Origin of the sequence: Bradyrhizobium sp. YCK136 (assembly GCF_044570075.1) — a bacterium.
GTDB classification, from domain to species: Bacteria; Pseudomonadota; Alphaproteobacteria; order Rhizobiales; family Xanthobacteraceae; genus Bradyrhizobium; species Bradyrhizobium diazoefficiens.
This window is the reverse complement of record NZ_CP172424.1, coordinates 9,561,587-9,675,189: the sequence shown is the minus strand read 5'-3', so window position 1 is coordinate 9,675,189 and position 113,603 is coordinate 9,561,587. Positions and strand designations below refer to the sequence as shown.

Below are 113,603 nucleotides of genomic sequence, written 5' to 3'. Positions count from 1 at the left end.
GCGCTCCAGCAGCGCGTGCATGGCATATTGCGGATGGTTCGACGCCGGATGCTCCGCGAACTTGCCGAGCGCATCGCGCACGCCGCCGATGGTCCGCCAGGCATCCTCGTCGAGATCAGTGTCGAGGCCCGGCAGCACCACCGCGCCATGCGGCAGCGAGGCGACCGCATGCAGGAATTTTGCGGTGGCCGGCATCGAGCCGGTCGAGCCGGCCGCGATCACGGGCCCATGCGGATGCGCGGTCAGGCGCTTCGCTTCCGCCGCGATCAGGAGGTCGCGCCGCGCCGCGGGCTCGATCCTGTTGATCTCGGCGAGATGGCCGGGCCAGGCGATGCGGGCGATGCGCAGGAATTCGAGCGAGTGCTGCCAGTAGCGATCGAGCTGGTCCGGCACCAGACCATCGAGCGCGCTCCAGTCGACCCCGCGCGTCACCATGTCGTCGATCAGGCGCGCGAGATCGCCGGCGAGAGCCAGCGTCGAGGCGGGGCCGCCGACCACCAGCGGCGACAGCACCGGCCCCTTGGCCCAGGCCGCGACGAGCTGCGCCAGCGTCAGCCGTCGCTCGAGCTCGCCAAGGCGCGGCGGGATGTCGAGCGGCGTTGCGCCGGAAAACTGCTCGCCTTCATCGGCGAAGGCGAGCTCGTCCTCGTCGATGTCGCCGAGCGCGACGATGCGCGGCAGCACGACCGCGTCCGCCTTCATCTCGTCGAGGAAGATCTCCCACACGACACGCATGGCGCGCCGGGTCGGCAGGTACAGCGTGGCGTCCGCAAGCCGTGCCGGCTCCTTGCGCGCCTCGAATCCCGCGACCAGCCGGCCGTCGAGCAGGGCCGTGACGACCGTGCGCAGGAACGGAACTGAGATGGGAACACTGAAAACGCGCATCGGCTGCCTGATTCGGGATCAGGCGCCAATATAGGGAGGCGGACACAAATGGTCATGGGCGGAGGTGAAGTCGTCCCCGCTGTTCGTCACGGCCCGTAGCCTCGTAGGGTGGGCAAAGGCGCGCTTGCGCCGTGCCCACCGTATTCGTCATTGGAGTTAGCTTGTGCGGTGGGCACGCTTCGCTTTGCCCACCCTACGGCACCGTGTTCGCGGCCTACGCCACGCTCTCCAGAAACGCCTCTTCCGCCGCATGCACCGCATCGGGCGTGCCGACATGCATCCAGACGCCGTCGAGGCGCAGGCCGAACAGGCGCTCCTGCTCGTTGGCGCGGTCGAACATCTTGGTCAGCGAGAACTCGCCCTGCGGCGCATCGGCGAAGATCGACGGCGACAGGATCGCCGCGCCGGCATAGACGAACGGAACGACCTCTTTCTCCTTGCGCTTGCGCAGGGCTCCGTCGGGCAGCATGCCGTAATCGCCGCGGCCGCTATAGCCGATGCTGGTCGCCGTCGGCGCCATCAAGAGCAGGATGTCCATGCGCGCGGGATCGAAGTTTTCGGCAAGCCGCGCGAGGTTCGAGCGCACGCCGTCGATCCACAGTGTGTCGGAATTGACATGGAAGAATGGCGCGTTGCCGAGCAGCGGCAGCGCCTTGACCACGCCGCCGCCGGTGCCGAGCACCTGGTTGCGCTCGTCCGAGATGGTCACGCGCGGATGCTGGCGCGATGCGACGTGATCGATGATCTGGTCCGGCAGGTAATGCACGTTGACCACCGCCTCGGTCACGCCGGCCTGGCCGAGCTTGTCGAGCACGTGGTCGAGCAGCGGCTGGCCCGCCACCGGCACCATCGGCTTCGGCATCTTGTCCGTCAACGGACGCATGCGCAGGCCGAACCCTGCGGCGAGCACCATGGCTTTGGTCGGTTTGACGGACATCGTTTGCTTTCTCAGATTCGTCTTTCTCAGCCTCGTGGACTCAGAACTCTTGGGATTAGAACTCTTGGAATTACTCTCGAAATTGCCCTTGGAATTCGCGCTCGCGGTAATCCTAGCACGGGACTCATTCAGCCGCACCGCATCTCAACCGCCTTAGCCTCCTGCCGTGACGGTTGTACGACGGGTGTGGCGTCACGCCCCGACGGATGCGGAACGCGCCTTTTTCTTCTTGTCGCCGAGCTTGAGGAAATTGACGCCGATCTGGTCGCCATTGACCCAGGCAAGCTCACAGCGCCGGTACGCGAGTCCGGTGGACGACAGCAGGAGAAAAAATTCCTTCAGATGGAGCCCTTCGACCGAACCGTCGATGGTCAGCTTGGCGCCGCTCTGGGAGACGTCCTCCATGGTGCAGTCGCGCCGCCACGTGCCGTCGATTCCCATCATCTGGGCCGGAATCCCACGCTCGAAAACAACCCGGCTGTTGCTGCGCTGGTCTGTCTTCACCGCCATCTGCCCTTGCTCCAGCCCGGTAATTATTCGGCTCCTTGCCGCCAGAATACCGACGTCTTGGCTAACAGCCGGTAAATCGGGCCCGAATCAGCCTTGGGGCGGTTCTGGTGCCGGTTCTTGTGACGGCCTTTGGGGTGGCGGGACGTTGGCGAGATACCAGTCGCGCAAATGGCTGAGCGCGGGATGCGCCAGCGAGCGCTGGAGGTAGGTCCAGATCCGCGGCTGGTGGCGCAGGTAATGCGGCTTGCCGTCGCGGCGGTTGAGCCGGGCGAAGGTGCCGAGCAGGCGGGTGTTCCGCTGCGCCGACATGATGGCGTAGAGCTCGGCGAAACCGGCCGGATCGAAGCTCGCATCACCAGCGCGGCGCGCCTTGATGTAGCGCGACAACAGCGTCAGCTCGAGATTCTCGGGCACGTCGATGCGGGCGTCCTGGAGCAGCGACACCACGTCGTAGGATTGCGGCCCTAGCACGGTGTCCTGGAAATCGATCACGCCGACGCGTTCGATGCCGGTGCGCATCCCGAGCCAGATCAAATTGGGCGAGTGATAGTCGCGGATGATCCACGTCCTCGGCGCGGCCAGCGGCTTCTTCAGCAGCTCGCGCCACATCGCAAAGAATTCCGCGCGCTTCGCCTCGCTCAGCGGCGCGTTGCGATCGGGCAGATACCATTCCGGCATCAATCCGATTTCGATCAGCATCGCTTCGGTGTCGAAGACCGGAATGGCGTAGCTCTGCCCGTCGAGCGGCAGCGTCTCCGGCAGCGTCTTGCCGTGCAGCACCGCCAGCACGTCGGTCGCGGCTTCGTAGCGCTCGGGAATCGGGCGCGGCGGGTTGCCTTCGATTACGCCTTCGCTGCCGAAATCCTCCGATATCAGGAAGCCGTGGTCGAGATCGGCATGATGGATCGCGGGCGCCGAGATGCCTTGCGCGCGCAGGCCTTCGTCGATGGCGACGAAGGGTTTGACGTTTTCGGCGAGATGCACCGCGGCGCTGTAGGACTTTCCGTTGTAGAGCGCCGCGCCGTCGGGGCGCTGCGGAAAGTTCATGAGGATGACGATCTCGTCGTCGCGCAGCAGCCGCGCGTAGGACCGTGTCGAGGCGTCGCCGGCCATGCGCCGCCGCATTGCGTCGAGATAGCCGGATGCGTCGAGGAATTCGCGCAGCGCTCTCAGACGCGCGACCTGGGCTGCGCCCTTGCCGTAACCGGTGATGTCGGCGGCACGTGCGTTCGAGCCCAGAGCCGGACGATGGGTGAGTGCGATGTCGATGCGATCCTCGGGCAGCGCCGACGGCGCACGCTCCGGCCATTCGATCAGGACAAGCGTGGCGTCCGGCAGCGGCGACAGCCCGATCTCCTCGAGCTCGCTCTCGTCCTCGACGCGGTAGAGGTCGGCATGCATGACCGGAAACGGCGGCAGCTCATAACCCTGCACCAGAGTGAAGGTCGGGCTCGGCACTTCCAGCGCCTCGTCGTCGGCGAGGTAGCGGATCATGGCGCGGGCGGCCGCGGTCTTGCCGGCGCCGAGGTCGCCGGTGAGCGTGATGACATCGCCCGGCCCGACCAGCAGCGCGAGATCAGCCATCAGTTGCGCGGTGGCCGTCTCGTTGTGAAGCGCGACGGAGAATGTGGTTGGCGCGCTCATTCGGCGGCGTCGCGATGCGCCGCCTGGTCGGTCGGGAAGTCGCAGATCACGACCGTGCCCCGGCCCACGATCGAATCCACCCGCACCTTGCCGCCATGCAGCTCGACGAAGGAGCGCACCAGCGACAGGCCGAGCCCGGCGCCGCGGTGACGCGACCCCTGCGAGCGGCTTTCGAACCAGTTGAACACCTTGTCCTTCATGTCGGCAGGTATTCCAGGCCCGGAATCTGTCACAGTGAAGACCACACTGTGCTCGGTGCGACGCGCGCTGATGCCGACGGTGGAATCCTGTGGAGAAAACCCGACGGCGTTGGCGAGGAGGTTATAGAGCACCTGCACCACGCGCTTTTCGTCGCCGATGAAGCTGCCGATATCGGGCGCGATCTCGACCTTCAGGCGGATGCGGTCGGTGGCGAGCCGGTCCTGGATGCCCTCGGCGGCGAGCTCGATGGTCTTGCTGACGTCGACCGGGCCGAGTTCCAGCTTCATCGCGCCGGCGTCGATGGTGGCGAGATCGAGGATGTTGTTGGTCAGCGCCAGCAGCGCGTTGGTCGATTTGGTGACGTAGTCGAGATATTCGGCCTGTTTCGGCGTCAGCGGTCCGGTCGAGGGATCGCTGAGGAAATGCGCGAAGCCGATGATGGTGGTGAGCGGCGAGCGCAGCTCGTAGGAGACGTGGTGGACGAAATCCACCTTCATCTGGTCGGCGGCCTCCAGCGCCTCGTTGCGCTCGCGCAGCGCGCGCTCGACGTTCTCGGTGTCGGTGATGTCCTGGAACGTCAGCATGGTGGCGCCGTCGTGCAGCGGCCGGATCATGCCGTCGAGCACGCTGCCGTCCTTGCGCTCCAGCTTCAGCGGCACGTCGGCGCGGCTCTCGATCGAGGTGACGGCCTCGCGGATCTGCCGCCAGACCACGGGATCGTCGAACAGCTGATGGCACCAGCCTTCGACGGTCTGGATGTGCGGCTCGTCGCGCATCGCGTCGCTCGACAGCTTCCACATCCGGACGAAGGCCGGGTTGAAGAGCTGCGCCTTGCCGTTGCTGCCGAACACCGCGACGCCCTCGGCGAGGCTGTCCAGCGTCTCGCGCTGGACGCGGATCATGCCGTCGAAGCGGCGGGCGAGCTCGAGGCTCTCGGTGACGTCGTCGAACAGATAGGTGACGCCGCCTTCCGGGTTCGGCGTGGTGACGACGGAGAGGGCGCGGCCGTCGGGCAGATACCAGGTATCCTTGGCGGCCTCGACCGCGCGATACGCCTCGTGCAGCTTGGCCTTCCAGGCGCGGAAGTCGGGCTGCTCCGGCAGTTTTCGCGCGGCACGGAGCTGGTCCAGCACGCTGGAATCATCGGGATTGGCGTCGAGGAAGGTACGGTCGAGGTCCCATAGCCGGCGGTAGGAATCGTTGTAGAAGGCAAGGCGCCGGTGGCCGTCGAACACGGCGACGCCGGAGGAGAGCTGGTCGAGCGTGCGGCGATGCGCCTCCGCCATCCGCACCAGCGCCGAGCTCAGCGCATCCGCCTCGCTGGCATCGATCGCGACGCCGACGCTGCCGCTGCCGACATTGACGGCGCGCACGTCGTAGATGCGCCGCTCGCCGCCGATCACGATCGGCAGCCGGGAGGTGAAATTGGCCGCGTCCTTCAGTCCCCGTTCCATGGCGCTGCGGTCGGCGCTGTCGAGCAGCTCGAGCTTGCGCTCGTGGGCGTCGCTGAAGCTCGCGGCCTCGGTCGCACGGACATAGGCCGGGTTGGCGAAAGTGAGCGCACCGTTCTCGCCCTTGGCCCAGATCGGCCAGGGTGCCGCCGCAGCGAAGCCGCGCAGCATCTCGGTCTCGTCGGAGAGCGCCTTGTAGCGCAGATTAGTTTCGGCGAGATCCCGGCGCAGGCCCGAGAGTTCGAGAATCCTGACAATGGCCTGGCCACCGATGGCGCGGCCGATGGCTTCCAGCGTATGGCCATGCGCGGTGGTCAGCGTCAGCTGGAACCCGTCGCCGCGGTCGCGCAGCGCATCCACAGCGTGGTCCATCTGGAGCGCCGGTTCCGGCGGCAGCCAGGTTCCGAAGGCGAGCACGCGCTGAGGGGAGGAGTCGCGCGGCAGCACCATCGAGACGTCGCCCGAAATCTGCGCGCGGTTGTCGCCGGCCGGCCAGGAGATCAGGATCTGCGGCTCGGCGAACAGCAGCGCACCGAAGCGGTCGGCCTGGAGTTGCAGTTCCCCGATCCGCGCGCGCAGCCGCGCCTCGTTCTTCGCCGTGCGCACGCGCGTACGCATCAGCAGGATCGCGGCCATCACCGAGAAGCCGAGCAGCGCCAGCGCGGTGGCGAGCACCGCAAGTTCCTGCCGGTTGAAGTCCAGCAATTCCGAAAGTGTGCCAACGAAGTCGGCGGCCTCAGCCGGCGCAGCCGGCAGCAGCGCCGCGAGAGCGCTCCCGATCAGGCCGTCGCGCACGAGCGATGTGCACGATAGCAGCGTCCGACGCATCGACACGATCACGCCTGACATAGTTGCCCCAAGACCGCACGAATTTACGCGCGGCGACCCCCGTCGCGCGCGAATCAAACGACAATACCCCCACCGTGACTCCACCGGTAAGAGTCCAGATCGTGAACGCAAAGGCGGCCCCAAAAAAATGCGGGACGTGGCGTTCCGGGTTCACGTAGTTCTTCGGGGAATTCGGCTGGAGTTGCCGTGCGTTAGCGGCCCCTGCGAATTGTTGCCCCGATGAAGGTGCGCTCCCTCGCCCGCTCGCGGGGAAGGGGGTGTCTCCGCGGTGGGAATCCCCAAGAGGAGAGAACCCTCACCCGCGTCGCTTCGCTCCGCGACCTCTCTCGCAAGCGGGAGAGGTGAAGCCCAACTCGCTGCCGTGCGTTAGCGCCCGGTCGAGCCGAAGCCGCCGGCGCCGCGATCGGTCGCCGACAAGGTCGCCACCGGAACCAGCGCGGCCTGAACCACGGGCGCGATGACCATCTGCGCGATCCGCTCGCCGCGCTTGATCACGAAGGCCGCTGCGCCGTGGTTGATCAGGATCACCTTGATCTCGCCGCGATAGTCCGCGTCGATGGTTCCGGGCGAGTTCAGTACGGTGACGCCGTGCTTGGCGGCAAGCCCCGAGCGCGGCCGCACCTGCGCCTCGTGCCCGGGCGGCAAGGCGATCGCAAGGCCGGTCGGCACCAGCGCATATCGGCCGGACGCAAGCGTCAGCGGCGCGTCCTCCGGAACCGCGGCCATCAGGTCGAGACCGGCGGCCTCCGCCGTCTGATAGGCCGGCAGCGGCAGGCCCTCGGCATGCGGCAGGCGTTGCAGTTCGACCGTGACTTTCGTGCTCAAGATGCGGGCTCCAGGGATTTGCCGATCACACTCTTGACGATATGTGCGATCAGCTCGGTGGCGACCTGTTCCTTGGTCATCGCGGGCCAGGAATCAACCGCGATCTCGCCGTTCTTCTCACCATTCTTGCGGCTGATGAGGTGGACAGTGTTGCGGTCGCCGCCCATCACGCCGGTCGCCGGCGAGACGTCGTTGGCGACGATCCAGTCGCAGCCCTTGCGGGCAAGCTTTGTCTTGGCGTTGTCGATGAGGTGCTCGGTCTCGGCGGCGAAGCCGATCACCAGCGGCGGGCGCTTGTCGGTCAGCTTCGCGATCGTGGCGAGGATGTCGGGGTTCTCGACCAGCTGGAGCGGCGGCATGCCGGCCGAGGTCTTCTTCAGCTTCTGCTCGCCCTCATTGGCGACACGCCAGTCGGCGACCGCAGCGGCGAAGATCGCAATGTCGGCGGGAAGGGCCGCCTGCACCTGCTCCAGCATCTGCCGCGCCGATTCCACATGCTTCACCGTCACGCCCTGGGGATCGCCGAGATCGACCGGGCCGCTCACCAAAATCACCTCGGCACCGGCGGCCTGCGCGGCGGCGGCGATGGCAAAGCCCTGCTTGCCGGAAGAGCGGTTGGCGATGTAGCGCACCGGGTCGATCGGCTCGTGGGTCGGGCCCGCGGTGATCAGCACGCGCTTGCCGGCGAGCGGGCGCGGCACCGGCGGCCGCAGCAGGCGCTCGGCGGCGGCGGCGATCTCCAACGCCTCGGACATGCGGCCGATACCGGCTTCACCCGCCTCGGCCATCTCTCCGGAATTCGGCCCGATCAGCACGACGCCGTCGCGCTGAAGCTGCGCGACGTTGCGTCGGGTCGCCGCGTTGTTCCACATCAGCGGATTCATCGCCGGCGCCAGCAGCACCTTGCGGTTGGTCGCGAGCAGAATGGCGCTGGCGAGGTCGTCGGCATGGCCGTTCGCCATCTTGGCCATCAGGTCGGCCGTGGCGGGGGCCACCACGATCAAGTCGCAGTCACGGGCCAGGCGGATATGGCCGGCGTCGAACTCGCTCTGGGGATCGAACAGGTCGGTATAGACGCGCTCATGCGAAAGGGCGCTGACCGAGAGCGGCGTGACGAATTGCTGGGCCGCGTTGGTCAGCACGCAGCGGACCTCGATGCGCCGCTCCTTCAGCCTTCGGATCAGGTCGAGCGATTTAAAGGCCGCGATCCCGCCGCCGATGATCAGAGTGACGCTGGCCTCGGCAAGGGCGCCGGTGCGCTGAGGCGTCGGAGCGGTGGATGCCGTAGGCGGCACCGCAAAGGGCGTCAACGGCTCCTCACGGCCCTCGATCAGCTCCCGCAGGATGACCCGGACCTCTTCCTCAAGGGACCTGTGATTCTTGGCCGAACGCAGCCGCAGATAGGTTTTGACGTGTTCGTCGAGCTTGCGGATGGTTAGGCTCGCCATGACGCCCTCCGGCACGGAATGATAGCGATGCTATCAATCAAGTGATTGCAGTGCAATCACAAATTCTGGACGGCGATCAGGATCCCGATGAGGGTCGCTGCGATGATCCAGAGCGCCACAGTGCGCCAGCGGTTCTTGCGGCCCTCGCTGCGGCCCATCGCCGCGATGCTCTCCGGCGACAGCCGCAGGCCCTCCCGCGTCATGGTCTCGAGCTGCTCGAGCACTGCAACGGAGCGCTGCGCGATATCGGGCAGGCGCATCAGCACGCGGGCGAGGTCGCCGCCGCCGGTGAGCGCGCCCTGCACCCGGCCGATCGGCCCGAGATTGCGCTCGATCCACTCACGCACCACGGGGTCGGCGGTCTTCCAGATATCCAGCCTGGGATCGAAGCCGCGCGCCACGCCTTCGACCACGACCATGGTCTTCTGGAGCAGGATCAGCTCGGGCCGTGTCGTCATGTCGAACAGGCCGGTGACCTCGAGCAGCAGCGTCAGCAGCCGCGCCATCGAGATCTCTTCGGCCGTGCGGTTGTGGATCGGCTCGCCGATGGCGCGGATGGCTTGCGCGAAATTCTCGACGGAGTGGTGCGCGGGCACGTAGCCCGCCTCGAAATGCACCTCCGCCACACGGCGATAATCGCGGGTGATGAAGCCGAGCAGAATTTCGGCGAGGAAGCGCCGCTCCTTCATCCCGAGCCGGCCCATGATGCCGAAATCGACCGCGACGAGGCGGCCGGTGTCGTCCAGGAAAAGATTGCCCGGATGCATGTCGGCGTGGAAAAAGCCGTCGCGCAGCGCGTGGCGCAGAAAGCTCTGGATCACCTTGCGGCCGAGATCGGGCAGGTCGACCTGCGCCTCTGCCAGGCGCTTGTGATCGTTCAGCGCGATGCCGTCGATCCACTCCATCGTCAGCACGTTGTGCGTGGTACGGTCCCAGTCGACCGTGGGCACGCGGAAGTCGAGATCGTCGCCCGTGTTCTCCGCCATTTCCGACATTGCAGCCGCTTCCAGCCGCAGGTCCATCTCCATCGCGACCGAGCGCGACATGGTGTTGATGACCTCGATCAGGCGCAGCCGCCGCGCCTCGGCCGAATAGGTCTCGGCCTTGTGCGCAACGTAGAAGAAATCGGAGAGATCACGCCGGAAGCGCGAGGCCACATTCGGGCGCAGCACTTTCACGGCGACTGCCTTGCGGATGCCGTCACGTACCACTTCGCCGCGATGCACCTGAGCGATCGAGGCGGCGGCGACCGGCGGGCCGAGGCTCGCGAACACGTCCTTGAGCGGACGCTCCAGGGAGGCTGCGATCGCAGCTTCCGCTTCTGCTTGCGAAAACGGCGGCAGGCGATCCTGGAGACTTTCCAGGTCACGCGCCATGATGACGCCGACGACGTCGGGGCGCGTCGCCAGAAACTGCCCGAGCTTGAGATAGGCCGGGCCCATCCGGGTCAGCGCGCGCGACAGTCGCGGCCCGTGCTTTGGACCGCGCCGTTCGACGATGCGCGCAAGCTTCAGCGCGAGCTGCCCGGGCGGCGGCACCAGGCTCGGATCGACGGAGCCGAACACGCCTTCGCGCGCGAACACGAACGCAGCGCGCATGAGGCGCGCGGTGTGGGTAATTGCAGAAATCACAAACGCCAGCCCGAATGCAGTGCGACGATGCCGCCGGACAATGTCTGCCAGTTCACGCGGGCAAAGCCTGCGTCGCGGATCATGTCGGCGAAGGCGTTGGGCTTGGGAAACTTGCGGATCGATTCGACGAGATATTGGTAGGACTCGGCGTCGCCCGTGATCATGCGGCCGAGCGGCGGGATCACCTTGAACGAGAACAGGTCATAGAGCTTGTCGAGGCCGGGCATCTCGACGGTGGAGAATTCCAGGCACAGGAAGCGGCTGCCGGGCCTCAGCACGCGATAGGCCTCGCGCAGCGCCAGGTCGATCTGCGGCACGTTGCGGATGCCGAAAGCGATCGTATATGCGTCAAAGCTGCGGTCGGCAAAGGCGAGCGCTTCGGCATTGCCTTCGACGAAATCGACCTGGGTCGCGAGATGGCGCTTGGCGGCGCGCTCGCGGCCCACGGCGAGCATGTCGGAATTGATGTCGCAGACCGTGGCGTGAAAGCCGGGGCCGGCGGCCTTGGCGGCGCGGAACGAGATGTCGCCGGTGCCGCCGGCGACGTCGAGCAACGCGAACGGCCGGTCGCCCCTCGGCGGATCCAGCGCGTTGATCATGATGTCCTTCCAGACCCGGTGCAGGCCGCCGGACATCAAGTCGTTCATCAGGTCATAGCGCGACGCAACGCTGTGAAACACATCGTTCACCAGCGTCTGCTTGTCCCCCAGGGGAACGTCCCTGAAGCCAAAATGCGTGGTTTCGCCCGGCCGATCCATTACTCTACTCCACGAGGCGGACCATAGCGCGCCCGCCGCAATGGCGCTATCACACCGCCCTCATAAGGTGAATGCCTGACCATGCCTGACCATGCCTGACCATGCCTGAATTGCCCGAAGTCGAGACCGTCCGCCGCGGCCTTCAGCCCGTCATGGAAGGTGCGAAAATCGTCGTCGCGGAGGCCCGCCGGCCGGACTTGCGCTTTCCGTTCCAGCCGGACTTCGTGGCCCGGCTCCAGGGGCAGGTCGTCACGGGGCTCGGCCGCCGCGCAAAATATCTCATGGCCGATCTGGCCTCCGGCGACGTGCTCTTGATGCATCTGGGCATGTCGGGCTCGTTTCGTGTCATCAAGCCGGACAATGATGTCGCACCTGGGGAGTTTCACTATCCACGGGGTAAGGACACCACCCATGACCACGTGCTGTTTCGGATGTCCTCCGGTGCCGACATCGTCTTCAACGATCCGCGCCGCTTCGGTTACATGAAAGTGATCGCGCGCAATGCGCTCGAGGACGAGCCGCTGCTCCGCGGCCTCGGCCCCGAGCCGCTCGGCAACGAATTCGATGCCGCGATGCTGGCGCGATCCTGCGAAGGCAAGGCCACCAGCCTGAAGGCCGCGCTGCTCGACCAGCGCGTGGTGGCAGGGCTCGGCAACATCTATGTCTGCGAAGCGCTGCATCGCTCGCACCTGTCGCCGCGCCGGATCGCTGCGACGTTAGCGACCAGGAAGGGCGAGCCAACGGATCACGCGAAGAGATTGGTCGGTGCGATCCACACCGTGCTGAACGACGCCATCAAGGCCGGCGGCTCGTCACTGCGCGACCATCGCCAGACCACAGGTGAGCTCGGCTACTTCCAGCATTCGTTCAAGGTCTATGACCGCGAAGGCGAGACCTGCAAGACGCCTGCCTGCGGCGGCACGATCAAGCGCTTCACCCAGAACGGCCGTTCGACCTTCTGGTGTCCGAAATGTCAGAAGTGAGGATCAGGCTCGCGACCGCGAGGCTGTGAGTCTCTGCGAGCGTGACGAGCTCACGACGACGTCATTGCGAGTGCAGTGAAGCAATCCGGCCGGGCTGGTGGCCGGATTGCTTCGACGCTGGTGCCCTTCCGGATGGGTGAAGGGCCGGCTGACGCCCGAACGATCGCCCCGCTCAGGACGCCAGTGTCGGGGTCTCGTCCGTGGAAAGCCCGGTGGCGGCATGCAGCAGGCCGTCCGGAGCCGACATGACCTGGTCGATCAGGGCATTGGTCGTGGCGCTGAGCTCGAGCCGGGTCTCGATCCACTGCCAGAGGCCGCGGATCTCGTCCGCCGACTTGCCGTTCGGCGCGAATTCGCTGACGGCGAGGCCGCCGGCGAGTGAATCCTGGTGGTCGTTGCGCATCACGATCAAGGGACGCGCGAGCACCTCGGCGAGATCGAGCGCGGCTTCCTCGGCGAGTGTGTTGGCGGCATTGTCGATGCGCTGGCCGCGGATCGGCGTCTGGTTCAGCACGAAGCTGTAGGGCCGCTTCCAGGCGCGTGCGACGCTCAGCGTCGAGGCGGTCGCCTCGATGTCCGCGACGCTCGGGCGGGCCGGGATCAGGCAGAGATCGGAATGACGGATCGCGGCGGTGGTCGCGGCGCTGAGGCCGGCCGCGGTGTCGACGATCGCGAGCTGGAGGCCGCTGTCGGCCAGCATGTTCAGGCGCGGCGCGATGTCGGCGGCGTGATAGATCGGCTCGACCACGAGATCCTCGGCGGTGCGACGGCGCTGCCAGTTGGACAGGGTGCCCTGCGGGTCGGTCTCGATCAGGCGGACGGTGAAGCCGGCCTGCTTGGCCGCCAGCGCGAGGCCGACGGCGAGCGTGCTCTTGCCACTGCCACCCTTTTGGGTGGCCAGTACGATGGTGTGCATGGAAGATGAATCCTTTGGAATGCCTGGGTCAGGAATACGCCACGCGAACGTGCATCGCTTCTGGATGCTGAGCTCTTCTCGCTCAGGACGTGCCGGCCCGATCCAAAGGGGATCGCGGAGGTCCGAATCAACGGTAACAATGATGTCGGAATCGGGAATGCCAGCTAATCCGTACCATTACTGGACCCGTAGTCGTACGTGCGATGTGCGCCGATAGACACGAGAGATTGTGATTGTCGCCTGGCTTACTTCCGCACGCAGATCACGCGGACGACTGCGGACTTCGCATCCGCTGAACTGCCGTTTGCTGTGACGCCGTTGGCCTTCAGGAAATCGCGCACCGTCTCCGCTGAGACCATCACGGCCTGCGATGCCGGCACCGACGTCGCGGGTCCCGCCACCATCGCCGGCTTCAACAGCGCAATGCCGGCGAATTTGCCGTCCGCGTCGATCGCGGGGCTGCCGGAAAATCCGACCGCCGGTGGTGGCGACAGCGCGGAATCGCTGCTCGCGACGGGTGCGAGCGCGCCCTTGACGCTCGAGACCCCGGCCGCGCCACCCTGGCTTTGCGGATCGGCGATGCCGACGACGTCGACATTCGTCTTCGCCCCGCCGCCAGCGAGGCCGAGTGGCTTCAGGCCACGCGCGCCGTAGATGTGCAGGAGCGCGAGATCGTGCTCCTTGTCCTCGGCAAGACGATCGGCGCTGCCGTAGCCGGCGATGGTGATCGCAAGGCAGCTGTCGGTGACGAGGCGGTCGGTGAGGATCGCGCCGTCGTCGCTGACGACGATGCCGGTGCCGTATTCGACGGTCTTGCGCGGCGGCGGTCCGGCTTGCGGACCTGCCGGAAATGCATTGAACGCGCTCGACATCGCGATCACGACCGGCTCGACCGTGTTCTCGGTGGCCTGGTCGTAGAGGATCGTCATGATGCGGACTTCGTCGCCCTTGAAGGTGCCGCGCACGTAGAATTTCTTCAGGCCCTGGAGCCCCGACAGCACGAAGAAGTCGGGCTTCACCACGGTGTAGTCGACCTTGCGTCCGGCCGGCTCCTTCTTCTCGGCGTCAGCGAGCTTCGCGGTCGTGGGGTTCGCCTCCTTGCGCCGGCTGAGCAGCACCTGCACAGTTCCGGTCGGCGAGGTCCATTTCGATCCGTTGGCATCGGTCGCCTGCTGCGGCACCAGTTTTGAGGGAATGCCGAGCCGGGCGCCGCTGGTCATCTCCGTCACGATCTTCCAGCCGACGCTGTCCTGCTTCCGCCGCGCGGTCTCGGCAAGCGCGGCGCGCTCCTGCGGATTGAGCACGCCGGTCGGCTTGCCGCCCTTGTTCTTCTGGTACTCCTTGATGGCATTGACCATGCGCTCGCTGACCTCGCCGGTGATGGCGCCGTTATATTGGCCGACCCAGGCGAGGTCGGACTGGAGCGAGAGGCGTTCGGCCTGCGCCATGGCATCGGCCGTTTCCGACGGTGTCTGAAGTGCGGGCGGGCGGATCGGAACGGTCTGGACCGTCTTCGGCTTGGTGCCGGGGATCTGCGGCGTCGTCATCTGGGCGTTTGCGCCTGTGGCGGCCGCAAACATCAGTGTTGCCGCAAGCATCGATCTCATGACAAATCCAGCCAGCCCATTGAACGCAATGCCATTGAAGCACATCTCGTTGGTCGCGAACAATCTCGGGGTGGTTCAGGCCTGCGGGCAGGCCGGACCCTCATCTGAGAGGACGTGAGTGTTACGGGTTCATTCCGGGGCGGCTCGAAGAGCCAAACCCGGAATCTCGAGATTCCGGGTTCGATGCTTCGCATCGCCCCGGAATGACAGTATGTGCGACTTCCGCGCTCCTCGCGGGGAGCGGCAGCAATCTAGGAAGAGCTGAGAATGCTGAGCCCGGACGAACTCGAACGTTATGCCCGCCATATCGTGCTGCGCGACGTCGGCGGCCCGGGCCAGGCCGCGCTGAAGCGGGCCTCCGTGCTGGTGATCGGCGCCGGCGGGCTCGGCGCGCCCGCCTTGATGTATCTGGCTGCCGCCGGGATCGGCACGCTCGGCGTGGTCGATGACGACGTGGTGTCGCTGTCCAACCTCCAGCGCCAGGTGATCCATACGACGCCCGATATCGGCCGGCACAAGGTCGAGAGCGCGGCCGAGCGCATTTCCGCTCTCAATCCGCATGTCCGCTTTGTCGGTCACGCCACCTGGCTCAACGCCGACAACGCGCTCAGCCTGATCGGCGACTACGACCTCGTGCTCGATGGCTCCGACAATTTCTCGACGCGCTATCTGGTCTCCGACGCATGCTTCTTCGCGAAGAAGCCGCTGATCACCGCGGCGCTCGGCACCTTCGACGGCTCGCTCACCACCATCCGCGCCCATGAAAAGAACGAGGCTGGCGAATTCAATCCGACCTATCGCTGCCTGTTTCCGGAGGCGCCGCCGCCCGGCACGGTGCCGGCCTGTGCCGAGGCCGGCGTCATGGGCGCGCTCGCGGGCGTGCTCGGCTCGATGATGGCGCTGGAGGCGATCCGCGAGATCGTCGGCTTCGGCGACGGCCTCGTCGGCCGCCTCCTGATGATCGATGCGCGCGCGATGCGCTTCGAGACGCTGCGCTATTCGCGCGATCCGGCCAATCCGCTCAACGGCGATGGTCCCGTGATCGAGGATCTAAGCATCCATCGCGCGTAGGCGCGCGTTCTTCAATCTCTACCCCCGCGTGGCTCCCAGCGCACAGCGCCTCAGAGCATGCTCGGCAGCACGCGATCCGGCGGCTTGTGCGCGTCGAGGAAGGTGCGGATGTTGATGATCACCTTCTCGCCCATCTCGACGCGGCCTTCGATCGTGGCCGAGCCCATGTGCGGCAGCAGCGTCACCTTGCCGGCTTTGGCGAGCCGCACCAGTTTGGGGTTCACCGCGGGCTCGTGCTCGTAGACGTCGAGCCCGGCGCCGCCGATCTCGCCGCCTTCGATCAGCTTGATCAGCGTGTCCTCGTCGGTCACCTCGCCGCGCGCAGTGTTGACGATGTAGGCGTCCTTGCGGATCAGCTTCAGCCGTCGCGCCGAGAGCAGGTGATAGGTCGCCGGCGTGTGCGGACAGTTCACCGAGAGGATGTCCATCCGCGCCAGCATCTGGTCGAGGCTTTCCCAATAGGTCGCGCCAAGCTCTTCGGCGATCTTCGGCGCCACGGGGCGGCGGTTGTGATAGTGAATCTGCAGGCCAAAGGCGCGGGCGCGGCGCGCCACTGCCTGGCCGATGCGGCCCATGCCGATGATGCCGAGGCGCTTGCCGCCGATGCGGTGGCCGAGCATCCAGGTTGGCGACCAGCCGGGCCAGGGCTTGCCTTCCGTCAGGATCGAGGCGCCTTCGATCATCCGCCGAGGCACGGCCAGGATCAGCGCCATGGTCATGTCGGCGGTGTCTTCGGTCAGAACCTTTGGCGTGTTGGTGACGGTGATGCCGCGCGCATGCGCGGCCTCGACATCGATATTGTCGACGCCGTTGCCGAAATTGGCGATCAGGCGCAGCTTGCAGTCGGGCTGGTTGACGATGTCGGCGGTGATGTGGTCGGTGACGGTCGGAACCAGCACGTCGGCGGTGCGCGCGGCTTCAGCGATCTGGTCGGCCGACATCGGCGTGTCGTCGAGATTGATCCGCGCGTCGAACAGCTCGCGCATCCGCGTCTCGATCGAATCCGGCAGCTTGCGCGTCACCACGACGAGGGGCTTTTTCTTCACCGACATGTCCTGCTCTCATGAGGCGTGGCAAGCCCGCCTCTGTCGCCAAAGGCCGGCCGTTCAGGCCTCATTAACCCGGTTGTTCGACACTGCCCTTGCCGTGTCGTCCCCGGCGTTTCCTTCAAGCTCTCCCGATATTTCCAGGCTGGAAAATCGGACCAAACTGGTTGTTCAAGCGTCCGTCCTCTCTAGCAGAAGGCCGGGCCAAGACAAGAACCACGGGGTAAGGCTTGGCGGAACACCCGCGTGGGGCGGGTCAGGGACGACCGCGGCAGGGTATTTTGGAATTTTGGGGTGAGGGTCCGGCTCGGCCGGGTCCTCGACAGGAGACGGGTTGATGGCGTTGGGGCGTTTTTGTTCGGTGATGGCGCTCGTTTGCACCTGGTTGAGCGCCTCGGTCAGCCCCTCGCATTCGGCGAAGGACAACACCCCGCAGAGCGCCAGCGGCCTCCCGGTGCCGCGCTATGTCAGCCTGAAGTCGGATCACGTGAACGTCCGTGCCGGTCCGACCAAGGACAATGACGTGGCCTGGGTCTATACCCGCGCCGGCCTGCCGGTCGAAATCACAGCCGAGTTCGAGAACTGGCGCCGGGTGCGCGATTCCGAAGGCGCCGAGGGCTGGGTCTATCACTCGCTGCTGTCGGGCCGCCGCACCGCGGTCGTTACCATGAAGCACAAGGACGAGCTCGCGCCGATCTATGACCGCGCCGATCCTGACAGCGCGGTTGCGGCCAAGCTCCAGGCCGGCGTCGTCACCCAGGTGAAGAAGTGCAGCGCAAACTGGTGCCGCGTCACCGGCAACGGTTTTGACGGCTGGATCCAGCAGGAACGCCTCTGGGGCGTGTATTCGGACGAGCAGGTGAATTGACGCTGCAGGCGTCATCCCGGGATGGCGCGAAGCGCCAGACCCGGGATCTCGAGATACGGGGTTCGGTGCTACGCACCGCCCGGAACGACGGCGTAAGCAATTATGGCCGGGACAAGCCCGGCTATCACGACCAAATCAACAGTTTAGGATAGATCTCAGCGCTTCTTGCGCAGGCGCACGACCATGTCGATGCGCGCGATCTCGTAACCCTCGGGCACCTCCGGCATCTTGGACAGCGCCAGATGCGGATCCTCGATGTCGACCAGCTCGTGGCTGTTCTCGAGGTAATAGTGGTGGTGCGTGGTGACGTTGGTGTCGAAATAGGTCTTGGTGCCGTCGACACTGACCTGGCGCAGCAGGCCGGCGTCGGTGAGCTGGTTCAGCGTGTTGTAGACGGTCGCCAGCGACACCGGAACCTTGGCCAGCGTGGCTTCCTCGTACAGCATTTCAGCCGTAAGGTGGCGAGCACCCTTGCCGAACAGGAGCCAGCCCAGCGCCATGCGCTGCCGCGTCGGGCGGAGCCCGGCGGACTGGAGCATTACGTTAACGTCGTGCCACGGGCAGCCGGTCAAAGCCGGCTGGCGGCCGGACAGGAGGGCCGCGGCATGGACGTCGTCGTCGTGATGGGGCGCGGTATTCTCGCTCATTTCCAGATTTCGGGCACGCGTGAACAATAACTCCGTGCAATATAAGAACAGATAGATGCAGATGCAAGTTTCTCGCAACTAGAGAGGTTCTAATCGGAGTGGAACCGAGCGAGGAGCCCGTCATTTTACCTTCATGAGAGCGCTTTGCCACCGAAATGGCCTGTGTTAGAGAGCGCGCGGTTCCGCTTAGCCGATTTTGGTGCACCCGGGCATCGAGGCCCGGTCCGCAGTCCATCGGGGCTTGCGGGAGTTGCGCCTGACGATGGCAATTGGCGTTACTCTCCGACCGGGACGGGGCCCATTTTCGCCAAAAAACGTCGCTCAATCGGACTTTGAACAGAGGCACATGCATGCTGAACAGGCGCAACGGTTACGAATACGAAGATCTGCTGGCATGTGCCCGCGGCGAGATGTTCGGCCCGGGCAATGCCCAGCTGCCGCTGCCGCCGATGCTGATGTTCGACCGCATCACGGACATCAACGACAATGGCGGCGAATTCGGCAAGGGCCTGGTGCGCGCCGAGCTCGACGTGAAGCCCGACCTCTGGTTCTTCGGCTGCCATTTCAAGAACGATCCGGTGATGCCCGGCTGCCTCGGCCTCGATGCGCTGTGGCAAATGGTCGGTTTTTACCTGGGCTGGAGCGGCGGTGAAGGTCGCGGTCGCGCGCTTGGCCTGAACGAGCTGAAGTTCAGCGGCCAGGTGCTGCCCGAGGCCCGCAAGGTTGTGTACAACGTCGATATCAAGCGCGTGATGCGGGCAAAGCTCGTGCTCGGTATCGCCGACGGGTGGCTTTCGGTCGATGACCAGATTATCTATCGCGCGAAGGATCTGAAGGTCGGCCTGTTCAAGCAGGGCACGAGCCTGGGCTGAACGCATCACAAAGAAAGACAACGATTTAGGCGAGGCTGTCATGAGGCGGGTTGTGGTCACCGGGATGGGCATCGTCTCGTCCATCGGAAACAACACCCAGGAAGTGCTTGCGAGCCTCCACGAGGCGAAGTCGGGCATTTCGCGGGCTGAGAAATATGCCGAGCTCGGCTTCCGTTCGCAGGTGCAAGGTGCGCCGACGCTCGACCCTGCGACGGTCGTCGACCGCCGCGCGATGCGCTTCCTCGGCCAGGGCGCGGCCTGGAATCACATCGCGATGGAACAGGCGATCCAGGACTCCGGTCTGTCGCCCGAAGACGTCTCCAACATCCGCACCGGCATCATCATGGGCTCCGGCGGCCCCTCCGCCCGCACCATCGTCGAATCCGCCGACATCACCCGCACCAAGGGCCCGAAGCGCGTCGGACCGTTTGCAGTGCCGAAGGCGATGTCGTCCACGGCGTCCGCGACGCTCGCGACCTGGTTCAAGATCAAGGGCGTGAATTATTCGATCTCCTCGGCCTGTGCGACCTCGAACCATTGCGTAGGCAATGCCTATGAGACGATCCAGATCGGCAAGCAGGACATCATCTTCGCCGGCGGCTGCGAGGAGCTCGACTGGTCGCTGTCGGTGCTGTTCGACGCGATGGGCGCGATGTCGTCGAAGTACAACGACACGCCCGCGACCGCCTCGCGTCCCTACGACGTCAACCGCGACGGCTTCGTGATCGCCGGTGGCGCCGGCGTGCTGGTGTTGGAAGAGCTCGAGCATGCCAAGGCGCGCGGCGCGCGCATCTATGGCGAGATCGTCGGCTATGGCGCGACCTCGGACGGCTACGACATGGTCGCGCCGTCGGGCGAGGGCGCCGAGCGCTGCATGCGCATGGCGATGTCGACGGTGAAGACCAAGGTCGACTACATCAATCCGCACGCGACCTCGACGCCGGCAGGCGATCCGCCGGAAATCGAGGCGCTCCGCAAGGTGTTCGGCACCGGCGAGAAGTGCCCGCCGATCTCGGCGACCAAGGCGCTGACCGGCCATTCGCTGGGCGCGACCGGCGTCCAGGAGGCGATCTACTCGCTGCTGATGATGAACAACGGTTTCATCTGCGAGAGCGCGCACATCCAGGAGCTCGATCCCGTGTTCGCCGACATGCCGATCGTGCGCAAGCGCATCGACAACGTCAAAATCGGCACCGTGCTGTCGAACTCCTTCGGTTTCGGCGGCACCAACGCCACGCTGGTGTTCAGCCGGCTGGACGTGTGATCTCTGATTTTGTCATGCCCCGCGAAGGCGGGGCATCCAGTATGCCGCGGCTTCTCCATTTATCACGACGGTCTCTGGATACTGGATCGCCCGCCTGCGCGGGCGATGACGTCGAAAATAGGAGCGACGGCTGACATGGAAGGTTTGATGAAGGGCAAGCGCGGTCTGATCATGGGCATCGCCAATGATCATTCGATCGCGTGGGGCATGGCGAAGACGCTGCATGCCCATGGCGCCGAGCTTGCCTTCACCTTCCACGGCGAAGCCCTAGGCAAGCGAGTCAAGCCACTGGCGGAGCAGCTCGGCGTCGAACTGGTGCTGCCTTGCGACGTCGAGGACATCGCCAGTGTCGACGCGACCTTCGATGTGCTGCGCGAAAAATGGGGCAAGCTCGATTTCGTCATCCATGCGATCGGCTTCGCCGACAAGAACGAGCTGAAGGGCCGCTACGCCGACACCAGCCGCGAGAATTTTTCGCGCACCATGGTGATCTCCTGCTTCTCGTTCACGGAGGTCGCAAAACGTGCCGCCGAGCTGATGACGGAGGGCGGCAGCATGATCACGCTGACCTTCGGCGCCTCGGAGCGCGCGATGCCGAACTACAACGTGATGGGCGTGGCCAAGGCGGCGCTGGAAGCCTCCGTGCGCTACCTCGCCTCCGATTTCGGATCGCGCGGCATCCGCGTCAACGCGGTCTCCGCCGGTCCCATCCGCACGCTTGCCGGCTCGGGGATCGGTGAGGCGCGCGCGATGTTTGCCTTCATGCAAAAACACTCGCCGCTTCGCCGCGGCGTCACGCTCGACGAGCTCGGCGGTTCGGCGCTGTACCTGCTGTCGGATCTGTCCGGCGGCGTGACCGGCGAGATCCACTACGTCGATTCCGGCTACAACATCGTCCTGATGCCGAGGCCTGACGATCTGAAGTCGGAATAAAGCGTTCGCAGGCCGCTTGAGGCCGCGACCGTTTCCTCGCACCCCACGATCATGGGGCAGACTCGGCGATAGAAATAATGTTTGCTGCGCCCGGTGGCGCCGCGGGGTCGTATCCCGCGGTTCGGGAGAGTGGTCTTGCCGAGGATACGTGCGATCAGTCGCGTAGGCGTGCTGGCGTCTGTTGCCGGTGCGATGCTGGTTTGCGGCAGCTCCCGCGCCGTAGCGCAGTCGGCGATCTGGGATGCGACCCTCTCCAACACGAACTGGTACGTGCCGACAGCGCAGCTGCTGGCCTACGCCGCGCCCAAGACCGGCTTCTCCAATCCGATCCCGATCGGCGACCAGACGCTGTGGTCGCTGGCGACCGCGACCAACGGCGCCTTCACCGGAACGAGCGTGGCGCAGCTCAAGCTTGGTCCGGCGCTGCTGACCGATACCTCGACCATCCAGGGGTTCGTCACGACCGCGGGCCAGATCACGATGCTGTTCAAGCCGACCGCGGGCGGTGCGGTGACCGTCGGCCTCGGCCATATGCGAACCGTCAACGGCGTGACCGGCATGGAAATGCAGATGATCACGGGCGACAGCCTGCTGGTGACGCATTGGGCCTACATGCTTCCTTACGATCCCGCGACCTTCACGCCGCCGGCCTCGCAGGCCGTTCCGGCCAACTCCGTTCCACAATGGGCCTGGACATCGGGTACGCCGTGGCGGATCGTCAGCTCGACGCTGTTCGGCACGTCCGCGCCTGGTCGCTTCGTCATCACGAATTACCAGAACGGATACTTCTGGGGCGCCGGCATTGCGCCCGCGGGGAGCGGTGCTGCGAACTTCACGCTGCTGGGGTCGGTGACGCCGGAAGGCAACGTGCTCTTCAACACGCTCTCGAAGGGCACGCTCGCCAGCCTCTATGGCGCAGCTAGCGGCGACGCATCGGGCGCACAGATGCTGGTCAGCAGCTATGATCTCTCGGGCAACCCGACCGGCGGCATCGCCTATCTCTCCCTGGTGCGGCCCTATGCCGAAACGCTTCAGGCCCAGAACAACCGTGCGGGCCTAGGCGCGGCGGATATGCTCTATCGCCTGTCCGCGACGTCACTCGGCTGGACCGGCAGCATGGCGACCGGCTTCACCGCGCTCGACAATCTCAGCGGCTCCGGTCTCGTCAACGCCGTCAACCAGACCTTGCCTGTCCTCACCGGCGCGGCGTCGCAGGCGACCTATTCCACGCAACGCACATTTCAGCAGGCGATGACGGGGCGGCTGGACGACGTGCTCGGGCTGAACGCGGGCGCAACGCCTGAGCGGAATCTTTGGATGAAGCCGCTCGGCGGCGGTGTCCGGCAGGGCAGTGTGGATGGCGTCCCCGGCTATAACGCGTCCGGCGGCGGCATTGCCGTGGGCGCGGACACGACAATCTCCACGCGCGCGATGATCGGCGGCGTGTTCGCCTATTCGCATCAAACGATCACCGGCAGCGAGGATGCCGTCCCGAACCGGCTCGCCATCGATTCCTATCAGGCCGGACTCTACGGCGCCTATGCGCTCGGCCATGGCGTTCAGGTCGATGGCCAGCTCGACGGTGCGTTGAATGACAACGGCGAGAGCCGCTCGCTCACGTTCATCAACAATACGGCTGGCGCCGGCTATCGGTCCTATAGCGGGCACGCCGGTGCGGGTGTTCGCAAGCTGATCCCGCTCGAGCCTGGATTTGCGATCGCGCCGTCGCTGCGGCTGGACTATGGACAGGTTCGTTCGCCAGCCTATCAGGAAGGCGGCGCAGGCGGCTTCAGCCTCAATGTGGATTCGCAAACCTATCGCGAATTGACGCTGACGGCAGGGCTGAAGGGCGCCTACAGGATCGCGCAGCACGTCTATCTTACCGGCGATGTCGGCGTCGGCTACAACGCGCTGAATCAGGGACTTCAGATCAAGTCAGCGTTTGCCGGCGGCGGCGAGACCTTCACGACAGGCGGCCTTGCCCTGTCGCCGTGGATCTACTCGACCGCGCTGGGCATCGTCGCGGCCGACAACAACCGTTTCGATCTCGGCCTCCGCTATGGCCTCGCGGCGACATCCTCCGGATTGCTCCAGCAGTCCGGGCTCGCCGTCCTCAAGATCAGGCTTTGAGCCGGATTCTTGTTTTGTCGCGTTTTCTTTACGCGAACCGGCATCCACTTCGCTCGAAAACGCTCTAACCCGCCGCGATCTTCTCCGCGCGCTGGAACGCCGGCCGCGCCATGCAGCGCGCCAGATAGGCATCGAAGGCCGGGCGCGACGGCACCATCTTGAACAGGCGCACCGCGAAGTTCAGACCGGAGCCGACGGTGATGTCGGCGGCGGAAAACTCCTCGCCAAGAATCCACGGCCCCTTGGCGAGCGCAGCTTCCAGCACGTCGAACACCTGCGTCGCGCTGCCCCACGCCGCGGTCGAGGTCGGGATCTCGATCTTGGTGAAGATCTGGATGATGGCGGGCTCGATGCAGCCCGGCGAGAAGAACAGCCATTGCAGATAGCGCGCGCGGCGCGGATCGGTCACAGCGGGCGCAAGCTTGGTCTCGGGATAGCGGTCGGCGATATAGGCGCAGATCGCCGCGGCCTCGCCGAGCGCAGCGTCGCCGTCGCTGAGCGCCGGCACCTTGCCCATCGGGTTGATCTCTAGATAGTCGGGCGCCTTCTGCGCACCGGTCGAGATGTCGGTCAGTACGCGCTCATAGGGCAGGCCGCTCTCCTCCATCAGCCAGAGCGTCGTGAACGAGCGAGAACGGGGCGACCAGTAGAGCTTGATCATGGGGGGAACCTTTCATCGGCGGAAGGCCAACAGCGCGCAATTCATGCCGCGTTTGCCGTGTATCCGCAACGCAATACGCCTAGGCAGAAGGCAAGCGGCGCGAACGACATGTGGGTCAACGTTCCTTGGTGTCGCTTTGACGCGCTGCTGGTCGAACCCCGAGCATGAGCGGAAGCGTTTTGTCGAGGCTTTCCGCCAGCATGGCGCGCACGCCGTCGCGCAGTGCGGGATTGTCGGCGGCATCTTCAGGGCGCGTTGGAAACGATTCTGCGGGTAATTCGCGATAGGGGCCGCCGATTTGCCTCCCCAGAAGCCGCTGCACCACCAGGGAATGATGCACGTTGATCAGCGCAGAGCTCTGTCTGACAACGGAGAAGTCGCGCCCGTCAAAGATGCGGATAAACGCCAGGGCATAAAGATAGATGCGACGCCCTAGCACTACATCCTGGTTGAGGATGCCGAACCCGCGGACCGTATAGTTCGATGTCCCGATAGGGCTGATTGAATTGAGGATCTGAATGTAGTGCCGGCAATTCGTTCCTTTCGCGACCTCGCGCATGTATCCGGCCAGCTCCGCGTTGAGATCGCGGAACAGCCTGTCCTTCAATGTGTCCTTGGACTCATCGCGGGGAGGAAATTTCGCTGGGTTGTAGGAGATTCTCAGAACGGACACGCTGGCAGGGATCGCGGCGCGAGTCCGCGCGAAGATCAGATCGTTGAGCCCCCAGCCTGGGATCGGGACCACCATCGTCTTGTTCTGGAATACGGTGAGGCCGGTCGTCAGCACGGTGAACTCATCGCCGGTGGTGACCACGACACCGAAGTCGCACGAGCCGCCGGCCACGGGAGCGGGCTTGCCCGTCGCTTCACGCCGCGTGGTTATCTTGCCGATGGCTTGTTTGACGGTTGGTCGTGCCGTCTCCAATTGGGCTTGTGCCCGCGCCTGAGTTGAAAAACACCACAGGATGATCGCGACGACGAACAGCAGGGTCATGATGCTGAACACGGCTGTGTTCGCAAGCGCAGCGAAATTTGATTCTCTGGCGTGTCGCGTCGGCAAAGGCGCTTACTCTTCCTTTAGATAGCCCGGCAGGCCCCGGTCGAGCCTGTCGGTGATGAGCGCGCGCGTCCTCTCGCGCAGCGCCGCGCTGGCGGAAGCTGCCGCGGGTGGGTCGGGAAATAGCGAGTTGTCGAGCTTGTTGAGTGGGTCTTCGGTCAGTCGCAGACTCGCAGCGAAGTTGGCGCCGAAATTCACAAAGGGGCGCTTGATCTCCTCGTAGCTCCTTCCGTCGATCAGTGTGATCGCAACATTGGCGAAAAGATGCGAGTGACGGAGGATGCCGCCGACCCCCTGATTGTAAGTGCCGATGCCGTTTAGCGTCATATGCGAATTTGGCAGCTCCGCCTTGAACGTGGTTGCGACAAGATAGCGCTCGCAATTCGCATTCGCGGTGAAGCTTCGTACGATGTCCGGCAGACGCTCTCCGGGATCGCGGATCAGGATCGTTTTCGGATTATAGAAGGGCTCGAAGACGCCCTTGGGATAGGCGATCCTACGTACCCCGGGATCGTTATTCGTTGCCGCGCGCACCCGTGCGACGACGAGATCGTCGAGACCCCAGTCGATCGGGACCTCGCTTGCCTCAGCCTCGAAGATCGTAATGCCAAATTTCTGTACGGAGTAGCGATCTCCGATCACCGAGATCACACCGAGCCGACACGGGCCGCTCTCTGCCGCGACCGGCGGCTTCGCAGTCGGCTTGGCCTTCGGCGCCGCTTTCTTGGCAACCGGCTTTGCCTGTGGTGCGGACTGAGCGACGGGCGCTGTTGTTGCGGGAGGAGTTTGTGCGACTGCCGGGGTCAGAAGGGACAGGAGCGCGATCAGCGAGACAGCAATGCGAAGCATGGATTCCGGGAGCAGGGGTCATCGGTCCCGCCACACTAGGTGGGGATCGTGACAACCGCAAGCTGCATCCAGAGATCGTGGTCTATCCCGCAGCCGGCCGCTTCCAACGGTAATACTTCATCACGAACCCGTTCGACGGTTCGACCTCTTCCTTCTCAAACACAAAGCCTTCGCGCTCGTACCAGCGCCAGGCCTTTTCGTTTTCGCGCACACAGCGCAGGTACATCTCGTCAGGCATTTGCGTGCGCGTGAAGGCGAGCAGTTTTCGCCCGAGCGATTGCCCCTGAAAGGCGGGCCCGACAAAGAGCATATCGAGATAGAGTTTGGGCAGATGCAGTGCGAGCATCGCGGCGATGGCGCCGTTGTCGTCGGCGACGAACAGGCTCCAGCCGTTCTCGATCTCGCGCCTGATGCGTGCGCGCAGGTTTGCCAGCAGGAATTCACTCGCCTCGGCAAGCCCGGTCGAGACCCAGCTCTCCATCCAGACGCGGGCGATCTCGTCATATTCGTCCGCGCGGGCGGGGCGGATGACGGGTTGCGGCATCGGAAGTCAGGCCCGTTGGCTGCGCACGGATTGCCGTGCGCGCACCTTGCCGGCCGACAGGCACACCACCTCGGAAATCTGCAGCAGCTGCCGCGCCAGCGGGCTGGTCTTGCGCCAGACCATGCCGATGGTGCGCGAGGGCTGCGGGTCGCGAAAGCGCGTGAGCGAGACCGAGGCCGATCGCGTCTCCACCGGCACCGCCATCTCCGGGATCAAGGTGACACCGATGCCGGCGCTGACCATCTGGACCAGCGTCGACAGCGAATTCGCATCCAGCATCTCGCGCGGCGGCGCCGATTGCATGTTGCAGAACGACAGCGCCTGGTCGCGGAAGCAGTGTCCCTCCTCGAGCAGCAGGAGGCGCATCTCCCGCATCATCTCGCGCGAGGGCGCCGGCGTTCCCTCATCCGCGCCCGGCCGCACCAGCAGGAATTTCTCCTCGAACAGGGCAACCTCGGTGAGCGAGGGCTCGGACACCGGCAGCGCGACGATGGCGGTGTCGAGCCGGCCTTCGACCAGTTCCTGGATCAGCCGCGGCGTCATCGTCTCGCGCACGCGGATGTCGAGTTCCGGATGCATGCGCGTGAGATTCTTGGTGATCTTGGGCAGCAAATACGGCGCGATCGTCGGAATCATGCCGATGCGCAGTCGGCCGGCGAAGCGGTCCTGCGACGCCCGCGCGAAATCGCCGAGCTCATCGACCGAGCGCAGGATGTCGCGGACGCGGGGGGCGAGCTCTTCGCCGAACCGCGTCAGCGCGACCTGCCGGGCGGTGCGCTCCAGCAGCAGGCCGCCGAGCGCCTCCTCCAGTTCCTTGATCTGCATCGACAGGGCCGGCTGCGAGATCGAGCTCGCCTCCGCCGCGCGCCCGAAATGGCCGTGACGCGCCAGCGCGTCGAAATACCGGAGCTGGCGCATCGTCACGTTGACCATCAGAAAATCCTATCGCAGCGATCATTAAAGTCAACTTCCCCTGATGGAATGCGGGGCTTAGAGTGGTTCTACCTGGTCAAAGGCGCGAGTTCGACGCCACCAGAGGAGGTATTCATGGACGACACTTCAAAGTGCCCGTTTTCGGGTGGAAAACGCGTGCCGGCGAACCGCGATTGGTGGCCAACCCAGCTCAGCATCGAGATGCTGCACAAGAATTCCGGCCTGTCCGATCCGATGGGCAAGGAATTCGACTACGCCAAGGAATTCAAGACGCTCGACCTGAACGCGGTCATCAAGGACATGACCGCCCTGATGACGGACTCGCAGGAGTGGTGGCCCGCCGACTTCGGTCATTATGGCGGCCTGATGATCCGCATGGCCTGGCACAGCGCCGGCACCTACCGCATCACCGATGGCCGTGGCGGCGCCGGTGCCGGTCAGCAGCGCTTCGCGCCGCTCAACAGCTGGCCCGACAACGCCAACCTCGACAAGGCGCGCCGGCTGCTCTGGCCGATCAAGCAGAAATACGGCCGCAAGATCTCCTGGGCCGATTTGATGGTGCTCGCGGGCAATGTCGCGCTGGAGTCGATGGGCTTCAAGACGTTCGGTTTCGCCGGTGGCCGCGCCGACGTCTGGGAGCCGGAAGAGCTCTATTGGGGTCCCGAAGGCACCTGGCTGGGCGATGAGCGCTACAGCGGCGAACGCCAGCTCGCCGAGCCGCTCGGCGCGGTGCAGATGGGCCTCATCTACGTCAATCCGGAAGGCCCGAACGGCAAGCCGGACCCGATCGCCGCGGCAAAGGACATCCGCGAGACCTTCTTCCGCATGGCGATGAACGACGAGGAAACCGTCGCGCTGATCGCCGGCGGTCATACCTTCGGCAAGACCCATGGTGCGGGCGATCCGTCGCTGGTCGGACCGGAGCCGGAAGCGGGCGCGCTCGAGGATCAGGGTCTCGGCTGGAAGAGCAAGCACGCTTCGGGCCTGGCGGGCGACTCCATCACCAGCGGTCTCGAGGTGACGTGGACGACGACGCCGACGAAGTGGAGCAACAACTTCTTCGAGAACCTGTTCAAGTACGAATGGGAGCTGACGAAAAGCCCGGGCGGCGCGAACCAGTGGACGGCCAAGGGTGCCGAGGCGATCATTCCCGACGCCTTCGACAAGTCGAAGAAGCACCGGCCGACGATGCTGACCACCGACCTCTCGCTGCGCCTCGATCCGGCCTATGAGAAGATCTCGCGGCGCTTCCTGGAGAACCCGGATCAGTTCGCGGATGCATTCGCCCGCGCCTGGTTCAAGCTCACCCATCGCGACATGGGTCCGATCCAGCGCTATCTCGGCCCGCTGGTGCCGAAGGAGACGCTGATCTGGCAGGATCCGATCCCGGCCGTGAATCACGAGCTGGTCAGCGATCAGGACATCGCTGCGCTGAAGACGAAGATCCTGGCCTCGGGCCTCTCGGTGCCGGAGCTGGTCTCGACCGCATGGGCGTCGGCCTCGACGTTCCGCGGTTCGGACAAGCGCGGCGGCGCCAACGGCGCGCGCATCCGTCTCAGCCCGCAGAAGGACTGGGAGGTGAACCAGCCGGCTCAGCTCTCGAAGGTGCTCGGCAAGCTCGAGGCGATCCAGAAGGAGTTCAACGCCTCGGCCGGCGCGAAGAAGGTCTCGCTCGCCGACCTCATCGTCCTCGGCGGCACCGCTGCGGTCGAGAAGGCCGCGAAGGACGCCGGCGTCGACGTCAAGGTCGCGTTCACGCCGGGCCGCATGGATGCTTCGCAGGAACAGACCGATGCGGCTTCCTTCGCGCCGCTGGAGCCGCGCGCCGATGGCTTCCGCAACTACGTCGGCAAGCGGCAGCAGTTCCTGCAGCAGGAAGAAGCGCTCGTCGATCGCGCACAGCTTCTGAAGCTCACCGGACCCGAGTTGACCGTGCTGGTCGGCGGTCTGCGCGTGCTCGGTGCCAATGCGAACGGTTCGAAGCACGGCGTCCTCACCGCGAAGGTGGGTGCGTTGAGCAACGACTTCTTCGTCAACCTGCTCGACATGAGCACGCAGTGGGCGCCGGCGGCCGACGGCACCTACGAGGCTCGCGACCGCAAGACCAACGCGGTGAAGTGGACCGGCACGCGCGCCGATCTCATCTTCGGCGCGCACTCGCAGCTCCGCGCCTACGCCGAGGTCTATGCCACCTCGGACGCCAAGGAGCAGTTCGTGAAGGACTTCGCCAAGGCCTGGACCAAGGTGATGAACCTCGACCGGTTCGATCTCGCGGCGTAAGGCGGTGTTACACCTCTCCCGCTTGCGGGAGAGGTGGCGCCGAAGGCGCGGGCTCACCCCAGCCCTCTCCCGCAAGCGGGAGAGCGAGCGCAGCTCTCCCGGGCGAGCACGAACACAAACAAAAAGGGCGGCCTCTCGGCCGCCCTTCGTTTTTCTGGACTGGTGCGAGACTTACTCGCCGGCCGCTTCGCGCGGGGCCTTCTCGCCCTCGGCGGCCTTGTCCTTGGCCTCGAGGTCCTCGCCGGTGGTCTGGTCGACCACCTTCATCGACAGGCGGGTCTTGCCGCGGTCGTCGAAGCCGAGCAGCTTGACCTTGACCTTGTCGCCTTCCTTGACGACGTCGGAGGTCTTCTGCACGCGCGCCGAAGCGAGCTGGCTGATGTGGACGAGGCCGTCCTTGGAGCCGAAGAAGTTCACGAAGGCGCCGAACTCCATCACCTTGACGACGGTGCCGTCATAGATCTGGCCGACTTCGGGCTCGGACGCGATCGACTTGATCCACTTGATCGCGGCCTTCATCGCCTCGCCGTCGCTGGAGGCGACCTTCACGGTGCCGTCGTCCTCGATGTTGACCTTGGCGCCGGTCTTCTCGACGATCTCGCGGATCACCTTGCCGCCGGTGCCGATCACTTCGCGGATCTTGTCGGTCGGGATCTTGAAGGTCTCGATGCGCGGCGCGTATTCGCCGAGCTCGGCGCGGGCGTTGGTCAGCGCCTTGGCCATCTCGCCGAGGATGTGGATACGCCCATCCTTGGCCTGGCCGAGAGCCACCTTCATGATCTCCTCGGTGATGCCCTCGATCTTGATGTCCATCTGGAGCGAGGTGATGCCCGATTCCGTGCCGGCGACCTTGAAGTCCATGTCGCCGAGATGATCCTCGTCACCGAGGATGTCGGAGAGAACCGCAAAGCGCTTGTCTTCGAGGATCAGGCCCATCGCGATGCCCGCGGTCGGCCGCTTCAGCGGCACGCCTGCGTCCATCAGCGCGAGCGAGGCGCCGCAGACCGAAGCCATCGACGAGGAGCCGTTGGATTCGGTGATCTCGGAGACCACGCGGATCGTGTACGGAAACTCGTGATGCGGCGGCAGCACCGGATGGATCGCACGCCAGGCGAGCTTGCCATGGCCGATCTCGCGGCGCTTGGTGCCGCCGAGGCGGCCGGTCTCACCGACCGAATAGGGAGGGAAGTTGTAGTGCAGCAGGAACGTCTCTTTGTACGTTCCCGACAGCGCGTCGATGTACTGCTCGTCCTCGCCGGTGCCGAGCGTGGTCACGACCATCGCCTGGGTCTCGCCGCGGGTGAACAGCGCCGAGCCGTGGGCGCGCGGCAGCACGCCGACTTCGGCGATGATGTTGCGCACGGTCTTGGAGTCGCGGCCGTCGATGCGCTTGCCGGTGTCGAGGATGTTCCAGCGAACGATCTTGGCCTCGAGCTCCTTGAACACGCCGGCGATGCGCAGCTTGTCGTATTTCGGTTCCTGCCCTTCGGGGAAATAATGGGCGATCACCTTTTCCTTGACCTTGCCGACCGCGGCGTAGCGATCCTGCTTGACCGGAATGGCGTAGGCGGCGCGCAGTTCCTGCTCGACGAGGCCGAGCATTTCCTTCTCGAGCGCGGCATTGTCGATGACGGTGACTTCGCGCGGCTCCTTGGCGGCCTTCTCGGCGAGCTCGATGATCGCGTTGATCACCGGCTGGAAGTGGCGGTGACCGAACATCACCGCGCCGAGCATGATGTCTTCGTTAAGTTCCTTGGCTTCCGATTCCACCATCAGCACGGCGTCGGCCGTGCCGGCGACGACGAGGTCGAGCTGGGTGTCGACCATCTCGTCGAGCGTCGGGTTGAGAACGTATTCGTCATTGACGAAGCCGACGCGCGCGGCGCCGATCGGACCCTTGAAGGGAGCGCCCGACAGGGTCAGCGCAGCCGACGAGGCCACCAGCGCGACGATATCGGGATCGTTCTCCATGTCGTGCGACAGCACGGTGGCGATCACCTGGGTCTCGTTGCGCCAGCCGTCGACGAACAGCGGACGGATCGGGCGGTCGATCAGGCGGGAGACCAGCGTCTCCTTCTCGGTCGGACGGCCCTCACGCTTGAAATAGCCGCCGGGAATGCGGCCGGCGGCGTAGGTCTTCTCCTGGTAGTCGACGGTCAGCGGCAGGAAGTCGACGCCTTCGCGCGGCGCCTTCGCCGCGACGACGGTGGCGAGCACCACGGTCTCGCCATAGGTGGCGACGACGGCGCCGTCGGCCTGGCGGGCGATCTTGCCGGTTTCGAGCTTGAGAGGGCGTCCGCCCCAGTCGATCTCGACTGAATGCTTATTGAACATAGAGGTCTTCTTTCATGGGTTCTCGAAACAAGGGACGCTTCGAAAAACAAAAACCATGCGCAAGATTGCGGGACGCTGATCGGAGCGGATGATCAGCGTCCTGCGATCCTGCCATGGTTTTTGGATTTCGGATGGCGTCCATCCTTTCGGGTCATACGGGCGCCTTGCCCGTTGTGCCCAGCCGCCGGATTGCTGCTGGACTGTCAGTCGGCACGAACGCGAACACCGAACTGCGGTCTTCGCCGATCGTGCCCCGGATGCTGGCCGTCACTCGAGTATGATCCGGAAAAGTGCGAATCGGTTTTCCGAAAAGATCATGCTCAAACAACAATCCAAAATGCGATTCTTCGCGCTTTGGGCTCGCATCCGACGCGCACGCAGCCTCGATCAAAAACCTTTAAACAAACGCTTTCGTTCGAAACCACGCGCGAAAACGCGCGCCAGTGGCGCGCGCAGGAACACTTAACGACGAATGTTGTGCTTCTCGAGCAGTGCCTTGTAGCGCGCCTCGTCCCTCTTCTTGAGGTAGTCGAGGAGCGAGCGGCGGGTCGAGACCAGCTTCAAGAGACCGCGACGCGAATGGTTGTCCTTCACGTGGGTCTTGAAATGGCTGGTGAGGTTGTTGATGCGTTCCGACAGGATCGCGACCTGAACCTCGGGCGAGCCGGTATCGCCGGCCTTGGTGGCATTCGTCTTGATGACTTCCGCTTTGCGTTCTGCGGCAATCGACATCGTCAATTTCTCTCGTTGCGACCGGGGCTGGCAGTCAGGCCGGTCAGGTTGAACACACGCTTGGGGATGATTTCGCCATTGCCGACTTCGGCAAGCGCCAAAAGGCGGCCTGCCACCGTGACATAGACTGTGCCGCTACAAGTGGGCGCATCCCGTCCGCGCAACAAAACGGCCTGGCCCCGATGGAGCCTTGCCGCATCAGCCCGAGTGACGGCCAGCGCCGGGATGTCGTCCAGCGCGGTCTCAACGGGCAAAAGCGCGTCGGCGAGGCTGCCCTCGCCGGACGCGGCTCTATCGCACAAAGCCTCCAACTGATCCAGCGGAATCATGTCGTTTTCGCCAAATGGGCCGACCAGGGTCCGCCGCAGCGCGCAGATATGGCCATAAGTGCCGAGAATCCGGCCCATATCGCGGGCCAGCGCGCGGACATAGGTGCCCTTGCCGCATTCGGCCTCGAACACGGCCCGGTCGTTATCCGGTTGATCCACAAGGGTTAATCGGTGAATCTCGACCGGGCGGGGAGCCAGCTCCACGACCTCGCCGTCGCGGGCGAGGTCATAGGCGCGCTCGCCCTGGATCTTGATCGCGGAATAGCGCGGCGGGATCTGCTCGATCACCCCGGTGAAGCGGGGCAACAGCGCCAGGATGGCCTCCCGGGTCGGGCGCAGCTCGGAGGTCGCGGTCACCCGGCCCTCGATGTCGTCGGTGTCGCGCTCCTCGCCCCAGCACACGGTGAACTGGTAGCGCTTGCGGCCGTCCATGACGAAGGGAACCGTCTTGGTGGCTTCGCCGAGCGCAATCGGCAGGCCGCCGGAAGCGAGCGGATCGAGCGTGCCGGCGTGGCCGGCGCGCTTGGCGTTGAACAGGCGCTTGAGCACGGCGACGGCCTGCGTCGAGGTCATGCCGATCGGCTTGTCGAGCACGACCCAGCCATGGACGTCGCGGCGGTCGCGGCGAACCTGGTTGCCCTTCTGCTGCTTGGCGCGGGGATCGTTGTTGACGCGGCGCGGCTCCTGGTGCGGCTGGGAATTGCCGCCCATGTCTGCAAAATTATTTTTCTGCACGTCGCGCTGATCGGCCTGTTCGCCGCCGATCGTGCCGTGAGCCGGGTCCATCGTCATTGCTCTTCTTCCCGATCCGAATCCGGATTCTGTTCCAGATTCTTGTCCAAGTCCTTCTGCACCGCAGGTGTTCGCAAAAGCTTCTCGATCCGTTCCGCTTCGTCGAATCGCTCGTCGACGCGGAAGCGAACGTCAGGTGCAAATTTCAGGTTAACGCGCCGCGCGACTTCGCCGCGCAGGAATTTCTTGTTGCGCTCGAGCGCAGCGATGACGATCTCGGTGTCGCGGCCACCGAGCGGCATCACGTAGATTGTCGCGAGCTTCAGGTCGGGGGACATCCGCACCTCCGGCACGGTGACGATGTGACCTTCGAGGTCCGCATCATGCACGTTGCCTTGCGCCAGAATCTCGGCCATCGCATGGCGAACCTGCTCGCCGACGCGCAACTGGCGCTGCGAGCCTCCGCCGGACGCGGAACTTTTTTTCTGGTGGTGGCGCGGCATTCTGGAAATCACCTCGTCGTGCCCGCGTTTGGGACACGAGCATTGTCATTTGTCCGTTGAAACGAAGAGGCGCGGATGGTCGGAAAAAATCCGGCCATCTCACTCCCGCTATTTCAGCTCAAAAAGATCCGGGCGCTTCGGTAAGATTTGGACTTACAGGGAGCGCTGGATCGTCTCCACGCGATAACACTCGATCACGTCACCGGCACGCATGTCGTGATAGTTCTCGAAGGCCATGCCGCATTCCTGACCGGACTGGACTTCCTTCACTTCGTCCTTGAAGCGCTTCAGCGTCGACAGCTTGCCTTCGTGCACGACGACGTTGTCGCGGATCAGGCGCACATTGGCGCCGCGTTCCACGGTGCCGTCGGTGACGCGGCAGCCGGCGACCTTGCCGACCTTGGAGATGTTGAAGATCTCCAGGATCGCGGCATTGCCCAGCATGGTCTCGCGCAAGGTCGGCGCGAGCAGGCCGCTCATCGCCTTCTTCACGTCGTCCACGAGGTCGTAGATGATGTTGTAGTAGCGGATCTCGATGCCGTTGCGCTTGGCGGCCGCAGCGGCTTCCTTGTTGGCTCGAACCGAGAAGCCGATGATCGCGGCGTTGAAGCCTTCCGCGAGCGTCACGTCCGACTCCGAAATACCGCCGACGCCGGCATGCAGGATGCGGGCGGCGACTTCGTCGGTGCCGAGCTTCTCCAGCGAGCCGAGGATCGCTTCCAGCGAGCCCTGCACGTCGGCCTTGATGATCAGCGGGAATTCCTTGCGGCCCGCCGTCTTCAGCTGCGACATCATCTGCTCGAGCGAGCCGCGCATGCCGGAGATCGAGGCTGCCGCGTTCTCGCGCTTCTGGTGCGCGCGGTAGCTCGTGACCTGGCGGGCGCGGGCTTCGTTCTCGACGACGGCGAGGCGATCGCCGGCTTCCGGCGGACCGTTGAAGCCGAGCACCTCGACCGGCACCGACGGACCTGCTTCCTGCACCGTCTCGCCCTGGTCCGAGATCAGCGCGCGGACGCGGCCCATCTCGGCGCCGGCAACGATGATGTCGCCGACACGGAGCGTGCCGCGCTGAACCAGCACGGTCGCGACCGGGCCACGGCCGCGGTCGAGCTTGGCCTCGATCACGGTGCCTTCGGCCGGACGCTCCGAATTGGTCTTCAGGTCGAGGATATCGGCCTGGAGCGCGATCATTTCGAGCAGCTTGTCGAGATTGGTCTTGTTCTTGGCGGACACCTCGACGTCGACGACGTCGCCGCCGAAGGATTCCACCTGCACTTCGTGCTGGAGCAGCTCGGTGCGCACGCGCTCGGGCTTGGCATCGGGCTTGTCGATCTTGTTGATGGCAACGATGATCGGCACCCGCGCCGCCTTGGCGTGGTTGATGGCTTCGACGGTCTGCGGCATCACGCCGTCATCGGCCGCGACCACCAGCACGACGATGTCGGTGACCTTGGCGCCGCGGGCGCGCATCGCGGTGAACGCGGCGTGGCCGGGCGTGTCGATGAAGGTGATCTTCTTGCCGCTTTCGGGCGATACCACCTGATAGGCGCCGATATGCTGGGTGATGCCGCCGGCTTCGCCGGAGACCACGTTGGCATGTCGGAGCGCGTCGAGCAGCGAGGTCTTGCCGTGGTCGACGTGACCCATCACGGTCACCACGGGCGAACGCGTCTCGGTGTCGGTGGAATCGTCGACCTGGTCGAACAGGCCTTCTTCAACGTCGGACGCGGCGACGCGCTTGACGGTGTGACCGAGCTCTTCGGCGATCAGCTGCGCGGTGTCGGCGTCGATCACGTCGGTGATCTTGTGCATCGCGCCCTGCTTCATCAGCATGCGGATGACGTCGACCGCGCGCTCGGCCATGCGGTTGGCGAGCTCCTGGATCGTGATCGCTTCCGGAATGATCACCTCGCGGATGAGCTTTTCCTTCGGCTCGTTCGAGGCATGGCCCTTCAGACGCTGGGTGCGGCGGCGGAACGAGGCGATCGAGCGCTCGCGCACCTCGTCGGCGTTGAGCGCGGTGACCACCGTGAGACGGCCGCGCTCTTTCTGCGGGCCGGGCTTGTGAGTGGTCTTGGGAGGCGGCGCGGGACGCGCGGCGCCGCCGGGACCGCGACGGATCTGGCGCGGCGCCTCGTCCTCGTCCGGCTCGGCCGCAACTGCGGGGCCGCGACCTGCCGGTGCACCCGGACGCTGCGCGGTCGTCGTTGCAGGACGCGCGGTCGTTGTTCCCGGGCGGGTCGTCGTGGTTCCGGGCCGTGCCGCGGGCGCACCGGGGCGCGGTGCGGGTGCGGCCGGCGCTGCGGTCGCGGGACGCGCGGCCGAAGCCGGCTGCTCGCCCTCGCCAAAACGCTTCTTGGCCTCGGTCTCGGCCTTCCGCTTGGCTTCGTCCTCGTGGCGATGGCGCTCGTCCTCGGCCTTGCGGCGGGCTTCGGCGGCTTCGCGCTCGGCGCGTTCGGCGGCCTCGCGGACGGCGCGGCGCTGGGCCTCTTCCTCGGCCTGGCGGCGTTCCTCGACTTCGCGCAGCTTGGCATCGGCCAGCGCGCTGGCACGGGCCGAACGCTCGTCCTCGGTCAGGGTGCGCAGCACCACGCCGGAACCGGCATTGCGCGGCGGGGCGGGCGGCGGAGCCGGGCGCGACGGGGCAGGCGCGGCGGGCGCCGGCTTTGCGGTCACCTCGGGCGCGTGCGGCTCGGGACCGTCGCCAATACGGCGCTTGCCGCGCTTCTCGACCACGACTTGCTTGCTCCGGCCGTGGCTGAAGCTCTGGCGCACGGTGCCCGTTTCGACGCGCGGCTTGAGCGATAGCGTCTTGCTCGGAACGCTCAGCTTCTTGTCGCCAGGGGTCTTGGTATCAACCATTCAGCAGTCCTAATCCTGATCTTGTTGTCGTTGTGCGTTGCCGCACAGTCATGTCGGTTGGTCGTTGTCTCTCAGAAATCCTGGCCGCGCTTTTCGGCAGTCTTGTCATCGTCCGCCATCCGGTATCGGACCAGCATCTGGCTACGTGACAGGAATGACCTGCTCGCCGGGCCCGCGAGCAGCGCAGCATGTATCACATTTGACCGGGTCAGTGCCAAATCCAATTCTATCGATTTCAGTCCGGTCACGACGGGAATCTGCGGCTTGGCGCCGCGATTTCCGGCATTTTGACGCGCCAGCATGTCCAATTTGCGGATTCCGTCCGCGGCCCCGTCGCTGGCGTGGATCAGGACCTCGACCGTGCCTTCCCGAAGCGCGCTCTCGACCTTGCCGAAGCCGGCCACGACCTGGCCCGCCTTGGCGGCAATCCCAAGGGCTTCCGTCACGCTCCGGACCAGGAGCGCCTCGATGTCGGCGGGAAGCGTCTGAGGGGTGCGCAGCTCGCGCTTGAAGGCCTTGCTAAATTGGTGACGCCGCACCGCTTCCGCAACCACCTCGCGCGAGGCGGTGATCCACATGCCGCGTCCGGGCAGCTTGCGCTTGAGATCGGGAACTATGTGCCCTTCCGGCGAGACGACGAAACGGATCAGCTCGTCGATCGGCCGGACCTCGCGGCTGACCGCGCACATCCGCATGGTCGCGGACCTTTCGGTCCGCGGCCCATGGTCGAGATCGTGGTCAGTATCTGCGAGCATCCGGGCGACATTCTCCTTCGTCCTTAAGCCGGCTGATCTTCGCTCGCCTCAGCCTCTTCGGCGGGCTTGGCGAGATCGGCCTCGGTGATCCAGCCGGCCTTGACGCGGGCCTGCATGATCATCGCTTCGGCATCGTCACGGGAAATGTCGATACCGTCGAGCGCACCCGGATATTTGGTGGTTTCGCCACCTTCCTTGCGCTCGGTCCAGCCGACCAGGTCGTCGGTGGCGCAGCCGGCGAGGTCGTCGACGGTCTTGATGTCGTTCTCGCCGAACTTGACCAGCATCTTCGAGGTGACGCCGGGCACGTCCTTGAGAGCGTCCTCGACGCCGAGTTCCACCCGCTTGGCCTCAAGCTCGGCTTCCTGTTGCTCGAGATATTCGCGGGCGCGGTTCTGGAGCTCCTGCGCGGTCTCCTCGTCAAAACCCTCGATGCCGGCGAGCTCCTTGATGTCCACCATGGCGAGTTCCTCGACCGAGGTGAAGCCTTCGGACGCCAGCAGCTGGCCGACCACTTCGTCGACGTTGAGCGATTCCATGAAGACGCGGGTGGAGTTCTCGAAGTCGGCCTGGCGGCGCTCCGATTCCTCCTGCTCGGTCAGGATGTCGATATCCCAGCCGGTGAGCTGCGAGGCCAGGCGCACGTTCTGGCCACGGCGGCCGATCGCCAGCGAGAGCTGGTTGTTGGTATCGGGCACCACGACCTCGATGCGCTCGCGGTCTTCGTCGATGACGACCTTGGAGACTTCGGCCGGCGCCAGCGCGTTGACCACGAAGGTCGCGATGTCGGGCGACCAGGGAATGATGTCGATCTTCTCGCCCTGCAATTCGTTCACCACGGCCTGCACGCGCGAGCCGCGCATGCCGACGCAGGCGCCGACCGGATCGACCGAGGAATCGCGGGAAATCACGCCGATTTTCGCACGCGAGCCCGGATCGCGGGCAACCGCCTTGATCTCGACGATGCCATCGTAGATCTCCGGCACTTCCTGCGCGAACAGCTTCGCCATGAACTGCGGATGGGTGCGGGAGAGGAAGATCTGCGGGCCGCGGGTCTCGCGGCGGACGTCGAAGATATAGGCGCGGACGCGGTCGCCGTTGCGGAACACTTCGCGCGGCAGCATCTCGTCGCGGCGGATGATGGCTTCACCGCGGCCGAGATCGACGATCACGCTGCCATATTCGACGCGCTTGACGACGCCGTTGACGATGTCGCCGATGCGGTCCTTGAATTCCTGATATTGCCGGTCGCGCTCGGCCTCGCGCACCTTCTGCACGATCACCTGCTTGGCCGACTGCGCAGCGATGCGGCCATATTCGAGCGGCGGCAGGGTGTCGGCGATGGTGTCACCGACCTGGGCGCCGGGATTGGCGCGCTGCGCATCCACCAGCGAAATCTGGTTGGAGTGGTTTTCGACCTTCTCGACCACCAGCATGTGGCGCGACAGCCGCAGCTCGCCCTTCTTCGGGTCGATCTCGGCGTGAACGTCAGTTTCGCTGCCGTAACGGGCCCGCGCCGCCTTGGCGATGGCGTCCTCCATCGCCGCGATGACGATGCCGCGGTCGATCGATTTCTCGCGCGCGACGGCATCGGCGATCTGGAGCAGTTCAAGTCGATTGGCGCTGACTGCCATGGCTAGTCTCCTTCGTCAGGCTCGATCTCGCCGCGCCGCGCGCGTTCGGCGGCCAGGCGATGTTTCTTCGTATTGGTCGGTGCCGGCTTCTTCTTCGGCTTGGTGTTCTTGGTCGTTTTTTCGCTGATTTTCGCGTGAGGCGCAGCCGGCGGCTCCAGGCCGAGATTGCGGCGCATCTCGCGCGCCGCGGCCTTGCCACGGCGCATCGATTCCGCGATCAGCTCGTCGGTCAGTACCAGCCGGGCCTCGCTGATGTCCTCCATCGTCAGGAGAACGTTGCGTTCCTCGCCCGCCTTGACGTCGTCGCGCTGCAGATGCACGCGGTCGCCTTCGACAGCGCCGATCATGCCGCGGAACCGCTTCCGCCCCTCATGGGCGACCGCCATCTCGACCTTCACCAGATGTCCGGCATAGCGCTCGAAATCGGAACGCCGCACCAGGGGGCGATCGATCCCCGGCGAGGAGATTTCCAGCCGATAGGCGCGATCGATGGGGTCGGCGACGTCGAGCACGGGCGACAGCGCCCGCGAGATTGCCTCGCAATCCTCGATCTGCATCGAGCCGTCCGGGCGCTCGGCCATGATCTGCACGGTGCAGCCGGCCTCGCCGGAAATGCGGATCCGCACCAGGCGGTAGCCCATGCCCTGGAGCACGGAACCTGCCACCGCGGACACCCGTGCCGCGACGCCCGGCTCGACCACGAGCCTCGGCTCGGCCAGCAACTCGGCATCCGTGGAACCAGCGGTCGGTTCGGTCATATCCAGGGTCAAGGCGCTCGATGGTTAAGGCTTGGTTACGATTTCAAAGCCCGCTTCGGAACTCTCCCGGCAGCTCGCCGGGCCGCATCTTCCGCCAAGCCGCGCTCAGGTAATAAAAAAGAGCGGGTCCTTTCGGGCCCACTCTCACTACGCGGATCGTATGAGAAGATGAATTGGCGCTGATATAGCCCTTTCCACCCTCGCGGACAAGGCCCATCGCAGGGCAGGCGAGGCTTTTTGCGCCTTTCCAACGGCCCCCCGCGCAACGCTTCCTTCATCAACGAGGCCTAAATTCCCTGATCGTGGGGCGACTTGGACCAAGGGCGCACCCGCGGCGTGCCCTGTACGAGTTTGCGTTTTCATGACCGTTGCCACGTCGCTCATTCCCGGACTGGACGATATCGTCAAACGCGGCGACCCCCGGCGCCGTGGCGAGATCGCGCGTGCCATCGCCGAGCTGTTCTTCCAGGATCCCGCCAAGCTCCGTCCCGAGCTCATCGATCTCTTCGACGATCTCCTGATCGATCTCGTCCCGCATGCCGAGCTCGCCTCGCGCGTCGATCTCGCCGAGCGCTTCTCGCGCCTGGACAACGCGCCGCGGCACCTGGTGAACCAGTTCGCGCGTGAAAACGAGATCATGGTGGCGGCCCCTGTGTTGCGCCGCTCGCCCGTGCTCGACGAAGCGGCGCTGGTCGAGATCGCGCGGCTGAAGGGCCAGGGTCATCTGCTGGCGATGACGGAGCGTCCCGCCCTGTCGTCTGTCGTCACCGACGTACTGGTCGAGCGCGGCGATCGCGACGTCGTGCGTCGCGCCGCAGGCAATGCCGGTGCGATGTTCTCACCCGGCGGCTATTCCGAGCTGATCAAGCGTGCCGCGCAGGACGGCGTGCTGACGCTCAAGATCGGCCAGCGCAACGATCTTTCGGGCGAGCACCTGAAAGAGCTGCTCAACGGCACGCTCGACGTCATTCGCCGCCGTCTCTCCAGCGTGGTCAATCCCGTGCGCCAGGTCGAGATCAAGCGCGCCATGGCGGCCATCGAGGAGGCCGCGCTGCCGCCCGGGCCGCGGCGCGATTTCACGGCGGCACAGCGCACGGTGCTCGGCTTGCATCGCGAGGGCCATCTCGGCGAGAGCGCGCTGCTCGGCTTTGCCAAGGCAAACAAATACGAGGAAGCGATCGCCTCGCTCTCGGCGATGTCCGGCGTCCGCCTCTCGATCCTCGACCGCCTGATCGCGGGCGACCGCTACGATCCGATTCTGATCCTGGGGCGCGTGCTCAATCTCGGCTGGCCCACGGTGCGCGCGCTCATCCTGCTCTGGTACGGTCCGCATCGCACGCCGGCCGATGCCGACATCGAGGCCGCCCGCATGAACTTCACGCGCCTGATGCCGACGACGGCGGAACGCGTCGTGAATTTCTGGCGCAACCGGCAGACGATCTGAAGTTACTGTGTTGGTCATTCCGGGGCGATGCGAAGCATCGAACCCGGAATCTCGAGGTTCCGGGTTCGCGCTTCGCGCGCCCCGGAACGACAATCAGCTTCTTCTGAACCGCAAATACGTCGCCTTGCGTCCTTCGCGCGCGGCTTTCCGGCCGTAGCGCGTCATCGTGTAGCCGTCCCATGGCTGCCGGAAATCGTCGGCGCGCTCCGCAAGCCATTTGAAGTCCGCCGAGCGCGCAAGATGCGACAGCGTCCAGGCGCAGTAATCGTCGATGTCGCAGACGAATCGGAATTCGCCGCCGACCTTCAGCACGCGCGCCATTGCGGCGATGGTCCTGTCCTGGACGAAGCGCCGCTTCCAGTGCCGCCGCTTCGGCCAGGGATCCGGGTGGATCAGGTCGATCCGCGACAGCGAGGCCTTCGGCAGCCAGGCCAGGAGCTCGGCGGCATCGCCCGCGAACAGGCGGATGTTGGCGATGTTGCCGGCCTCGATCTGCGCGAGGATCTTCGCCATGCCGTTGACATAGGGCTCGCAGCCGATGAAGCCGGTCGTGGCGAAGTTCTGCGCCTCGGCCGCAAGATGCTCGCCGCCGCCGAAGCCGATCTCGAGCCGCACGTCGCTCGCCGCGGGATCGAAGATCTCGCACGCATTCGCCGGCGCCTCGCCCGCGATGTCGAGCGCAAGATGCGGCAGCAGATGATCGATCAGCTCGGCCTGGTGCTGCCTGAGCTTGTGGCCCTTGCGGCGCCCGAAGAAGGCGCGCTCGCTGTTGTCATCGCGATCGGGATCTGACTTGCGTTCGCTCATCGCAGCGTCTGATACAGGCGATAGAGCAGCCGCGCGCGCGGTTCGAGCGACGAGACATAGAGCTGCTCATAATGGGTGTGTGCGCCCTTGCCGTCGACGCCGAGCCCGTCGAGCGTGCCGGTGTGGGGAGCGGTGAAATTGCCGTCCGAGCCGCCGCCCGTGTAGGTGTCGATCAGTTCGAAGCCGATCTCCGTGGCGAGCGTCCTGGCATGCTCGTACAGCGAGGCACCTGCATTGCCCTTCTCGTAGGGCGGACGATTGAGCTCGCCGGTGACCTTGACGGTGACGCCGTCCGTCTTCGACCTCAGGGCGAGGATCTTGCCGACGAATTCGTCCGCATCGGTGAAGCTCGGCACGCGCAGATCGATTTCGGCATAGGCCTCTTCCGGCGTCACGTTGGGGCGCGTGCCGCCGCGCACCACACCGACATTCACGGAGACGCCGCGCGCCGGGTCGTTCATCCCTTCCAGCGTCAGGATGATATTGGCGAGCTCGCGGACGGCGCTGCGACCATCTTCGGGTCGCGAGCCGGCATGCGCCGGCACGCCCTTGATGAACACCTGGAAGCGTCCGACGCCCTTGCGTCCGGTGACGATCTTGCCGCCGTCGCGTGCCGGCTCTGTCACCAGCACGTATTTGGCCTTGCGCCCTTCCTTCTCGATCAGCGCACGCGAGGTGGGGCTGCCGATCTCCTCGTCGGAGGTGAATAAGTGGGTGATGCCGAGTGGCGAGCGCTCGGCCGTGGCGCACAGCGCGCGAAACGCGTGATGGGCGATGTAGGCGCCGCCCTTCATGTCGTAGATGCCGGGACCGAACGCGCTGTCGCCTTCGACCTTGAACGGCAGGCGCTCGATGAATCCCAGGGGATGAACGGTATCGAGGTGGCTCAGCACCAGGATGCCGGGCCGGTCCTGGCCCCAGGCCGAGCGTGCCAGCAGATGATCGCCGCAGCCGTCGACGCCGGCGATGCGCTCGAGCGTGACAGGCAGATCGCGATAATGATCCGCGACCAGCGACACCAGCCTGTTGACCTGTTCAGGCGCCTCTGTCGGCGTCTCGATCTCCACCCAGCGCCGGATGCCGTCGAGAATAGTTTGGTTATCAAACCAGTTGGAGTTCGTCATGGGCGCATCTATGCCTTTGAATCGCATCATCCGGGAGGACGCGCGTCAAAGCGCGGCCGCAAATGACGACATAGGCCAGATTTGGCGCAGCCTCAAATCGATTGAGCTGGCGCGCCTCAGCGCTTGTCGGGACCTTCGCGCGCCGCGATCTGCTCGACGAGATCGACGATCGAGCGGCGCATCTTCGAATCAGTGATTCGCGTGAACGCCTTGGTCAAAGCGAGTCCTTCGGAGGTCGCGAGGAAGTCCGAGACGTAAGAGGGCGAGGCGCCTTCCGCGAAGCCGTTCGGGCCGGCCACACCGCTCGGTCCGCCTTCGAACAGGAACGACACCGGCACCTCGAGAATTTCGGCAATCTGCTGGATGCGGCTCGCGCCGACCCGGTTCGTGCCCTTCTCGTATTTCTGGATCTGCTGGAAAGTCAGGCCCAAAGCTTCACCGAGCTTTTCCTGGCTCATGCCCAACATGATGCGGCGCATGCGCACGCGGCTGCCGACATATTTGTCAACAGGGTTGGGCGCTTTCGACATTTCCTCAGCCTCCAAACACCACCCTCAGCGCAATCGACGGAATGCCTCAGGTGCCAGCATCATAAAATCAGACCCTGTTATTGGGAAACATTGCGGAGAAATTTAGCAATGCCCACTGTCTTTTGCAGCTGGTGCAGAATGAGGAACCCGCGTGCAGTCTGTCAACCGTGGGACCACGGTTGTCAAAGGATTCCGGCCGCTTCGGCGGTGACGGCGGGATCAGGGGTGCCGTTTGGCCACACGTCGGCGGACCGCGAGAAGCACGGCCAGCGCGACGAGCACGGCCGCGGGCACGTCGCCCACCCGTGCATAGATCGTCGGCGGGATCGCGGCGGGCAGGCTTGCATCCAAAATGCCTTCGACGCCGAGACCGAGGCTGGCGACGGTTCGCCCCACCGGATCGATCACCGCGGAGATGCCGGTATTGGCGGAGCGGACCAGCGGCAAGCCGAGTTCGATCGCGCGCATCCGCGCCTGCTCCAGATGCTGATAGGGTCCGGTCGAGATGCCGAACCAGCCGTCATTGGTGAGGTTCACGATCCAGCCCGGACGTTCGTTGCGACCGGCAACCTCGCCGGGAAAGATCGCTTCGTAGCAGATCAGCGGCAGCGCTGACGGCGCGCCGGGCATCGGCAGCGCGTGCCGCACGGTGCCGGCGATGAAGCCGCCGCGCACACGCGTGAGCTGCTCGAAGCCGAGCTTCTCCATCAGATCCTGGTAGGGAAGAAATTCTCCGAACGGCACCAGGTGCAGCTTGTCGTAGACCGCGAGCACGCTGCCGTCGTGATCGATCACGTAGATCGAATTATAGGCACGCGTGATCGGCGTTCCCCGCGGCAGATCGGGCGCGCGAACCGAGCCCGTGATCAGCACCGTGCCCTTCGGCAGCAGCTCGGCGATCTCGGCCATCGCGTCGGCTTCGCGGGTCAGGAAGAACGGAAAGGCGGATTCCGGCCAGATCAGGATGGTGGCATCGCGCACGCCGGTCGATTGCGGTCCGGAGGCGCGGTCCGACAGCGCCAGGTATTTCTTCATCACCTCCGTCTTGGCGGCGTAGTTGAACTTCGCGTCCTGCTGGAGGTTCGGCTGCATCAGGCGCAGCTTGGCGCCCGCGACCATCGTGGTCGGATGCAGCGACAGGCGGATCGCGCCGAATATGCTCATGGCAATCAGAAGCGCGACTGCCGCGGCCGGCGCGCGCCACGCCACGCGGCGATCGGGCGTGCGGTCGATCAGCGTCGCGGGGCTTGCAAAGATCGCAACAGTCAGGAACGTCATGCCCCACAGGCCGATCAGCGACGCCGTCTGCGCCAGCGGCAACGGCTCGGACAGCGCATAGCCGAACGCGTTCCAGGGAAAGCCGGTCAGCGCGTGACCGCGCAGCCATTCGGCGATGGTGAGGCTTGCCGCGAGCGCAAGCACGCGCGTGGCGTTCTTGGTCCAGAGCAGGCGGGCGAGCGCAAATCCGATCGCAGTGAAGATGGAAAGATAGGCCGGCAGGCCCAGCACGGCGAACGGCGTCAGCCAGGCGAACACATCGGCGTCGACGAAGAAGGCATAGCCGATCCAGTAGAGGCCGGGGACGAAATAGCCGAGCCCGAACCAGTAGCCGGTCAGCGCCGCGGCGGGGATGCCGCGGTATCGCCCCGCGCCGGCGCCGTCGATCAGCCAGACCAGCACCGGGAAAGTGATGAACAGCACGGGGAAGAGATTGAACGGCGCCAGCGCCAGCACCGACAGCGCGCCGGCGGTTATGGCGACGAGGGCGCGCTTCCATCCCCAGGTGAGGATGATGGCAAGCGCAATCTGCCGGAGTCGCTGGAACGCGCTCACTGCGGGCCGGTCCCGTCGCTTGGCGGCGGGGTCGGCGTATCACTGGCCGGCGGTTGACCGCTCTCCGGCGCGCTCTCGCGGCGTCGGCTCTCGCGCTGGGTGCGCGGCGCGGGGCGTTCCTTCCGCGTCGAGATGCGCAGCCGCTTGACGCGGCGCGGATCGGCATCGAGTACCTCGACCTCATAGTTGCCGGGGCCCGAGATCACCTCGCCGCGCACCGGCAGGCGCCCGACGAAGCTGACGAGATAGCCGCCCAGCGTCTCGACTTCCTCGCCGGCTTCGCCGGTGACGAAGTCCGCGCCGATCACGGTGCGGACGTCATCGAGGCTGGCGCGGGCGTCGGCGATGAAGGCGTTGTCGGGCAGGCGCACGATCGAGGGCGGCTCGTCGCTGTCGTGCTCGTCGTCGATCTCGCCGACGATCTGCTCGACGATGTCCTCGAGCGAGACCAGCCCGTCGCTGCCGCCATATTCGTCGACCACCAGCGCCAGGTGGATGCGCGTGGCCTGCATCTGCGCGAGCAGGTCGATCGCCCGCATCGACGGCGGCACGTAGAGCAGCTTGCGAATGATGCGCGCGTCCTCGAGCGGCATCGCGAGATCGACGGTACGAAGGTCGAGGCCGGCCGGCAGCGGCTTCTTGCGCTTGGTCTTGGTGGCGTCCGACACGCGTGCCCGCGCGGTCATGAACGCGAGCAGGTCGCGGATGTGGACGATGCCGACGGGATCGTCGAGCGTCTCGTTGTAGACGACGAGGCGCGAATGGCCGGCGCTTTCGAAGCGGTCCATCAGCTCGCCGAGTGGAATGTCGCGCTTCACCGCGATGATGTCGGCGCGATGCACCATGACGTCGGCGATGCGGCGCTCGTGCAGACCGAGGATGTTGCGCAGCATGGTGCGCTCGACGGCGGAGAAGCCGGTGTCGTCGGGCGTCGAGGCGTCGAGCACGACCTGGAGATCGTCGCGCACCGACCCCGCCTTCCAGCCGAACAGCGTGCGGATCGCGCGCAGCAGCCAGCCTTCGGCGGTCGGACGCAGCACCTCGCCGGGTGCCACCACGACCGGCAAATTGGGCGTGTTGCGGGGATTGTCGTGGATCGGGTCGGAATCCGGCATCTCAGTGCGTCCCCGGGCGGTCGGCATAGGGATCGGGAATGCCGAGATGGGCCAGGATCTGCGTCTCCAGCGCTTCCATCTCCTCCGCGTCGTCGTCGTTCTCGTGGTCGTAGCCGATCAGGTGCAGGAAACCGTGCACGGCCAGATGGCTCAGATGGTGGTCGAACGGCTTCTTTTCCTCGTCCGCCTCGCGCCGCATGGTCTCGTAGGCGATCGCGATGTCGCCGAGCATGCGCGGCGCATCGCCTTCCTTCCATTCGCCCTCCGGCTGGAGCGCGGGAAACGACAGCACGTTGGTCGGCTTGTCGATGCCGCGCCAGTTGCTGTTGAGCGTGCGGATGCCGGCATCGTCGGTCAGCATCACCGCCACTTCCGCCTCCGCGACGTCTTCGTCGACACTCTCGGCGGCGGCCGCGACCGCGCGCTGGATCACGGCTTCGGAATCGGGTTCGCGCTGCCAGCAATCGGCGACGACGAGGACCTCGGTCATGGGAAGGTTGGGGTGTGACATTGTCTTTGTTCGGAACGAAAAGGCGCTCGCGTCCGCGCCCATATGGTCCGGTTGTTGTCCCGTCAGGATTTACCGGCGGCCGGCCGCTGCGGCTGCCCTTCATAGGCGGAGACGATCCGCGCCACGAGTTCGTGGCGGATCACGTCCTCGGCTTTGAAATGAACTTGTGCAATGCCTTCGACGCCGTTCAGCAGGCGGGTTGCCTCGGCGAGGCCCGAGGTCTGGCCGTTCGGCAGGTCGATCTGCGAGGGATCGCCGGTCACGATCATGCGGCTGTTCTCGCCGAGGCGGGTCAGGAACATCTTCATCTGCATCGATGTTGTGTTCTGCGCCTCGTCCAGGATGATGGCGGCGTTGGTCAGCGTGCGGCCGCGCATGAAGGCGAGCGGCGCGATCTCGATCTCGCCGGTCTGCAGCGCCCGCTCGACGATGCGTGCATCCATGAGGTCGTAGAGCGCGTCGTAGATCGGGCGCAGATAGGGATCGACCTTCTCGCGGAGATCGCCGGGCAGGAAGCCGAGCCGCTCGCCGGCTTCCACCGCCGGGCGCGACAGGATGATCTTGTCGACTTCCTTGCGCTCGAACAGTTGCGCGGCATGCGCGACCGCGAGCCAGGTCTTGCCTGTACCGGCAGGTCCAATGCCGAACACCAGCTCGTGGCGCTTCAGCGCGCGGATGTAGGAGTCCTGCGCGGCGGTGCGCGCGCGCACCGGGCGTTTACGCAAGTTGATGCTGTCGAAGGTCGTTTTGGCCGATTTGGCGTCGAACTCGAACAGGGAGCCCTGTGCGATCACGGCGCGGATCGCGCCCTCGACCTCGCCCTGGTCGAGATCCTGCCCCTTCACCGCCTGGGCGTAGAGTACCTCCAGCACGCGGCGCGCGGCATCGCAACCGTCGCGCGTGCCGCCGATGGTGATGTGGTTGCCCTTGGAATCGACGACGACGCCGAGCCGGCGCTCGATCTGCGCGAGGTGCTGGCCGTAGGGGCCGACCAGTGCGGATGCGGCGCGGTTGTCGTCGAAGTCGATGACGACCTGGGTTTCGGGCGGAACTTGCATGTCGCGGTCAAATTTGCGGCTGGGAGCGATAGAAGACGAATCCGATGCGCTTTTTGGCAAGGGTTCAGGCTCCAGTGGCGATGGGTGATAAAGCGGGCTCGCGCGCAACGCGCGGTGTGACGAGCTCCCCGAGGAAGCTGTAGCGTTCGAGGCTGTCGATCCGCACCGGAAGGATTTGTCCGATGATGTCGGGCGAGGCCATCACATGCGCGGGCTGGAGGAAGGCGGTGCGGCCGACGATCTGGCCGTCCTTGCGCGCCGGACGCTCGAACAGCACATCGACGGTTGAGCCAATCGCGGCCTTGTTGAAGGCCGATTGCTGGCTGTCGATCAGTTCCTGGAGCCGCTCCAATCGCTGGTCCATCTCGGCGGGGGACACCGTCTCCTGCATGTCCGCGGCCGGCGTTCCCGGCCGGGCGGAGTATTTGAACGAATAAGCGGCAGCGTAGCCGATTTGCGTGACAAGCGCGAGGGTGGCGAGAAAATCTTGCTCACTTTCACCAGGGAATCCGACGATAAAATCTGATGAAAAAGCAATGTCTTGGCGCGCGGCCCGGAAACGGTCGATGACACGCCGATAATCATCGGCGGTATGTTTGCGGTTCATGGCGGCCAGAATCCGGTCCGAGCCCGACTGCACCGGCAGGTGCACGAACGGCATCAGGGCCGCGAGATCGCGATGGGCCGCAATCAGGCTGTCATCGACGTCGCGGGGATGGCTGGTCGAATAGCGCAGCCGCGCGATGCCGGGAATCCCTGCCAGGTGTTCGAGCAGCCGGCCGAGTGGCCAGCTTTTTCCGTCGGGTCCGTCGCCGTGATAGGCGTTGACGTTCTGCCCGATCAGCGTGAGCTCGCGTACGCCGTTGTCGGCGAGCCGCTTCACGTCGTCGACGATCCTGGCCACCGGGCGCGACACTTCGGCGCCGCGCGTATAGGGCACGACGCAGAAGGTGCAGAACTTGTCGCAGCCTTCCTGCACCGTGACGAAGGCGGAAATGCCGCGCGCGCGGATCGCATCGGGTTTCGGCTGGGCCAGGAAGCCGAACTTGTCGGCCGCGGGAAATTCGGTCTCGATCGCGCGGCCTTCGTTGCCGGCCCGCTTCAGCAGCTCCGGCAGGTGATGATAGCTCTGCGGGCCGACCACGACGTCAACCACCGGCGCCCGGCGCACGATCTCCTCACCCTCGGCCTGCGCCACGCAGCCTGCGACGGCGATCTGCATCGCGCGGCCCCCGCGGGCGGCCTCGTCCTTGGCGACGCGCAGCCGGCCGAGCTCGGAATAGACCTTCTCGGAGGCCTTCTCGCGGATATGGCAGGTGTTGAGGATGACGAGGTCGGCGTCCTCGGCGCTGGCCGTCTCCACGAATCCTTCCGGAGCCAGCGTGTCCACCATGCGCTGGGCATCGTAGACGTTCATCTGGCAGCCATATGATTTAATGTGCAGCTTGCGCGGCGGCGTCATGGAACCCGAAAATGGAGGTGGAGGACGGCCCTCAGATATAGGCTGGAAGGGGGAAAATCCAGCGAATGGAGCCCGAGGCGGTCATTCCGGGGCGCCCGCAAGGCGGGCGAACCCGGAATCGCTCCAAAAGTACGGGATTCCCGGTTCACGCGCCTTGCGCGTGTCCCGGAATGACGGGCAAGGGGGCGAAATCAGCCCGCCAAAGCGTCCGCCTCGACCCGCCGGACCAGCTCCGGCAATTGCCGCATATCGTCGAACGTCAGTCCGGCGCCGGCGGCCCGCAGCCTTTCGGCGTGCCCCGGCGGGCAATGGCTGCCGCCGTGAAAGCCCAGCACGGTCATCCCGGCGGCGTGCGCGCCGGTCACTCCGGGAAGGCTGTCCTCGATCACGAGGCAGCGCTCCGGGGCGACCTTCATCTGCGCGGCGGCAAACAGGAACAGGTCGGGCGCGGGCTTGCCGCGGGCGACCTGGCTCGCGGAAAAGATGTTCGGCGCGAGCAGGTCGTAGAGCCCGGCGCATGTCAGGCCGTGATGGATCTTCTCCGGCGTGCCGCTCGATGCGACGCATTTCGGTAGATCGATTGCGGCGATCGCCGCGGCCACATGGGTGATCGGCTGCAAGTCGCTGGCATAGAATTGCAGCGTGGCCGCATTCACTTGGCTCTCCAGATCGTCGGGGAGGCTGCGGCCGATTTCCTGCTCGACCATCCGCCGCGCGTCCTTCTCGGATACGCCGAGAAAGCGGACCAGCACCTGCTCCGAGGTGATCGGATAGCCGTGGCGGGTCAGCACGTCCGCATGCGCGCGACAGGAGATCACCTCGCTGTCCACGAGCACGCCATCGCAGTCGAAGATGATGAGATCGACGGGCACTTAATTTGTGGGCTTGTCGTCGTCGAGCGGGACGCAATAGAGCTCGAGCCGGTGATCGACCAGCTTGTAGCCGAGCTTGCGCGCGATCTCCGCCTGGAGCTTCTCGATCTCTTCGGAGGTGAACTCGATCACCTTGCCGTCGCGCAGATTGATGAGGTGGTCGTGATGGCTGTCGCGCATCGTCTCGTAGCGCGCGCGTCCCTCGCGAAAGTCATGGCGTTCGATGATGCCGGCATCCTCGAACAGCTTGACGGTGCGATACACGGTTGAGATCGAGATCTTGTCGTCGACGGCGACGCAGCGGCGGTATAATTCCTCGACGTCGGGATGATCGACCGCCTCCGCGAGCACGCGGGCGATGACGCGGCGCTGCTCGGTCATGCGCATGCCGGTGGCGGCACAGCGCGCCTCGATGCCGGACGCCTTGGATGCAGAAGAAGGTTTCAGTGCGGTCATGATCTGTCTGCCTGACGGGGCGCTTTCTGCCATCAATGTTACGACAAGTCACGCCGCATCAGAAGGGCGTTCAATTGTTCCCCGTTCGGCTGTTTATAGTAGCGTTCGCGGCGTCCGACCACCATGAATCCGCACCTCGCGTAGAGCCGCCGTGCCGGCTGGTTATTTTCCTCGACCTCGAGAAATATCGTGCGCACGCCGCGCCCGGCGAGGTGGCCGAGATGGCTCATCAGCAGCGTGTGGGAGAGGCCGCGGCCGCGATGGGCCTGGTCGACCGCGATCGAGAGGATCTCCGCTTCGTCCGCGCCGATCCGCGACACCGCAAAGCCGATGGTCTTGCGGCCGAGGCGCAGCCGATGCACCAGCGTATTGCGCTCGCTCATCATGCTCTCGAATTCGCCTTCGCCCCAGCCGCGCGCGAAGGAGGCGCCATGAAGCTGCGCGAGCCGCGCGGCATCGCGCGCGGAAGCCGGCTCGACGGCGGCCGTGCCGCCGCGCCACCATTCCGACAGCCAGCTCATCATGAAGTTGCGGCTTGAGCTGCGAGCGGCGGCTGCGTTGCCGGTTTTGCATCGGGGGCGCGCAGATAGAATGGCCGCGCCGGATTTGTCTCGGGATCGGCGGCAGCGCCAAGCCATGCGACCCAGCCGATATCGGGCGCGGGCTGCGCGTCGACCGCGACCGGCTGCGGTGCATCCTTCGGCCAGCGCTCGGCAAGGATGTTTGCGGCATTGCCGACCAGATGCGGTGCGCCGAATTGCGAGGCCGCGATCGCCTCGTCGACGGAGACGACGCCCGGCCGCACCAGCCGGCTGCCGTCGCCGGCGACGATCTGGAAGTAGACGTGATCGTGCCGCGCATCGATAGCGGAGATGACCGGGGCCGATTTGCTCTGGCCGACGACGGTGGCGGCATAGGCCGACAACGTCGTCAGCCCGACGGCCGGCCGCTTGGCCGCGAGTGCAAGGCCGCGCGCTGCCGAAATGCCGACGCGGAGGCCCGTGAAGCTTCCCGGGCCGACGGTGACGGCGATGCGGTCGAGCGCGGTGAAGGAAAGATTGGCCGATTGCATGACGCGCGCGATCATCGGCATCAACGCCTCGGCGTGGCCGCGCTTCATGAGAAGCTGCTCCTGCGCAAGCAGCTCGCCGGCGTCGGTATCGAGCACGGCGGCCGCGCACGCCTCGAGCGCGGTATCGATGGCAAGGATCAGCATGAGAACGCGAATGGCGAGTGGCGAATAACGAGGAGTGTAGCGAACCACGCGCCAATCCGCCATTCATCACGCACTATTTGCAGGCCTCCAAAATGCCCCACGCAAGCTGTCATTCCGGGATGGTGCGTCAGCACCAGACCCGGAATCTCGAGATTCCGGGCTCGGTCCTTCGGACCGCCCCGGAATGACGGCTTCGTCGTCACATCGGCCGGACTTCGACCACGTCGGGCACGAAGTGCTTGAGCAGGTTCTGGATGCCGTGCTGGAGCGTCGCGGTCGATGACGGGCAGCCGGAGCAGGCGCCCTTCATGTTGAGATAGACGATGCCGTCCTTGAAGCCGCGGAAGGTGATGTCGCCGCCGTCATTGGCGACCGCCGGCCGCACCCGGGTCTCGATCAGGTCCTTGATCATGTCGACCGTCTCGGCATCGGCCTCGTCGAAGAACTCGTCCTCGTCGTCGAGATCGGCATCGCTTTGCGCCGCGCCGTCGGCGAGCAGCGGCGCGCCGGACATGTAGTGCTCCATGATGGCACCGAGGATCGCGGGCTTGAGCTGCTGCCATTCACCGTTTGCCTTGGTCACGGTGATGAAGTCCGATCCGTAGAACACGCCGGTGACGCCGGGCACCTCGAACAGCTTTTCGGCGAGCGGCGAACGCGCGGCCGATTCGCGGCTCGCAAATTCCATCGGGCTGCCGTCGACCACGACGCGGCCGGGAATGAATTTCAGCGTGGCGGGATTGGGGGTGGCTTCGGTTTGAATGAACATGGTTTTCTCCAGACATCGCCGGTTCAAGGCCGGCGCGCAAGCTATCCACTAGCAGATGGCGACGGGGAACGCACGATCAAGGGGCGAGATGGCCGTTCCGTTGTTATATCAGTGGGTTAAGGTGCCAAGATATTCCAACCTCGTCGTGGCCGGGCTTGTCCCGGCCATCCACGCCTTACTTCGCGGAACCAAAAACGTGGATGCCCGGGACAAGCCCCGGGCATGACGAGCGCCCGGCCTACGACAGCGAATCCACGCTTTGGTCGCTCAGCGCGCCCGAGATGATCGTCACCGGCACCGGGAACGTGCCCAGCTCATGCGCGAGCAGCGCGACCAGGGGTCCCGGACCTTCCGCGCCGGGATTGGCGGCGAGCACCAGCATGGCGATGTCGGGGTCCTCGTCGATCACCGCGAGCAGCTGTTCCATCGCGGCCCCTTCGCGAATCACCCGCTCCGGCGTGATCGCGGCAATGCCGTTGGCGCGGCCGGCGGCGCGGTCGAGCGCGGCTTCCGCCGCCTCATGCGCCTCGGCGCGCATGATGTCGGCGACACCAAGCCATTCCTGGGTCTGCTGCTCGGGCTCGATGATGCGCAGCATCATCACCACCCCGCCGCCGGCGCGGATCGCCCAGCGGCTGGCGTAGTAGACCGCGCGGTCCCATTCGGCGGTGTCGTCGACGATGACGAGGCATTTGGGCTTGTGACCCGGCTCGAAGCAAAGTCGCTTGCTGGTCATGCATGTCCCGGCGTGTGCGCGGCCGGCATGCTGCCACACTCCTGCAACGTTTGGGAGAGGGGAAGCGGCCGACGTCGGCGCGCCGGCCGCGTTTTGCGAATGCGATAATCAGCGCGGGCGGATGAAGCCGACGATGTCCTTCGAGAGCTTCATGGTCTCGTCGGCGATCGCGCGGGCCCGGTCGGAACCCTCGTTCAGGATCGCGTCGATATGGCCGGGGTCGGCGACGAGGCGCTTCATCTCGCCAGCAATCGGCGCGAGCTTGGTGACGCACAGCTCCGCCAGCGCGTTCTTGAAGCTGGAGAACTGTCCGCCGCCGAAATCCCTGAGCACGTCGGCCTTGGAGCGGTCGGCGAGCGCCGCGAAGATGCCGACGAGATTGTCGGCCTCGGGCCGGGCTTCCAGGCCTTTCTCCTCGGTCGGAAGCGGCTCCGGATCGGTCTTCGCCTTGCGGATCTTCTGCGCGATGGTGTCGGCGTCGTCGGTGAGGTTGATGCGCGAATTGTCCGAGGCATCCGACTTCGACATCTTCTTGGTGCCGTCGCGCAAAGACATCACGCGCGTCGCCGGGCCCGTGATGAAGGGTTCCGGCAGCGGGAAGAACAGGCCGTCATTGGTGCCCTGGGCGCGGATCGAGTCGCCGAAGTCGTTGTTGAACTTCTGCGCGATGTCGCGCGAGAGCTCGAGATGCTGCTTCTGGTCCTCGCCGACAGGCACGTGGGTGGCTCGGTACAGCAGGATGTCGGCCGCCATCAGCACGGGATAGTCGAACAGCCCGACGGAGGCGTTCTCGCGGTCCTTGCCGGCCTTCTCCTTGAACTGGGTCATGCGGCCGAGCCAGCCCATGCGCGCGACGCAGTTGAATATCCAGGCGAGCTCGGCATGACCCGAGACCTGGCTCTGGTTGAACACGATGTGCTTCTTTGGATCGATGCCGCTCGCGATGAACGCGGCGGTCACCTCGCGGGTGTTGCGCGCGAGCTCGACCGGTCCGCCCCAGACGTCCACGCCCTGCGTGATCGCGTGCATGTCGACGACGCAATAGATGCAGTTATGGGTTTCCTGCATCTTCACGAAGTTGACGATCGCGCCGAGGTAATTGCCGAGATGCAAATTGCCCGTCGGCTGGACGCCCGAGAAGACCCGTTCAACGAATGGCATGGCAAGCTTTCCTGGAAGGTACCGGCCGTCGTTTCCAACAGCGGCGCTGCCTCGTCAAGGGCAATTCGATCATCCTGCGCGCCGAGGTCGGGCTAGGCGGGCCGCCTCAAGGCGGCAGCCGCCTCGCGCCAGGAGGCCGCGCCGAGGATTTGCAGGAGCAGGCCGTAGACGGCGATTCCGGCCGCGATCTGCACGCCCAGCACGATGAATTTGATGACGCCATGCGCTTCGGGCGGCACCAGGCCAGCGGTCAGCCAGAGCAGGGCGCCCATGGCGGAAGCGGCGAGCACGATCCGCGGCAGTCGCCTGCGGGCGGCGGTGTCGACCGAGAAGCCGAATTCGCCCGTGCCCTTCCGCAGCAGCGAGAGCGCGCTGCTCCAGGCGCCGGCCGCGATGCTCGCGGCGATCCCGCTTGCGCCGAAGAAATGGCCGAGCAGAACCGCAAGCGCGACCGCGACCACAAAACCCTTGGCCGTTGCGAGCAGCGGCGTCATCGTGTCGCTGCGGGCATAGAAGGCCGGTGACAGCGCCTTGATCAGCACGTGAGCCGGCAGGCCCAGCGCCAGCCACATCAGCGCACGCGCGGTGGCCGTGCTGTCATCGGCGCCGAAGGCGCCATGCTCGAACAGCAGCCGCACGATCGGCTCGGCCAGCACGATCAGGCCAAGGGTTGCCGGCAGTGCGAGCCCGGTCGCAAGTTCCAGCGCGCGCGATTCCGCATGCGCCACCGCGTCGCGGTCGCCGCCGGTGACGGCGCGCGTGAGCTCCGGCACCAGCACCGTGCCCATGGCGACGCCGACGATGCCGAGCGGCAGCTCGATCAGGCGGTTGGCGAAATAGAGCCAGGAGACGGCAGAGGGCGTCGCCGAAGCGATGATCGCACCGGCCACCATCAGCCATTGCGGGCCCGAGCTTGCGATCATGCCGGGAATGGCCTTGGCGAAGAAGCCGCGCATCTCCTTGTCGAAGCTTGCGCGCAACGGTGCGGCAAGCCGTCCGCTTCGCTGCGACAGCAGCATGGCGAGTTGCAGTAGCCCGGCGATGCCGACGGTCGCCGCCAGCATCCACGCGGCGGAGGTCGCATCGGCATGCCAGACCAGCAGCGTCGCGATTGCGGCGATCAGGGCGATGTTGAACAGCAGCGGCGAGAACGCCGTGAGCGCAAAACGCCCCTGCGCGTTGAGCAGCCCCATCAGCACGGTGACGGGGCCGGCGAAAGCGAGATAGGGCAGCATCAGCCGCGCGTTCTGGACGGCGAGATCGAGGCTGCTGCTACCGAGAAATCCCGGCGCGATCACCGTGATGATCAGCGGCATCAGCAGCGCAATGACGACCGAGATCGCGATCAGGGCCGCGCTGACCGTGCCGAGCACGCGTCCCGCGAACGCGGAGGCGGCCGCCTCGCCGTCGCGATCCCGGATACGCAGCCAGGCCGGGATCAGCGCCGCGTTCAGGGCCCCTTCGCTGAGCAGCCGCCGCACCACGTTGACGAGCTGGAAGGCCGCCAGAAAGGCATCCGCCACCGCGCCGGTGCCGAGCAGGGCGGCAATCATGGAATCGCGCGCAAAGCCCAGCAGTCGCGAGGCCAGTGTTCCCGTCGAGGCGGTCAGGAAGGAGCGGATCATTGCGTGTGCATAATACCGTGGCTTGCCCGCGAAGGCCGGGTCGTGATAGGCCGCGAGCCAGATTTCAGGCAGACAGGAAGCGGATTTTCCCGGCAATCGCAATCCGCCAAACAGGATCAAGGTGAATGGCTGACGTGAAATATGACGTTCTCGGGATCGGCAACGCGCTGTTCGACGTGCTGGTTAGGACCGACGAGGCTTTTCTCGCCAAGCACGGCATGACCAAGGGCAGCATGTCGCTGATCGACGAGGCGCGGGCCGCCGCCATCTACCAGGACATGGGCCCGGCGACGGAAGTCTCGGGGGGATCTGCCGCCAACACCATCGTCGGCATCGGCAGCCTAGGCGCCCGCGCGGCCTATGTCGGCAAGGTCAAGGACGACCAGATCGGCAAGCTCTACGTCCACGACATCCGTGCCGCCGGCGTCGCCTTCAACACGCCCGCCGCGAAGGATGGCCCCGCCACCGGCTGCTCCTACATCCTGGTCACGGGCGATGGCGAGCGCACCATGAACACCTATCTCGGCGCGGCGCAGGATCTGTCGCCCGCCGATATCGATCCGGCCGAGATCGCGAGCGCCGGGATCGTCTATCTCGAGGGCTATCTCTGGGACCCCAAGAACGCCAAGGAGGCCTTCGTCAAGGCGGCCAAGATCGCTCATGACGCGAGGCGCAAGGTGGCGCTGACATTGTCGGATTCCTTCTGCGTCGATCGCTATCGCGACGAGTTCCTGTCCTTGATGCGCAACGGCACCGTCGACATCGTCTTTGCCAATGAGTCCGAGCTGCATTCGCTCTACATGACCTCGGACTTCGACACGGCGCTGAAGCAGCTGCGCAATGACGTCAATCTCGGCGTGGTCACCCGCAGCGAGAAGGGCTGCATGGTGGTGTCAGTGGAAGACGCCGTCGCCGCGCCGGCGGCTCCCATCGCCAAGCTCGTCGACACCACAGGCGCCGGCGATCTCTTCGCCGCCGGCTTCCTCTATGGCCTGGCGCGCAACCTGCCGTACAAGCAGTGCGGCGAGCTCGGCGCGCTTGCGGCCGCCGAAGTGATCCAGCACATCGGCGCGCGCCCGCAAGTGTCGCTGAAGGAGCTGGCGGAGCAGCGCGGGCTGACGGCGTAACGCAAGCCCGCGCCTCGCTCTCCGCTGTCATCGCCCGGCTTGACCGGGCGATCCAGTACTCCGAGACGCCTGTGATTTATTGAGAAGCCGCGGCGTACTGGATCCTCCGCCTTCGCGGGGGATGACAGTCGTCGTGTGGTGAGAGCCGTGCGCGAAGTCGCCCCCTCACGCCGCCTTTTGCCCGCTCCCCGCATCGAGCCCGGCATAGACGCCGCGCTCGAATCCCGCGAACGCCTCCAGGCACTTTCCGTCCGCAAACGGCAACACCTGCATCAGGATCACGCCGGTGACGTCGCGCGCCGGGTCGATCCAGTAATAGGTGTTGGCGAGGCCCGCCCAGGCGAGGCTGTTCGGGCTGCGGCCTTCCGGCGTCTTGGCGGTGTTGATGAGGAAGCTGAGGCCCCACTTCTTCACCTGGTCCGGATAGAGGTCGACGTCGTTGGTGTACATCGGCGCCACCGAGGTCATCTTGGTGACGTTGAGATCGCCGATGTGGTTCTGCCCCATCGTTGCGACCGTCTCGGCCTTCAGCACCTGGTTGCCGTTGCCGCGGCCCTTGTTCAGGATCATCTGCGTGAACCTGATGTAGTCGGCCGCGGTCGAATAGAGGCCGCCGCCGCCCATGCAAAATTCCGGCGCCTGCTCGAGCTCGAACGGGATCGCGCCGAGCTGGCCGTCCTCGCCGCGCGCATGCATGCCGACTAGCCGTTTGCGCATGTCGTCGGTGATCTTGAAGCCGGTGTCGCTCATGCCGAGCGGGGTAAACAGACTGTCACGCAAATACGCGTCCAGCCGCTTGCCGCTGACGGCTTCCACCGCCTTGCCGACGAAATCGATATTGGTGCCGTATTCCCAGCGCGTGCCGGGATCGGAGGCGATCGGCGTCTTCAGCGCGGCGTTCTGGCAGGTGATGATACCCGGCGTTCCGGTCTTCTCGAGATAGATGCCCATAACATATTGCCGTTCCACATGTCGTAGCAGAAGCCGGCGGTGTGGGTCATGAGCTGGCGCAGCGTGATCGGTCCTTTGGCCGGCCGCAGCTTCGGCTCGCCCTTGGCGTCAAAGCCTTCGAGCACTTGCGGCTTGGCGAGATCGGGCAGCACCTCACCGATCGGCGCGTCCAGCGACAGCTTGCCTTGCTCGACCAGCTGCATCGCGCCCGCTGTCGTCACCGCCTTCGTCATCGATGCGATCCAGAACACGCTGTCCGCTGTCATCGCGTCGGGCTTGGACAGATCGCGCTTGCCGAACGCGCCCTGATACAGCACGTCGTTACCGTTGGCGGCGATGGCCACGACGCCGGGAATCTCCTTGGCGTCGCTTGTCTTACGCAGAACCTCGTCGATCTGGGCTTGGCTTTGCATACGCGTTTCCTCCGGTTTGATTATTGTTGGAAGTGATCGATTGTCCTCCTGCATGCCCCGCGCGGCAAGCGCGTCGCGATGTCTCCGCCGGTCGCGATGTCGTGACTTGACGACCTGCGCCCCGCGCAGGACGAGAAGACGTCTGGACTGCAACACTCCGTCACAATCTGCGGTGGATGGCCGCAACGAACCGTGACCGTGGGCGGGCTCTGGCGATATGTTTCGCGTGTTTGAAGCACTTGAAACATTTTGTGCGTTGCGGCGTTTGGCAACGGGCCCAATCAGCCGCGGACGTTAGGACTTGATACAAATTTGGCGGCCGGCACCGGCCGCGAGGGGGACCTCTGATGATTTCAACCTGGAGCGAATGGAAGCGCTATCCCCGTCCCGGACGGGGCGACAATCTCGAGGCGCCGATCTCGCCCGGCATTTACGAGGTCCGCATCGCCGGCAGCGGCGCGCTCTATTCCTTCGGCGCGGTCGACAATCTGGCGCAGGCGCTGGCGCTGCTTCCGGTCGGCTCGAAATCGTGGTTTGGCCGCCGCGACACCACGGGCGTTCCCGATCTCGAATATCGCACCTGTGCGACCTCCTCGAAGTCCGACGCCAAAGCCGCCGCCGAGCGCATGATCGGCCGGCGCGAGACCTATATGAGCGGCGCGGCGTAACCGACGACAAGATATCGAGTGAACTGTTTCCGCAGTCACGATGCCGAACCTCTCCCATAGGGAGAGGTCGCGCCGCAGGCGCGGGTGAGGGGTTACGATCTCTTGTGGGACCTGACCCCCTCACCCGATTTGCCGCGCAAATCGACCTCTCCCCGCTGGGGAGAGGTGAAGGGTTCGTCGCTACGAGCTTAGCTCCCATCTGATGTGCGTTGCGGGGCGGTGCATTACGCGCCGTCTGTCCCTATATTCCGGGCCGATCCGATCGCGCTCCGAGGAGTAACGCCATGACCCCGACTGCCGCCGCACGCGCCCAGCACGCCACCGCCACCCTGCGCGACCGGTTGAAGGACCCGTCGCTGCTGAAGGAGGCCTGCTACATCGACGGCGCCTGGGTCGGCACGCCGGTCTTTGCCGTCAACAATCCCGCCACCGGCGTCGAGCTTGCGAAGGTTCCGCAGCTTGGTGCGGACGATACGACCAAGGCGGTCGAAGCCGCCGAGCGGGCCTTTCCCGCCTGGGCCAAGCACACCGCCAAGCAGCGCTCCAACATTTTGCGCAAATGGTTCGAGCTGATCATCGCCAATCGCGAGGACCTTGCGCTGATCCTCACCTCCGAGCAGGGCAAGCCGCTCTCCGAGGCATTGGGCGAGGTCGACATCGGCGCCGCCTATATCGAGTTCTTCGCCGAGGAAGCCCGCCGCGTCTATGGCGAAACCATTCCGACGCAACGTCCTGATGCGCGCCTGCTCGCGATCAAGCAGCCGATCGGCGTCTGCGGTGCGATCACGCCGTGGAATTTCCCGAACTCGATGATCACGCGAAAAGTCTCGCCGGCGCTGGCGGCCGGCTGCACCGTGGTGCTGAAGCCCGCCAACGAGACGCCGCTGTCGGCGCTGGCGCTGGCCGTGCTCGCCGAGAAGGCCGGCATCCCCAAGGGCGTACTCAACATCATCACCGGCGACGCGCCGCCGATCGGCAAGGTGCTGTGCGAGCATCCGGCGGTGCGCTTCGTCGGCTTCACCGGCTCGACCGCCGTCGGCAAGATTCTCTACCAGCAGGCCTCCGTCGGCGTGAAGCGGCTCGGCCTCGAGCTCGGCGGCAATGCGCCCTTCGTGGTGTTCGACGACGCCGATATCGATGCGGCGGTCGAAGGCGCAATCGTCTCGAAATACCGCAACATGGGCCAGACCTGCGTCTGCGCCAACCGCCTCTACGCGCAGGACAAGATCTACGACGAGTTCGTGCAGAAGCTGTCGAAGAAGGTCGCGGCGATGAAGATCGGCGACGCACCGAGAGCGGCGTCACGCAGGGCCCGCTGATCAACCTGAAGGCGGTCGACAAGGTCGAGCGCCACATTGCCGACGCCGTGAAGCGCGGCGCCAAGGTCGTCACCGGCGGCAAGCGCAGCGAGCTCGGACGCTCCTTCTTCGAGCCCACGGTGCTCGCCGACGTCAAGCCGGACTCGCTGGTGGCGCAGGAGGAAACCTTCGGCCCGCTCGCGCCGGTGATCCGCTTCAAGGACGAGGCCGACGTCATCGCGATGTGCAACGCCTCGCCGTTTGGGCTCGCCTCCTACTTCTATTCCCGCGATCTCGGCCGCGTCTGGCGCGTTGCCGAAGCGCTGGAGTCCGGCATGGTCGGCGTCAACACCGGCCTGATCACGACCGAAGTCGCGCCTTTCGGCGGCGTCAAGGAAAGCGGCTTGGGGCGCGAAGGCTCGCGCCACGGCATGGAAGAGTATGTCGAGATCAAATACGTGATGATGGCGGGGGTCTAACCGGCAATCGATGCTGCGCGCCGGCGATTTGAACTCGCCGGCGCGAATGCATCAGCGGCACACGTAGGCGCCGTTCACATATACGCGGACGCATGCTGTGCCGACCGCTGCCGCGCCTACCGCCGCTCCCCCTACGACCGCGCGCCGCGTGGTTCGACGTGCGACGCCGGCGACGCTCGCCGGGGTTGCCGGTCGTCCGACCCTGGCTTCAGCGGCTTGAACGACGAGCGTGATGCCGTCCTCGTGTGACCAATTGATCGAGCCGAAAATTCCACAGCCTAGAACGGCTGCAACAAGTAGCATTCGCTTGGTGCCGGCCAGCTTCATGGCAATCTCCCTCGGGTATCAAAGCCGAGCGATCAGCATTCTCTGGTCATTTGCTCCCGGCTTGATCTGGATCAATGGAGCACAGGAATTGCAAAGCGGCTTGCTCGCTGTTGCGAGGCGTGCGCCGTCTGGCAAAGGTGCAAGATGCGGGAGGCGGCTCGAAAGCCGCCTCCCGCTGATGCGACTGTGCCATTACTGACAGCGATACATGCGGCCGTCCTCCATCTTGGTCAGCGTACCGGGTGTGCAGACCATGCCGTTTCGCCTGCGCCAGTCCTCCGGCGAGTAGGCGTAAGACGCGTAAGGACCGCCGCCCGCATAATAGCCCGGACCGGCCCCCCATCCAGGTGACGTTGCGGCAATCGCGGCGGCTGTGCCAACCGCTGCGACACCTGCTCCGACACCGTAGGCGCCGGCACCGTATACGGCGCGCCGTGTCTGTCGACGCGCCACGCCGGCAACGCTCACGGGAGTCAGCGGGCGACCGACCCGCGCCTGTGCACTGTCGACCGACATCGAGACGCCGTGCTCCTCAGACCAGGCGAAGGAGAACAACGTTGCGCAGGCGAAGGTCGAGACTGCTATTGCAATTCTTGTCGCGCATGTACGTGTCATGATTTTTCCTCCATTGCTGTCTTCCAAATGCGCTTTCGCTGTCCGGGGGCCGTTGCGCGGTCCCTGGCGGTCTTCTCGCGCTGGTCTGGAGCGGCGTGCAACCGACGCCGTTTGCGCTCGGCGCAAGCGGCGGCCCTTGCGATAAGAGAAGCTTCATCGGAGGCACGCCGTATCGTACTCGGAGAGCAATGGCAGGCAGGATCATATTGCAGATCGGCGACGCCCGCTATTGTCCCAATGCACCGCAATGGGTCACGCCAACTGCCTCATTGCAATGCTTGGTGGCGCAATCTCATGAGACGGAAGTGCCGTAGCCCGGACTGCGCTTCGCTCCGTCCGGACTACGCGGTCGTTACCGCCGCAGCACCGCGATCGTCCTGTTCGCAAATGTCAGTCGCTCGGCCATGACCGACACGAAATAGGTCAGCAGCTTGCGGCTGAGCGCGGGGGCCTCGTCCCTGATCGCGTCGAACTGGTGCGTGTTCAGCACGTAGAGCACGCTGTCGACCTCGGCCTGGATCGTCGCGCTGCGCGGCGTCTGCGACACCAGGCCCATCTCGCCGATCGTAGTGTAGCGCCCGAGGCTTCGGACCCGCGTCATGCCATTCTGCTCCGCGGGGATCATGATCCCGACGCGGCCGTCGAGGATGAAGTGCATGGAATCGGCGGCATCGCCGGCCTGCACGATGATTTCGCCGGCCTCGACCTCGAGGCGCTGGCAGCGGCGGATCAGTTCGTCGGCATCGTCCTCGCTGTCGAGAATCCCTGCGAACCAGTCGCGCAAATTCGCCTCTTCCTGCGCCAGGCCCTGATGCTGCGCGATGAGCTCGTTCTCGCACCACTCCAGCGCATGATCGAGCTCGGGAATGACGGTGACGCCGTCGCCGAGGAAATCGCTGGAGCGCAGCACTTTCTCGGCCGCGGCTGGCAGGTACACCAGGATCAGCTCGACGCCGAGGTCGCCGGCGCTGCGCTTGATCTGGGCAAAACTGTAGGCGGCCGACGAATCGACGCCGGTGACGAGCTTGAAGTCGAACAGCAGATAGCGGCACTCCGGGCGTTCGTGCAGCAGTTTCTTGACGTGCTGATAGAGCCGGTTGGCGGACCCGAAGAACAGATAGCTCTGGAGATTCAGGCCCTGAATCTTGCCGCCATGAGCGAGCAGCACCTCCTGGTCGTCGCGCGAGCGATCGAGCGAGGAGCGATATTCGGCGCCGTCAAAACTGTATTTGATCGATTCGACCCGCGCCGCGCTGAATGCGAAGGTCGCGCAGCCGATGATCACGCCGATCAGGATGCCCGGCACGAAACCCCAGATGACGATGATCGCGATGATGGCGACCAGCGACAGATATTCGAGCTTCGAGAGCCGCTTGCGCGACTCGATGAGCCATTTGTGGAGCTGATCGGCGCCGAGATAGAGCAGCAGGCCGCCGAGCACGAATTTCGGCATGAAGCCGAGCAGCTCCGGTGCGATCGCGAGCATCAGCAGTGATATGGCCGCAACCGTGAAGCCGGACAGGCGTCCGCGGCCGCCGCTGCTGAAATTGAGGATCGAGCGGCTGACCGAGATGCAGCCGGCATAGCCGGCGAGCGCGCCGGACAGGATATTGGCGGCGCCGGTAGTGTTCAGCTCCCACTCAAGATTGGCCTCGCGGTGAGCGGCGACCTCGATGCCGGTGGTGTTGAACAGGGTGCTGGAGGCGCTAACGAAGATGACGGCGACGACGTTGCCGAGCAGGTCCGGCACGGCGAACCACGGATAGTGCGCGAGGTCGTCGATGTGCCAGGGCAACATGAAGGTCGCCGGCGGCGGCGGCTGGAACATCCAGCCCAAAGCGCGCGCCTCCTCCGGCGAAATCCCGGCGATCCAGAACGCCAGATGCGCGGCGAGCATGCCGCCGACCAGGATGATCGGCAACCCGAACGCGTTGCGCGAGCGGTGCCACGTCAGATAGAGCACCAGCGCCATCGCGCAGGCGGCGCCCAGCTCCGACATCGTGACGCCGTTGGTGAAGCGCGGCAGGGTGGCAAACTGCACGGGATGATCGGTGATCACCCGGATCGCGCCCATCACGATCAAGAGCCCGGTGGCGCCGAGGAAGCCGCCGATCACCGGATAAGGCACGTAGCGGATGGCGCGGCCCATCCGCGTCAGTCCCAGTCCGCACAGCACGATCCCGGTCAGCATGGTCGACAGGCCGAGCGTGATCAGGACGGGCGAGAGCAGCGGCGCCGACAGATTGGCCGCTTCAATGCGTTCGACCAGCGAGGCGGCCAAGATGCCCGTCACTGCGGCGGTCGAGCTGTCGGGGCCGGCGACCGCGAAGGGCAGGGAGCTTCCCAGCCCGATGACAGCCGCAAGGACCGCGGAGCTGATGAAAGTCGCGGCGATGCCGTAGGACAGATAAGGCGACAGCGGCCCGGTGAAGATCAGCAGCGCGTAGGATAGCCCGAAAGTGACGGCCAGGACGCTGGCGGCGCTCCCGCCCAATATATCATTCAGCGCACGCCTGAGGGCCGGGTTGAAACGGGCAGCCGGACTGAAAATAATTGCTGGATCGGTCACGCGGTTGCGCTCGCCCCTGAAATAGTCCCGTCCGAGACGTAGACGACTGCGGACTTAGCGCAACAGGATTCTTGTAACTATGAAATATCCGACAGTTTCGGCGATGGCATGTGAACGGCCAATCATGCGTGAAGAAATAGAGCCGGATGGACAATGCCGGAAAGACACACTGCCCCCTCCACGTCATTGCGAGCGTAGCGAAGCAATCCAGAATCCCTCCGCGGAAAGACTCTGGATTGCTTCGTTGCGCTCGCAACGACGAGTTTGTGGCAGCAACTGCGCCTAAATCTTCAGCTCTTTCCCCGTCACGCGCCGATACGCCTCCAGATACCGTTTGCTGGTCGCCTCCACCACGCTCGCCGGCAGCGGCGGCGGCGGGGCGTCGCCGTTCCAGCGGCCGGCGCGTCGCTCGACGTCGAGATAGTCGCGCAGCGGCTGCTTGTCGAAGCTCGCCTGTGGCTGGCCGGGCTTGTAGGCATCGACGGCCCAGAACCGCGACGAATCCGGCGTCATCACCTCGTCGATCAGGATGATGCGGCCGTCCTTGTCGCGGCCGAACTCGAACTTGGTGTCGGCGATGATGATGCCCTGCTCGCGCGCCAGCTCCTCGCCGAGCGTGTAGATCGCGCGCGTCATGCTCTCGAGCGTGTAGGCTGTCTCGTCGCCGACCACCTCGCGCATCCGCGCAATCGTGATGTTCTCGTCATGGCCGGTCTCGGCCTTGGTCGCCGGGCTGAAGATCGCTGGCTCCAGCTTCTCGCTCTCGACGAGGCCGGCCATCAGCTTCTCGCCCGCGAGCGTGCCGCTGGCTGCGTATTCCTTCCAGGCCGATCCCGAGAGATAGCCGCGGATCACGCATTCGATCGGAAACACCGTGGTGCGGCGGGAGAGCATGGCGCGGCCGAGGATCTCGGCGCGATGCGGCTTCAAGGCGGGCACGGCCGCGATGATCTCGTCGGTGTCGGCGCTGATCATGTGATGCGGCACCACGCCCTCAAGCTCGTTGAACCAGAACGCGCTGATCTGGGTCAGCACCGCGCCCTTCATCGGGATGGTCTCGCCCATGACGACGTCGAAGGCGCTGATGCGGTCGGTGGTAAGGAGCAGCAGGCGGTCGTCGTCGACGGCGTAGATGTCGCGCACCTTGCCGCGCCCGATCTTGGGGAGCGGCAGGTCGCTGGAGAGCATGGTGGTCATCGGCAAAGCTTTCGCAGACAGATCTTTCGAAGGCATGGCCTTCAGGCGGGAAATCCGGCCGCGCCTGACGGCACGGCCGGAAACCGGATTAGCCTATTCCGGCAACGGAATGAACTCATGTTCCTGAGGAACCGCCGCGAAGCGGCCGGTTTTCCAGTCCTGCTTGGCCTGCTCGATCCGCTCCTTGCTGGAGGAGACGAAATTCCACCAGATGTGGCGCGGGCCTTCCAGTGCATCGCCGCCGAGAAACATCATTCGCGTGGCCTTGAGTGCCTTCACGGTGATGCGGTCACCGGGCCGGAAGATCAGCAGCCGCGGCCCCTCATAGCGCTCGTTCGCGATCTCGACCTCGCCGTCGACCACGTAGATCGCGCGCTCCTCGTGATCGGGGTCAAGCGGCACGCTCGCGCCCGCGACCGCCGTGACCTCGGTGTAGAACCAGGGCGAGACCATGGACACCGGCGACGTGATGCCGAAGGCGGAGCCCGCGATCACCCGCGCGGTGAAATCCCGCTCGGAGATCATCGGCAGGTCGCCGGCGCCGTAATGCTGGAACGACGGTGCGATCTCTTCCGATCCGGCCGGCAGCGCGATCCAGCTTTGCAGGCCCAGCATCTGCTGGCCCGAGGCGCGCTGCGCATCCGGCGTGCGCTCGGAATGCGCGATGCCGCGGCCCGCCGTCATCAAATTCATCGCACCGGGCGCGATCTCCTGGACGTTGCCCTCGCTGTCGCGGTGCATGATCGAGCCGTCGAACAGATAGGTGACGGTGGCGAGCCCGATATGCGGATGCGGCCGCACGTCCATGCCCTTGCCGGAGACGAACTGCACCGGGCCGAAATGATCGAAAAAGATGAACGGCCCGACCATCTGCCGCCTGCCATGGGGCAGCGCGCGTCGCACGACGAAGCCGTCGCCGAGGTCGCGCGTGCGCGGCACGATCACAAGATCGAGCGCATCGCAGGACATGGGATCGCCGAGCACGGGATCGTTGGAGGGTTGCCAGCTCATGATGGACTCCTTTTAACTTTCTTGGGCGCGATCGTAGCAGGATTTGGCGTCGTCGTCGCGGCAAAGCCGGACAAGATGTCGTGGGGGCGGCGGTGCCACATTCTCAACTGTCATCGCCCGCGAAGGCGGGCGATCCAGTACGCCGCGGACCATCGATTTAATCATTGCCGTCTCGGAGTACTGGATCGCCCGGTCAAGCCGGGCGATGACGGTTGTGGTGCGGATGGTGCTTGAAAAAATCGGCCTGACGAACGATGGTCGGTCGATTACACCAGACGGCCGCCACAACTGATGACCCTTGCCACAACAGAGCTTGCATTTCGCGCCGCGTCCGTGGCGCTGCTGCTGGTGCTTGCGGCGTCCTTGGTCTCGGATTTCCGCAATGTGCTGGCGGCCCGGCTCGGTGCGGCCTTCGCGCTGGGCTCAGCGGCGCATGCGGCGAGCTATTCGGTAGATGTCACGTCGCGGATCCCGCTCCTGCATGCGCCGCTGATCGCGCTCTCGACCGGCACCATCGTGGTGTTCTGGCTGTTCACACGCTCCCTGTTCGACGACGAGTTTCGCCTCCGCTGGTGGCACGGATGGGTCTGGGCGCTGGTGACCGCCTTCAGCTTCGCAGGCTGCGTCTGGATTGCACCCAGCGGCCATGTGCGGTTCTCGGTGACGGTGGTGAATCTGATCGTGCTCGGTTTCATCGCGCTCGCGGTCGGGGAGATGATCGCCTCCTGGCCGGCCGACCTGGTCGAGCGCCGCCGCCACGTTCGTGTCTTCATCGTCTGCGTAACCGCACTCTATGGCGGGCTGAACGCGGTACTCCAGATCGTCGTCGCCGGCCACCACGTCGGCGATGTCGCCGAAACCATCAATGCCGGCGTGCTTGCCTGCACCGTCGCGGCGATCGTCTATGCCATGATGCGCGTTGACGGGGCGGATCTGTTTCCGGCTGCGGCGGAGCCCGCACCGCCGATTGTTTTCAGTCAGCCTGCGGCCGATGACGCCGCCGATCAAAAGCTCATCGATGCGCTGATGCGGCTGATGGCGGACGAGCGGATCTATCGCCAGGAGAACATCACCATCGGCGTCCTGGCGGGCCGGCTGAAGATTCCCGAATACCGGCTGCGCCGGCTGATCAACCAGCGGCTCGGCTACCGCAACTTCAATGTATTCCTGAACAACCACCGGATCGAGGAAGCCAAGGCCGCGCTCGCGATCCCGCCCAGGCCGAGGTCTCGGTCATCACCATCGCCATGGACGCCGGCTTCCAGTCGCTCGGCCCGTTCAACCGCGCCTTCAAGGCGGTCACCGGCGTGACGCCGACGGAGTACCGGCGGCTCAACACCAGCGCGGCGTGACGGGTCCTTCGCCTCTCCCCGCCTGCGGGGAGAGGCCGACGCGCGAAGCGCGGCGGGTGAGGGGGAGCCTCCGCGAGTCAAACTCTCACCGTCCCCGCGGAGGCTCCCCCTCACCCCAACCCTCTCCCCGCAAGCGGGGCGAGGGAGCGGACCACCGTCGTGACTGCATCCTCGCATTGCTTTGAAATATTTGAGTTATTTCGGAATCGGCCAGCCCCGCTCAGTTTCAGCCACGCTATTTTCCAAATCCGGCGAGCGCGTGTCGCCCGCATCCGGCCTGCTCTCCCGCACCTGCCCCGAAGCCGGAGAAAGCCCGTGACCCGCCGCCGCAAGATCATCCTCCTCACCACCGCCATCGCCGCTGCCGGCGTCGCGCTCGGCGCGGCGCGGGCGCATGACGTGCCCAGGATCGCCACCGGCTTCGTCGCCGACATTCTGTGCTCCGAGACGTTCGTCTCGGGCCTGGATATCAGGCGGACCTTCGCCGAAACCATGGACGCCATGCCGGGCACCAGTCTCATCACCTGGGCGATGGACTATCAGGTCGATCGCGCGCGCAAGGACGTCACGGTGACATTGTTCGGCATCGGCCGCAGCCATGCCGTCTATCGCGAGGGGCTCGGCTGCACGCTGGAGCACGGCGCGGCGATCGCCGACGTCGCGGTGCCCGCGGACGACAGGCAGCTGGCGCTGCTGCCCGAAATCGCCGGCCCCGCGATCGTGCCGCCGCAGAGTCCCGAGCTTGCCGCCGCGCTCGACCGTGCCTTCGCGGAGCCCGCGCGGCCGCCTTATCGCCGCACCCGCGCGGTCGTCGTGCTGAAGGCGGGCCGCATCATCGCCGAGCGCTATGCGGACGGAATCGGACCGGAGACTCCGCTGCTCGGCTTCTCCATGACAAAATCGGTGATCTCGGCGCTAACAGGCGTGCTGGTGCGCCAGGGCAGGCTGAAGCTCGATGGGCCTGCGCCGGTCGCGGCCTGGAAAGATCCTGACGATCCGCGCCACGCTATCACTGTCGATCAGCTGCTGCGCCACACTGCGGGCCTTGCGCTTGGCAGCTCATTGGAGGCCTCGCTCGGCTCCGCCTTCGAGCCCGTCAACCGGATGAAATTCGCCGAATCCGACATGGCCGCCTATGCGGAGAGCATCCCGCTCGAGACCGCGCCAGGCACCGCGTGGAACTATCACGACGGCAACACCATCATTCTCGCGCATCTGATCCGCGTTGCTGCCGGCGGTACCCCCGAAGACGCGCTGCGCTTCGCGCGCCGCGAATTGTTCGCCCCGCTCGGCATGCGCCATGTCACGCTCCAGCTCGACGGCGCCGGCACGGTCGAGGGCTCCAGCGAAATGCTGGCGACCGCGCGTGACTGGGCGCGGTTCGGCCAGCTCTATCTCAATGACGGCCTCGCCGGCGGCAAGCGCATCCTCCCCGAGGGATGGGTGAACTATTCGGCGACGGCGACGCCAAACGCGTGGGTCGGCATCGGCGCCGGCTTCTGGACCAACCACGGCGCCAGCTTTGGCGCGAACCTTCGCATCACACACGGCTGGCCGCGCGATGCCTTCTTCGCCAAGGGCACGATCGGGCAGTACACGATCGTCATTCCCTCGGAGCGACTCGTGATCGTGCGGCTCGGCCGCTCGCCGAACTGGCCGCCGGAGGCGGACGGCGTGTTCGATCTCGTGCGCGACGTGGTGGCCGCAACGCACGAGAAGGGGAAGCTGGCGGGGGTGAATTGATTTAACCTCTCCCCGCTTGCGGGGAGAGGTCGGATTGCGCAGCAATCCGGGTGAGGGGGACAGGTCTCGCGGCCATCTCATTCGCGGAGAGATGCCCCTCACCCAACCCTCTCCCCGTAAGAACGGGGAGAGGGGGAAGAGAGAGTCCTACCTCCCCAATTCCGTCGCCTTCGCCACGCGGTCGAACCGCTCCAGCGTCAGGATCGCGTCGGCAAATTTCTCCGCCCGCGCATTCAGCACCGGGCGCGCCAGCGTCAAAAATTTCTGCTGCATCGCCTGCGCATCGGGAAACGAATTCGGCTCGCCGGAGGGATCGGCATACAGCCGCTCGTGCACGCCGTCGTCCGTCGTGATGCTGACGCGCGCGCCGAACGGATGGGTGCGGCCGATCTCGAGCCGGTCGTCCTGCACCACGTCGAACTTGTCGGCGAGCGCGTCGATGGCGGTATCGCCGAGGCGGTTGTAGTCGTCCCAACCAAAGCTGCCCTGATCGAGCGCGAGCGCGCCGGTGAAGAACATCGAGAACTGGCCGCCGACGATCGAGGTCGGATGCCGCTTGGTCGCGGCATCACCGGTCAGCGTGATGCCGTTGCGATGCAGGCCGATCTCGACGCGCTTGACCTGGTCTGGCGTCAGATTGTGCTCGCGCCGCATCGCGATCAGCGCGTCGATTGCGGCATGGGTGTAGCGGCAGCTCGGATACGGCTTCACGCCGATCTTCATCGTCTCATAGGTCTTGCCGAGCTCGGCGACGGCCTTGCCGGGATGCGCGTCGTCGGTGTAGCCGGCGAGCAGGCCGTGCTTGCCCTCGACCGATTCGGTCGCGCCGACGAAATCGTTGCGCGCCAGCGTCGCGGCGATCACGCCGTTCATCGCGGCGGCGCCGACCTGGTAGCGCTTGTTCCAGGCGCCGTTGACCAGGAATTGCAGCGAGCCGGCGGCCTGGCTGCCGGAGACGCCGAAGGCGGCGATGATCTGCTTTTCGCTGAGGCCGAACAGTTTTCCGGCCGCGGCGGCCGCGCCATAGGTGCCGGCGGTCGCGGTCGGATGGAAGCCGCGCGCATAATGCGAGGTCGGGTCGAGCGCGTTGCCGAGCCGGCAGCAGACTTCATAGCCCGCCACGATCGCGGTCAGCACGTCGCGCCCGGAAGCGCCGACCATCTCGCCGACGGCGAACGCGGCCGGAACGACCGGCGCGCTCGGATGCAGCGAAGAATCCGCATGCGTGTCGTCGAAATCGAGGGAATGGCCGAGCGCGCCGTTCAGCAGCGCCGCCACCGCCGGGGTCCAGGTCTTGCTGTCGCCGAACACGGTGGACTCGCCCCTGGTGTCGAGCGCGAGCGCCTCCAGCATCTTCAGGATCGAGGGGGTGGATTCCGCTTCGCTTCTGGCCCGGATCGCGCTGCCGAGGAAATCCAGCGTCAACACCTTGGCGCGATCCAGCACTTCCGCCGGAATATCCTGGTATTTCAGATTGAAGACATAGGCGGCGAGCGTTGCGGTTTCGTGGGCCATCGTGTTTCCTCGTTTTGGCGCGCAAGTTAGGCGGGCTGATTTGGCCTTTCAAGCGGCCTTGGGGCCGCGGGCATCAGCTATGCTTTTGGCAGGCGCAAGAGGATCGGACCGGGACATTCGACGATGGCACTCGCAAGACAAATGTTCGACCGGATCCGATCACGGCGGACGCAGTTGGGGTTGGCCATCCGGGTCACGGTCGCCGCGGTGGCGGCCTATGCCATTGCCACCGCGCTGCATCTGCTGTTGCCGCTCTGGGCGGTGCTGACCTCGCTGATCGTGACCCAGATGAGCGTCGGTCGCTCGCTGAAGGCGACGCGCGACTACGTGCTCGGCACGATCGGCGGCGCCATCTATGGTGGCGCCATCGCGATCCTGATCCCTTACTCTACTGAGGCGGGCCTGTTGGGGTTGCTGGTGCTGGCGGTCGCGCCTCTCGCCTTCGTGGCCGCGATCAACCCAAGCCTCAACGCGGCGACGGTGACCGCGATCATCGTGCTGCTGGTTCCGACCATGCATCATTCCGATCCCATGACCTCGGCGATCGATCGCGTCAGCGAGGTCGGGGTCGGCGCCATCACGGGATTGCTCGTTTCGTTCCTGGTGTTGCCCTCACGCGCCGTGCGACAGATCCGCGCCAGCGCGGCAAGACTGCTCGAACTGATCGCGGATGCCTTCACCGAGCTGCTCGCGGGCCTGACGCGCGGCCGCGACAACGATGCGCTGCACCGGATCCAGGACGGTATCGGCACCGCGATGGTGGGCATGAATGTCATCGGTGCAGAGGCCGAACGCGAGCGTGCCGCGCGCCTGTCGAGCGGGCCCGATACCGGTCCCTTGCTGCGAACGGTGCTGCGGCTGCGCCATGACGTCGTGATGATCGGCCGCGCCACCGTCGTCCCGCTGCCGGTCGAGGTGCAGATGCGGCTCGCCGCGCCGCTGGCGGAGGTCAGTGCGGCGATCGTGCGCTTCCTGCGGTCGGCGGCCGAAGCGTTGCGGGCTGGCGCCGGCGCGCCGCCGATCCATCCCGTGCATGTCGCGCTTCAGCACTACGCCGAGGCGGTTGCCGCGGTGCGCCAGGACGGTCTGATCCGCGGCCATTCCGGCGACACCGCCGAGCGCTTCTTCGCCATCGGCTTCTCGCTGGAGCAGATGCACCAGAATCTCTGCGATCTCGACCGCGTCGTCGGCGAGTGGTCGGAGGCAGCAAGCGACAAGCCCGCGCGCGTGGCGGAGTGAGCCGGTGCTGGAACTAGCAGGCTGATGCGACCCGCCGGTCACGCTGGACCAGCAGTGCCAGAGAGACAGCTCCAGCCACCAACAGCGCCCAGTCTTGCGGCACGCGGAGCAGTATCGCGGCGCTGCCGCCGACAAGCGACCATAGAAACGGGATCACAAGGAGCCAGCGCGGGACCGGCTGCCTTGTCAGCAGCAACATGCCGAAGCTGAAGATGGTGACGGGACACGGCGTGACTCCGAACATCGGCAGTTCGTTGGGGTGCTGAACCATCTCGAGGCCGAACAGGGGGTAGATCGCCGCCGCGTAGAATACGAACGCGACTCCGATAACCCCCGCTGATTCCTCATTGTAGTCGAAATCGATCCGGTTTTGGCACACGCCGAAATAGACGAAGGCTGCAGCCTGGACGACAAACAACGCGCCGAAAATGTAGGCCAGCTTGTTGATCGTTGCGAAGAAGGTCAGGTGATAGACGATCCCGGTCCATGCCCACATCGCCGCAAGAATGCCGGCGACGATCTGATCGGCCCATCTGTCCTTGCGAAACACCAGCACGAAGGCCAGCCCGCCCAGCAGATATGCGAGAACCTGCATCGGCCAGATTGCCCGGTTGTAGCTCGCAATAACACCTAGGAATTGCTCGATCGTGAACGGCAGCATGATCGCGGCTCCTTCCGCGAGGAGACGCTATGCAGCCGGCGAGATGCGTCATTTGACCGGGATCAACGCGGATGCATGCCCGGCCGCGGCATGTTGACCTATGTCGGTCATGGGCCGAGGCCGGTACGCATCAGGACTTGCCCTACCGCTTCGTCAGGCCCTTGTCCTGCATGCGCCAGACCAAGAGATCGATGCGGTCCTGGCCGAAGAACGGCTCGTTCTCGAACACGAAGGTCGGCACGCCCCAATGGCCGGAGGCGGCGTGGTCCTTCTCGTTCTCCGCGATCACCTGCTCGTAACGATCCGGATCGGCGCTGATCGCAGCATCCATCGCGGCGAGATCGAAGCCGGCCTTCTCGGCCGCGCGGGCGAGATGATCGCCTTCGTTCCAGCCCGCCACCGAGCCGTCCCATAGCACGCGCGCGATCGCATCGGTGAATGCGAGCGAACGGCCCTCGAGCTGCGCCATCGCGCCCAGCCGGGTCAGGCGGTGGATGTAGGGTTGCTCGGCCGCGACATCGAACGTCGTCTTGTCCTGCACGATCGGATCCGGCCTCGGAAAGCGGAACGGAATGCCCTCGTGCTGCGCGACGCGCGTGCTGTCGAGCACCACATAACGAATGAAGTTCGGGCTGGCCTTCTTGAAGAAGCCGGGGACGCGGACTGCAAGCGGATAGACCGGTCGCAGGTTCACCGCGAGGTCATACACCGCGACGAGCTTCAGCGTCTTCGGCAGCGCCAGATAGCTGAAGGGACTGCGGTAGGAGTAGAAGAGGTCGACGGACAGGGTCATCTCGCCGGTTCCGCGATGCGCTTCATCATGCCGCGGACCACGAACTTGTGGAAGGGCATGATGAGGGCGAGATAGGTCCGGCCGAGCAGATTGTGGGTGCGCACCAGCGTGGTCGATGTCACCTGGCGGTCCGCCTCCGTTCCGGCGACATCGACGACGAGGCGGAAATCGAGATGGGAATCGTTGAAGCCCGCGACCAGCCGCTCCGGTGTTTCGCTGACCACCGGAAACAATCCGATCAGGCCATACGGCGCCGGTGCGCCTTCGCCCGAGGTCTTCAGTCCGAACGGTCTCACCAGGATGTTGCGCAGGCGTATGAGCGCATCGACCCAGCGCGGTCCGTGGAGAACCATCCGCACGCAGGCCTCGCGGGCATTCACCGCCGTTGCGCCGATCTCCACGCGAAATGCGTCGACGAACTGCGCGCCCGCCAGCAGCGTGCCGGCGTCGACATTGGGAGGAACTTCGCGGACTGTGCCGATCATCCCGCCAGTCTGCGCGCCAGCATCCGGAAGCGCAAGACCAGGAGGCCGGCATAGACGAACGTGCCGATCGAGAATCCGATCCAGACGCCGACTGCGCCCAGCCCGGTGTGGAAAGCCAGGACCCAGGCGACGGGAAAGGCGACGCACCAATAGCCGATCGCCGCGAACACCAGCGTCATCCTGGTGTCATTGATGCCGCGCAGTGCGCCGCCCATGATGGTCTGGAGACCGTCGGCGATGAAGAAGGTCGCGCCGACCAGCAGCAGTGTCGCCGTCAGCTCGACCGTTCCCGCGCTGGCCTCGCTGCCGCCGAAGAACAGCCGTCCGAGCTCGTAGCGGCCGAGGATGATGGCAACCGTCAGGGCCGAGACCAGCGCTACGCCAAGCACCGCAGCGACGAGGCCCGCTCGTCTCACCGCGGCCGGGTCGTTGCGGCCGAAGGCATGGCCGACGCAGACCGTCGCCGCCATGCCGATGCCGAGCGGGACCATGAACAGCACGGCCGTGACCTGGAGCGCAATCTGGTGCGCGGCAAGCGCCGTGGTCGAGATCAACCCCATCAGCAGCGCGGCGGACGAGAACAGGCCATATTCCAGCAGCAGGGAAAACGAGATCGGCGCGCCGAGCGCGATGAGCTGGCGCATCAGGGACCAGTCGATCCGCCAGAGATGGGCGAGCGGACGGTAGTCCGCGAATGGCTTTCGCCATGCGGCGATGGCGAGCACGGCGAGGAAGGTGCCGAGATTGACGAGCGTGGTCGCGAGCCCGGCGCCGAACAGGCCGAGCTCCGGCAGGCCGAACAACCCGTGGATCAGGACATAGACCAGCGCGGCATTGACGGGGATCGCCGCGACCGTGATCCACAGCGGCGGCTGCGGCCGGTTCACCGCGCTCATCATGCTGCGCAGCGCGATGAAGCCGAGCGCCGGCGCGATGCCCCAGGCGAGGCCGTTCAGATAGCGCTGGGCGAGCGCGGCCGATTGCGGCACCTGTCCGAGAGCGATCAGGATGTGTTCGCCATAAAGCGGCGAGGCCATCATCGGCAGCGAGATCAGCAGCGCGACCCACAGGCCGACGCGCAAGGCGCGGCGGATGCGCCTGACGTCGCCGGCGCCGAACGCCTGCGCCACCAGCGGCGACACCGCAGCCATCAATCCGAGCCCGAAGGTAAAGCTGACGAAATAAACCGTATGCGCCAGCGCGGCGGCGGCGACCGCACTCTCGCCGAGCCGTCCGATCAGCGCGAGATCGGTCGTGATCATCGCGATCTGCCCGAGCTGCGTCAGCATCATCGGCACGGCCAGCCGCAGCGTCTCGACGAACTCATCGGCGAGATGGTTTTGCGGCACGCCGGATTGCGGCTGCGAATGATGTTGCACGGTGTCGAGCATGGTCACTCAATAGCATCACTGAGCGACGAAAACATGGCCCGTGTCTCTTCTTCCTCTCGCCGTTCTCACGGGGCCGCGACGAGCTTTGCTCGCGCTGAGAGGGTTGGGGTGAGGGGCCTGTTTCCGCAGAAAAGATGGCAGTTGGATTCGCGGAGGGTCCCCCTCACCCGGATTGCATCTGCGATGCAATCCGGCCTCTCCCCGCAAGCGGGGAGAGGCAAAGACCTCAGCTCTTCCTTTCCGGCACGCGCTTGATCTTCGCGCCCAGCGCGTTCAGCCGCTCCTCGATGCGCTCGTAGCCGCGCTCGATCTGGTCGGCGTTGTTGATGGTCGAAGTGCCCTCGGCGCAGACCGCGGCCAGCAGCATCGCCATGCCGGCGCGGATGTCGGGCGAGGTCATCGGCGCGCCGCGCAGGCGGCTGGGGCCGGCGATGATGGCGCGATGCGGATCGCAGAGCACGATACGCGCGCCCATCGCGATCAGCTTGTCGACGAAGAACATCCGCGATTCGAACATCTTCTCGAACATCAGGATCACGCCCTCGCATTGCGTGGCGGTGACGATCGCGATCGACATCAGATCGGCCGGGAAGGCCGGCCAGGGCTGGTCCTCCAGCTTCGGCACGTGGCCGCCGAAATCGTCCTGGATCTTCAGCGTCTGGTTCGAGGGCACGATGAGGTCGTCGCCCTCGACGCGGCAGACGATGCCGAGCCGTTCGAAACCCATGCGGATCGAGCGCAGATGCTCGACACCGGCGCGCACGATGCGAAGCGGCGAGCGCGTCACGGCGGCAAGCCCGATCAGCGAGCCGACCTCGATATGGTCGGGCTGGATCCGGTAGGTCGCGCCACCGAGCGTCGCCGGACCATGGATGATCATGGTGTTGGTGCCGATGCCCTCGATTTTGGCGCCGAGCGCGACCAGGAAGTTGGCGAGGTCCTGCACGTGCGGCTCGGAGGCTGCGTTGCGCAAATAGGTGATGCCGTCGGCCGCGACCGCCGCCACCAGCGCGTTCTCGGTTGCGGTGACGCTGGGCTCGTCCAGGAACACGTCCGCGCCGGCGAGCTTTGGCGCGCGGAATTCGAGCCGGTCGGTCGCGGTGACTTTGGCCCCGAGCTGTTCCAGCGCCAGCACATGGGTGTCGAGCCGGCGGCGGCCGATGACGTCGCCGCCGGGCGGCGGCAGCATCACCTCGCCGCAGCGGGCGAGCAGGGGGCCCGCGAGCAGGATCGAGGCGCGGATGCGGACGCAGAGCTCGGGGTCGAGATCCGCAGCGCGGATGCTCTTGGCATGGATATGAAGCGTGTTGCGGGCGGTCCACTCCGCCGCCGCGCCGACCGAGCGGATCAGCTCGACCAGCGTCTCCGTGTCGCGGATCCGCGGCACGTTCTCCAGCGTCACCGGATGCTCGGTGAGCAGCGCGGCGGCGATGATCGGCAGCGCCGAATTCTTGTTGCCGGACGGCTCGATCGAGCCCGAGAGCCGGTGACCGCCCTCGACGATGTACTGGATGGGCGCCACGGTGGTTCTCGCTGTCCTGTTGGGTGGGGCGGGCTACTTTGGAGGCGCAAACTACCGAGATTTGGGCACGGTAGCAATTCGGGCTTGATGGTCGCCACGAAGGAGGTGTGCTCCCTCTCCCGCTTGCGGGGGAGGGCTGGGGTGGGGGTGCTTCAGCGGTGGGGTTGTCGAAATCTACGGAGAATATCCCCGCGAGGAGAAAGCCCTCACCCGCCGCGCGCGGGACGATGCTTCGCATCGCCCGGGGCGCGTCGACCTCTCCCGCAAGCGGGAGAGGTGCAACGAGGTCGGGGCTAGATATCGATCGTCGCGCTCAGCGAATGTTCCTGGATGAAGTCGCGGCGCGGCTCGACCACGTCGCCCATCAGCTTGGTGAAGATGTCGTCGGCCTCGTCGACCTCCTTGACCTTCACCTGGAGCAGCGAGCGCGCATTGGTATCCAGCGTTGTTTCCCAGAGCTGCTCCGGGTTCATCTCACCCAGTCCTTTGTAGCGCTGCAGGGTGACGCCCTTGCGGCCGGCGTCGGTGACCGCTTCGAACAGATCGACCGGACCGTGGACCGTGTGCTCGACGTCCTTGCGCCGCAGGTTGCCGGGGCGGGCATAAACATCCTGCAGCTTGGGCGTAAATTCGTCGAGCTTGCGGGCCTCGGCCGAGCCCAGGAACGCGGAGTCAATGATCGCGACGTCCTTGACCCCGCGCACAGTGCGCTCGAACTGGAAGCCCTGGCCTTCCACGTAGTGGCCGACCCATCCGCGTTCGACATCCTCGGCCTGCTTGTCCAGCCGTCCGGCGACGTATTGGGCGGCCGCGGCGGCCTTGTCGGGATCGCCGTAGATGTCCTTGTTCAGCACGCCCGTGATGGCGGCCTGCTCGACGACCTTGCGGTTGTAGCGGGTGTGCAGATTGCGCAGGATGCTGCGAACGACGCGGGCGTCGTCGATCAGTCCGCGCAGGTCACGGCCGCTGCGGTCGCCGCCGGTGCCGGGCGTGAATATGCAATCATCGAGACCGGTCTCGATCAAATAGTCCTCCAGCGCCCGCTCGTCCTTCAGGTACTGCTCGGACTTGCCTCTGGAGACCTTATAGAGCGGCGGCTGGGCGATGTAGAGATAGCCGCCGTCGATGATGTCGCGCATCTGCCGGTAGAAGAAGGTGAGCAGCAGCGTGCGGATGTGGGCGCCGTCGACGTCGGCGTCCGTCATCACGATGATCTTGTGATAGCGCAGCTTCTCGATCGAGAACTCGTCGCTGATGCCGGTGCCGAGCGCGGTGATCAGCGTGCCGATCTGCTCGCTTCCCAGCATCTTGTCGGGACGCACGCGTTCCACGTTGAGGATCTTGCCGCGCAGCGGCAGCACCGCCTGGAATTCGCGGTTGCGGCCCTGCTTGGCGCTGCCGCCTGCCGAGTCGCCCTCGACGATGAAGAGTTCGGACTTGGCCGGATCCTTTTCCTGGCAATCGGCGAGCTTGCCGGGCAGCGAGGAGACCGAGAGCGGGCTCTTGCGCGTCAGCTCGCGCGCCTTTCGCGCGGCTTCGCGGGCGGCTGCGGCCTGGATCACCTTGCCGACGATCATCTTGGCTTCGCTAGGGTGCTCCTCGAACCAGGCCTGGAGCGCCTCGTTGAGCACGTTCTCGACCACGGGACGCACTTCCGAGGACACCAGCTTGTCCTTGGTCTGCGACGAAAACTTCGGATCGGGCACCTTGACCGACAGAACGGCGGTGAGGCCTTCGCGGCAATCGTCGCCGGTCAGCGCGATCTTTTCCTTCTTCGCATTGGCCTCGGCATAGCCGTTGACCTGGCGCGTCAGCGCGCCGCGGAAGCCGGCGAGATGGGTGCCGCCGTCGCGCTGCGGGATGTTGTTGGTGAAGCACAGCACGTTCTCGTGGTAGCTGTCGTTCCACCACAGCGCCGCCTCGACGCCGATGCCGTTGGCTTCCGCGCGCACCATGATCGGCGCCGGCACGATCGCCTTCTTGTTGCGGTCGAGATATTTGACGAATTCCTCGACGCCGCCGGAATAGTGCATCTCCTCGCGCTTCTCGACCGCGTGGCGCATGTCGGAGAGGGCGATGTTGACGCCGGAGTTGAGGAAGGCGAGCTCGCGCAGGCGGTGCTCGAGCGTCGCGAAATCATATTCGATGTTCTTGAAGGTGTCGGGCGAGGCCAGGAACGTCACCTCGGTGCCGCGCTTGCCCGGCGCGTCGCCGACCACCACCAGCGGTGCGACGGCATCGCCATGGGCGAACTCGATGTAGTGCTCCTTGTTGTCGCGCCAGATGCGCAAGCCGAGCTTGCTCGACAGCGCGTTCACGACGGAGACGCCGACGCCGTGCAGGCCGCCGGACACCTTGTAGGAGTTCTGGTCGAACTTTCCGCCGGCATGGAGCTGGGTCATGATGACCTCGGCCGCCGAGATGCCTTCACCCTTGTGGATGTCGACGGGAATGCCGCGCCCGTCGTCGCGCACGGTGACGGAATTGTCGGCATTGAGCACGACATCGACGCGCGTGGCGTGGCCCGCCAGCGCCTCGTCGATCGCGTTGTCGACGACCTCGTACACCATGTGGTGCAGGCCCGAGCCGTCGTCGGTGTCGCCGATATACATGCCCGGGCGCTTGCGGACGGCATCGAGACCCTTGAGCACGCGGATCGATTCCGCCCCGTAATCGCTCGGATTTGAGGGCTCGTTTTCGGCAGGCGTCTGCCGAGCAGGTTCTGTCATAAGAGGCCTTCGAGATGTCGCCCGAATCAGCCGCGCAAAAGGCGCTGATGTGAGGCTATTTGTGCCATGAAAGACCGCTTGCGCCTAGCGCAAAGTATCCTCCAGCAACCCTTTGACTAAATAGGGATTTTTAGCCGGTTTTCAAGCCTCGCGAAGGCCGATTCTCGGCGCCGCAAAAAGCGCGATTCGGACCCTCCTTTTCACCCCCCGAAGGCGTGGATTTTGCGGGGCGGAGAAGCGCGTTCCGAGATGCCGCGGCGCCTCGGAACGGGCCACGGGTTCAGTATATCTGGGACGGTTTCTTATCGTCGCTGAGGCCCCAGGCCTCGCCTGAGGCCAGGGTGACGGTATCGGTGCGCACCAGAAGGCCCGACACGCGTAGCTCGTAGGAATACGTGCCGGGCGGCAGATCCAGCGTTTGTGGATGATTTTCGCCGCCCGCGATCTTGATGGTTTGATCGTTGATCACAAGCGAAGCCACATCTGGCCTTAGATAGCCGAATATCAGCCGCGCTTGTCCTGATATCGGCAGGACATCGGCCTTGGCTGCAGCCTCCGGATTCCGTTGCGCCAGGCTGACCGTGGTCTCGCCCTTGGCGCGGCCAAGCTTCAGCACGGCCGGGCCCTTCGGGGAGACGAAGGCCAGTTGCACGCGATCGGCGGCGATCATTGCGTCATCCGGCTTCTCCTGCCAGCCGCGCTGTCCGAGCTCTCTGCGGTAGAAGGCGAGCACCTCGCTGAGCTCCGCGGGCACGCGCGCTTCGATCTCGAGCCGGAGCGGGACCTTGGCGTCATGCGCGTGCGTGGTGCGGAATTGGCTGAAGCTGCTTTGCTTCGGTGCCGGCATGTCGACGTCGGGATCTGCCGTCAGCGGCTCCTTCGAACAGCCTGCGAGAAGCGTGAGGGCGCACACCAGCAGCCGCCATCGTGCCGGAACTCTCGTCCCGCGCTTGACCGTTGTCATGCTCCATCTCCGAGAATGTCGCGCGTTGTGGTCTTCGCGCGATGCGGCGGCTGCGACACGGTCGCCGCCGCTTCCAGACGACTAGTCGCCCCAGGAACCGGACAGGTTCAACCTGGCCGTTACAGGCACAGGCGGCGGAATCAATACATCTGCAGCGGAAGCACCTCGCCGGTCGGACCCACCATCAGGCCCCAGGCATCGCCGGCGGCGACCGTGAGGGTCTCGGTGCGGGCGGGACGCCCCGGTACGCGCAGCGCATACTGATACTTGCCGGGCGCCAGATCGAGCATCGGACCTTTCGGCGACTGCGGGCCGCCGGCGCCGGCCGCGATCTTGATGGTCTGCTTGTTGATCGTGAGCGATGCTTCCTTCGCCCCGATATTGCCGAGCATCACCCTGGCCTGGCCCGGCTTGGGCATGATGTCCGCCTTGGTCGCGGCATCCGGATTCTTCTGCGCCAGATTGACAATGGTCTCGCCTTTGGCGCGACCGAGCTTGAGCACGGCCGGGCCTTGCGGCGAGGTGAAGTCGATCTGCGCGCTCTCCGCGGACACGGCGGCGCCGTCGGCCTTTTCCTGCCAGTTGAGCTTTCCAAGCTCAGTGCGGTAGAACGCCAGCACGTCGCCGAGCGGGGCGGGGATGCTGGCCTCCAGCTCGCGGCGGAACGGCGTCTCGCTGCCCGGCAGTTTCGTGGTGGCGAGCGAGGTCGACGAACGCTGCGTCGGCACGGGCAGCTGGGATTCGGTGTCCGGCTTGAGCGGTTCGGATGACTTGGCCTGCACCTCCGCAGGCTTGGCGGCGGCCACCTTAAGGCCCGAACCCTCGGCGCTGACCCTCACCTTGGGGCCCATCTGCATCACGGTGAAGGAGATCGACTTGCCGCCCTTGGCAAACTCCAGCATCGCCATGTTGGGCTGGTTGATGACCGAAGGCCGCTCGTTCCAGCCCAATGGCTTCAGCGAGGCCCGGTAGAACGCGGTCAGCGCCTTCACGCTCGATGTGGACGAGAATTCGAGGCTGCCGTCGCTGCCTTCGAACTTCACGCCCTCGGCGTTCTCCGGCAGCGGCACCGGCGTCTTGCTGTCGGCGAGCGCGTTGAGCGGGACATCGGACAGCGCGGCCGCCTGCACCTTGCGCCGCGCCTCGTCGGCGGCGATGACCTGCTTTGCGGCTGCCGCGGCATCGCTGAAGAATCTGTCGTCAGCCTCCTTCTTTGCCTTGGCGCGGGCGGCAAGGGCTGATTCCTTCACCTGCGCGGTCAGGCTGACCATGGTGAAATCGTATTTGCGGCCAAGCCGCAGCACGCCGGTTTCCTCGGCGTTGGAGATCTTGATCGCCACCTCGTCGCCGGGCGCGAGCGGCGCGCTGCCGTCCTCCTGCCAGCCGCGCGCGGCGAGCTCGCGATGATAGAAGGCCAGCACCGCGGGCAGCTCGGCCATCGCGGCCGCCGACATCTCGCGCTTGTTGGAGCTTGCGCTGCCGAGCCCCCTCGACGACTTGGTGAAAGTTGGCCGCGGCAGCCCGGCGGCGTCGCTGTCGGCCTTGAGATCGAAGGGAAGCGCGAAGGGCGCGACGCGGATGTCGACATTGGTGCGGCCGTCGTCGCGGCGCGTCAGCGTCAGCATGACGGGCTTCTGCTTGTAGAAGCCGGTGACCTCACTGTCGGGATGCTCGTAGAACACGCGTAAGCCGTTGGGAACGGTCTCATCCAGGCTGGTCGTCCAGCGCGCGGCCGTTTCCGGCGTGAGCTTGCGCCAGCCGATCGCTTCCATCTGGCTGGCGTAAAAGTCCGATGTCGTATCGAGCGCGCTGGGCGCGATGCAGCCGAGATAGGGCCTTGTGCCATCGAACACGATGTCGCTCGCGCCGTCGGGGAACGGCACGTTGCCGTAGATCCGGTCGGTCGAGTAGTAGACCACGGACTGGTCGGGCCGGCCGAGGGCCTGCGTGAAATGAACGGACAGGCCCTGCCGTCCCTTCTTGAAATTCAGCGTGGTGCTCTTCTCCTCCAGCGGCCGCACATAGGGCACCCAGCCGACCGCGCCGAGGAGCTTCTTCACCGCCGGCGACGTCAGGGATTCCGGCGTCGGCATGCGATACTCGACGCGGTAGGGATCGGGGCGCGAATTATCCTCCACCGCACCCTCGAGCTGCGGCAGCGCGTGAACGTCGACGATGCCATCGTCGGCGCGTGCGGGCAGAGACGCGCTCGCCATGAGCAGAAGACCGCAGGCAAGCAACCGCCAGCGTGCCGGGACCTGCGTCCCGCGCTTGATGATCGACATCACTAAAAACTCCTGAATTTCGCGCGGGTCGATCCCTCGCGCAATTGCAGGCTGCGACACCGTCGGCGCGGCCTCGGATGAGAAGTCGCGGCAGGAACCCGTGAGGTTCAAAAGGGCTCAATACAGCAGGAGCGGCGACCATGCGTCACCGTCGGGCCCGACGGTGAGCTCCCAGGTATCGCCGGCAGCGACGTCGAGGACATTCGTGGTGGCTGGATGGCCCGGCACGCTCATCTCGTAGGAATATTTGCCGGGCTGCAGATCCAGCGACACCGCATGGGCGCCGGCGGCGCGCTTTGTGCGTCCTTTGCGAACGACAAAGGTATCCACAGTAGCGACCGCCGCTCCAATGAAGAAGTACACGCTGCGTTCGTAACGGCTTAAACCCACCGCACGGTGATAGGCGGGACTCTGTCATGAAGCCGGATGGAAACGTAAGCGCGATCCAGTGGTCAGGAAGCGCTTCAAGCTCCATCGGGCACGGCCAGTGACCCGTCATCACCCTGTGTCAACACGACAAGGAACCCAACACCAAACCCGGACAAGTCGGGATACCCCACATGGTAGTCGTTCAAGGACAGCGAAATTTTCCGCTGGGACCCTGCCATCGAGGCCGGTGTGTTGACTGAGCCATTGAACAAAATCATTAGCAGCAATGTTAGGTCGGCGGTCTGCTCATTGATCGTGAGCGTGGCGTCCGTCTTGCTGATATTGGCGAACACCAGCTTGGCCTGGCCGGGTTCGGGCATGACGTTCGCGTCGGTTGCGACCAATGCGTTCTTCTGCACGAGCTTGACCGTGGTGCTGCTGTCCTTGCGGTGGAGCTCCAGCAGCGCTGGTCCCAGCGGGGAGGCGAATGCGAGCTGGACGTGATCGGCGGCGATCACCGCGCCGTCGCGCTGCTCCTGCCAACCGAGCTTGCTGAGCTCGGTGCGATAGAAGGCGAGCACGTTGCCGAGCTCGGCGGGTACGGTGGCCTCCAGTCTGATGCGAAGCGGCGCTTTAACGCCCTGCACCACGGTGGTGTGGGTCCCCCTGTAGCTGTAGCGGGTCGGCGCGGGCAGCTTGGCCTCGGGGTCCGGCGTGAGCTCTGCCGAAAACAGCCGCGGCAGATCCGGCACAAAGGCGCCGGCGGTTGCCGCGAGCATGCAGCTTGCGAGCAGGGCGAGGCCGCACGCAAACGCCCGCCATCGTGCCGGGGCTTGCGCCCCGGACCTTACCGTCAGCATCTCACTCTCCAAGAGATTGCGATTCATGTCATCGCGCAGTCACGGCTGCGACGTCGTCGGCGCGGCCTCCGACAGCTAGTCGCGGCGGGAAATCGTCGGGTTCAATGGCGTTCTAGCGCCGGGCGGAGACGCGTCCGCTCTCGACGTCAAAGACTTCGCCCCCGGCGCCGATCTCGGCGAAAGCGGCCGGGTCCGCGCCGGTCAGCCAGACCTGCGCGCCGAGCTTCTTCAGCTCCTCGAACAGCGCGGCGCGGCGGTTCGGATCGAGATGGGCGACGACCTCGTCGAGCAGCAGCAGCGGCACGATGCCGGTCATCTCGGCGACCAGCGTGGCGTGCGCCAGCACGAGGCCGATCAGAAGCGCCTTCTGCTCGCCGGTCGAGGCATCGCGCGCCGGCATGCCTTTCGGCGCGTAGATGACCTGGAGATCGGTCAAATGCGGGCCGTCGGTGGTGCGGCCGGCGATGGCGTCGCGCGGACGGTTGTCGCGCAGGATCTGGCGGTAGCGGTCCTCGACCGACGTCGCGGTCTCCCGGAGCAGCGCGTTCTCCATCCAGCCGTCGAGCGCGATCTGCGCCGAAGGAAAGGCGGAAGCCTGCGCGCGCGCGCTCAGCATGCCGGTCAGCCTTGCTGCGGTCTGGCCGCGGGTTGCTGCGACCGCGACCGCAAGCTCGGCGGTCTCGCGCTCGATCGCGTCACACCAATGGTCGTCGTAATTGCGCGTCTCGAGCAGGCGGTTGCGCGAGCGGAGGGAGCGCTCGAGCGCGTTGATGCGGCTGGAATGCTCGCTGTCGATGGCGAGCACCAGGCGGTCGAAGAAGCGCCGCCGCTCGGAGGCCGCGCCCATGAACAGCCCGTCCATCGCCGGCGTCAGCCACACCATGCGGATGTGGTCGCCGAAGGCGGCCGCCGAATTCACGGGCTCGCGGTCGATGCGGCAGCGCCGGGTCACGGCAGCGTCGGCGCGCGGCGGCTCGATGCCGGTGCCGAGCGTGGCGAGGCCCAATGCGCCCTCGACCTGCGCAGACACGGCCCAGGAGCCGTCGCCCTGATTGTCGGCAACGTCCTCCAGCGTCGCACGCCGCAGGCCGCGCCCCGGCGACAGGAACGAGATCGCCTCGATGCAATTGGTCTTGCCCGCCCCGTTCGGCCCGACCAGCGCCACCATGTCAGCCGCCGTCTCGAGCCCCGCCGCCCGATAATTGCGAAAATGCGTCAGCGTCAGGCGATGAATGCGGGAGGGGGTCATTTTAACTCGTCATTGCCGGGCAGTGCCTTTCCCTCCCCCCTTGTGGGGGAGGGTGGCGCCTCACGAAGTGAGGCGACGGGTGAGGGGTATGTTACCGCGTGGCGAGCTTTGCAAGAATGTCTTCCAGCACAGCCGCGGGCTGTTGCAACACCTCGTTGTTCCAGTAACGCGCTATGGCGAAACCTGCCGCGGACAAGGCTGCGTCACGAGTTGCGTCGCCTTGTGATTCCGCATGTTGGCTTCCGTCAATCTCGATCACGAGCCTCTTCTCGAAACAGACAAAGTCGAGAATGTAGTTCTTGAACGGCTCCTGTCGGCGAAACTTGAAAGTGGAGAGCCGACGATCCCTCAACAAGCGCCACATTGCCCTCTCGGCGTCAGTCGGCTCGTGCCGCATCTTCCTTGCAAATTGGCGGAGAGGCGGGGCGATCGGTCGATGGGACGGGTCTCGTGGCACCAACCCCTCACCCAAGTGAGCTTGCGTCAAACATTGGTGTAGCCCTCTCCCACAGGGGGAGAGGGCGCAGTAACGTGCATCGCGCGCGGTTCTAAGGGCAGTGTGTGCTGGCGAGGGAGCACGGCCCTCACACCCGCATCGGCATCAGCACGTAGAGCGCGCTCTTGTCGTCGCGGTCCTGGACCAGGGTGGGCGAGCCGGGGTCGGCGAGCCTGAGGGTCGCGACCTCGCCTTCGATCTGGGCGGCGATGTCGAGCAGATAGCGGGAGTTGAAGCCGATATCGAGGGCGTCGGAGGCGTATTCGACCTCGAGCTCTTCGGTCGCGCTGCCGGAGTCCGGATTGGTCACCGACAGCACCAGCTTGCCCGGCGACAGCGACAGTTTCACCGCCCGGCCGCGCTCGCTGGAGATGGTGGAGACGCGGTCGACCGCGTTCTCGAAATCCTTCTTGTCGACGACGAGCTCCTTGTCGTTGCCTTGCGGGATCACGCGGCCGTAGTCGGGGAAGGTGCCGTCGATCAGCTTCGAGGTCAGCACGACGTTGCCGATCGTAAAGCGGATCTTGGCCTGCGACAGCTCGATCGTCATCTCGGCTTCGGTGTCCTCGATCAGGCGCTGCACCTCGCCGACCGTCTTGCGCGGCACGATCACGCCGGGCATGCCGTCGGCGCCCTTGGGCTGGACCAGGTCGAGCTGGGCGAGGCGGTGGCCGTCGGTGGCGACGCCGCGCAGGGTCGCGGCCTTGGCGGTGCCGGCGGCGTGCAGATAGATGCCGTTGAGATAATAGCGCGTCTCCTCGGTCGAGATCGCGAACTGGGTGCGGTCGATCAGCCGCTTGACGTCCTTGGCGGCGAGCGAGAACGAATGCGACATGTCGCCGGCGGCCAGATCCGGGAAGTCATTCTCCGGCAGCGTCTGGAGCGTGAAGCGCGAGCGGCCGGCGCGGATCGCCAGCACGGCGCGGTCGCCGTCGGCCTCGAGCACGATCTGGGAGCCGTCCGGCAGCTTGCGCACGATGTCGTAGAACATGTGCGCCGGCACGGTGGTGGAGCCGGCAGTCGCGGTTTCCGCGGGCAGGGTTTCCGTCACCTCGAGGTCGAGGTCGGTCGCCTTCAGCGACAATTTCGCGTTCTCGGCCCGGACCAGCACGTTGCCGAGGATCGGAATCGTATTGCGGCGCTCGACCACGCGGTGGACATGGCCCAGCGATTTCAGGAGTTGCGCGCGTTCGACCGTAACCTTCATTGCACTACTCGCCCGATCCCCAAGATGAAAAAAGCCGGGCGGCCGAAAAGCGCGCCGCGGCACCGAAGACCCCGACAGGCCGGGGTCTCCAGCCGATATGACCAAAGCCGTCAGGGTCGCGCAAGGTGGCGCGGATGGCCCCCGGTTTCAAGGGATCGGGGGGCAGTTCCCCACGATTTACAGGCAAAAACACCCGCCGCCGCTCAGGCATAGGTCTGCTCCCTCGCCCCGCTTGCGGGGAGAGGGTTGGGGTGAGGGGGAGTTACCGCAAGGGAGGTGAGAGTTGGATGCGCCGAGAGTCCCCCTCACCCGGAATCCGCGCTGCGCGCGTATTCCGACCTCTCCCCGCAAGCGGGGAGAGGTGAAAGAAATAGGCGTTTATTCCTGAAGCTGGCGCTTCAGCGACTCGACTTCCTCCGACAGCGCGGTGTCCTTGGAGACCAGCGCCTCGATCTTGCGCACGGCGTGCAGCACCGTGGTGTGGTCGCGTCCGCCGAAGCGGCGGCCGATTTCGGGCAGCGAGCGCAGGGTCAGCGTCTTGGCGAGGTACATCGCCACCTGGCGCGGACGGACCACGTTGGCGGTGCGGCGCGAGGACAGCAAGTCGGAGCGGCTGACGTTATACTGCCGCGCCACCACGCGCTGGATGTCCTCGATCTTGATCCGCTTCGGCTCCTGCGGCCGGACCAGGTCGCGCACCTCGCGCTCGGCCATCTCCAGCGTCACCGGCTGGTTGTTGAGCTTGGAATGCGCCAAGAGCCGGTTGATCGCGCCTTCGAGGTCGCGGCCGTTATGGGTGATGGTGCGGGCGAGATAATGCAGCACCTCCTCCGGCACGTCGAACGTCGCATGATGGGCGCGGGCGGCGGCGACGCGCGACTTGAGGATGCCGTGGCGCAGCTCCTCGCCGAGCGAGCCCATCTCGACCACGAGGCCGCCGGCCAGCCGCGAGCGCACGCGGTCATCCAGGCTTTCGAGATCGGACGGCGGACGGTCGGCCGCGATCACGACCTGGCGGCCGGCGTCGATCAGCGCGTTCAGCGTGTGACAGAACTCGGCCTGCGTCGACTTGCCCTGCAGGAACTGGAGATCGTCGATCACCAGCACGTCGATACCGCGCAGCGCTTCCTTGAAGGCGAGCGCCGTCTGCGTCTTCAGCGCGGCGACGAAGCCGTACATGAACTTCTCGGCCGTGAGATACAGCACCTTACGCTCGTTGCCGGAATTGCCGGCCCAGGTCACCGCCTGGAGCAGATGCGTCTTGCCGAGGCCGACGCCGGCATGGATGTAGAGCGGGTTGAACATGACGGGATCGCCGCGACGTCCTTCGGCAACCTGGCGCGCGGCTGCATGGGCCAGCGTGTTGGAGCGGCCGATGACGAAGCTCGCAAAGGTCAGGCGCGGATCGAGCGGCGAGCCGCCGAGCGCGTCATGATTGGCCGAGACCGGCGCGGTCGCAGTCGAGCGCAGCTCCGGCGCAGGCGCGCGGCGTGTCTCGACGGGTGCGGGCGCTTCCTTCGGCGGCGCGACCGGGCGCACCGCGGAGCGCACGGTGAGATCGATGCGATGCACTTCCGGCATCTCGGCCTGCCAGCACGACAGCACGCGCTCGGCATAATGGGCCTGGATCCAGCTCTTCAGGAAGCGCGTGGGAACCGAGAGCCGCACGCTCTCATCCTGCACGTCTTCGAGATCCATGCGCGCAAACCAGCTCGTATAGATGTCTTCGCCGACGCTCGAGCGCAGCCGACCCTTCACGCGTGACCAGCGATCCTGTTCCGATGTGTTCATCGTCAAAACTTCTCTTGAGAGATATAGTTGCGTTGTGAGCGCCATGCAGGGTTCCTGCCATAGGGTTCCTGGCATAGCGCGACCTCAAAGCGAGTCCATCGTCAGACATGGCTCGACCGTTCGGCGAGAACGCCGCGTCCGATCAGCGATGTCAGAGATGGAGGGGTCGCGAGGTCAGCGCGTACTCGGCGCTCCGTCACACGCGGGAGGCTGGGTGTCCGACGGATTTAAAACGGCATCGTTGGAATGGAAAACCTGTTTCAATACCGCGTTCTGTCCGTAAGACATGATACCTCCCCGTCCTGCCGTGATTGCTCACGGCAAGGTCCTGCGTGTCCTGAAGACATCCGCGGCTAAAGTCGCCGATGTCCTGCCCGTCTGCACTGTTCGTCCGCTCGGCTTCGCCAATCACGCGTGTCGGGGTAGTCTCAAGATGTCTCTCGTTTGCGCTTGGATCTCGCTTGGAGACATTCAGACAAAGAGCTACCATTCCCATGTTGCTATGGGTTTTGAACCGACAATCGCTTGTTGAAGCGTCGCCAACGTGCACACCGCCGCCGATTTGCACGCTCGCCCCGTTTCCAAAACCGCGCTGGTCTCAAGATCGTGGGCGCCGCGAACGACTTAAGGAATACACTAAGCGGAAAGACTCGCAACGAAATTGATTCACACTCGATGCATCAAAAAACTTGACCAGCGTTAACGCCGCGCGCGACTTGTGCACAGGCTCGTGACCAAGTTTTTGGATTCGTGCACAGAATCGAAAATGCGCCGCGTCATGTGACAAATCCTCGTCACAGCCAAAAATTTTTTACAAAATCGTCACGCGCGCGACGTGCAGACGAATTTTCCAAATGCTTGCGATCGCTATGTCGATAAGTGATTAGCGAGACACCGTTTTTTGAGTCTCGTTTCACAGGGTAACTCCATCGCACGATGTGTCCCGGTGAAACTACGGTGTGCAGAACCTGGCGCGCGTGCAGGTGCGAGTTGGGCCCGCCTCGCAAGGGTTTTTCGCAGCGCAGCGCAGCGAAAGTTTCCGCTGTTGCAATATCACCCGCAACGAGCTGGAGGTAAAATTGCGGAACGCATCATAGTGCGGAGATGCAAATCCTCCAATCGAGGATTGGCACGTGACTGCTTGCGTGAATATGACAGGCAGCAAAAAGCCCGGCGCGAGGCCGGGCTGATTGACGAGCGCGATGTCGAGCGGATCAACCGATCGGATGATTGCAACCAGATCGCTTGGCGAGCCTGGTTCGCGAACTTACTTGGCGAGCTTGGCGATCTGCGCGGTGAGCCGCGAGACTTTGCGGCTGGCATTGTTCTTGTGAATGATGTTGCGCTGCGCGGCGCGCATCAAAGCGGGCTCGGCATTCGCCAGCGCCTTCACGGCGGCGGCGCGGTCGCCGGTCTTGATGGCTTCCTCGACGTTGCGCACGGCGCCACGCATCTGGGTGCGGCGCGACTTGTTGACGGCGGTGCGGCGGGCGATCTTGCGCGTCGCTTTCTTGGCGGAGGTGGTATTGGCCATGGTCTCAATGTCCTTTGCGGGTACCGGTCGCGTCTTGGTCGGGTAGCGCCGGCTTGCTTGACCGCGTAATCGACGCTCGGATTTAGGGTGTTCGGTTCAAGGCTGTTCCCGGAACATGAGGCCTCAAAGAGCCTGCAACTGCTCAAAGAACAGCGGCGGCAGGATTGCGCCCGCCGCCAGTTGGCGCCCTTATAGAGAGGGTCTTTGGCACCGTCAACGCTTTCAAGACCCGGAAAACCGGCTCTGGCGGCCTGAATGGGTGCCGTAACGCCCTGAAGAGGTTGAATTTCTGCCGTCGCCCGGCTATTGGCTGGCGGCGTTTCTTTGGGTCCTGCGACCGGACGACCATATAAGGTGAGGCATGATCCGCGGCTTTTTCCGACTGATTGGGCTGTTGCTGCTCGCCGGCGGGTTCATCTTCATGGTCTATGACGGCGCCCGCTGGGTGGCCGACCAGACCCTCAAGTTCACCCGGTTCGGCCAGTTCTGGAACGACATCAATCAGGCCAGCCAGTCGGCGTTCCGGACCTGGGTCGAGGCCAAGGCGCCCTGGCTCTGGACCTCGGTGATCCGCCTTGTGCTGGATCAGCCGGTGTTTGCCGTCCTCGGCATCCTGGGCATCCTCCTGATGATCCTGTTCCGCCCGCGCAAGCCGCTGATCGGCTATTCCCGGGACTGAGTCCCGCGCGCGGCGCCGCGTAACAAGGCTGCCCCTTCGCGCGTAAACGCCTATATTCCCACCTGATCGCGAGCACGCCGCCTGAGCGCCTGGCTTTTCGAGTCGGCACAAGCGACGGACAGCTCGTTCTTCGGAGATCCGACCATGCTGTTCATGCGCAAGACCACCGCATTGCCGAGCGCAACTGAGGCGCTGCCGGGCCGTGCGCAAGCCATCCCGACCGCGAGCACCCATTTCGTCAACGGCAGCAAGTTGCAGCCGCCTTATCCCGCCGGCCTCGAGCAGGCCGTGTTCGGGCTCGGCTGCTTCTGGGGCGCCGAGCGCAAGTTCTGGGAGCTTGGCGATGGCGTTTACACCACCGCCGTCGGCTATGCCGGCGGCCACACGCCGAATCCGACCTATGAGGAGACCTGTTCGGGACGCACCGGCCACACCGAAGTGGTGCTGGTCGTGTTCGATCCGAAGAAGGTCTCCTACGAGAAGCTCTTGAAGACGTTCTGGGAGAGCCACAACCCGACGCAGGGCATGCGCCAGGGCAGCGACGTCGGCACGCAGTACCGAAGCGCGATCTACACTTGCTCGGATGCGCAGAAGAAAGCGGCCGACGAGTCGAAGGCGCTCTACCAGAAGGCGCTCGCGGCCAAGGGCCTCGGTGCCATCACCACCGAGATCGCGCCCGCCGGCGCATTCTATTTCGCCGAGGACTACCATCAGCAATATCTGGCGAAGAACCCCGCCGGCTATTGCGGCCTCGGCGGCACCGGCGTGTCCTGCCCGATCGGCGTCGGCGTGAGCGCGTAAGTCAGCTCCGGACTCGCTGCACCTCTCCCGCTTGCGGGAGAGGTCGGCGTGCCCGGGCGATGCGAAGCATCGTCCCGCGCGCCGGGTGAGGGCTCTATCCCCCGGGGGACTGTCCCGTTGTGGCGACACCCTCTCCCCAGCCCTCTCAGCGCGAGCGAAGCTCGTCGCGCCCCGCATCCGCCTTCGCCAAGGCTTCGGCGGACAAGAGCGGGAGAGGGAGCGCAGTGTGCCCGTTGCTCGCAGCGCTCCAGCCCCCTCAACGCTTTATTAACCATAACCGGTGCATCACTGGAGCCGTCTCGTTTCGAGGGATAGGTCCGGTGCCGGTTGCACGCGCGTTTCGATGGTCGATGTTGGCAGCGTCCGCCGCGCTTGCCCTTGGCGGCTGCATGCAGACCGCCGGCCCCGTCGCGGTGATGCAGCCGCGCGCCGATCTCGATTCGATGGCCTACGGCCAGCCCTACAACGCGCCGCAGCCGGTTGTCGTCGCCGACGGTGGCGGCGCCATCGGCGCGCTGCGCAACTCCTTTGCCTCCGCGCCTGCGCCGATGCCGGTCGGCTACGCCGCGCCGATGGGAGCGCCGGTCCGTTATGATGCCTCCTACCATCTCGATGCCGGCGACAAGCTGCGCGTCGTGGTCTATGGCCAGGAAGGTCTCACCAACAGCTACGCGATCGATGCCGGCGGCTCCATCACCATGCCGCTGATCGGCGCGGTGCCGGCGCGTGGCCGCACCACGGCGGGCCTCGCCGGTGAAATCGCCGCGCGCCTGCGCAACGGTTATATCCGTGAGCCCTCGGTCGCCGTCGAGATCGAGGCCTATCGCCCGTTCTTCATTCTCGGCGAAGTCTCGGCGCCCGGCCAATATCCCTACGTGCCGAACATGACGGTCGAAAGCGCCGTCGCCATCGCCGGCGGCTTCTCGCCCCGCGCCAAGCGCGACGTGGTCACCGTCACGCACACCGAAGCCGGCGGCTCGATGCGCGCCGTGGTTCCGCTCGGCACGCCGTTGGCACCGGGCGACACCGTGTTCGTCGGCGAGCGCTGGTTCTAGCTCTCTCGTCATTCCGGGGCGCGCGTAGCGCGAGCCCGGAATCTATTTCTCCACCATCTCTGACCCACGATGGATTCCGGGCCTGCACCGCTGCGCGGCGCATCCCGGAATGACGGCAGGGATGATGTCGGCGACCTCGCGACCTATCTCCTGAAATCCAGCCGCCCTTCCCGAAAACATCCGTCGATGCACGCGGCATCGACCACGCGCCCGACCCACGGCCGCGTGATCGCTGGGTTGGTCAGGTTGATGTACTTGCCAACCAGGCGATCCGCGCCCTCGCGCGCCGCGTCGATCAGCCCGTGTCGGCGACCATCGTCCCAGTCGAAACGCAGGTAGATCCGGTTCCCCGCAACGCGAACGTCGGCGCGGCCCCGCTTCCATGTCTCCGGCGTGTCGCCGGCAATGGTCGGATCGGCGCCGCCGTTCCAGCGGCTTGCCCAGATGCCTTCAAGCGGGTCGGCGCGCGAAGAAATGTCTGCCCAATGCGCCGCATTGCCGTCGGCTGCATCGCCGGAAAGCGTGGCGGCCGCGGCGTAGCTCATGACGTCAGAATCGTCCGGGCCCGGGACGTCCATCGTGCCGAAGGGATTGCGGATGACGAGGTTCGTGTTGACCTGCTGCATGACGATCTCCCGGCGTGTGTTGGCTTGATTGGCCAACCCTATCGCCGGGGGGCAGGTCGCAACCACCCGATTCCCGCTCTCACCTCTCGTCATTCCGGGGCGCGCGTAGCGCGAGCCCGGAATCCATCGCGCCTCCGACTTTGACGCATGATGGATTCCGGGCCTGCACCGCTTCGCGGCGCATCCCGGAATGACGGAGGAGAGAGTCGCCCGCGCTACGTCGTCAAATGCTTCGCGAAGAATTGCATGCTGCGTGGCCAGGCGATGTCGGCACTCGCCTTGTCGTAGCTGGCGCGCTCGTCGCAATGAAAGCCGTGCTGGGCGCCGGGATAGATGAAGACCTCCACGTCCGGCCGTTTCGCCTTGACGGTCTCGACGTCGGTCAGGGGAATGCCGGCATCCTTCTCGCCGAAATGCAGTTGCGTCGGCACCTTCGGCGTCTCGTCGGCGAAGCGCACGACCGCGCCGCCATAATAGCCGATCGCGGCCTTCAGGCCCGACAGCCGCGTCGCCGCGACGAAGGCAACGCTGCCGCCGAGGCAAAAGCCGATGATGCCGACCGGGCCGACGCCCTTCACCGCATCGATCGCGGCTTGGGTGTCGCGCAGCATCGCGGCCCAGTCGGGACTGGCAACGAACTTGCGCGCCTCGGCGATCTCATCGGGCGTATAGCCCGACTGGAAATTGGGCGAGGTGCGGTCGAAGATCGACGGCGCGATCGCGACATAGCCTTCGCTCGCCAGCCGATCGCAGACCGAGCGGATGTGATGATTGACCCCGAATATCTCCTGGATCACCACCACCGCGCCCTTCGGGTTGCCTGCGGGATCGGCGCGATAGCCGCCCAGCTGGAAATTGTCGGAGGCCTTCAGTCTGATGTCTTGTCCCACGCGGGTTGTCCTTCTCTGTTATTGCGAACTCAGCTCTCTCCCCTCATCCTGAGGAGCGCGCCCTTCGCGCGCGTCTCGAAGGATAGAGGCCGAGCTGCGAGATGCGGGCCTGCATGGTTCGAGACGCGCGTTCCGCGCTCCACACCGTGAGGGGTGACAGTTATTCCCACATCCAGTTCTCGCCGTAGTCCTCCTTCCATCCCGCCAGCCGTCCGTGGCGGAATTGCAGGAACAGGCGGTGGCGGTAGGGGATCAAGCCGCTGCCGCCGATGTTGCGAAGCGCGAGGTAGATTTCGTTGCCGGGACGTCCCCGCACATATTGCAGCGGCTGCCCCAAAGCGCGTGCGGATTGCTCGGCGTCCATGCCGAAGGCGAGCGGTGTGTTGTTCGACAAGGTCGCGACGAAGGGCCGGCGCGGCGGCACGGTGCCAAACGGTTCGGCCTGAACAGGCGCCGAGAAAAGTGTCGCCACGACGCCCGCAACCAACATCGCTTGCTTCATCGGCTCAAATCCTCGTTCGGCCGGCCTATTGCGGCAAGTTCTTCAGGAAAGGCACGACCGCGTCAACAAAAGCCTTGGGCTGATCGATGTTGACGGCGTGTCCGGCGGCGGGGATCACGACCTTTTGTGCGCCGGGGATCTTGGCCGCCATGTAGTCGGATGCGGCCAGGAACGGCGTGTCGTCGGCGCCGACCACGATCAACGACGGCACCGTGATATCGGGAAGCAGCTCGATCACCTTCGCATCGCGCTGGGTCAGCATGCCGCGTGCGGCGAGCGCCAGCCCGCTGGCGTTGCGATGACTAGCGGAGGCGCGCTCGCGCGTCGCCGCCTTCAGCACGTCGAGACCTTCGCGCTCGAGCCTGTCGGCGGTGGCAAGCGCCCGTGCGTTCCAGGCCTCGCGCGCATCGTCCTTCTTGAAGCCCGGGCCGGTGTCGATGATCAGCAGCGCGCGGACGCGTTGCGGATAAGCGCGCGTGAAGGCGAGCGACATGTAGCCGCCGAGCGACAGCCCGCCGATGACGGCGCGCTTCGAGCCGACGGTATCGAGGATCGCCGCCATGTCGCCGACGGTGAGCGCTTCGCTATAGGCCTTGGGATCGTCGGGATAGTCGGACTGGCCGTGGCCGCGCATGTCCCACAAGACAAGCTTGTGGTCCTTCGCCAATGCATCGACCTGCTCACGCCACATCGCCGAGGTCGATGAGTAGCCGTGCGTGAGCAGCAGCGGCGGCCCGTCGCCATGGACCTCGTAATAGATTCCGACGCCGTCCCGATCGATCTTCGGCATTTCTCCCGCCTTTATTGTTTGTTTCGTCGCGGCCATCCTAGCCGCCGGGTTACCTCGAAGAAACCGCCTGAAGGCGATGGCATGTATGCTTGACGCGAGGTCTGCCGTTTTCCTTTGCATCATGCGCGCTGCGTCAGTTCCGTTCTCGCAACGCACAACATGCAAAGGCCGAGATGGCTTCGATCAATTCCAGATTGCATTTGCCTCTGCGGCGGAACGCGATCATTCTTGCGATCAAGGTTGACGCCAGCCCGGTGGGCGTCCGCCAATACAAGTTGCCGCCGTAAGCGGCTTCATGCACCGGCAGGGGAAGACGCCTATGCCAACTCTCACCATCAACGGGCGGAGTCTGTCCGTGGATGCGGCGAACGCCGCAACCGAGATGCGCACTGCATCCGCCTCCGGCAATGAGCGGAGGTCCACATGAATAAGCACGTGAACAACGTCGCCCCCGGGACGACCGATCTCAGCCGCCGCTCCTTCCTCGTCGGCACCGCCGCGTCCGGCCTCGTGCTCGGCTATGCCGGCATGCCCGGCATCGATCCGGCGTCGGCCGCCGCGCCCGCCAATTTCGAGCCGAGCGTCTGGTATGCGATCTCGCCTGACGGTCTCGTCACCGTGACCTGCGGCAAGGCCGACATGGGCCAGCACATCGCCTCCACCATGGCGCAGATCGTCTGCGAGGAGCTGGGCGCGAAATGGAGCGACATGCGTGTGCAGCTCGCCTCCAACGATCCGAAGTTCAACGATCCCGTTCTGGGGGCGCAGATCACCGGCGGCAGCTGGTCAACCATGATGAATTTCGAGGCGATGAGCCGGGCGGGCGCTGCCGGCCGTATCGCGCTGACGGAAGCGGCGGCCGCAGCCATGGGCCTGCCGCCCTACTTCAAGGACCAGCTGGTGGTGCGCGACTCCATGGTCTCGCATCCGAAGTCGAAGAAGCAGATGTCGTTTGCCGACATCGTCAAGAGCGGAAAGGCGACCAAGACCTTCACGCCGGACGAGCTTAAGGCGATCAAGCTGAAGACGCCGGATCAATACACCATGATCGGCGTGTCGGTGCCGCAGCTCGACATCCCCTCCAAGACCAACGGCACCGCCAAGTACGGCATCGACGTGATGCTGCCGGGCATGGTCTACGGCAAGGTGGTGACCCCGCCGGTGCGCTTCGGCGCCACGGTGAAATCGGTCGACGACAGCGAAGCAAAGAAGGTGCCCGGCTTCATCAAGGCCATCATCCTCGACGACAAGACCGGAACCACCTCCGGCTGGGTGGTCGCGGTGGCCGGCACCTATGCCAACGCGCGCAAGGCGGCGGATGCGCTGAAGATCGCCTATGACGGCGGTCCGAACGCCAAGCTGTCGAGCCAGTCGCTGCTCGACGAGGCCAAGCGGCTCCAGGGCCTCGAGGATTCCGGCCAGTTCTTCGTCAAGGACGGCGATCCCAATGCGGCCTTCGGTTCGGCGGCCAAGGTGGTGGAGGCCGAGTACACCACCAGCATCAACATCCACGCGCCGCTGGAGCCGATGAACGCCACCGCGGAGTTCAAGGGCGACATCCTGCACATCTATTCCGGCAACCAGTTCGCGACGCGCTCCGGCGCGATCGCCGCGGGCGCGGCCGGGATCGATCCGAAGTTCGTGGTGATGCACCAGCATTGGCTGGGCGGCGGCTTCGGCCGGCGTCTCGATGCCGACATGATGATTCCGGCCGTGCAGGCGGCAAAGGCGGTCGGCAAGCCGGTGAAGGTGATCTATTCGCGCGAGAACGACATGACGATGGATTTCTCGCGTCCGCTCACCTACCAAAAGGTGAAGGCCGGCGTGGACGGCGACGGCAAGCTCATCGCGCTCAGCCACGACGTCGTCTCCGCCTGGCCGACCGCGCGCTGGGGAATCCCCGATTTCCTGACGCCATCGGTCGACAAGAAGGGGCCGCTCGACAGCTTCACGGTGAACGGTGCCGACTTCTTCTACACCGTGCCCAACCATTATGTGCGCGCGATCAAGAACGAGCTCGCGCACAACGCGACGCCGTCCGGGCAGCTTCGCTCGGTGGCGCCCGGCTGGACGTTCTGGGCGGTCGAAAGCATGATCGACGAGATCGCGGCTGCGACCGGCAAGGATCCCGCGCAGTTCCGCATCTCGCTGCTCGACGGTGCCGGCAAGAACGACGGCGGGGCGCAGCGGCTGCGCAACACGCTGCTCGCCGCAATGGGACTGTCCGGCTACGGCACCAGGCAACTGCCGAAAGGCGAGGGCATGGGCGTCGCCTGCGTCTCGTCGCAGGAGCGCGCGACCGCAAGCTGGACGGCGTGCGTCGCCCATGTCGCGGTGGCGCCGTCGGGTGAGGTGACCGTGAAGAAGCTCACGGTCGCAACCGATGTCGGCACCCAGGTGCATCCCGACAACATCCGCGCCCAGGTCGAGGGTGCGGCGCTGTGGGGCCTGTCGCTGGCGATGTACGAGAAGGCGACGCTCAAGGGCGGTGGCATCGAGCAGACCAATTTCGACAGCTACACGCCCTTGCGCATGAGCCAGATGCCCGAGGTCGCGGTCACCGTGATCGCCAATGGCGAGAAGGCCACCGGCGTCGGCGAGCCGGCGGTGACGGTGATCGCCCCCGCCATCGGCAACGCCATCTTCAACGCCAGCGGCGCCCGCGTGCGGGCGCTGCCGATCACGGCCGAGGCCGTGAAGGGCGCAATGAAGGCGTAAGCCGGTCGAAGGCTGCCAGAGATCATCCGCCGGAGGGCAACTTCCGGCGGATTTGTTTTGGAGGCCGCCTCCACAATCTCACTGTCATGCCCGCGAAGGCGGGCATCCAGTAAGCCGCGGCTTCTCGATTCTAGCCGCGCCGTCTCGGAGTATTGGAGCGCCCGGTCAAGCCGTTCGATGACGGCGGCGGGCGGGAGGGACAGCGCCCGAAAATCCCCTTTATCTTCAATGGCCGTTCTACTGTGCATGGGGTTGTTTTCACCGTTTTGCAGTTCCCTTGCGGGTAACCGAAATCCGTAAAATTGCGCGCAATTCCGGAAGGTTCCATTGAGCACGCCTCTTAAGGGCCGGAGAACCTGATCCGGCTTAGGCTTTCGCCCGAAACACTCCCGTTCTCTTGGGGAAGCCATGAACGCCTCAGTGAAACCCGCCGCCAAACGCCGGCTTCTGCTCGCCTCCGACCGGAGCGACGAGAGCACCGAGCTTGCCAGCATCCTGAAGGCGGTCGGCGACGTCTCGACGGTGACGACCCAGGACATCCCCGAGAAGCCCTCGCGCGATCTCTCCGGCCTCGTGGTCGACATCAATCTGCGCTCGCCCGAGAGCGTGCAGCGGGTGCGCAACAAGCTGCGCGGCGATGCCTATCGTTCGATGCCGCGGCTGTTCGTGCTCGCCGATGCCCTGCACCACGGCACCATGCAGGCCTGGGCGCTGGGCGCCACCGACACGATCTCGCGGCCGCTTCAGGCCGACGCGATCCTGCAGCGCATCCGCGCCGCGTTTCCCGACACCGCCACCTATGACGCGACCGATCGCGGCAAGACGCTGAACCGCGGCGTCGAGGCGGCGCACGCGGTGCTCGCCAAGATGTTCGAGAAGCTGCCGCTCGGCGTGCCCCTGACCTTCGACGACGTCATCGCCGCCGAGAGCAAGATCCTGAAGGCGATGAAGCACTCCTCGCTGCGCGAGTGGCTCACCACGGTCGGCTGCCACCATGTCGGCAGCTATCGCCACTGCCTGTTCGTCACCGGATTTGCCGTCGCCTTCGCGCAGCATCTCGGCATGCGCGAGGATGACCAGCGCCGCCTGACCCGTGCCGCGCTGCTGCACGACGTCGGCAAGGCCTTCGTTCCCTCCGCGCTGCTCGACAAGCCCGGCAAGCTCACCGACGAGGAGATGGACGAGGTCCGCCAGCATCCGCGCCGCGGCTATGATGCGCTCGCAGCTCAGGGCGGCTTCCCGCCGGAGATGCTCGACGTCGTGCTGCATCACCACGAATTCCTCGACGGCAGCGGCTATCCCAACGGCCTGTCGTCGAACCAGATCAGCGACATCGTGCGGCTGACGACGATCGTCGACATCTACGCCGCCCTGGTGGAGAAGCGCGCCTACCGCATGCCCTTCACCCACTCCCGCGCCTTCACGATGATGGAAGGCATGGGCGGCAAGCTCGACCAGCAGCTGCTGCAGGCGTTCAGGCCCGTGGCGCTGGGGTCGTTTTGACTTCTTGACGAGTCATTCCGGGGCGATGCGAAGCATCGAACCCGGAATTTCGAGGTTCCGGGTTCGGTGCTTTGCACCGCCCCGGAACGACTGTGATCACCCCACCATCTTCCTCAGCTCCGCCTTCGCCACCTTCTCCAGCGTCGAGCGCGGCATGTCGTCGACCAGCCTGATCTCGCGCGGCACCTTGAAGTCGGCGAGGCCTTTGCGGCAGGCGGCCATCACGCTGTCACGCAGGTCCGGCGCCGCGCCCGCGACACCGCCGTGCGGGATGATGAAGACGACCGGCACCTCGTCCAGCATCGGGTGCTTCTTCGCCACCACCGCCGCCTCGCGCACGCCGGGGACGAGCGCGATCACCTGCTCGATCTCGGAGGCCGCGACGTTCTCGCCGCCGACCTTCAGCATGTCCTTGGCGCGGTCGCCGAATCTGACGAAGCCGTTCGCCAGCCGCTCGACGCGGTCGCCGGTGAGGAAGAAGCCGTGCGCGTCGAAGCTCTCGCGCGTGGCTTTCTCGTTGTGGAGATATTCGGCGAACAGCGACAGGCCGCGGATGCCCTTGATCGAGAGATTGCCGGTGTCGCCGACCTCGGTCGGCCGTCCGTCATCGTCGGTGATCCGGATCTGGTACTCAGGCGCGGCGCGGCCGATCGACATCGGGATGTTGGGCTGATCGACCTCGCCGACGATGCCGTGGGTGATGGTCTCGGTCATGCCCCACCAGCCGATGATCTTGACGCCGAAGGCGGCGAAGGCCGGCGGCTCGTTCACGGCGCTGCCCCACAGGCGGAATTTGTGGTCTTTCGGGATCTCCTGCTCGAGCAGCGCCTTCATGCAGAAGGGAATGGTCGAGGTCCAGGTCGAGCCGTGCTCGCGCGCGACGCGCCAGAACCGGCTCGCGGAGAAGCGCGGCTGGATTACGCAGGTCGCCCCGACCCAAAGCGTCGCCAGCATGGAGTAGGCCAGCGCGTTGGTGTGAAACAGCGGCAGATAGGCCTGGTGCACGTCGCCGGCGTGCAGATCCTCATGCGCGGCGTTGATCTTGGCGCCCCACAGCGCGTTGGCGTGGGTCCACAGCACCGCCTTCGGCCGCGATGTCGTGCCGGAGGTGTATTGTACGCTGCACGGCGCGAGCGGATCGGCCATGCGCCCGGGACGGTCGGCGCCGTCGGCGAACAGCGCCTCGAAGCTGTCGCCGTGCGCGACGGGCTGTGCCGGCGCCGCGCCCGCATCGTGCGAGGTCACCGCGATCCAGCGCAGATTGCGGCAGTGCTTTGCAAGGATCTCGGCGTAGGACGGTTGCGTGATGGCGGCAACCGCGCCGCAATGATCCGCAAAATATTCCATCTCGGCCGGCGCCGAACGCGTGTTTGTGGTCACTGCGATGGCGCCCAGCTCGACGCAGGCAAACCAGGCCAGCAGCGCCTCGATGCAATTGTCCAGGTGAATGAGCGCATATTCGCCCGGCCTGACGCCGCGCTTCGCCAGCCCCGCCGCGAGCGCGCCGACCCGCTCGTGAAACTCGCCATAGCTCCAGTGCCGCGCCGGCGCGTCGAACGGCGCCCAGATCAGGAAGGGATGAGCGCTGCGCACCTCGGCGCGCATCTTCAGGAGCCACGGCACATCCAGCCCGTCAAACGGGCCCACGATTCCGGCTGCGGTCTGTTGATTGGGCATGCGTCCTCCCGTGCAGCCTGCATCTTGATGGCGGCCGCCTTTTGATTATTGCGTCTTCCTGCCACCGGACGGCGCGGGGAGCAAATCGGGGGCGGTGTGCGCTGTGCAGTGGCCGCGCGCTCGTTCTCTCATTCGTCATTCCGGGATGGTCCAAAGGACCAGACCCGGAATCTCGAGATTCCGGGTTCGATGCTTCGCATCGCCCCGGAATGACGAGTCTAGTTTTCGTACGACGAGATCTCGATCAGGCTGCCGTCCGGATCCCTGCAATAGACCGAGCGCAGCGTGCCGCGGGCGCCCTGCTTGGGAACCGGGCCTTCCTCGATCGCGACGCCATGTGCCTGCAAATGCGCCACCACCTCGTCGGGCGCGGCGGAGGTGAGGAAGCACAGATCCTCGCTGCCGGCGGTCTGGTGGTCGGCGGTGAACCACTCGACCTTGTCGGCATCGCGCGGCCGGACGTTGATCTTCTGGTTACCGAATTGCAACGACGTCCGCGGCGCTTTGCCGCCGCCGGGGTCGAACACCTTGACTTCCATGCCGAGAATCTTGCGGTACCACTCAGCGGTCACCGCGACGTCGGCGACGTTGATCACGAGGTGATCGAGGGCCTCGACCTTGACCGGCATGCCTTATCCTTTCGTCGCCATGTGCGTTGCGCACTTTCCGCGTGCTTCCGGCTTTGTTACAACGCCGCCGACGACGCTTTCAAGATATCTGGCTTTCAAGAACAACACGTTGGGAGAACCCTTGAAATGATCACTCGCCGTACCGCGCTGGGCCTGCTTGCCGCCACTCCTCTTGCAGCCAGCCCGCTGTCGAAGGCCCTTGCCGCCGATTATCCGGCTCGCCCGGTGAAATGGGTGGTCGGCTATCCGCCGGGCGGTGCCACCGACATCCTGGCACGGCTGATCGGCCAGCGGCTGTCGGAAAAGCTCGGCCAGCAATTCGTGATCGAGAACAAGCCGGGCGCCGGCAACAATATCGCCACCGAATCCGTGATCAATGCCGAGCCCGACGGCTACACGCTGCAGCTGGTCAATCCGGCCAACTACATCAACGCCTCGCTCTACACCAACCTGAAGTTCAACTTCGTGCGCGACATCGCGCTGGTCGCCTCGTTCCAGCGCGTGCCGAACGTGATGACCGTGAACAAGGACGTGCCGGCCAAGACCGTCGCCGAGTTCATCGAATACGTGAAGGCCAATCCCGGCAAGGTCAACATGGCCTCGTCAGGCAACGGCACCTCGGTGCACCTGTCCGGCGAGATGTTCATGGCGATGACCGGCTGCAAGATGCAGCACGTGCCCTATCGCGGCGCGGCGCCCGCGATCACCGACATGCTCGGCGGTCAGGTGCAGGTGATCTTCGACAACATGCCCTCGATCATCCAGCACATCCGTTCGGGCAGCCTGCGTGCGATCGGCGTCACCACCGCGCAGCGCTCGCCGCAACTGCCCGACGTGCCGGCGATCGGCGAGACCGTGAAGGACTACGAGGCGAGCGCGCTGTTCGGCATGGGGGCGCCGAAGAACACGCCGAAGGAAATCATCGCCAAGCTCAACGATGAGATCAACACGCTGATGAAGGAGCCCGACATGACCAAGCGTCTGGTCGAGCTCGGCGGCGAGCCGCGGGTGCAGACCCCCGAGGCGTTCGGCGAGGAGATCAAGGCCGAGACCGAGAAGTGGAAGAAGGTCGTCGAGTTCGCCGGCCTGAAGGTCGAGTAGCGATCTTGTGATGATCGGAATTGGAGCCCTGCCGTTCGGCAGGGCTTTTTTTCTTGCGCGCGTTGTCTCGTTGATCTGGAATAAAGCGGCCCGGCGAAACCTGATGATGTATGGCGCCGTATCTGGCGCCGTGAAGAGAGGAGTTGGGACATGCGCAAGACGCAACTGGTCCTGCTGACATTGGGTGCGACGGCCCTTGCCGGTGTCGTCACCGTCACGCCCGCCGCGGCGCGCGACTATCCCTGGTGCGCCCAGGGCGGCGAATATGATTATCCCGGCGAATGCGCCTACAGCACCTACGAGCAGTGTCTGGCCAGTGTGTCCGGCCGGCTATTGTACTGCGGCCCCAATCCGCTCATGGCCTATGGCCAGGTGCCGCAGCGCCAACCGCAGCCGCGCCGGCGCACGCGGCCCGTCGCGCCGTACTAGCCGCACGAAGTCATCGCGAAGCCCGCAGCGGCGCATTTTCGCGTGATCGCTCCGGAATAAACTGGCTCTGCGAGCCTTTCTCTCTGTGAGGTCGCATGTCGCGCGGCGAACATGGGAGATCGGTCATGCGCAAGGCGCAATTCGTGCTGGGCACCATGGTCCTTGTGTGGCTCGCCGGCGGCAGCCCGGCGCGGGCGGACTATGCGTGGTGCATTCAGGATTCGGAATATGGCTATCCCGGCGACTGCTCCTATCAAACCCGCGAGCAGTGTCTGCTGAGCGCCTCAGGCCGCAAGGGCTTTTGCGGTCAGAATCCCGCCTTGGTCACGCGAGCGCCACCTCAGCCGGCTCCGCGAGCCCGGCACGCTCCGCCATACTAGCGGCGCCTCTCATTGACGTCTGCCTGATCACCTGATCGTGCAGATCCGGGCGCGCGGGTTCCTGCTTGACGCCTTCTCGTTCACGTCTATACTAAACCACATGGTTAAGTATCAGGACGAGACGCTGGACCGGACCTTTGCGGCGCTATCCGACCCGACGCGGCGTGCGCTTCTCGCCCGCCTCGGCGAGCAGGACAGCCTGTCGGTGAGCGAGCTGGCCGCGCCGTTTCCGGTCTCGCTGCCGGCGATCATGAAGCATCTCGATGTGCTCACGGACGCAGGCCTGATCGTGCGCGAGAAAACCGGTCGCACGGTCTCGTGCCGGCTCACCGCGCAGCCGATGGAGCAGGCGATGAACTGGCTCAATCGTTACGCGCAGTTCTGGTCCGACAATCTAGATCGTCTTGCCGCCTTCGTGGAGGAAGAGACATGGCCAACACAGCCGTCAACGCCGATTCCCGCAGCGCCGAGCGCCCGGCAGAACGTCCAAGCGAACATCCAAGCCTCACGCTCACGCGCCGGCTCCGCGCGCGGCCGGAAAAAGTCTACGCCGCCTGGACGCAGGCCTCGCAGCTAGCGCAATGGTTCGGGCCGCCGAACATGAAACCGGCGACGCTGGCCGCCGAGCTCGACGTTCGCACCGGCGGTCGCTACCGCATCAGCTTCGTCGGCGACGACGGCGAATATTTCGAGGCCGGCGGCACCTATCGCGAGGTCGTGCCGAACGAGCTTTTGGTCTTCACCTGGGCCTGGCACTCGACGCCCGAGCGCGAATCGCTGGTCACGATCTCGTTCAAGCCGGATAGCGCCGGCACGCTGATGATCTTTCATCACGCCCAGTTCTTCGACGAGGCCGCACGCGACAATCATCAGCGGGGCTGGAGCTCGTTCCTCGACAAGCTCGATGCCTTCGTCGCCTGATTTCTGTCAGAGGAGACCGTCATGCAACCCCATCAGATCGTATCGCGCGAGCTGGATCGCGGCTCGCAAAACCCTTATGGCGCATGAGAAGGAGCTTACAGCGGCTCGCGAGCGCCTCGCCGAGGAGCGCCGCGCGCTGCCCTGGGTCAAGGTCGACAAGGACTACGTGTTCGACGGACCGAGCGGCAAGGTGACGCTCGGCGATCTCTTCAAGGGGCGTCCGCAGCTCGTCGTCCAGCACGTGATGTTCGCGCCCGACTGGGAAGCGGCCTGCAAGAGCTGCTCGTTCTGGGCTGACGGTCTTGATCGCATGGTGCCGCACCTGGCCGCACGCGACACCGCGACGGTCGCAATCTCGCTGGCGCCGATCGCAAAGCTCGAGGACTTCAAGACGCGGATGGGCTGGACCTTCGACTGGGTCTCGTCGGGAAGCAACGACTTCAACCGGGATTACGGCGTGACGTTCTCGCCGGACCAGATCGCCACGGGCAAGCCGATGTACAATTTCGGCACCACGAAGATCTACGGGCCGGAGCTGCCGGGCATCAGCGTGTTCTACCGCAACGAGGCCGGTGAGATCTTCCACACCTATTCCTGCTTCGCCCGCGGCCTCGACATGATGAACGCCGCTTATCAGTACCTCGACCTCACCCCGCTCGGCCGTCACGAGGAGGGACTGCCCTATCCGATGGATTGGGTGCGCCTGCGCGACCAGTACGAGCCGCAGGCGACGAAGGGTGCGTGCTGCCACGGGTGAGGGGGCGGGGACGCCCTGCCCACGTCAAAGGTGTCATCGCCCGGCTTGACCGGGCGATCCAGTACTCCGAGAGGGGAGTGATAGAGACGAGAGGCCGCAGCGTACTGGATTCCCCGCCTTCGCGGGGAATGACAGCAGTGGTCGGCGCGGCAGCTTGCCTTGCTCGTGAGGGCTACCGCTTCGCGTCGGCCTGCTCCGTCGCGTTGCACGAGATCAGCATCGTATAGGGCCGCGCGTTGCCGGCGATGTCGGTGGTCTTGAGCTCGGCCTTAGGCTCGGCGGTCTGATAGGGCACCACGGAATTGTCGAGGAAGTCGCGCAGCACGCCGGTCTTGATGGCGAAGTTGATGTTCTCGGGAATGTTGCCGGTCGCCACGGCGATGCGGAGCGCGTCGACCTTTCCGGTAACGACGCCCACGATCTGCCCGGTGGCGTCGAACAGCGGGCCCCCGCTGTTGCCGGGCTGCACTGGCGCACTGATCTGCAGGAAGCGCGTGTCGTTGCGCATGCCGCTGAGTGAGCTCACGATACCGGTCGTCACGGTGAAGTCCGAGGTCAGCATTCCATGGTAAGGAAAGCCGATCGCGATGACGGAATCGCCGGAGCGGATCGAGCGGTCGCGGATACGGGCAAAGTCCTTGAAAGCCGCCGTCGACGGCGCCTGCAACAAAGCGAGATCGTTGTTCGCATCGCTGGACACAACGCGCAGCGCCATCGAGGCCTCGCCGGTGAGGTTGCCCTTGATGTCGCCGACGCAGCCGTCGATCACATGGTTGTTGGTGACGACGTGGCCGTTGGCGCTGACCACGAAGCCGGTGCCGCTCTTGGTTCGAGCAGATTTGCCGCCGGTTGCCGGTGATGCCTGCTTGTCCGGCGCGGTCTGCGGCTTGGCGGCAATCTTTGTAAAATCGCCGGCCTTATCCAGGCCGTCGGCTTTGACTCTGGTCACACAATTGGTAATCGCAGCCACCAAAGGCGCAGTTGACGTCAGGCTGAACTGAAAGGGCGTACCTCTCGCCACCGCCACCATCAGGCTCGCCTTCTGGAGCGCGCGGGCGACGTTGGTGGGCAGAACTGCCGAGACCATCACCTCGGAAAACGCGGTCGCGAAGAGTCTTACCTCGGCCTGACCGTCGAAGGTTACGTCGATCGTCAGGTTCTCACCCTTCTTGAAGCGAAATGCCGGATTGGCAAAGCCGAGCAGCCAAGAGCTGTTTGCATCCTGGCCAACAAGCAAGGTGACGCCGTTGGCGTAAGGTGTGCTTGCGGCGCAGTGAGAGAACGCGCCGGTCGAATCATTGGAATAGGCGCCACCGTTCCAGTTGCCGACGCGGATCGTGCCGAAAGGCCCCGCCGCATGGGCCACCCCGGCCAGGATCATCTGTAGCACGCACGCAACAACAGTCGTTTTGAACATCTCCACGCCCCCGGAACGCTATTGGCTCATCTTATCCGGCCGGTCCCCATTGGTGCAACCGGCAGTTGTTCTGTTGAAGCGTGTTTCCTCGGGGCATCCTTCGGGCTTGCGCTTACTTTGCAATGCTATATACTTTGCAATACAAAGTAACGGATCCCGACAAGCGGGGTCGAGCGAGGTTCTGGCGTTGCCGATGCGCGATCTCGACAAGGCACTGGCCGACATCGTGGCGATCCGCAGCCAGATTGCGGCCGGCACGGCGTTCCGCGGCTACGGCCCGGCAACCATGGTCGCGACCGGCGGTGTCGCGCTGATTACGGCAATCCTGCAATTCTGGCTGCTCGGCGACCCCACCGGAGAGCCGCTCGGCTTTTTCTTCGGCTGGTTCATCGCCGCCGTGGTCTCCGGCCTGATGATCGGGATCGAGATGCGCGCGCGTTCGCGCCGCCATCATTCCGGCCTTGCCGACGCCATGATCCACCAGGCGGTCGAGCAGTTCCTTCCGGCAGGCGTCGCCGGCGTGCTGCTTGCGGTGGTGATGTGGAAGTTCGCGAGTGAGACGCTGTGGCTGTTGCCGGGTCTGTGGCAGATCCTGGTGTCGCTTGGCATCTTCGCCTCCATTCGCTCGCTGCCGCGCACCGTCGCGCTCGCCGGCGCCTGGTATTTCGTTTCGGGTTTCGCGGTCGTGGTGCTCGCGAGCCGAACCCACACGCTGTCGCCGTGGACCATGGGCCTGCCTTTCGTGATCGGCCAGTCGGTGATGGCGGGCATTCTGTATTTTGCGTCCGGAGATCATGATGTCGAAGACTGACAGCGCGCCTTTTTCCTATGAAGGGCTCGACCGCGTCATCCACGAGAAGGCGAGGCTCGGGCTTCTGACCTCGCTGATGGCGCATCCGAAGGGGCTGGCGTTCGCCGACCTCAAGCTGCTCTGCGGCCTTACCGACGGCAATCTCAGCCGGCATCTTGCCGTGCTGCAGGAGGCCGGCCTCGTCGAGGTAACCAAGGGCTATGAGGGCAATCGCCCGCACACCACATGCCGGCTGACCAGGGCAGGCCGCCGCCGCTTCCTCGACTATCTGGCCGTGCTCGAGCGCCTGGTGCGCGACGCCGCCAAGGCCGCCGGTCGCGAAGCGCCGCCGCTCGACCGTCTCGGTATCATCTCGACCTGATCCTCCCCTTTTTTGACCGGAGACTTTGCAATGCAAAGTGACATGACCTCTCGCAGCGAGAAGCTTCACGTCGGCATCATCATGGACGGCAACGGCAGATGGGCGACGCGGCGCGGCCTGTCGCGGCTGCGCGGCCACGAGGCCGGCGTCGAGACGATCCGCCGCATCGTCGAGGCGGCGCCCAAGCAGGGCATCGGCACGCTGACGCTCTATGCGTTCTCGACCGACAATTGGCGAAGGCCGAAGGCCGAGGTCGCAGCGCTGATGACCCTGCTGCGCTTCTATCTCGCCAACGAGGTGCAGAGCCTGGTGAAGAACGGGGTGCGTCTCACCGTGATCGGCCGCCGCGACCGACTGCCTGACGGCATCGCGAATGCGATCGCGCGGGCCGAAGCGGCCACCGCCCACGGCAGCACGCTCCACCTCCGCATCGCCGTCGATTATTCCGCGCGCGATGCCATCCTCAACGCGGCGGCGAAGGCGGCGGCGCTGACCAGCCTCACCCGCGAAGCGTTCTCGCAGCTCGTCACCGGCGAGGCCGGTTTGCGCGACGTCGATCTCATCATCCGCACCTCGGGCGAGAAGCGGCTGTCGGACTTCCTGCTGTGGGAAGGCGCCTATGCCGAGCTGCACTTCACCGAGCGGATGTGGCCGGAATTCGATGCGGGCGATCTCGCCGAGGCGCTCGCCGCGTTCCACGGCCGTGAGCGGCGCTTCGGCGGCCTCCAGGCGATCATGCCCGAGGAGGTGCCGTCACTCTCGCGGGTGTGACGCCAAGGCGGGGCAGAGCAAGGGTCTCCGCAGCAGTCACGCACGAATGTCTTCGGGTTCAGTCGGGGGATTGGGCTTCTTCATAGAAGTGGGACGGACGATCACGCCAACCAAAGCGGGAGCGAAAGTCCATGCGTGTTCTTCTTGTCAACGTGCCTCATCCCTCGATCGGAAGCCGAATTCCCGATGATCATCTTCCGCCGCTGGGTTTGCTCGCGATCGGCGGACCGCTGATCGACGACGGCCATGCGGTGCGGCTGATCGACGCCGAATTCGGCCCCATGTCGATCGCCGAGGTCGTCAGCGAAGCGACGGGCTTCGCCCCGGATGCCGTGCTGTTCGGCCATTCCGGCTCGACTTCCGGACATCCCGTGATCGCGGCGGTTGCCTGTGCTCTGGTGAAGGCCATGCCGCGCGTGCTGATCGTCTATGGCGGCGTCTTCCCGACCTACCATTGGCGCGAAATCCTGCACGATGAACCCTATGTCAGCGCGATCGTGCGCGGCGAAGGTGAAGAGACCGCGCGGCGTCTGATGCGCGCGCTGGAATACGGTCGCGATCTCGCCGACATAGCCGGCATCGCGTTCCGCGATGTCTCAGGTCCCCGCGCGACGCAGCCGGCGCCGGTGATCGCAAACCTCGACGCCTGTCGCATCGGCTGGGAATTGATCGATCATGCGCGCTACAGCTATTGGGGCGGCCTGCGCGCCGTGGTCGTCCAGTTCTCGCGCGGCTGTCCGCATCTGTGCAACTATTGCGGCCAGCGCGGGTTCTGGACGCGCTGGCGTCACCGCGATCCGGTCCGCTTCGCCAAGGAGCTTGCGCGCCTGCATCGCGAGCAGGGGGTCAAGGTCATCAATTTCGCCGACGAAAACCCGACCGTCTCGAAGAAAGTCTGGCGCGCCTTCCTCGAAGCGCTGATCGCTGAGAACGTCGACCTCATCCTGGTCGGCTCGACCCGCGCCGACGACATCGTGCGCGACGCCGACATCCTGCATCTCTACAAGAAGGCCGGCTGGCAGCGCTTCCTGCTCGGGCTTGAAAATACCGACGAAAGGACCCTGGAGTTGATCCGCAAGGGCGCGACGACGGCCGTCGACCGTGAGGCCATCCGCCTGCTGCGGCAGCACGGCATTCTGTCGATGGCGACCTGGGTGGTCGGGTTCGAGGAGGAGACCGATCGCGATCACTGGCGCGGCTTGAAGCAGCTGCTTGCCTACGATCCCGATCAGGTTCAGCTGCTCTACGTCACGCCGCATCGCTGGACGCCTTACTTCCGTCTCGCGGCCGAGCGCCGCGTGATCCAGCCCGATCGCCGGCGATGGGACTACAAGCATCAGGTGCTCGCCACGCGCCATATGGCGCCGTGGCGCGTGCTGGCCTGGTTCAAGTTCACGGAAATGGTGTTGCAGTGTCGCCCAAAGGCGATCTGGCGGGTGCTGTTCCAGCGCGACGCAGGCCTGCGCCAGGCCGCGTGACCGCGGCCTGAAGACGATCGCGCCCGCTTCGACGCTTTCACCCTCCCGTGTGTGACGCGGGGCACAGGGAAACGGGCTGTTCGTTTTTAGCCGCATGATTGGCAGTGATGTCCAAGCGCTGCGTGCACGGCCTCGGCTAGGTGTGCGGTCCACGCAACCTGCCGAGAGCGTCACGCATGCTACAGCTGTTTCCGGGGGCCGTCGTCGCGCCGGTTGAACTGGCCGAAGCGAAGGGGACGGTCTGCATCAGGGCCGCCAGTGCGTCCGATGTGGAGGACCTGTCGGTCTATTTCACCGGCCTGTCCACGTCATCGCGCAACAAGCGTTTCATGGGTGCGCGCGCCGACCTCGCCGTGGTCGCGGCCGAATGCGTGGCGAAGGCCGACCGTCCCGGTCACTTCACCTTGCTGGCCGAGTTCAGGCAAGCGGGGCAGCGCGCCATCATCGGCGAAACGCACTACACCTACGATGCGGCCGCACGGCACGGCGAGTTTGCCATCTCGGTCGCCGATGCCTTCCGGCGCATGGGCCTTGGCCTCCAGATGATGACGGCGATGGAGATGCGCGCGATCGATCTCGGCCACGAGATGATCGCCGGCGAGACCGCGCGGACGAACGCGGAAATGCGCGGCCTGGCGAAGAAGGCCGGGTTCAGGGATACCGGGCTCGGCGACTGGCAGTCGGTTCACCTCGCAAAGCACCTGTCGCGATAGCTCTACGCAGGTCGAATTGCCGCGTGGCACGGATCGTGCTCTAGTATCCCGGCGATGGGTATCCCCAGCGATGGGAGCTTTCGGCGATGCGCGCAGTCCTGGACTATTGCACCGGCGGAACGGAGCGGCAGGTTGCGGCCGGTACGGTCGTCGTCACCGAGGGCGGCACCAGCGGCCATCTCTATGTGCTGATGCAAGGTAAGCTCGAGGTGCTCAAGGGCGAGATGGTGGTCGCCACCGTCACGGAGCCGGGCGCGGTGCTGGGCGAAATGTCCGTGCTGCTGGGCCAGCCGCACACCGCGACGGTCAGGGCCTGCTCCGATGCAATCGTCTACGAGTTCGAGGATGCCGCCTCGTTCCTGAAGCAGGAGCCGGGGGTGGCGCTGCTGATCGCGAAGATGCTGGCGCAGCGGCTCAACGTCGCCAACACCTATCTTGCCGATCTCAAGCGGCAATATGCCGGCCACGGCACGCATCTGGCCATGGTCGGCGAAGTGCTTCAGAGCATGATCAACCTGCCGCCGCTTGAGGTCTCGCCAGGCTCGGATCGACAATCCGATCCAAGAATGTAAGCCAGTCCGGCGGTGCCTCGACCA

General features: G+C 65.3%; 99 protein-coding genes and 5 pseudogenes (2 of these 104 running past the window's edge). 32 read left to right on the top strand and 72 right to left on the bottom strand.

What is annotated here, in order from left to right; genetic code table 11:
- The 9 genes from addB to ubiE all read right to left on the bottom strand — a co-directional run.
- On the bottom strand, positions 1-885 hold the 5' end (the start) of the coding sequence (gene addB / locus ACFLEY_RS46745) for a double-strand break repair protein AddB (RefSeq protein WP_060909557.1). The gene continues 2,262 nt to the left of window position 1, outside the view; only the first 885 of its 3,147 coding nucleotides appear in the window; the start codon lies at positions 883-885; the stop codon falls past the left edge of the window.
- Between the two features lie 214 nt (positions 886-1,099).
- The gene (locus ACFLEY_RS46740; RefSeq protein ID WP_060909556.1) at positions 1,100-1,822 is read right to left on the bottom strand and encodes a nucleotidyltransferase family protein; all 723 of its coding nucleotides are present in this window, start codon (positions 1,820-1,822) and stop codon (positions 1,100-1,102) included.
- 192 nt (positions 1,823-2,014) lie between these two features.
- Positions 2,015-2,332 (bottom strand): PilZ domain-containing protein, encoded by a 318-nt coding sequence (locus ACFLEY_RS46735; RefSeq protein ID WP_011083578.1) that lies wholly within the window; start codon positions 2,330-2,332, stop codon positions 2,015-2,017.
- Between the two features lie 87 nt (positions 2,333-2,419).
- Positions 2,420-3,976, bottom strand: a complete 1,557-nt coding sequence (gene tsaE / locus ACFLEY_RS46730) for a tRNA (adenosine(37)-N6)-threonylcarbamoyltransferase complex ATPase subunit type 1 TsaE (RefSeq protein WP_060909555.1) — start codon at positions 3,974-3,976, stop codon at positions 2,420-2,422.
- A complete protein-coding gene (locus tag ACFLEY_RS46725) occupies positions 3,973-6,477 on the bottom strand; it encodes a PAS domain-containing sensor histidine kinase (RefSeq protein ID WP_060909554.1) in 2,505 nt (834 codons plus the stop codon). Before ACFLEY_RS46725 ends, tsaE begins: the two co-directional genes overlap by 4 nt.
- A 366-nt stretch (positions 6,478-6,843) precedes the next feature.
- The gene (dut, locus tag ACFLEY_RS46720) at positions 6,844-7,302 is read right to left on the bottom strand and encodes a dUTP diphosphatase (RefSeq protein ID WP_011083581.1); all 459 of its coding nucleotides are present in this window, start codon (positions 7,300-7,302) and stop codon (positions 6,844-6,846) included.
- A complete protein-coding gene (gene coaBC, locus ACFLEY_RS46715) occupies positions 7,299-8,750 on the bottom strand; it encodes a bifunctional phosphopantothenoylcysteine decarboxylase/phosphopantothenate--cysteine ligase CoaBC (protein ID WP_011083582.1) in 1,452 nt (483 codons plus the stop codon). The genes dut and coaBC overlap by 4 nt, the downstream gene beginning before the upstream one ends.
- Before the next feature lie 56 nt (positions 8,751-8,806).
- Complete coding sequence (ubiB, locus tag ACFLEY_RS46710) at positions 8,807-10,381, bottom strand: 2-polyprenylphenol 6-hydroxylase (RefSeq protein ID WP_060909553.1); 1,575 nt, start codon at positions 10,379-10,381, stop codon at positions 8,807-8,809.
- Positions 10,378-11,139, bottom strand: coding sequence for a bifunctional demethylmenaquinone methyltransferase/2-methoxy-6-polyprenyl-1,4-benzoquinol methylase UbiE (ubiE, locus tag ACFLEY_RS46705; protein WP_060909552.1), 762 nt, complete (start codon positions 11,137-11,139; stop codon positions 10,378-10,380). The genes ubiB and ubiE overlap by 4 nt, the downstream gene beginning before the upstream one ends.
- A 101-nt stretch (positions 11,140-11,240) precedes the next feature.
- Here ubiE and mutM point away from each other — a divergent pair, with 101 nt between their 5' ends.
- Entirely contained in the window at positions 11,241-12,122 is an 882-nt protein-coding gene (gene mutM, locus ACFLEY_RS46700) for a bifunctional DNA-formamidopyrimidine glycosylase/DNA-(apurinic or apyrimidinic site) lyase (RefSeq protein ID WP_060909551.1), read from the top strand.
- Positions 12,123-12,294: 172 nt separating this feature from the next.
- Here mutM and ACFLEY_RS46695 read toward each other — a convergent pair whose 3' ends face one another.
- The gene (locus ACFLEY_RS46695; protein WP_060909550.1) at positions 12,295-13,038 is read right to left on the bottom strand and encodes a ParA family protein; all 744 of its coding nucleotides are present in this window, start codon (positions 13,036-13,038) and stop codon (positions 12,295-12,297) included.
- A gap of 245 nt (positions 13,039-13,283) precedes the next feature.
- On the bottom strand, positions 13,284-14,645 hold the full coding sequence (locus tag ACFLEY_RS46690; protein WP_060912800.1) for a serine protease: 1,362 nt from the start codon (positions 14,643-14,645) through the stop codon (positions 13,284-13,286).
- Between the two features lie 267 nt (positions 14,646-14,912).
- Between ACFLEY_RS46690 and ACFLEY_RS46685 the strand changes: the two genes are divergently transcribed.
- Positions 14,913-15,716 (top strand): molybdopterin-synthase adenylyltransferase MoeB, encoded by an 804-nt coding sequence (locus ACFLEY_RS46685; RefSeq protein WP_060909549.1) that lies wholly within the window; start codon positions 14,913-14,915, stop codon positions 15,714-15,716.
- Between the two features lie 50 nt (positions 15,717-15,766).
- Here the strand turns inward: ACFLEY_RS46685 and ACFLEY_RS46680 are convergent, their stop codons facing one another.
- The gene (locus ACFLEY_RS46680; RefSeq protein ID WP_011083589.1) at positions 15,767-16,768 is read right to left on the bottom strand and encodes a D-glycerate dehydrogenase; all 1,002 of its coding nucleotides are present in this window, start codon (positions 16,766-16,768) and stop codon (positions 15,767-15,769) included.
- A 331-nt stretch (positions 16,769-17,099) separates the two neighbouring features.
- Here ACFLEY_RS46680 and ACFLEY_RS46675 point away from each other — a divergent pair, with 331 nt between their 5' ends.
- A complete protein-coding gene (locus ACFLEY_RS46675; RefSeq protein WP_011083590.1) occupies positions 17,100-17,630 on the top strand; it encodes an SH3 domain-containing protein in 531 nt (176 codons plus the stop codon).
- 155 nt (positions 17,631-17,785) lie between these two features.
- On the opposite strand, the gene irrA is transcribed toward ACFLEY_RS46675, so the two are convergent.
- On the bottom strand, positions 17,786-18,277 hold the full coding sequence (gene irrA / locus ACFLEY_RS46670) for an iron response transcriptional regulator IrrA (RefSeq protein ID WP_060909548.1): 492 nt from the start codon (positions 18,275-18,277) through the stop codon (positions 17,786-17,788).
- Positions 18,278-18,627: 350 nt separating this feature from the next.
- On the opposite strand from irrA, the gene fabA reads away from it, so the two are divergent.
- The 4 genes from fabA to ACFLEY_RS46650 all read left to right on the top strand — a co-directional run bounded on the left by fabA (position 18,628) and on the right by ACFLEY_RS46650 (position 23,476).
- Positions 18,628-19,149 (top strand): bifunctional 3-hydroxydecanoyl-ACP dehydratase/trans-2-decenoyl-ACP isomerase, encoded by a 522-nt coding sequence (gene fabA, locus ACFLEY_RS46665; RefSeq protein WP_011083591.1) that lies wholly within the window; start codon positions 18,628-18,630, stop codon positions 19,147-19,149.
- 40 nt (positions 19,150-19,189) lie between these two features.
- Positions 19,190-20,413, top strand: coding sequence for a beta-ketoacyl-ACP synthase I (gene fabB, locus ACFLEY_RS46660; protein ID WP_060909547.1), 1,224 nt, complete (start codon positions 19,190-19,192; stop codon positions 20,411-20,413).
- A 135-nt stretch (positions 20,414-20,548) separates the two neighbouring features.
- Positions 20,549-21,346: an enoyl-ACP reductase FabI gene (fabI, locus tag ACFLEY_RS46655; protein ID WP_396604460.1), complete on the top strand. Its 798-nt coding sequence runs from the start codon at positions 20,549-20,551 to the stop codon at positions 21,344-21,346.
- Positions 21,347-21,538: 192 nt separating this feature from the next.
- Positions 21,539-23,476: an autotransporter outer membrane beta-barrel domain-containing protein gene (locus tag ACFLEY_RS46650; protein ID WP_249162719.1), complete on the top strand. Its 1,938-nt coding sequence runs from the start codon at positions 21,539-21,541 to the stop codon at positions 23,474-23,476.
- Positions 23,477-23,540: 64 nt separating this feature from the next.
- Here ACFLEY_RS46650 and ACFLEY_RS46645 read toward each other — a convergent pair whose 3' ends face one another.
- The 5 genes from ACFLEY_RS46645 to ACFLEY_RS46625 form a co-directional block, all read right to left on the bottom strand.
- Complete coding sequence (locus ACFLEY_RS46645; RefSeq protein WP_060909545.1) at positions 23,541-24,137, bottom strand: glutathione S-transferase family protein; 597 nt, start codon at positions 24,135-24,137, stop codon at positions 23,541-23,543.
- Between the two features lie 115 nt (positions 24,138-24,252).
- Entirely contained in the window at positions 24,253-25,143 is an 891-nt protein-coding gene (locus ACFLEY_RS46640) for a hypothetical protein (RefSeq protein WP_060909544.1), read from the bottom strand.
- A gap of 60 nt (positions 25,144-25,203) precedes the next feature.
- Entirely contained in the window at positions 25,204-25,836 is a 633-nt protein-coding gene (locus ACFLEY_RS46635) for a hypothetical protein (protein ID WP_396604459.1), read from the bottom strand.
- Positions 25,837-26,125: 289 nt separating this feature from the next.
- Positions 26,126-26,587 carry a GNAT family N-acetyltransferase gene (locus tag ACFLEY_RS46630; protein ID WP_060909542.1) on the bottom strand — a complete coding sequence of 154 codons (462 nt, stop codon included), beginning with the start codon at positions 26,585-26,587 and terminating at the stop codon, positions 26,126-26,128.
- 6 nt (positions 26,588-26,593) lie between these two features.
- Positions 26,594-27,520 (bottom strand): hydrogen peroxide-inducible genes activator, encoded by a 927-nt coding sequence (locus tag ACFLEY_RS46625; protein WP_011083599.1) that lies wholly within the window; start codon positions 27,518-27,520, stop codon positions 26,594-26,596.
- 114 nt (positions 27,521-27,634) lie between these two features.
- Between ACFLEY_RS46625 and katG the strand changes: the two genes are divergently transcribed.
- Entirely contained in the window at positions 27,635-29,800 is a 2,166-nt protein-coding gene (gene katG, locus ACFLEY_RS46620; protein ID WP_060909541.1) for a catalase/peroxidase HPI, read from the top strand.
- Positions 29,801-29,971: 171 nt separating this feature from the next.
- On the opposite strand, the gene pnp is transcribed toward katG, so the two are convergent.
- From pnp to rimP, 8 genes are all read right to left on the bottom strand, one after another.
- Positions 29,972-32,134 (bottom strand): polyribonucleotide nucleotidyltransferase, encoded by a 2,163-nt coding sequence (gene pnp / locus ACFLEY_RS46615; protein WP_028172517.1) that lies wholly within the window; start codon positions 32,132-32,134, stop codon positions 29,972-29,974.
- A gap of 462 nt (positions 32,135-32,596) precedes the next feature.
- On the bottom strand, positions 32,597-32,866 hold the full coding sequence (gene rpsO, locus ACFLEY_RS46610; protein WP_011083602.1) for a 30S ribosomal protein S15: 270 nt from the start codon (positions 32,864-32,866) through the stop codon (positions 32,597-32,599).
- A gap of 2 nt (positions 32,867-32,868) precedes the next feature.
- Positions 32,869-33,987: a tRNA pseudouridine(55) synthase TruB gene (truB, locus tag ACFLEY_RS46605; protein WP_028172518.1), complete on the bottom strand. Its 1,119-nt coding sequence runs from the start codon at positions 33,985-33,987 to the stop codon at positions 32,869-32,871.
- Positions 33,984-34,430, bottom strand: a complete 447-nt coding sequence (gene rbfA, locus ACFLEY_RS46600; protein WP_060909540.1) for a 30S ribosome-binding factor RbfA — start codon at positions 34,428-34,430, stop codon at positions 33,984-33,986. Before rbfA ends, truB begins: the two co-directional genes overlap by 4 nt.
- Positions 34,431-34,583: 153 nt before the next feature.
- Positions 34,584-37,292 carry a translation initiation factor IF-2 gene (infB, locus tag ACFLEY_RS46595; protein ID WP_011083605.1) on the bottom strand — a complete coding sequence of 903 codons (2,709 nt, stop codon included), beginning with the start codon at positions 37,290-37,292 and terminating at the stop codon, positions 34,584-34,586.
- A gap of 71 nt (positions 37,293-37,363) precedes the next feature.
- Positions 37,364-38,047: an RNA-binding protein gene (locus ACFLEY_RS46590; RefSeq protein WP_011083606.1), complete on the bottom strand. Its 684-nt coding sequence runs from the start codon at positions 38,045-38,047 to the stop codon at positions 37,364-37,366.
- 23 nt (positions 38,048-38,070) lie between these two features.
- A complete protein-coding gene (nusA, locus tag ACFLEY_RS46585; protein WP_060909539.1) occupies positions 38,071-39,681 on the bottom strand; it encodes a transcription termination factor NusA in 1,611 nt (536 codons plus the stop codon).
- Positions 39,682-39,683: 2 nt separating this feature from the next.
- Entirely contained in the window at positions 39,684-40,439 is a 756-nt protein-coding gene (rimP, locus tag ACFLEY_RS46580; RefSeq protein WP_211433366.1) for a ribosome maturation factor RimP, read from the bottom strand.
- 361 nt (positions 40,440-40,800) lie between these two features.
- Here rimP and ACFLEY_RS46575 point away from each other — a divergent pair, with 361 nt between their 5' ends.
- Complete coding sequence (locus ACFLEY_RS46575; RefSeq protein WP_011083609.1) at positions 40,801-41,883, top strand: DUF2336 domain-containing protein; 1,083 nt, start codon at positions 40,801-40,803, stop codon at positions 41,881-41,883.
- 93 nt (positions 41,884-41,976) lie between these two features.
- Here the strand turns inward: ACFLEY_RS46575 and ACFLEY_RS46570 are convergent, their stop codons facing one another.
- The 16 genes from ACFLEY_RS46570 to murJ form a co-directional block, all read right to left on the bottom strand.
- Positions 41,977-42,690: a tRNA (guanine(46)-N(7))-methyltransferase TrmB gene (locus ACFLEY_RS46570; RefSeq protein ID WP_060909538.1), complete on the bottom strand. Its 714-nt coding sequence runs from the start codon at positions 42,688-42,690 to the stop codon at positions 41,977-41,979.
- A complete protein-coding gene (locus tag ACFLEY_RS46565) occupies positions 42,687-43,844 on the bottom strand; it encodes a M20 family metallopeptidase (protein WP_060909537.1) in 1,158 nt (385 codons plus the stop codon). The genes ACFLEY_RS46570 and ACFLEY_RS46565 overlap by 4 nt, the downstream gene beginning before the upstream one ends.
- Positions 43,845-43,930: 86 nt before the next feature.
- On the bottom strand, positions 43,931-44,344 hold the full coding sequence (locus ACFLEY_RS46560) for a helix-turn-helix domain-containing protein (protein WP_060909536.1): 414 nt from the start codon (positions 44,342-44,344) through the stop codon (positions 43,931-43,933).
- A gap of 219 nt (positions 44,345-44,563) precedes the next feature.
- On the bottom strand, positions 44,564-46,177 hold the full coding sequence (gene lnt / locus ACFLEY_RS46555; protein WP_011083613.1) for an apolipoprotein N-acyltransferase: 1,614 nt from the start codon (positions 46,175-46,177) through the stop codon (positions 44,564-44,566).
- Positions 46,174-47,292 (bottom strand): hemolysin family protein, encoded by a 1,119-nt coding sequence (locus tag ACFLEY_RS46550; RefSeq protein WP_028172525.1) that lies wholly within the window; start codon positions 47,290-47,292, stop codon positions 46,174-46,176. Before ACFLEY_RS46550 ends, lnt begins: the two co-directional genes overlap by 4 nt.
- A 1-nt stretch (position 47,293) precedes the next feature.
- Positions 47,294-47,782 carry an rRNA maturation RNase YbeY gene (ybeY, locus tag ACFLEY_RS46545; protein ID WP_370164877.1) on the bottom strand — a complete coding sequence of 163 codons (489 nt, stop codon included), beginning with the start codon at positions 47,780-47,782 and terminating at the stop codon, positions 47,294-47,296.
- Positions 47,783-47,865: 83 nt separating this feature from the next.
- Entirely contained in the window at positions 47,866-48,861 is a 996-nt protein-coding gene (locus ACFLEY_RS46540; RefSeq protein ID WP_011083616.1) for a PhoH family protein, read from the bottom strand.
- Between the two features lie 64 nt (positions 48,862-48,925).
- Positions 48,926-50,323 carry a tRNA (N6-isopentenyl adenosine(37)-C2)-methylthiotransferase MiaB gene (gene miaB, locus ACFLEY_RS46535; RefSeq protein ID WP_211433365.1) on the bottom strand — a complete coding sequence of 466 codons (1,398 nt, stop codon included), beginning with the start codon at positions 50,321-50,323 and terminating at the stop codon, positions 48,926-48,928.
- A 191-nt stretch (positions 50,324-50,514) separates the two neighbouring features.
- Positions 50,515-51,195 carry an HAD family hydrolase gene (locus ACFLEY_RS46530; protein WP_060909535.1) on the bottom strand — a complete coding sequence of 227 codons (681 nt, stop codon included), beginning with the start codon at positions 51,193-51,195 and terminating at the stop codon, positions 50,515-50,517.
- On the bottom strand, positions 51,196-51,651 hold the full coding sequence (locus tag ACFLEY_RS46525; protein ID WP_060909534.1) for a Fur family transcriptional regulator: 456 nt from the start codon (positions 51,649-51,651) through the stop codon (positions 51,196-51,198). It abuts the gene before it with no gap.
- Between the two features lie 38 nt (positions 51,652-51,689).
- Positions 51,690-52,175, bottom strand: a complete 486-nt coding sequence (gene rimI / locus ACFLEY_RS46520; protein WP_060909533.1) for a ribosomal protein S18-alanine N-acetyltransferase — start codon at positions 52,173-52,175, stop codon at positions 51,690-51,692.
- On the bottom strand, positions 52,172-52,867 hold the full coding sequence (gene tsaB, locus ACFLEY_RS46515) for a tRNA (adenosine(37)-N6)-threonylcarbamoyltransferase complex dimerization subunit type 1 TsaB (protein WP_060909532.1): 696 nt from the start codon (positions 52,865-52,867) through the stop codon (positions 52,172-52,174). The genes rimI and tsaB overlap by 4 nt, the downstream gene beginning before the upstream one ends.
- Before the next feature lie 199 nt (positions 52,868-53,066).
- Positions 53,067-53,636: a NifU family protein gene (locus tag ACFLEY_RS46510; protein ID WP_011083622.1), complete on the bottom strand. Its 570-nt coding sequence runs from the start codon at positions 53,634-53,636 to the stop codon at positions 53,067-53,069.
- Positions 53,637-53,874: 238 nt separating this feature from the next.
- A complete protein-coding gene (locus ACFLEY_RS46505) occupies positions 53,875-54,372 on the bottom strand; it encodes a universal stress protein (RefSeq protein ID WP_211433364.1) in 498 nt (165 codons plus the stop codon).
- A gap of 108 nt (positions 54,373-54,480) precedes the next feature.
- Entirely contained in the window at positions 54,481-55,533 is a 1,053-nt protein-coding gene (gene trpS / locus ACFLEY_RS46500) for a tryptophan--tRNA ligase (protein ID WP_060909531.1), read from the bottom strand.
- A gap of 92 nt (positions 55,534-55,625) precedes the next feature.
- Positions 55,626-57,158 (bottom strand): murein biosynthesis integral membrane protein MurJ, encoded by a 1,533-nt coding sequence (gene murJ, locus ACFLEY_RS46495; protein ID WP_060912797.1) that lies wholly within the window; start codon positions 57,156-57,158, stop codon positions 55,626-55,628.
- A 125-nt stretch (positions 57,159-57,283) separates the two neighbouring features.
- On the opposite strand from murJ, the gene ACFLEY_RS46490 reads away from it, so the two are divergent.
- Positions 57,284-58,285, top strand: coding sequence for an adenosine kinase (locus ACFLEY_RS46490; protein WP_060909530.1), 1,002 nt, complete (start codon positions 57,284-57,286; stop codon positions 58,283-58,285).
- Between the two features lie 165 nt (positions 58,286-58,450).
- On the opposite strand, the pseudogene ACFLEY_RS46485 reads toward ACFLEY_RS46490, so the two are convergent.
- Positions 58,451-59,649, bottom strand: a pseudogene (locus tag ACFLEY_RS46485) (serine hydrolase domain-containing protein).
- 347 nt (positions 59,650-59,996) lie between these two features.
- Here ACFLEY_RS46485 and ACFLEY_RS46480 point away from each other — a divergent pair.
- Positions 59,997-60,317 carry a hypothetical protein gene (locus ACFLEY_RS46480; protein ID WP_011083628.1) on the top strand — a complete coding sequence of 107 codons (321 nt, stop codon included), beginning with the start codon at positions 59,997-59,999 and terminating at the stop codon, positions 60,315-60,317.
- A gap of 284 nt (positions 60,318-60,601) precedes the next feature.
- Positions 60,602-62,094, top strand: a pseudogene (locus ACFLEY_RS46475) (NAD-dependent succinate-semialdehyde dehydrogenase).
- A 51-nt stretch (positions 62,095-62,145) separates the two neighbouring features.
- Here ACFLEY_RS46475 and ACFLEY_RS46470 read toward each other — a convergent pair.
- From ACFLEY_RS46470 to ACFLEY_RS46450, 5 genes are all read right to left on the bottom strand, one after another.
- Positions 62,146-62,421 carry a hypothetical protein gene (locus ACFLEY_RS46470; protein WP_011083630.1) on the bottom strand — a complete coding sequence of 92 codons (276 nt, stop codon included), beginning with the start codon at positions 62,419-62,421 and terminating at the stop codon, positions 62,146-62,148.
- A gap of 192 nt (positions 62,422-62,613) precedes the next feature.
- On the bottom strand, positions 62,614-63,036 hold the full coding sequence (locus ACFLEY_RS46465) for a hypothetical protein (RefSeq protein WP_231166608.1): 423 nt from the start codon (positions 63,034-63,036) through the stop codon (positions 62,614-62,616).
- A gap of 352 nt (positions 63,037-63,388) precedes the next feature.
- Positions 63,389-65,605 carry an SLC26A/SulP transporter family protein gene (locus ACFLEY_RS46460; protein ID WP_060909528.1) on the bottom strand — a complete coding sequence of 739 codons (2,217 nt, stop codon included), beginning with the start codon at positions 65,603-65,605 and terminating at the stop codon, positions 63,389-63,391.
- Between the two features lie 282 nt (positions 65,606-65,887).
- Positions 65,888-66,802 (bottom strand): phosphoribosylaminoimidazolesuccinocarboxamide synthase, encoded by a 915-nt coding sequence (locus tag ACFLEY_RS46455; protein ID WP_211433363.1) that lies wholly within the window; start codon positions 66,800-66,802, stop codon positions 65,888-65,890.
- A gap of 93 nt (positions 66,803-66,895) precedes the next feature.
- A complete protein-coding gene (locus ACFLEY_RS46450) occupies positions 66,896-67,813 on the bottom strand; it encodes a pirin family protein (RefSeq protein WP_028172539.1) in 918 nt (305 codons plus the stop codon).
- 291 nt (positions 67,814-68,104) lie between these two features.
- On the opposite strand from ACFLEY_RS46450, the pseudogene ACFLEY_RS46445 reads away from it, so the two are divergent.
- Both ACFLEY_RS46445 and ACFLEY_RS46440 read left to right on the top strand, forming a co-directional pair.
- Positions 68,105-69,165: pseudogene (locus ACFLEY_RS46445) on the top strand (helix-turn-helix domain-containing protein).
- Between the two features lie 315 nt (positions 69,166-69,480).
- The gene (locus ACFLEY_RS46440) at positions 69,481-70,908 is read left to right on the top strand and encodes a serine hydrolase (protein ID WP_211433361.1); all 1,428 of its coding nucleotides are present in this window, start codon (positions 69,481-69,483) and stop codon (positions 70,906-70,908) included.
- 147 nt (positions 70,909-71,055) lie between these two features.
- On the opposite strand, the gene ACFLEY_RS46435 is transcribed toward ACFLEY_RS46440, so the two are convergent.
- Positions 71,056-72,423 carry an MmgE/PrpD family protein gene (locus tag ACFLEY_RS46435; protein WP_060909527.1) on the bottom strand — a complete coding sequence of 456 codons (1,368 nt, stop codon included), beginning with the start codon at positions 72,421-72,423 and terminating at the stop codon, positions 71,056-71,058.
- 123 nt (positions 72,424-72,546) lie between these two features.
- Here ACFLEY_RS46435 and ACFLEY_RS46430 point away from each other — a divergent pair, with 123 nt between their 5' ends.
- A complete protein-coding gene (locus ACFLEY_RS46430; RefSeq protein WP_060909526.1) occupies positions 72,547-73,662 on the top strand; it encodes an aromatic acid exporter family protein in 1,116 nt (371 codons plus the stop codon).
- A 13-nt stretch (positions 73,663-73,675) separates the two neighbouring features.
- Here the strand turns inward: ACFLEY_RS46430 and ACFLEY_RS46425 are convergent, their stop codons facing one another.
- The 15 genes from ACFLEY_RS46425 to rpsT form a co-directional block, all read right to left on the bottom strand.
- A complete protein-coding gene (locus tag ACFLEY_RS46425; protein ID WP_060909525.1) occupies positions 73,676-74,323 on the bottom strand; it encodes a DUF6064 family protein in 648 nt (215 codons plus the stop codon).
- A gap of 142 nt (positions 74,324-74,465) precedes the next feature.
- The gene (locus ACFLEY_RS46420; RefSeq protein WP_060909524.1) at positions 74,466-75,116 is read right to left on the bottom strand and encodes a 2-hydroxychromene-2-carboxylate isomerase; all 651 of its coding nucleotides are present in this window, start codon (positions 75,114-75,116) and stop codon (positions 74,466-74,468) included.
- On the bottom strand, positions 75,113-75,601 hold the full coding sequence (locus tag ACFLEY_RS46415; protein ID WP_011083642.1) for a DUF2867 domain-containing protein: 489 nt from the start codon (positions 75,599-75,601) through the stop codon (positions 75,113-75,115). The genes ACFLEY_RS46420 and ACFLEY_RS46415 overlap by 4 nt, the downstream gene beginning before the upstream one ends.
- Entirely contained in the window at positions 75,598-76,992 is a 1,395-nt protein-coding gene (locus ACFLEY_RS46410; protein ID WP_396605002.1) for an MATE family efflux transporter, read from the bottom strand. The genes ACFLEY_RS46415 and ACFLEY_RS46410 overlap by 4 nt, the downstream gene beginning before the upstream one ends.
- A gap of 226 nt (positions 76,993-77,218) precedes the next feature.
- Positions 77,219-78,514 (bottom strand): UDP-N-acetylglucosamine 1-carboxyvinyltransferase, encoded by a 1,296-nt coding sequence (gene murA, locus ACFLEY_RS46405; protein ID WP_060909522.1) that lies wholly within the window; start codon positions 78,512-78,514, stop codon positions 77,219-77,221.
- Between the two features lie 293 nt (positions 78,515-78,807).
- On the bottom strand, positions 78,808-81,243 hold the full coding sequence (gyrB, locus tag ACFLEY_RS46400) for a DNA topoisomerase (ATP-hydrolyzing) subunit B (protein ID WP_011083645.1): 2,436 nt from the start codon (positions 81,241-81,243) through the stop codon (positions 78,808-78,810).
- Positions 81,244-81,523: 280 nt separating this feature from the next.
- Entirely contained in the window at positions 81,524-82,207 is a 684-nt protein-coding gene (locus ACFLEY_RS46395; RefSeq protein ID WP_060909521.1) for a hypothetical protein, read from the bottom strand.
- Positions 82,208-82,347: 140 nt separating this feature from the next.
- A complete protein-coding gene (locus ACFLEY_RS46390) occupies positions 82,348-84,492 on the bottom strand; it encodes a hypothetical protein (RefSeq protein ID WP_211433360.1) in 2,145 nt (714 codons plus the stop codon).
- A 117-nt stretch (positions 84,493-84,609) separates the two neighbouring features.
- Positions 84,610-84,855, bottom strand: a complete 246-nt coding sequence (locus tag ACFLEY_RS46385; RefSeq protein ID WP_373565246.1) for a hypothetical protein — start codon at positions 84,853-84,855, stop codon at positions 84,610-84,612.
- A gap of 101 nt (positions 84,856-84,956) precedes the next feature.
- Positions 84,957-85,721, bottom strand: a complete 765-nt coding sequence (locus ACFLEY_RS46380; RefSeq protein WP_249162712.1) for a hypothetical protein — start codon at positions 85,719-85,721, stop codon at positions 84,957-84,959.
- A 112-nt stretch (positions 85,722-85,833) separates the two neighbouring features.
- On the bottom strand, positions 85,834-86,970 hold the full coding sequence (recF, locus tag ACFLEY_RS46375; protein WP_060909518.1) for a DNA replication/repair protein RecF: 1,137 nt from the start codon (positions 86,968-86,970) through the stop codon (positions 85,834-85,836).
- 91 nt (positions 86,971-87,061) lie between these two features.
- Positions 87,062-87,427 (bottom strand): DUF559 domain-containing protein, encoded by a 366-nt coding sequence (locus ACFLEY_RS46370; protein WP_011083650.1) that lies wholly within the window; start codon positions 87,425-87,427, stop codon positions 87,062-87,064.
- Between the two features lie 127 nt (positions 87,428-87,554).
- Positions 87,555-88,673: a DNA polymerase III subunit beta gene (gene dnaN / locus ACFLEY_RS46365; protein WP_011083651.1), complete on the bottom strand. Its 1,119-nt coding sequence runs from the start codon at positions 88,671-88,673 to the stop codon at positions 87,555-87,557.
- Positions 88,674-89,051: 378 nt separating this feature from the next.
- On the bottom strand, positions 89,052-90,464 hold the full coding sequence (gene dnaA, locus ACFLEY_RS46360; protein WP_011083652.1) for a chromosomal replication initiator protein DnaA: 1,413 nt from the start codon (positions 90,462-90,464) through the stop codon (positions 89,052-89,054).
- 1,267 nt (positions 90,465-91,731) lie between these two features.
- Positions 91,732-91,998: a 30S ribosomal protein S20 gene (gene rpsT / locus ACFLEY_RS46355; protein WP_011083654.1), complete on the bottom strand. Its 267-nt coding sequence runs from the start codon at positions 91,996-91,998 to the stop codon at positions 91,732-91,734.
- A 361-nt stretch (positions 91,999-92,359) separates the two neighbouring features.
- On the opposite strand from rpsT, the gene ACFLEY_RS46350 reads away from it, so the two are divergent.
- The 3 genes from ACFLEY_RS46350 (at position 92,360) to ACFLEY_RS46340 (ending at position 94,533) form a co-directional block, all read left to right on the top strand.
- Positions 92,360-92,677 carry a hypothetical protein gene (locus ACFLEY_RS46350; RefSeq protein ID WP_011083655.1) on the top strand — a complete coding sequence of 106 codons (318 nt, stop codon included), beginning with the start codon at positions 92,360-92,362 and terminating at the stop codon, positions 92,675-92,677.
- 144 nt (positions 92,678-92,821) lie between these two features.
- Positions 92,822-93,478 (top strand): peptide-methionine (S)-S-oxide reductase MsrA, encoded by a 657-nt coding sequence (msrA, locus tag ACFLEY_RS46345; RefSeq protein ID WP_060909517.1) that lies wholly within the window; start codon positions 92,822-92,824, stop codon positions 93,476-93,478.
- Positions 93,479-93,828: 350 nt separating this feature from the next.
- Positions 93,829-94,533 carry a polysaccharide biosynthesis/export family protein gene (locus ACFLEY_RS46340; RefSeq protein ID WP_231166607.1) on the top strand — a complete coding sequence of 235 codons (705 nt, stop codon included), beginning with the start codon at positions 93,829-93,831 and terminating at the stop codon, positions 94,531-94,533.
- A gap of 143 nt (positions 94,534-94,676) precedes the next feature.
- Here ACFLEY_RS46340 and ACFLEY_RS46335 read toward each other — a convergent pair whose 3' ends face one another.
- The 4 genes from ACFLEY_RS46335 to ACFLEY_RS46320 form a co-directional block, all read right to left on the bottom strand.
- Complete coding sequence (locus ACFLEY_RS46335) at positions 94,677-95,159, bottom strand: hypothetical protein (protein ID WP_211433359.1); 483 nt, start codon at positions 95,157-95,159, stop codon at positions 94,677-94,679.
- Between the two features lie 215 nt (positions 95,160-95,374).
- Complete coding sequence (locus tag ACFLEY_RS46330) at positions 95,375-96,049, bottom strand: dienelactone hydrolase family protein (RefSeq protein WP_060909516.1); 675 nt, start codon at positions 96,047-96,049, stop codon at positions 95,375-95,377.
- A gap of 160 nt (positions 96,050-96,209) precedes the next feature.
- On the bottom strand, positions 96,210-96,551 hold the full coding sequence (locus ACFLEY_RS46325) for a hypothetical protein (protein ID WP_011083660.1): 342 nt from the start codon (positions 96,549-96,551) through the stop codon (positions 96,210-96,212).
- 25 nt (positions 96,552-96,576) lie between these two features.
- On the bottom strand, positions 96,577-97,341 hold the full coding sequence (locus tag ACFLEY_RS46320) for an alpha/beta fold hydrolase (protein ID WP_060909515.1): 765 nt from the start codon (positions 97,339-97,341) through the stop codon (positions 96,577-96,579).
- Between the two features lie 423 nt (positions 97,342-97,764).
- On the opposite strand from ACFLEY_RS46320, the gene ACFLEY_RS46315 reads away from it, so the two are divergent.
- Positions 97,765-100,059, top strand: coding sequence for a molybdopterin cofactor-binding domain-containing protein (locus ACFLEY_RS46315; RefSeq protein ID WP_211433358.1), 2,295 nt, complete (start codon positions 97,765-97,767; stop codon positions 100,057-100,059).
- 408 nt (positions 100,060-100,467) lie between these two features.
- Positions 100,468-101,562 carry an HD-GYP domain-containing protein gene (locus ACFLEY_RS46310; RefSeq protein ID WP_011083664.1) on the top strand — a complete coding sequence of 365 codons (1,095 nt, stop codon included), beginning with the start codon at positions 100,468-100,470 and terminating at the stop codon, positions 101,560-101,562.
- A gap of 96 nt (positions 101,563-101,658) precedes the next feature.
- Here ACFLEY_RS46310 and ACFLEY_RS46305 read toward each other — a convergent pair whose 3' ends face one another.
- Both ACFLEY_RS46305 and ACFLEY_RS46300 read right to left on the bottom strand, forming a co-directional pair.
- Positions 101,659-103,239, bottom strand: coding sequence for an ATP-dependent acyl-CoA ligase (locus ACFLEY_RS46305; protein WP_060909514.1), 1,581 nt, complete (start codon positions 103,237-103,239; stop codon positions 101,659-101,661).
- A 218-nt stretch (positions 103,240-103,457) separates the two neighbouring features.
- Positions 103,458-103,868, bottom strand: a complete 411-nt coding sequence (locus tag ACFLEY_RS46300; RefSeq protein ID WP_011083666.1) for a VOC family protein — start codon at positions 103,866-103,868, stop codon at positions 103,458-103,460.
- Positions 103,869-103,994: 126 nt separating this feature from the next.
- Between ACFLEY_RS46300 and ACFLEY_RS46295 the strand changes: the two genes are divergently transcribed.
- From ACFLEY_RS46295 to ACFLEY_RS46270, 6 genes and pseudogenes are all read left to right on the top strand, one after another.
- Positions 103,995-104,969, top strand: coding sequence for a tripartite tricarboxylate transporter substrate binding protein (locus ACFLEY_RS46295; RefSeq protein WP_060909513.1), 975 nt, complete (start codon positions 103,995-103,997; stop codon positions 104,967-104,969).
- 150 nt (positions 104,970-105,119) lie between these two features.
- Positions 105,120-105,398 (top strand): DUF3551 domain-containing protein, encoded by a 279-nt coding sequence (locus ACFLEY_RS46290; protein ID WP_028172563.1) that lies wholly within the window; start codon positions 105,120-105,122, stop codon positions 105,396-105,398.
- Between the two features lie 125 nt (positions 105,399-105,523).
- A complete protein-coding gene (locus ACFLEY_RS46285) occupies positions 105,524-105,778 on the top strand; it encodes a DUF3551 domain-containing protein (RefSeq protein WP_082757162.1) in 255 nt (84 codons plus the stop codon).
- A 37-nt stretch (positions 105,779-105,815) separates the two neighbouring features.
- Entirely contained in the window at positions 105,816-106,355 is a 540-nt protein-coding gene (locus ACFLEY_RS46280) for a helix-turn-helix transcriptional regulator (RefSeq protein WP_082755691.1), read from the top strand.
- Positions 106,356-106,366: 11 nt separating this feature from the next.
- Positions 106,367-106,699, top strand: a pseudogene (locus ACFLEY_RS46275) (SRPBCC domain-containing protein); the annotation flags it as partial.
- Positions 106,700-106,720: 21 nt separating this feature from the next.
- Positions 106,721-107,456 (top strand): annotated as a pseudogene (locus ACFLEY_RS46270) (DUF899 domain-containing protein).
- A gap of 172 nt (positions 107,457-107,628) precedes the next feature.
- Here ACFLEY_RS46270 and ACFLEY_RS46265 read toward each other — a convergent pair.
- Positions 107,629-108,837 (bottom strand): S1C family serine protease, encoded by a 1,209-nt coding sequence (locus ACFLEY_RS46265; RefSeq protein WP_304566792.1) that lies wholly within the window; start codon positions 108,835-108,837, stop codon positions 107,629-107,631.
- 229 nt (positions 108,838-109,066) lie between these two features.
- On the opposite strand from ACFLEY_RS46265, the gene ACFLEY_RS46260 reads away from it, so the two are divergent.
- From ACFLEY_RS46260 to ACFLEY_RS46235, 6 genes are all read left to right on the top strand, one after another.
- Positions 109,067-109,684 carry a hypothetical protein gene (locus tag ACFLEY_RS46260; protein WP_028172569.1) on the top strand — a complete coding sequence of 206 codons (618 nt, stop codon included), beginning with the start codon at positions 109,067-109,069 and terminating at the stop codon, positions 109,682-109,684.
- Positions 109,671-110,045, top strand: a complete 375-nt coding sequence (locus ACFLEY_RS46255; protein ID WP_060909510.1) for a transcriptional regulator — start codon at positions 109,671-109,673, stop codon at positions 110,043-110,045. The genes ACFLEY_RS46260 and ACFLEY_RS46255 overlap by 14 nt, the downstream gene beginning before the upstream one ends.
- 30 nt (positions 110,046-110,075) lie before the next feature.
- Positions 110,076-110,816 (top strand): di-trans,poly-cis-decaprenylcistransferase, encoded by a 741-nt coding sequence (locus tag ACFLEY_RS46250; RefSeq protein ID WP_011083674.1) that lies wholly within the window; start codon positions 110,076-110,078, stop codon positions 110,814-110,816.
- A gap of 131 nt (positions 110,817-110,947) precedes the next feature.
- A complete protein-coding gene (bchE, locus tag ACFLEY_RS46245) occupies positions 110,948-112,294 on the top strand; it encodes a magnesium-protoporphyrin IX monomethyl ester anaerobic oxidative cyclase (RefSeq protein ID WP_211433357.1) in 1,347 nt (448 codons plus the stop codon).
- A gap of 176 nt (positions 112,295-112,470) precedes the next feature.
- Positions 112,471-113,007 carry a GNAT family N-acetyltransferase gene (locus tag ACFLEY_RS46240; protein WP_060909509.1) on the top strand — a complete coding sequence of 179 codons (537 nt, stop codon included), beginning with the start codon at positions 112,471-112,473 and terminating at the stop codon, positions 113,005-113,007.
- 86 nt (positions 113,008-113,093) lie between these two features.
- Entirely contained in the window at positions 113,094-113,579 is a 486-nt protein-coding gene (locus ACFLEY_RS46235; protein WP_011083677.1) for a Crp/Fnr family transcriptional regulator, read from the top strand.
- Here the strand turns inward: ACFLEY_RS46235 and ACFLEY_RS46230 are convergent.
- Positions 113,518-113,603: the 3' portion of a metallophosphoesterase gene (locus tag ACFLEY_RS46230; RefSeq protein WP_060909508.1), read on the bottom strand. The gene runs 742 nt beyond the window's last position; the window shows 86 of its 828 coding nt (coding positions 743-828); its start codon lies off the right edge, out of view; its stop codon occupies positions 113,518-113,520. The genes ACFLEY_RS46235 and ACFLEY_RS46230 overlap by 62 nt on opposite strands.

Bases quoted from the DNA above. Each gene is read 5' to 3' on its own strand.
- ACFLEY_RS46285 (WP_082757162.1), top strand. From the start codon at position 105,524: ATGCGCAAGGCGCAATTCGTGCTGGGCACCATGGTCCTTGTGTGGCTC.
- fabA (WP_011083591.1), top strand. From the start codon at position 18,628: ATGCTGAACAGGCGCAACGGTTACGAATACGAAGATCTGCTGGCATGT.
- ACFLEY_RS46680 (WP_011083589.1), bottom strand. From the start codon at position 16,768: ATGTCGGTGAAGAAAAAGCCCCTCGTCGTGGTGACGCGCAAGCTGCCG.
- fabI (WP_396604460.1), top strand. From the start codon at position 20,549: ATGGAAGGTTTGATGAAGGGCAAGCGCGGTCTGATCATGGGCATCGCC.
- rimP (WP_211433366.1), bottom strand. From the start codon at position 40,439: ATGACCGAACCGACCGCTGGTTCCACGGATGCCGAGTTGCTGGCCGAG.
- rpsT (WP_011083654.1), bottom strand. From the start codon at position 91,998: ATGGCCAATACCACCTCCGCCAAGAAAGCGACGCGCAAGATCGCCCGC.
- ACFLEY_RS46695 (WP_060909550.1), bottom strand. From the start codon at position 13,038: ATGCACACCATCGTACTGGCCACCCAAAAGGGTGGCAGTGGCAAGAGC.
- ACFLEY_RS46265 (WP_304566792.1), bottom strand. From the start codon at position 108,837: ATGATCCTGGCCGGGGTGGCCCATGCGGCGGGGCCTTTCGGCACGATC.
- trpS (WP_060909531.1), bottom strand. From the start codon at position 55,533: ATGCCATTCGTTGAACGGGTCTTCTCGGGCGTCCAGCCGACGGGCAAT.
- gyrB (WP_011083645.1), bottom strand. From the start codon at position 81,243: ATGACAGAACCTGCTCGGCAGACGCCTGCCGAAAACGAGCCCTCAAAT.
- ACFLEY_RS46465 (WP_231166608.1), bottom strand. From the start codon at position 63,036: ATGACACGTACATGCGCGACAAGAATTGCAATAGCAGTCTCGACCTTC.
- rimI (WP_060909533.1), bottom strand. From the start codon at position 52,175: ATGATGAGCTGGCTGTCGGAATGGTGGCGCGGCGGCACGGCCGCCGTC.
- dnaN (WP_011083651.1), bottom strand. From the start codon at position 88,673: ATGAAGGTTACGGTCGAACGCGCGCAACTCCTGAAATCGCTGGGCCAT.
- mutM (WP_060909551.1), top strand. From the start codon at position 11,241: ATGCCTGAATTGCCCGAAGTCGAGACCGTCCGCCGCGGCCTTCAGCCC.
- ACFLEY_RS46325 (WP_011083660.1), bottom strand. From the start codon at position 96,551: ATGAAGCAAGCGATGTTGGTTGCGGGCGTCGTGGCGACACTTTTCTCG.
- ACFLEY_RS46740 (WP_060909556.1), bottom strand. From the start codon at position 1,822: ATGTCCGTCAAACCGACCAAAGCCATGGTGCTCGCCGCAGGGTTCGGC.
- ACFLEY_RS46575 (WP_011083609.1), top strand. From the start codon at position 40,801: ATGACCGTTGCCACGTCGCTCATTCCCGGACTGGACGATATCGTCAAA.
- ACFLEY_RS46350 (WP_011083655.1), top strand. From the start codon at position 92,360: ATGATCCGCGGCTTTTTCCGACTGATTGGGCTGTTGCTGCTCGCCGGC.
- ACFLEY_RS46235 (WP_011083677.1), top strand. From the start codon at position 113,094: ATGCGCGCAGTCCTGGACTATTGCACCGGCGGAACGGAGCGGCAGGTT.
- ACFLEY_RS46625 (WP_011083599.1), bottom strand. From the start codon at position 27,520: ATGGTCAACGTGACGATGCGCCAGCTCCGGTATTTCGACGCGCTGGCG.
- ACFLEY_RS46480 (WP_011083628.1), top strand. From the start codon at position 59,997: ATGATTTCAACCTGGAGCGAATGGAAGCGCTATCCCCGTCCCGGACGG.
- ACFLEY_RS46540 (WP_011083616.1), bottom strand. From the start codon at position 48,861: ATGCAAGTTCCGCCCGAAACCCAGGTCGTCATCGACTTCGACGACAAC.
- ACFLEY_RS46570 (WP_060909538.1), bottom strand. From the start codon at position 42,690: ATGAGCGAACGCAAGTCAGATCCCGATCGCGATGACAACAGCGAGCGC.
- ACFLEY_RS46560 (WP_060909536.1), bottom strand. From the start codon at position 44,344: ATGTCGAAAGCGCCCAACCCTGTTGACAAATATGTCGGCAGCCGCGTG.
- ACFLEY_RS46395 (WP_060909521.1), bottom strand. From the start codon at position 82,207: ATGACAACGGTCAAGCGCGGGACGAGAGTTCCGGCACGATGGCGGCTG.
- ACFLEY_RS46455 (WP_211433363.1), bottom strand. From the start codon at position 66,802: ATGACCACCATGCTCTCCAGCGACCTGCCGCTCCCCAAGATCGGGCGC.
- tsaB (WP_060909532.1), bottom strand. From the start codon at position 52,867: ATGCTGATCCTTGCCATCGATACCGCGCTCGAGGCGTGCGCGGCCGCC.
- ACFLEY_RS46590 (WP_011083606.1), bottom strand. From the start codon at position 38,047: ATGCTCGCAGATACTGACCACGATCTCGACCATGGGCCGCGGACCGAA.
- ACFLEY_RS46310 (WP_011083664.1), top strand. From the start codon at position 100,468: ATGAACGCCTCAGTGAAACCCGCCGCCAAACGCCGGCTTCTGCTCGCC.
- ACFLEY_RS46725 (WP_060909554.1), bottom strand. From the start codon at position 6,477: ATGTCAGGCGTGATCGTGTCGATGCGTCGGACGCTGCTATCGTGCACA.
- ACFLEY_RS46425 (WP_060909525.1), bottom strand. From the start codon at position 74,323: ATGCTGCCGTTCACGATCGAGCAATTCCTAGGTGTTATTGCGAGCTAC.
- ybeY (WP_370164877.1), bottom strand. From the start codon at position 47,782: ATGACCGAGGTCCTCGTCGTCGCCGATTGCTGGCAGCGCGAACCCGAT.
- irrA (WP_060909548.1), bottom strand. From the start codon at position 18,277: ATGAGCGAGAATACCGCGCCCCATCACGACGACGACGTCCATGCCGCG.
- ACFLEY_RS46335 (WP_211433359.1), bottom strand. From the start codon at position 95,159: ATGCAGCAGGTCAACACGAACCTCGTCATCCGCAATCCCTTCGGCACG.
- msrA (WP_060909517.1), top strand. From the start codon at position 92,822: ATGCTGTTCATGCGCAAGACCACCGCATTGCCGAGCGCAACTGAGGCG.
- pnp (WP_028172517.1), bottom strand. From the start codon at position 32,134: ATGTTCAATAAGCATTCAGTCGAGATCGACTGGGGCGGACGCCCTCTC.
- rpsO (WP_011083602.1), bottom strand. From the start codon at position 32,866: ATGTCGATTGCCGCAGAACGCAAAGCGGAAGTCATCAAGACGAATGCC.
- tsaE (WP_060909555.1), bottom strand. From the start codon at position 3,976: ATGAGCGCGCCAACCACATTCTCCGTCGCGCTTCACAACGAGACGGCC.
- ACFLEY_RS46240 (WP_060909509.1), top strand. From the start codon at position 112,471: ATGCTACAGCTGTTTCCGGGGGCCGTCGTCGCGCCGGTTGAACTGGCC.
- fabB (WP_060909547.1), top strand. From the start codon at position 19,190: ATGAGGCGGGTTGTGGTCACCGGGATGGGCATCGTCTCGTCCATCGGA.
- miaB (WP_211433365.1), bottom strand. From the start codon at position 50,323: ATGACGCCGCCGCGCAAGCTGCACATTAAATCATATGGCTGCCAGATG.
- ACFLEY_RS46390 (WP_211433360.1), bottom strand. From the start codon at position 84,492: ATGTCGATCATCAAGCGCGGGACGCAGGTCCCGGCACGCTGGCGGTTG.
- ACFLEY_RS46650 (WP_249162719.1), top strand. From the start codon at position 21,539: ATGCTGGTTTGCGGCAGCTCCCGCGCCGTAGCGCAGTCGGCGATCTGG.
- ACFLEY_RS46380 (WP_249162712.1), bottom strand. From the start codon at position 85,721: ATGCTGACGGTAAGGTCCGGGGCGCAAGCCCCGGCACGATGGCGGGCG.
- ACFLEY_RS46735 (WP_011083578.1), bottom strand. From the start codon at position 2,332: ATGGCGGTGAAGACAGACCAGCGCAGCAACAGCCGGGTTGTTTTCGAG.
- ACFLEY_RS46510 (WP_011083622.1), bottom strand. From the start codon at position 53,636: ATGTTCATTCAAACCGAAGCCACCCCCAATCCCGCCACGCTGAAATTC.
- ACFLEY_RS46340 (WP_231166607.1), top strand. From the start codon at position 93,829: ATGTTGGCAGCGTCCGCCGCGCTTGCCCTTGGCGGCTGCATGCAGACC.
- ACFLEY_RS46305 (WP_060909514.1), bottom strand. From the start codon at position 103,239: ATGCCCAATCAACAGACCGCAGCCGGAATCGTGGGCCCGTTTGACGGG.
- ACFLEY_RS46260 (WP_028172569.1), top strand. From the start codon at position 109,067: ATGCGCGATCTCGACAAGGCACTGGCCGACATCGTGGCGATCCGCAGC.
- murJ (WP_060912797.1), bottom strand. From the start codon at position 57,158: ATGATCCGCTCCTTCCTGACCGCCTCGACGGGAACACTGGCCTCGCGA.
- ACFLEY_RS46645 (WP_060909545.1), bottom strand. From the start codon at position 24,137: ATGATCAAGCTCTACTGGTCGCCCCGTTCTCGCTCGTTCACGACGCTC.
- ACFLEY_RS46450 (WP_028172539.1), bottom strand. From the start codon at position 67,813: ATGAGCTGGCAACCCTCCAACGATCCCGTGCTCGGCGATCCCATGTCC.
- ACFLEY_RS46420 (WP_060909524.1), bottom strand. From the start codon at position 75,116: ATGACCCTGTCCGTCGACCTCTTCTACTCCTACCGCAGTCCCTTCAGC.
- ACFLEY_RS46320 (WP_060909515.1), bottom strand. From the start codon at position 97,341: ATGCCGAAGATCGATCGGGACGGCGTCGGAATCTATTACGAGGTCCAT.
- coaBC (WP_011083582.1), bottom strand. From the start codon at position 8,750: ATGGCGAGCCTAACCATCCGCAAGCTCGACGAACACGTCAAAACCTAT.
- ACFLEY_RS46505 (WP_211433364.1), bottom strand. From the start codon at position 54,372: ATGACCAGCAAGCGACTTTGCTTCGAGCCGGGTCACAAGCCCAAATGC.
- ACFLEY_RS46250 (WP_011083674.1), top strand. From the start codon at position 110,076: ATGCAAAGTGACATGACCTCTCGCAGCGAGAAGCTTCACGTCGGCATC.
- ACFLEY_RS46685 (WP_060909549.1), top strand. From the start codon at position 14,913: ATGCTGAGCCCGGACGAACTCGAACGTTATGCCCGCCATATCGTGCTG.
- ACFLEY_RS46490 (WP_060909530.1), top strand. From the start codon at position 57,284: ATGGCTGACGTGAAATATGACGTTCTCGGGATCGGCAACGCGCTGTTC.
- ACFLEY_RS46630 (WP_060909542.1), bottom strand. From the start codon at position 26,587: ATGCCGCAACCCGTCATCCGCCCCGCCCGCGCGGACGAATATGACGAG.
- ACFLEY_RS46410 (WP_396605002.1), bottom strand. From the start codon at position 76,992: ATGCTCGACACCGTGCAACATCATTCGCAGCCGCAATCCGGCGTGCCG.
- ACFLEY_RS46315 (WP_211433358.1), top strand. From the start codon at position 97,765: ATGAATAAGCACGTGAACAACGTCGCCCCCGGGACGACCGATCTCAGC.
- bchE (WP_211433357.1), top strand. From the start codon at position 110,948: ATGCGTGTTCTTCTTGTCAACGTGCCTCATCCCTCGATCGGAAGCCGA.
- katG (WP_060909541.1), top strand. From the start codon at position 27,635: ATGGACGACACTTCAAAGTGCCCGTTTTCGGGTGGAAAACGCGTGCCG.
- ACFLEY_RS46290 (WP_028172563.1), top strand. From the start codon at position 105,120: ATGCGCAAGACGCAACTGGTCCTGCTGACATTGGGTGCGACGGCCCTT.
- ACFLEY_RS46550 (WP_028172525.1), bottom strand. From the start codon at position 47,292: ATGCCGGATTCCGACCCGATCCACGACAATCCCCGCAACACGCCCAAT.
- ACFLEY_RS46435 (WP_060909527.1), bottom strand. From the start codon at position 72,423: ATGGCCCACGAAACCGCAACGCTCGCCGCCTATGTCTTCAATCTGAAA.
- ACFLEY_RS46565 (WP_060909537.1), bottom strand. From the start codon at position 43,844: ATGATGCGATTCAAAGGCATAGATGCGCCCATGACGAACTCCAACTGG.
- ACFLEY_RS46470 (WP_011083630.1), bottom strand. From the start codon at position 62,421: ATGAAGCTGGCCGGCACCAAGCGAATGCTACTTGTTGCAGCCGTTCTA.
- recF (WP_060909518.1), bottom strand. From the start codon at position 86,970: ATGACCCCCTCCCGCATTCATCGCCTGACGCTGACGCATTTTCGCAAT.
- ACFLEY_RS46295 (WP_060909513.1), top strand. From the start codon at position 103,995: ATGATCACTCGCCGTACCGCGCTGGGCCTGCTTGCCGCCACTCCTCTT.
- ubiE (WP_060909552.1), bottom strand. From the start codon at position 11,139: ATGGATCGGCCGGGCGAAACCACGCATTTTGGCTTCAGGGACGTTCCC.
- truB (WP_028172518.1), bottom strand. From the start codon at position 33,987: ATGACGATGGACCCGGCTCACGGCACGATCGGCGGCGAACAGGCCGAT.
- ACFLEY_RS46300 (WP_011083666.1), bottom strand. From the start codon at position 103,868: ATGCCGGTCAAGGTCGAGGCCCTCGATCACCTCGTGATCAACGTCGCC.
- ACFLEY_RS46255 (WP_060909510.1), top strand. From the start codon at position 109,671: ATGTCGAAGACTGACAGCGCGCCTTTTTCCTATGAAGGGCTCGACCGC.
- ACFLEY_RS46430 (WP_060909526.1), top strand. From the start codon at position 72,547: ATGGCACTCGCAAGACAAATGTTCGACCGGATCCGATCACGGCGGACG.
- ACFLEY_RS46525 (WP_060909534.1), bottom strand. From the start codon at position 51,651: ATGACCGCACTGAAACCTTCTTCTGCATCCAAGGCGTCCGGCATCGAG.
- infB (WP_011083605.1), bottom strand. From the start codon at position 37,292: ATGGTTGATACCAAGACCCCTGGCGACAAGAAGCTGAGCGTTCCGAGC.
- ACFLEY_RS46415 (WP_011083642.1), bottom strand. From the start codon at position 75,601: ATGATCGGCACAGTCCGCGAAGTTCCTCCCAATGTCGACGCCGGCACG.
- dnaA (WP_011083652.1), bottom strand. From the start codon at position 90,464: ATGAACACATCGGAACAGGATCGCTGGTCACGCGTGAAGGGTCGGCTG.
- ACFLEY_RS46675 (WP_011083590.1), top strand. From the start codon at position 17,100: ATGGCGTTGGGGCGTTTTTGTTCGGTGATGGCGCTCGTTTGCACCTGG.
- ACFLEY_RS46690 (WP_060912800.1), bottom strand. From the start codon at position 14,645: ATGAGATCGATGCTTGCGGCAACACTGATGTTTGCGGCCGCCACAGGC.
- rbfA (WP_060909540.1), bottom strand. From the start codon at position 34,430: ATGCCGCGCCACCACCAGAAAAAAAGTTCCGCGTCCGGCGGAGGCTCG.
- nusA (WP_060909539.1), bottom strand. From the start codon at position 39,681: ATGGCAGTCAGCGCCAATCGACTTGAACTGCTCCAGATCGCCGATGCC.